The organism is Nocardia sp. BMG51109 (genome assembly GCF_000526215.1).
Classification (GTDB): Bacteria; Actinomycetota; Actinomycetes; order Mycobacteriales; family Mycobacteriaceae; genus Nocardia.
In genome coordinates this window covers 6,028,418-6,141,557 of the sequence record NZ_JAFQ01000004.1, presented here as the reverse complement: position 1 = coordinate 6,141,557, position 113,140 = coordinate 6,028,418, and the positions used below count along the sequence as shown (strand labels likewise).

Annotated in this window: 110 protein-coding genes (2 of these 110 cut by a window edge); 46 read left to right on the top strand and 64 right to left on the bottom strand. The window is 70.1% G+C overall.

Annotated features, from left to right (window positions below):
- The 4 genes from D892_RS0129225 to D892_RS0129210 form a co-directional block, all read right to left on the bottom strand.
- Positions 1-1,204, bottom strand: partial view of an MFS transporter gene (locus tag D892_RS0129225; RefSeq protein ID WP_024804636.1) — the 5' portion only. 122 nt of this gene lie to the left of the window's left edge; only the first 1,204 of its 1,326 coding nucleotides appear in the window; the start codon lies at positions 1,202-1,204; the stop codon falls past the left edge of the window.
- Between the two features lie 204 nt (positions 1,205-1,408).
- A complete protein-coding gene (locus D892_RS0129220) occupies positions 1,409-2,461 on the bottom strand; it encodes a PDR/VanB family oxidoreductase (RefSeq protein ID WP_156959735.1) in 1,053 nt (350 codons plus the stop codon).
- A complete protein-coding gene (locus tag D892_RS0129215; protein ID WP_024804634.1) occupies positions 2,442-3,503 on the bottom strand; it encodes an aromatic ring-hydroxylating dioxygenase subunit alpha in 1,062 nt (353 codons plus the stop codon). Before D892_RS0129215 ends, D892_RS0129220 begins: the two co-directional genes overlap by 20 nt.
- 202 nt (positions 3,504-3,705) lie before the next feature.
- Complete coding sequence (locus tag D892_RS0129210; protein WP_232236198.1) at positions 3,706-4,404, bottom strand: FadR/GntR family transcriptional regulator; 699 nt, start codon at positions 4,402-4,404, stop codon at positions 3,706-3,708.
- Positions 4,405-4,665: 261 nt separating this feature from the next.
- Between D892_RS0129210 and D892_RS0129205 the strand changes: the two genes are divergently transcribed.
- From D892_RS0129205 to D892_RS0129195, 3 genes are read left to right on the top strand one after another with little or no spacing between them, the layout of a single operon-like run.
- Positions 4,666-5,805 (top strand): acetamidase/formamidase family protein, encoded by a 1,140-nt coding sequence (locus D892_RS0129205; RefSeq protein WP_232236197.1) that lies wholly within the window; start codon positions 4,666-4,668, stop codon positions 5,803-5,805.
- A complete protein-coding gene (locus tag D892_RS0129200) occupies positions 5,802-7,001 on the top strand; it encodes an amidase family protein (RefSeq protein ID WP_024804631.1) in 1,200 nt (399 codons plus the stop codon). The genes D892_RS0129205 and D892_RS0129200 overlap by 4 nt, the downstream gene beginning before the upstream one ends.
- Positions 7,002-7,031: 30 nt before the next feature.
- Positions 7,032-8,312 (top strand): amidohydrolase/deacetylase family metallohydrolase, encoded by a 1,281-nt coding sequence (locus D892_RS0129195; protein ID WP_024804630.1) that lies wholly within the window; start codon positions 7,032-7,034, stop codon positions 8,310-8,312.
- A 56-nt stretch (positions 8,313-8,368) separates the two neighbouring features.
- Here the strand turns inward: D892_RS0129195 and D892_RS0129190 are convergent, their stop codons facing one another.
- The 9 genes from D892_RS0129190 to D892_RS0129150 all read right to left on the bottom strand — a co-directional run bounded on the left by D892_RS0129190 (position 8,369) and on the right by D892_RS0129150 (position 18,168).
- Complete coding sequence (locus tag D892_RS0129190; protein WP_156959734.1) at positions 8,369-9,295, bottom strand: hypothetical protein; 927 nt, start codon at positions 9,293-9,295, stop codon at positions 8,369-8,371.
- Positions 9,296-9,648: 353 nt separating this feature from the next.
- Positions 9,649-10,890, bottom strand: coding sequence for an FAD-dependent oxidoreductase (locus D892_RS0129185; RefSeq protein ID WP_024804628.1), 1,242 nt, complete (start codon positions 10,888-10,890; stop codon positions 9,649-9,651).
- On the bottom strand, positions 10,887-12,161 hold the full coding sequence (locus tag D892_RS0129180) for a DegT/DnrJ/EryC1/StrS family aminotransferase (RefSeq protein WP_024804627.1): 1,275 nt from the start codon (positions 12,159-12,161) through the stop codon (positions 10,887-10,889). Before D892_RS0129180 ends, D892_RS0129185 begins: the two co-directional genes overlap by 4 nt.
- Positions 12,162-12,313: 152 nt before the next feature.
- A complete protein-coding gene (locus tag D892_RS0129175) occupies positions 12,314-13,237 on the bottom strand; it encodes a PDR/VanB family oxidoreductase (protein ID WP_036570178.1) in 924 nt (307 codons plus the stop codon).
- 14 nt (positions 13,238-13,251) lie between these two features.
- Complete coding sequence (locus D892_RS0129170) at positions 13,252-14,307, bottom strand: aromatic ring-hydroxylating dioxygenase subunit alpha (protein ID WP_024804625.1); 1,056 nt, start codon at positions 14,305-14,307, stop codon at positions 13,252-13,254.
- Positions 14,308-14,535: 228 nt separating this feature from the next.
- Entirely contained in the window at positions 14,536-15,138 is a 603-nt protein-coding gene (locus tag D892_RS0129165) for a cupin domain-containing protein (protein ID WP_024804624.1), read from the bottom strand.
- Positions 15,122-16,243: a 4Fe-4S binding protein gene (locus D892_RS0129160; protein WP_024804623.1), complete on the bottom strand. Its 1,122-nt coding sequence runs from the start codon at positions 16,241-16,243 to the stop codon at positions 15,122-15,124. The genes D892_RS0129165 and D892_RS0129160 overlap by 17 nt, the downstream gene beginning before the upstream one ends.
- Positions 16,236-17,216 carry a 4Fe-4S binding protein gene (locus D892_RS42400; protein WP_051499197.1) on the bottom strand — a complete coding sequence of 327 codons (981 nt, stop codon included), beginning with the start codon at positions 17,214-17,216 and terminating at the stop codon, positions 16,236-16,238. Before D892_RS42400 ends, D892_RS0129160 begins: the two co-directional genes overlap by 8 nt.
- Before the next feature lie 100 nt (positions 17,217-17,316).
- A complete protein-coding gene (locus tag D892_RS0129150; RefSeq protein WP_024804622.1) occupies positions 17,317-18,168 on the bottom strand; it encodes a crotonase/enoyl-CoA hydratase family protein in 852 nt (283 codons plus the stop codon).
- A gap of 63 nt (positions 18,169-18,231) precedes the next feature.
- On the opposite strand from D892_RS0129150, the gene D892_RS0129145 reads away from it, so the two are divergent.
- A complete protein-coding gene (locus D892_RS0129145; protein ID WP_063629979.1) occupies positions 18,232-19,494 on the top strand; it encodes a glycosyltransferase 87 family protein in 1,263 nt (420 codons plus the stop codon).
- A 127-nt stretch (positions 19,495-19,621) separates the two neighbouring features.
- Here the strand turns inward: D892_RS0129145 and D892_RS47110 are convergent, their stop codons facing one another.
- Both D892_RS47110 and D892_RS0129140 read right to left on the bottom strand, forming a co-directional pair.
- The gene (locus tag D892_RS47110) at positions 19,622-19,822 is read right to left on the bottom strand and encodes a hypothetical protein (RefSeq protein WP_156959733.1); all 201 of its coding nucleotides are present in this window, start codon (positions 19,820-19,822) and stop codon (positions 19,622-19,624) included.
- Between the two features lie 115 nt (positions 19,823-19,937).
- Positions 19,938-21,494, bottom strand: coding sequence for an AMP-binding protein (locus tag D892_RS0129140; protein WP_024804620.1), 1,557 nt, complete (start codon positions 21,492-21,494; stop codon positions 19,938-19,940).
- Positions 21,495-22,085: 591 nt separating this feature from the next.
- Here D892_RS0129140 and D892_RS49785 point away from each other — a divergent pair.
- Together D892_RS49785 and D892_RS0129130 are read left to right on the top strand one after the other, a co-directional pair.
- On the top strand, positions 22,086-22,955 hold the full coding sequence (locus tag D892_RS49785) for a DUF302 domain-containing protein (RefSeq protein ID WP_024804619.1): 870 nt from the start codon (positions 22,086-22,088) through the stop codon (positions 22,953-22,955).
- A 151-nt stretch (positions 22,956-23,106) separates the two neighbouring features.
- The gene (locus tag D892_RS0129130; protein WP_024804618.1) at positions 23,107-26,130 is read left to right on the top strand and encodes a glycoside hydrolase family 38 C-terminal domain-containing protein; all 3,024 of its coding nucleotides are present in this window, start codon (positions 23,107-23,109) and stop codon (positions 26,128-26,130) included.
- Here the strand turns inward: D892_RS0129130 and D892_RS0129125 are convergent.
- From D892_RS0129125 to D892_RS0129095, 8 genes are all read right to left on the bottom strand, one after another.
- Positions 26,099-26,689, bottom strand: a complete 591-nt coding sequence (locus tag D892_RS0129125) for a hypothetical protein (protein WP_024804617.1) — start codon at positions 26,687-26,689, stop codon at positions 26,099-26,101. The two genes, D892_RS0129130 and D892_RS0129125, sit on opposite strands and share 32 nt — an antisense overlap.
- Positions 26,690-26,908: 219 nt before the next feature.
- Entirely contained in the window at positions 26,909-27,394 is a 486-nt protein-coding gene (locus D892_RS49780; RefSeq protein WP_369801781.1) for a nitroreductase family protein, read from the bottom strand.
- Between the two features lie 12 nt (positions 27,395-27,406).
- A complete protein-coding gene (locus D892_RS49775) occupies positions 27,407-27,940 on the bottom strand; it encodes a hypothetical protein (RefSeq protein ID WP_369801780.1) in 534 nt (177 codons plus the stop codon).
- Positions 27,941-28,249: 309 nt separating this feature from the next.
- Positions 28,250-28,867, bottom strand: coding sequence for a MerR family transcriptional regulator (locus D892_RS0129115; RefSeq protein ID WP_024804616.1), 618 nt, complete (start codon positions 28,865-28,867; stop codon positions 28,250-28,252).
- Between the two features lie 93 nt (positions 28,868-28,960).
- Positions 28,961-29,305, bottom strand: coding sequence for a hypothetical protein (locus tag D892_RS42385; protein WP_024804615.1), 345 nt, complete (start codon positions 29,303-29,305; stop codon positions 28,961-28,963).
- Between the two features lie 26 nt (positions 29,306-29,331).
- On the bottom strand, positions 29,332-30,717 hold the full coding sequence (locus D892_RS0129105; RefSeq protein ID WP_024804614.1) for an AarF/ABC1/UbiB kinase family protein: 1,386 nt from the start codon (positions 30,715-30,717) through the stop codon (positions 29,332-29,334).
- A gap of 245 nt (positions 30,718-30,962) precedes the next feature.
- Complete coding sequence (locus tag D892_RS0129100) at positions 30,963-31,778, bottom strand: alpha/beta hydrolase family protein (RefSeq protein WP_024804613.1); 816 nt, start codon at positions 31,776-31,778, stop codon at positions 30,963-30,965.
- A gap of 125 nt (positions 31,779-31,903) precedes the next feature.
- Positions 31,904-33,118, bottom strand: a complete 1,215-nt coding sequence (locus D892_RS0129095; protein ID WP_024804612.1) for a triacylglycerol lipase — start codon at positions 33,116-33,118, stop codon at positions 31,904-31,906.
- Positions 33,119-33,478: 360 nt separating this feature from the next.
- Here D892_RS0129095 and D892_RS0129090 point away from each other — a divergent pair, with 360 nt between their 5' ends.
- On the top strand, positions 33,479-33,658 hold the full coding sequence (locus D892_RS0129090) for a hypothetical protein (RefSeq protein ID WP_024804611.1): 180 nt from the start codon (positions 33,479-33,481) through the stop codon (positions 33,656-33,658).
- Positions 33,659-33,811: 153 nt separating this feature from the next.
- Here D892_RS0129090 and D892_RS0129085 read toward each other — a convergent pair whose 3' ends face one another.
- Together D892_RS0129085 and D892_RS0129080 are read right to left on the bottom strand one after the other, a co-directional pair.
- The gene (locus D892_RS0129085) at positions 33,812-35,068 is read right to left on the bottom strand and encodes a CdaR family transcriptional regulator (protein ID WP_024804610.1); all 1,257 of its coding nucleotides are present in this window, start codon (positions 35,066-35,068) and stop codon (positions 33,812-33,814) included.
- Between the two features lie 480 nt (positions 35,069-35,548).
- On the bottom strand, positions 35,549-36,982 hold the full coding sequence (locus tag D892_RS0129080) for a lipase family protein (protein ID WP_024804609.1): 1,434 nt from the start codon (positions 36,980-36,982) through the stop codon (positions 35,549-35,551).
- Positions 36,983-37,298: 316 nt separating this feature from the next.
- On the opposite strand from D892_RS0129080, the gene D892_RS0129075 reads away from it, so the two are divergent.
- Complete coding sequence (locus D892_RS0129075; protein WP_024804608.1) at positions 37,299-37,952, top strand: SDR family oxidoreductase; 654 nt, start codon at positions 37,299-37,301, stop codon at positions 37,950-37,952.
- 69 nt (positions 37,953-38,021) lie between these two features.
- On the opposite strand, the gene D892_RS0129070 is transcribed toward D892_RS0129075, so the two are convergent.
- Positions 38,022-39,236 carry a lipase family protein gene (locus D892_RS0129070; RefSeq protein WP_024804607.1) on the bottom strand — a complete coding sequence of 405 codons (1,215 nt, stop codon included), beginning with the start codon at positions 39,234-39,236 and terminating at the stop codon, positions 38,022-38,024.
- 205 nt (positions 39,237-39,441) lie between these two features.
- Here D892_RS0129070 and D892_RS0129065 point away from each other — a divergent pair, with 205 nt between their 5' ends.
- From D892_RS0129065 to D892_RS42380, 4 genes are all read left to right on the top strand, one after another.
- Entirely contained in the window at positions 39,442-39,663 is a 222-nt protein-coding gene (locus D892_RS0129065) for a hypothetical protein (protein WP_024804606.1), read from the top strand.
- Between the two features lie 177 nt (positions 39,664-39,840).
- Complete coding sequence (locus D892_RS0129060; protein WP_024804605.1) at positions 39,841-41,106, top strand: CdaR family transcriptional regulator; 1,266 nt, start codon at positions 39,841-39,843, stop codon at positions 41,104-41,106.
- A 681-nt stretch (positions 41,107-41,787) separates the two neighbouring features.
- Entirely contained in the window at positions 41,788-42,864 is a 1,077-nt protein-coding gene (locus D892_RS0129055) for a Vms1/Ankzf1 family peptidyl-tRNA hydrolase (RefSeq protein ID WP_024804604.1), read from the top strand.
- Positions 42,865-42,875: 11 nt separating this feature from the next.
- The gene (locus D892_RS42380; RefSeq protein WP_024804603.1) at positions 42,876-43,754 is read left to right on the top strand and encodes a hypothetical protein; all 879 of its coding nucleotides are present in this window, start codon (positions 42,876-42,878) and stop codon (positions 43,752-43,754) included.
- Positions 43,755-43,815: 61 nt separating this feature from the next.
- Here the strand turns inward: D892_RS42380 and D892_RS0129045 are convergent, their stop codons facing one another.
- The 4 genes from D892_RS0129045 to D892_RS42375 form a co-directional block, all read right to left on the bottom strand.
- The gene (locus D892_RS0129045; RefSeq protein ID WP_024804602.1) at positions 43,816-44,610 is read right to left on the bottom strand and encodes an RNA polymerase sigma factor SigF; all 795 of its coding nucleotides are present in this window, start codon (positions 44,608-44,610) and stop codon (positions 43,816-43,818) included.
- A complete protein-coding gene (locus tag D892_RS0129040) occupies positions 44,600-45,031 on the bottom strand; it encodes an anti-sigma factor (RefSeq protein WP_024804601.1) in 432 nt (143 codons plus the stop codon). Before D892_RS0129040 ends, D892_RS0129045 begins: the two co-directional genes overlap by 11 nt.
- Before the next feature lie 119 nt (positions 45,032-45,150).
- Positions 45,151-45,864: a PAS and ANTAR domain-containing protein gene (locus D892_RS0129035; protein ID WP_024804600.1), complete on the bottom strand. Its 714-nt coding sequence runs from the start codon at positions 45,862-45,864 to the stop codon at positions 45,151-45,153.
- Between the two features lie 85 nt (positions 45,865-45,949).
- Positions 45,950-46,345, bottom strand: a complete 396-nt coding sequence (locus tag D892_RS42375; protein ID WP_024804599.1) for an STAS domain-containing protein — start codon at positions 46,343-46,345, stop codon at positions 45,950-45,952.
- A gap of 508 nt (positions 46,346-46,853) precedes the next feature.
- On the opposite strand from D892_RS42375, the gene D892_RS47105 reads away from it, so the two are divergent.
- Entirely contained in the window at positions 46,854-47,681 is an 828-nt protein-coding gene (locus D892_RS47105) for an aminoglycoside phosphotransferase (protein ID WP_156959732.1), read from the top strand.
- A gap of 296 nt (positions 47,682-47,977) precedes the next feature.
- Here D892_RS47105 and D892_RS0129015 read toward each other — a convergent pair whose 3' ends face one another.
- The 3 genes from D892_RS0129015 to D892_RS0129005 form a co-directional block, all read right to left on the bottom strand.
- Positions 47,978-50,320 carry a phosphoketolase gene (locus D892_RS0129015; protein WP_024804597.1) on the bottom strand — a complete coding sequence of 781 codons (2,343 nt, stop codon included), beginning with the start codon at positions 50,318-50,320 and terminating at the stop codon, positions 47,978-47,980.
- A gap of 186 nt (positions 50,321-50,506) precedes the next feature.
- The gene (locus D892_RS0129010) at positions 50,507-50,758 is read right to left on the bottom strand and encodes a CsbD family protein (protein WP_024804596.1); all 252 of its coding nucleotides are present in this window, start codon (positions 50,756-50,758) and stop codon (positions 50,507-50,509) included.
- A gap of 106 nt (positions 50,759-50,864) precedes the next feature.
- A complete protein-coding gene (locus tag D892_RS0129005; protein WP_024804595.1) occupies positions 50,865-51,401 on the bottom strand; it encodes a DUF6328 family protein in 537 nt (178 codons plus the stop codon).
- A 242-nt stretch (positions 51,402-51,643) separates the two neighbouring features.
- On the opposite strand from D892_RS0129005, the gene D892_RS0128995 reads away from it, so the two are divergent.
- From D892_RS0128995 to D892_RS42370, 3 genes are all read left to right on the top strand, one after another.
- Complete coding sequence (locus D892_RS0128995; RefSeq protein ID WP_024804594.1) at positions 51,644-52,465, top strand: nucleotidyltransferase family protein; 822 nt, start codon at positions 51,644-51,646, stop codon at positions 52,463-52,465.
- Between the two features lie 27 nt (positions 52,466-52,492).
- Positions 52,493-53,263 (top strand): metallophosphoesterase, encoded by a 771-nt coding sequence (locus D892_RS0128990; protein ID WP_024804593.1) that lies wholly within the window; start codon positions 52,493-52,495, stop codon positions 53,261-53,263.
- 64 nt (positions 53,264-53,327) lie between these two features.
- Positions 53,328-53,687, top strand: coding sequence for a hypothetical protein (locus D892_RS42370; protein WP_156959731.1), 360 nt, complete (start codon positions 53,328-53,330; stop codon positions 53,685-53,687).
- Between the two features lie 452 nt (positions 53,688-54,139).
- Here the strand turns inward: D892_RS42370 and D892_RS42365 are convergent, their stop codons facing one another.
- Positions 54,140-54,661, bottom strand: a complete 522-nt coding sequence (locus D892_RS42365) for a DUF4142 domain-containing protein (protein WP_084161275.1) — start codon at positions 54,659-54,661, stop codon at positions 54,140-54,142.
- A 472-nt stretch (positions 54,662-55,133) separates the two neighbouring features.
- Here D892_RS42365 and D892_RS0128975 point away from each other — a divergent pair, with 472 nt between their 5' ends.
- Entirely contained in the window at positions 55,134-55,385 is a 252-nt protein-coding gene (locus tag D892_RS0128975; protein ID WP_024804590.1) for a hypothetical protein, read from the top strand.
- Between the two features lie 28 nt (positions 55,386-55,413).
- Here the strand turns inward: D892_RS0128975 and D892_RS0128970 are convergent, their stop codons facing one another.
- On the bottom strand, positions 55,414-56,301 hold the full coding sequence (locus tag D892_RS0128970) for a helix-turn-helix transcriptional regulator (RefSeq protein ID WP_024804589.1): 888 nt from the start codon (positions 56,299-56,301) through the stop codon (positions 55,414-55,416).
- 91 nt (positions 56,302-56,392) lie between these two features.
- On the bottom strand, positions 56,393-56,626 hold the full coding sequence (locus D892_RS0128965) for a DUF397 domain-containing protein (RefSeq protein ID WP_051499195.1): 234 nt from the start codon (positions 56,624-56,626) through the stop codon (positions 56,393-56,395).
- Between the two features lie 479 nt (positions 56,627-57,105).
- Between D892_RS0128965 and D892_RS0128960 the strand changes: the two genes are divergently transcribed.
- Together D892_RS0128960 and D892_RS0128955 are read left to right on the top strand one after the other, a co-directional pair.
- Positions 57,106-57,303 (top strand): hypothetical protein, encoded by a 198-nt coding sequence (locus tag D892_RS0128960; protein ID WP_024804587.1) that lies wholly within the window; start codon positions 57,106-57,108, stop codon positions 57,301-57,303.
- A gap of 175 nt (positions 57,304-57,478) precedes the next feature.
- Positions 57,479-57,760: a hypothetical protein gene (locus tag D892_RS0128955; protein WP_024804586.1), complete on the top strand. Its 282-nt coding sequence runs from the start codon at positions 57,479-57,481 to the stop codon at positions 57,758-57,760.
- A 152-nt stretch (positions 57,761-57,912) separates the two neighbouring features.
- Here D892_RS0128955 and D892_RS0128950 read toward each other — a convergent pair whose 3' ends face one another.
- Together D892_RS0128950 and D892_RS0128945 are read right to left on the bottom strand one after the other, a co-directional pair.
- A complete protein-coding gene (locus tag D892_RS0128950; RefSeq protein WP_024804585.1) occupies positions 57,913-58,812 on the bottom strand; it encodes a class I SAM-dependent methyltransferase in 900 nt (299 codons plus the stop codon).
- 110 nt (positions 58,813-58,922) lie between these two features.
- Positions 58,923-60,212 carry a DUF418 domain-containing protein gene (locus D892_RS0128945; RefSeq protein ID WP_084161760.1) on the bottom strand — a complete coding sequence of 430 codons (1,290 nt, stop codon included), beginning with the start codon at positions 60,210-60,212 and terminating at the stop codon, positions 58,923-58,925.
- Between the two features lie 116 nt (positions 60,213-60,328).
- On the opposite strand from D892_RS0128945, the gene D892_RS0128940 reads away from it, so the two are divergent.
- The gene (locus tag D892_RS0128940) at positions 60,329-61,081 is read left to right on the top strand and encodes a TetR/AcrR family transcriptional regulator (RefSeq protein WP_198037011.1); all 753 of its coding nucleotides are present in this window, start codon (positions 60,329-60,331) and stop codon (positions 61,079-61,081) included.
- A 137-nt stretch (positions 61,082-61,218) separates the two neighbouring features.
- Here D892_RS0128940 and D892_RS42360 read toward each other — a convergent pair whose 3' ends face one another.
- On the bottom strand, positions 61,219-61,509 hold the full coding sequence (locus D892_RS42360) for a hypothetical protein (RefSeq protein ID WP_036567554.1): 291 nt from the start codon (positions 61,507-61,509) through the stop codon (positions 61,219-61,221).
- A 60-nt stretch (positions 61,510-61,569) separates the two neighbouring features.
- Positions 61,570-61,980, bottom strand: coding sequence for a MarR family winged helix-turn-helix transcriptional regulator (locus tag D892_RS42355; RefSeq protein ID WP_036567553.1), 411 nt, complete (start codon positions 61,978-61,980; stop codon positions 61,570-61,572).
- 90 nt (positions 61,981-62,070) lie between these two features.
- On the opposite strand from D892_RS42355, the gene D892_RS0128925 reads away from it, so the two are divergent.
- Both D892_RS0128925 and D892_RS0128920 read left to right on the top strand, forming a co-directional pair.
- On the top strand, positions 62,071-62,796 hold the full coding sequence (locus D892_RS0128925) for an SDR family oxidoreductase (protein ID WP_024804582.1): 726 nt from the start codon (positions 62,071-62,073) through the stop codon (positions 62,794-62,796).
- Between the two features lie 299 nt (positions 62,797-63,095).
- Positions 63,096-63,461 carry a hypothetical protein gene (locus tag D892_RS0128920; protein WP_232236196.1) on the top strand — a complete coding sequence of 122 codons (366 nt, stop codon included), beginning with the start codon at positions 63,096-63,098 and terminating at the stop codon, positions 63,459-63,461.
- A 64-nt stretch (positions 63,462-63,525) separates the two neighbouring features.
- Here D892_RS0128920 and D892_RS0128915 read toward each other — a convergent pair whose 3' ends face one another.
- On the bottom strand, positions 63,526-64,947 hold the full coding sequence (locus tag D892_RS0128915) for an amino acid permease (RefSeq protein WP_036570144.1): 1,422 nt from the start codon (positions 64,945-64,947) through the stop codon (positions 63,526-63,528).
- Positions 64,948-65,004: 57 nt separating this feature from the next.
- A complete protein-coding gene (locus D892_RS0128910; protein ID WP_024804579.1) occupies positions 65,005-65,478 on the bottom strand; it encodes a Dps family protein in 474 nt (157 codons plus the stop codon).
- Positions 65,479-65,621: 143 nt separating this feature from the next.
- On the opposite strand from D892_RS0128910, the gene D892_RS0128905 reads away from it, so the two are divergent.
- The 4 genes from D892_RS0128905 (at position 65,622) to D892_RS0128890 (ending at position 69,634) form a co-directional block, all read left to right on the top strand.
- Complete coding sequence (locus tag D892_RS0128905; protein WP_198037010.1) at positions 65,622-66,998, top strand: MFS transporter; 1,377 nt, start codon at positions 65,622-65,624, stop codon at positions 66,996-66,998.
- Positions 66,999-67,074: 76 nt separating this feature from the next.
- A complete protein-coding gene (locus D892_RS0128900; protein WP_084161757.1) occupies positions 67,075-67,437 on the top strand; it encodes a MarR family winged helix-turn-helix transcriptional regulator in 363 nt (120 codons plus the stop codon).
- Positions 67,438-67,766: 329 nt separating this feature from the next.
- A complete protein-coding gene (locus D892_RS0128895) occupies positions 67,767-68,252 on the top strand; it encodes a universal stress protein (RefSeq protein WP_024804576.1) in 486 nt (161 codons plus the stop codon).
- Between the two features lie 89 nt (positions 68,253-68,341).
- A complete protein-coding gene (locus tag D892_RS0128890) occupies positions 68,342-69,634 on the top strand; it encodes a DoxX family protein (RefSeq protein WP_024804575.1) in 1,293 nt (430 codons plus the stop codon).
- On the opposite strand, the gene D892_RS0128885 is transcribed toward D892_RS0128890, so the two are convergent.
- Positions 69,621-70,100 (bottom strand): nitroreductase family deazaflavin-dependent oxidoreductase, encoded by a 480-nt coding sequence (locus tag D892_RS0128885; RefSeq protein ID WP_024804574.1) that lies wholly within the window; start codon positions 70,098-70,100, stop codon positions 69,621-69,623. The two genes, D892_RS0128890 and D892_RS0128885, sit on opposite strands and share 14 nt — an antisense overlap.
- A gap of 95 nt (positions 70,101-70,195) precedes the next feature.
- A complete protein-coding gene (locus tag D892_RS0128880) occupies positions 70,196-71,038 on the bottom strand; it encodes an alpha/beta fold hydrolase (protein WP_024804573.1) in 843 nt (280 codons plus the stop codon).
- Between the two features lie 56 nt (positions 71,039-71,094).
- On the opposite strand from D892_RS0128880, the gene D892_RS42350 reads away from it, so the two are divergent.
- A complete protein-coding gene (locus D892_RS42350; protein WP_084161274.1) occupies positions 71,095-71,685 on the top strand; it encodes a TetR/AcrR family transcriptional regulator in 591 nt (196 codons plus the stop codon).
- 9 nt (positions 71,686-71,694) lie between these two features.
- Here the strand turns inward: D892_RS42350 and D892_RS0128870 are convergent, their stop codons facing one another.
- The 3 genes from D892_RS0128870 to D892_RS0128860 form a co-directional block, all read right to left on the bottom strand.
- Positions 71,695-73,761, bottom strand: coding sequence for a neutral/alkaline ceramidase (locus D892_RS0128870; RefSeq protein WP_024804572.1), 2,067 nt, complete (start codon positions 73,759-73,761; stop codon positions 71,695-71,697).
- A gap of 174 nt (positions 73,762-73,935) precedes the next feature.
- Positions 73,936-76,329: a beta-glucosidase gene (locus D892_RS0128865; protein ID WP_024804571.1), complete on the bottom strand. Its 2,394-nt coding sequence runs from the start codon at positions 76,327-76,329 to the stop codon at positions 73,936-73,938.
- A 111-nt stretch (positions 76,330-76,440) separates the two neighbouring features.
- A complete protein-coding gene (locus tag D892_RS0128860; RefSeq protein ID WP_024804570.1) occupies positions 76,441-77,409 on the bottom strand; it encodes a helix-turn-helix domain-containing protein in 969 nt (322 codons plus the stop codon).
- Between the two features lie 323 nt (positions 77,410-77,732).
- Here D892_RS0128860 and D892_RS42345 point away from each other — a divergent pair, with 323 nt between their 5' ends.
- A complete protein-coding gene (locus D892_RS42345; protein ID WP_063629977.1) occupies positions 77,733-78,413 on the top strand; it encodes a TetR family transcriptional regulator in 681 nt (226 codons plus the stop codon).
- A 123-nt stretch (positions 78,414-78,536) separates the two neighbouring features.
- Entirely contained in the window at positions 78,537-79,865 is a 1,329-nt protein-coding gene (locus D892_RS0128850; protein WP_024804568.1) for a lipase family protein, read from the top strand.
- A gap of 172 nt (positions 79,866-80,037) precedes the next feature.
- Here the strand turns inward: D892_RS0128850 and D892_RS0128845 are convergent, their stop codons facing one another.
- The 4 genes from D892_RS0128845 to D892_RS0128830 all read right to left on the bottom strand — a co-directional run bounded on the left by D892_RS0128845 (position 80,038) and on the right by D892_RS0128830 (position 84,086).
- Complete coding sequence (locus D892_RS0128845) at positions 80,038-80,874, bottom strand: mycofactocin-coupled SDR family oxidoreductase (protein ID WP_024804567.1); 837 nt, start codon at positions 80,872-80,874, stop codon at positions 80,038-80,040.
- Between the two features lie 76 nt (positions 80,875-80,950).
- On the bottom strand, positions 80,951-82,228 hold the full coding sequence (locus tag D892_RS42340) for a cytochrome P450 (protein WP_036567552.1): 1,278 nt from the start codon (positions 82,226-82,228) through the stop codon (positions 80,951-80,953).
- Positions 82,229-82,420: 192 nt separating this feature from the next.
- The gene (locus tag D892_RS0128835) at positions 82,421-82,930 is read right to left on the bottom strand and encodes a hypothetical protein (RefSeq protein ID WP_024804566.1); all 510 of its coding nucleotides are present in this window, start codon (positions 82,928-82,930) and stop codon (positions 82,421-82,423) included.
- Between the two features lie 439 nt (positions 82,931-83,369).
- Positions 83,370-84,086 (bottom strand): enoyl-CoA hydratase/isomerase family protein, encoded by a 717-nt coding sequence (locus D892_RS0128830; protein WP_024804565.1) that lies wholly within the window; start codon positions 84,084-84,086, stop codon positions 83,370-83,372.
- Positions 84,087-84,174: 88 nt separating this feature from the next.
- On the opposite strand from D892_RS0128830, the gene D892_RS0128825 reads away from it, so the two are divergent.
- The 4 genes from D892_RS0128825 to D892_RS47100 are packed head-to-tail and all read left to right on the top strand — an operon-like array spanning position 84,175 to position 88,532.
- Entirely contained in the window at positions 84,175-85,731 is a 1,557-nt protein-coding gene (locus D892_RS0128825) for an AMP-binding protein (protein WP_024804564.1), read from the top strand.
- Between the two features lie 29 nt (positions 85,732-85,760).
- A complete protein-coding gene (locus tag D892_RS0128820) occupies positions 85,761-86,954 on the top strand; it encodes an amidohydrolase family protein (protein WP_024804563.1) in 1,194 nt (397 codons plus the stop codon).
- A complete protein-coding gene (locus tag D892_RS0128815; protein ID WP_024804562.1) occupies positions 86,951-88,378 on the top strand; it encodes a FadD3 family acyl-CoA ligase in 1,428 nt (475 codons plus the stop codon). The genes D892_RS0128820 and D892_RS0128815 overlap by 4 nt, the downstream gene beginning before the upstream one ends.
- A 10-nt stretch (positions 88,379-88,388) precedes the next feature.
- Positions 88,389-88,532, top strand: a complete 144-nt coding sequence (locus D892_RS47100; protein WP_156959730.1) for a hypothetical protein — start codon at positions 88,389-88,391, stop codon at positions 88,530-88,532.
- A 5-nt stretch (positions 88,533-88,537) separates the two neighbouring features.
- Here the strand turns inward: D892_RS47100 and D892_RS0128805 are convergent, their stop codons facing one another.
- The 4 genes from D892_RS0128805 to D892_RS0128790 form a co-directional block, all read right to left on the bottom strand.
- Positions 88,538-89,689: a thiolase gene (locus D892_RS0128805; RefSeq protein WP_024804561.1), complete on the bottom strand. Its 1,152-nt coding sequence runs from the start codon at positions 89,687-89,689 to the stop codon at positions 88,538-88,540.
- Positions 89,690-90,025: 336 nt separating this feature from the next.
- Positions 90,026-91,195: an OB-fold domain-containing protein gene (locus D892_RS42335; RefSeq protein WP_036567551.1), complete on the bottom strand. Its 1,170-nt coding sequence runs from the start codon at positions 91,193-91,195 to the stop codon at positions 90,026-90,028.
- Between the two features lie 29 nt (positions 91,196-91,224).
- On the bottom strand, positions 91,225-92,433 hold the full coding sequence (locus D892_RS0128795) for a CaiB/BaiF CoA-transferase family protein (protein WP_024804560.1): 1,209 nt from the start codon (positions 92,431-92,433) through the stop codon (positions 91,225-91,227).
- Positions 92,430-93,899 (bottom strand): aldehyde dehydrogenase family protein, encoded by a 1,470-nt coding sequence (locus D892_RS0128790; protein WP_024804559.1) that lies wholly within the window; start codon positions 93,897-93,899, stop codon positions 92,430-92,432. Before D892_RS0128790 ends, D892_RS0128795 begins: the two co-directional genes overlap by 4 nt.
- A gap of 273 nt (positions 93,900-94,172) precedes the next feature.
- On the opposite strand from D892_RS0128790, the gene D892_RS0128785 reads away from it, so the two are divergent.
- The 8 genes from D892_RS0128785 to D892_RS0128750 all read left to right on the top strand — a co-directional run bounded on the left by D892_RS0128785 (position 94,173) and on the right by D892_RS0128750 (position 100,595).
- Complete coding sequence (locus D892_RS0128785; RefSeq protein WP_024804558.1) at positions 94,173-94,880, top strand: SDR family NAD(P)-dependent oxidoreductase; 708 nt, start codon at positions 94,173-94,175, stop codon at positions 94,878-94,880.
- Positions 94,881-94,948: 68 nt separating this feature from the next.
- Positions 94,949-95,143, top strand: a complete 195-nt coding sequence (locus D892_RS0128780) for a ferredoxin (protein WP_024804557.1) — start codon at positions 94,949-94,951, stop codon at positions 95,141-95,143.
- Between the two features lie 220 nt (positions 95,144-95,363).
- Positions 95,364-96,998, top strand: a complete 1,635-nt coding sequence (locus D892_RS0128775) for an OB-fold domain-containing protein (protein ID WP_024804556.1) — start codon at positions 95,364-95,366, stop codon at positions 96,996-96,998.
- A 37-nt stretch (positions 96,999-97,035) separates the two neighbouring features.
- A complete protein-coding gene (locus D892_RS0128770; protein WP_036567550.1) occupies positions 97,036-98,013 on the top strand; it encodes an alpha/beta hydrolase in 978 nt (325 codons plus the stop codon).
- Positions 98,000-98,515, top strand: a complete 516-nt coding sequence (locus D892_RS0128765) for a DoxX family protein (protein ID WP_024804554.1) — start codon at positions 98,000-98,002, stop codon at positions 98,513-98,515. The genes D892_RS0128770 and D892_RS0128765 overlap by 14 nt, the downstream gene beginning before the upstream one ends.
- Complete coding sequence (locus tag D892_RS0128760; protein ID WP_024804553.1) at positions 98,515-99,333, top strand: NAD(P)-dependent oxidoreductase; 819 nt, start codon at positions 98,515-98,517, stop codon at positions 99,331-99,333. Before D892_RS0128765 ends, D892_RS0128760 begins: the two co-directional genes overlap by 1 nt.
- A 170-nt stretch (positions 99,334-99,503) precedes the next feature.
- On the top strand, positions 99,504-100,313 hold the full coding sequence (locus tag D892_RS0128755; RefSeq protein ID WP_024804552.1) for an NAD(P)-dependent oxidoreductase: 810 nt from the start codon (positions 99,504-99,506) through the stop codon (positions 100,311-100,313).
- Between the two features lie 45 nt (positions 100,314-100,358).
- Complete coding sequence (locus D892_RS0128750) at positions 100,359-100,595, top strand: hypothetical protein (protein ID WP_156959729.1); 237 nt, start codon at positions 100,359-100,361, stop codon at positions 100,593-100,595.
- Between the two features lie 57 nt (positions 100,596-100,652).
- Here the strand turns inward: D892_RS0128750 and D892_RS0128745 are convergent, their stop codons facing one another.
- Positions 100,653-100,841 (bottom strand): ferredoxin, encoded by a 189-nt coding sequence (locus D892_RS0128745; RefSeq protein ID WP_024804550.1) that lies wholly within the window; start codon positions 100,839-100,841, stop codon positions 100,653-100,655.
- Positions 100,838-102,133: a cytochrome P450 gene (locus D892_RS0128740; RefSeq protein ID WP_024804549.1), complete on the bottom strand. Its 1,296-nt coding sequence runs from the start codon at positions 102,131-102,133 to the stop codon at positions 100,838-100,840. Before D892_RS0128740 ends, D892_RS0128745 begins: the two co-directional genes overlap by 4 nt.
- A 163-nt stretch (positions 102,134-102,296) precedes the next feature.
- Here D892_RS0128740 and D892_RS0128735 point away from each other — a divergent pair, with 163 nt between their 5' ends.
- The 5 genes from D892_RS0128735 (at position 102,297) to D892_RS0128715 (ending at position 107,639) form a co-directional block, all read left to right on the top strand.
- Complete coding sequence (locus D892_RS0128735; protein ID WP_024804548.1) at positions 102,297-103,436, top strand: acyl-CoA dehydrogenase family protein; 1,140 nt, start codon at positions 102,297-102,299, stop codon at positions 103,434-103,436.
- A gap of 67 nt (positions 103,437-103,503) precedes the next feature.
- Entirely contained in the window at positions 103,504-104,754 is a 1,251-nt protein-coding gene (locus tag D892_RS0128730) for an acyl-CoA dehydrogenase family protein (RefSeq protein ID WP_024804547.1), read from the top strand.
- Positions 104,751-105,701: an LLM class F420-dependent oxidoreductase gene (locus tag D892_RS0128725; protein WP_232236195.1), complete on the top strand. Its 951-nt coding sequence runs from the start codon at positions 104,751-104,753 to the stop codon at positions 105,699-105,701. Before D892_RS0128730 ends, D892_RS0128725 begins: the two co-directional genes overlap by 4 nt.
- Positions 105,698-106,543, top strand: coding sequence for an SDR family NAD(P)-dependent oxidoreductase (locus D892_RS0128720; protein ID WP_024804545.1), 846 nt, complete (start codon positions 105,698-105,700; stop codon positions 106,541-106,543). The genes D892_RS0128725 and D892_RS0128720 overlap by 4 nt, the downstream gene beginning before the upstream one ends.
- A 25-nt stretch (positions 106,544-106,568) precedes the next feature.
- A complete protein-coding gene (locus tag D892_RS0128715) occupies positions 106,569-107,639 on the top strand; it encodes a phosphotransferase (RefSeq protein ID WP_024804544.1) in 1,071 nt (356 codons plus the stop codon).
- Between the two features lie 75 nt (positions 107,640-107,714).
- On the opposite strand, the gene D892_RS47970 is transcribed toward D892_RS0128715, so the two are convergent.
- The 7 genes from D892_RS47970 to D892_RS0128680 all read right to left on the bottom strand — a co-directional run.
- Positions 107,715-107,924, bottom strand: a complete 210-nt coding sequence (locus tag D892_RS47970) for a hypothetical protein (protein ID WP_198037009.1) — start codon at positions 107,922-107,924, stop codon at positions 107,715-107,717.
- 315 nt (positions 107,925-108,239) lie between these two features.
- On the bottom strand, positions 108,240-108,656 hold the full coding sequence (locus tag D892_RS0128705; RefSeq protein WP_024804542.1) for a pyridoxamine 5'-phosphate oxidase family protein: 417 nt from the start codon (positions 108,654-108,656) through the stop codon (positions 108,240-108,242).
- 419 nt (positions 108,657-109,075) lie between these two features.
- Positions 109,076-109,390 (bottom strand): hypothetical protein, encoded by a 315-nt coding sequence (locus D892_RS0128700; RefSeq protein ID WP_024804541.1) that lies wholly within the window; start codon positions 109,388-109,390, stop codon positions 109,076-109,078.
- Between the two features lie 177 nt (positions 109,391-109,567).
- Entirely contained in the window at positions 109,568-109,969 is a 402-nt protein-coding gene (locus D892_RS0128695) for a pyridoxamine 5'-phosphate oxidase family protein (protein WP_024804540.1), read from the bottom strand.
- A 171-nt stretch (positions 109,970-110,140) separates the two neighbouring features.
- Positions 110,141-111,217, bottom strand: a complete 1,077-nt coding sequence (locus tag D892_RS44035) for an AraC family transcriptional regulator (RefSeq protein WP_084161272.1) — start codon at positions 111,215-111,217, stop codon at positions 110,141-110,143.
- 51 nt (positions 111,218-111,268) lie between these two features.
- On the bottom strand, positions 111,269-112,096 hold the full coding sequence (locus D892_RS0128685) for an enoyl-CoA hydratase/isomerase family protein (RefSeq protein ID WP_024804538.1): 828 nt from the start codon (positions 112,094-112,096) through the stop codon (positions 111,269-111,271).
- Positions 112,096-113,140, bottom strand: partial view of an acetyl-CoA hydrolase/transferase family protein gene (locus D892_RS0128680; RefSeq protein WP_036567549.1) — the 3' portion only. Its footprint extends 215 nt past the window's final position; the window shows 1,045 of its 1,260 coding nt (coding positions 216-1,260); its start codon lies off the right edge, out of view; its stop codon occupies positions 112,096-112,098. The genes D892_RS0128685 and D892_RS0128680 overlap by 1 nt, the downstream gene beginning before the upstream one ends.

The following is a 113,140-nucleotide window of genomic DNA, read 5'->3' as shown; positions in this document are numbered from 1 at the left end:
CCCACTGGTTCCCGCCCGAGCCGGTGAGGATCCACTGCGACAGCAGCGGGGTGCCGCCGCCGACGATCGACGAACAGAGTTGGTAGGCAACGGAAACGCCCGAATACCGGACCTCGGGCGGGAACGCCGAGGACATCCAGTTCGCCAGGATCGCCCAGTACGCACCGTATCCCAGCGTGCTCAGGTAGAGCGTCACGGCGATGGCGGCGACATCGGCGGAGCCGATGGCGGCGAAGAACGGCACCGCCAGCACGATCATCGTGATCAAACCGCCGACCAGCACCCGGTATTCGCCCCAGGCGCCCGCCAGCCGGGCCGTCAGCGGCGTCCACAGGAACTGCAGGATCGACATGCCCAGCAGGACATTGAGGATCACGCTGCGGTTCATATCCAGCTCGCTGGTGGTCCAGGAGAGCAGGAAAGTGTTGTTGAAATAGACCGTCGTCGCCCCCGTGACGGCGACCGCCATGCCCAGCAGCAGGATTTTCGGGGTCTTGGTGAAGACGTCGGCGATCGGCAGCCGGACCGTCGCCTCGGCATTCTTCACCTCGGCGAACTCCCGGGATTCCGTGACGCGGAAACGGATGAACAATCCGACGCCCACGAGCACGGCCGACAGCAGGAACGGAATGCGCCAGCCCCAGGCCAGGAACTGATCGTCGGGCAGCATTCCGACGAGCATGAACGCGAGCGTGGACAGGATCGACCCGGCCGGCGAGCCCTGCTGCACCCAGGCTCCCGCCGAGGTCTTGCGCGCCGGGTCGGCGTTCTCGGTGGCCATGACCACGGCGCCGCCCCATTCGCCGCCGACCGCGAAGCCCTGCAGCGCGCGCAGCAGGATCAGCAGGATCGGGGCCCCGGCACCGATCTGCGCGTAGGTGGGCAGCAGGCCGATGGCCGTGGTCGCGGCGCCCATCAGCATCAGGGTCGCCACCAGAACGTTCTTGCGCCCCAGCCGGTCTCCGAAATGCCCGAAGAACGCGCCGCCGAGCGGCCGGGCGATGAATCCGACCCACATCGTCGCGAACGACGCCATCAGACCCGACCCGGCCGCGAATTCGGGGTAGAAGACCTTGCTGAAGACGAGAGCGGAGGCCGTGCCGAAGAGGAAGAAGTCGTACCATTCCGTCGCGGTGCCGACGAACGCCGCGAGGGTCGACCGTCGTTCCCGGCGCGATTCGCCGGTCGTTGTGTCCTGACTCATTGCTGGTCGTCCAATCCGTAATACTGATATCTCGGCTCGGAGGCCCTGGGCGACTCCGGCCAGGGACGACACTCGAGCCCGTTGCGTCGTCGGACGCCGGGTTCACAGCCGGGCGAGCCGACGGGTCGGATGCGGGGCTCCTTCCCGTTCGGCTCGCGTCGAAATACGCTGGGCCCGAAAGGATGCCGCTACACGGTGTCGGGGTTACAGATCCAGGACCAATGTCTCGCTGCCGCGGGCGCAGCAGATCATGACGGTTCCCAGTTCGTCGTGCTCGGCGGGCGAGCGTACGGAGTCCCGGTGTTCCGGTGCTCCCGCTACGACCCTCGATTCGCAGGCGCCGCAGACCCCTTCCTCGCAGGAGTACTCCACGTCCGCGCCGGCCGCCAGCAGTGCCTCGAGGATGGACTCGCCGGGCGGCACCGAGACCTCGATCGCCTGGCGAGCCAGGCGAACCCGGAACTCGTCCCCGGCCGGTGCGCCGATGCCGCCGCCGGCGGCCGCGAACCGCTCCGCATGCCACCGATGCCCGCGATCGCGCGCACACGATTCGGCGTGCCGCAGCATCCGCTCGGGTCCGCAGCAGTAGACGTCGGCGCCGGTGCCGATGTCGTCGAAGGCGGCGGCCAGCGGATGCGCCGCGCTCCCGTGGTGCACCGAGACGCGCGGGTCGGCGGACAGTTCGTCCAGGAACAGGGCGTGTTCCGCGGAGCGGCAGTAGTAGTGCAGCCGGGCCCGGTGCCCGATCTCCGTCAGCCGCGCCAGCATCGAATAGATCGGCGTGATGCCTATGCCGCCGGCCAGGAGCAGATGCTCGGTGACGTTCTCGTCGATCCGGAAGTTGTTGCGCGGTCCGGTAACTCGCACTGTCGTGCCGACCCGCATGCCGTCATGGATCCACCGCGACCCACCGCGACCGGCCGCCGTCCGCCGCACGGCCACGACATAACCGGTCGGGGTGCACAGCGGCAGCAGTAGCGAGTACTGGCGGACCCTCGACGACGACTCGAGCGGTACGCCGTCGGGAAGCCGGATATCTATGTGCGCGCCCGCTTCCGCCCGCGGCAGCGTCCGCCCGTCGAGCGACTCGAGCCGAACGAACACCGAGTCGGTCCCGGCGTACTCGATCGCGCGGACCAGCATCGGGAAGCCGGCGAGAGCTTCCTCCGAATCCGCTACCGCGTCGGCAGTTCCCGAATCCGCTACCGCGTCGGTGGTACCCGAATCCGCTACCGCGTCAGTGGTTCCCGAAAGCACCGTAGGTTACCCCTTTGGCTCGTAACCAACTCCGGTACTTCTGCCCGAGCAGATCGCTGCGGTGATGCAGCTCATAGCGGAGTTCCACCGGAATACGTTCCGGCCGTTGGGTATCCACGATGGCGCTGTCCTGGGCATAGACAAGGTCCTGACGCTTGCGGACCTCGTCGTCGGTCGGCAGCGGGTCGAAGTTCATCGCACAACAGATCCGGACGATGCTGGTCGTCTGGTCCACCGGCTGGGCGGTGAAGTACGTGACGAACCGGTCGGCGTCGTTGCCCCGGTGCGCCTGCTCCGGATCGTCGATCACCACCCGCTTCTTGAAGTACGCGACGAACGGCCGCATGATCCGGTACGCGTAGTAGGCGATGACCGGTATCTCGCGGGGATCGCCGTAGGGCTGGGTCACCCGGACCTCCGTCGTGCTCAGGCCCTCGGCGTCGTCGACGGTCACCTCGTACGGCGCGATCGGGTCGGGCTCGTCGGCGATGCCGTTCACGCCGGCGTGCACGAACGGGAAATGCGTTGCGTCGACGAAGTTCTCGAGTGCGCGGTACGCCGACCGGAACCGGTACGGCCCGCAGACGACCTTCTTGTACGCCGCGTCCTCCCACTCCGGGAAATCGGCAATCTCGCCGCGGGGCTCGCCGAGGCAGACCCACACCAGCCCGTACCTCTCCCGGACGTGGTGCGTGATCGCCCGGGCCTTCTTCATCGGCGTCTCGCGCGGCGACGCGGGCATGAACACGCACCGCGCGGAGCCGTCGTAGTTCCAGCCGTGGTACGGGCAGACGACGCGGTTGTCCTTCACGAAACCCTCGGACAGCCGGGCGCCCCGGTGGACACACAGGTCCTCCCAGGCGTGCAGGTCCCCCTCCCGGTCGCGCCAGACGACCAGATCCCGTTCCAGCAGTGTCGTCGCGTAGAGGTCGCCGTAGGATATCTCCGCCGACGACGCGACCACATGCCAGTCGTCGAGCAGCACATCGTCGGTGCAGCCGGGTGATTCCAGGCTGGTAATCGGCTTCGGGGGCGCTGTCATGGGAGTGTCTCCTCGATACAGGAATGCGCGTGCGTAGCGCAGACTACGCTATCGAAGATTGGTCGGACCATCAATTGCGGTGCCGTTAAATATGGCCGTATTCATGACACAGCCACGAAGCTTTCCGGAAACGCCGGATTCACGCGCATCCCGCACGGATGCGCGTCCTCCGCTATTCCGGCTCGACGATCCGGTGCGGGATTCAGAGGCGCCGCAGCCCGATTTCCTTCACTTCCCGCAGGTGACGCTCCATGGCCGCGCCGGCGGCGTCGGCATCGCGCGCCACCACCGCCGCGAGGATCGACCGATGCCCCTCGATCGATATCCGGCGGCCCAGGGCGCTCGAATGCGACAGTTCGCGGGTGCGTTCGGTCCAGCTCGCCGTCATCGAGCACAGCGTGACCAGCAGCGGGTTCTGGGCGGCCCGGGCAAGCAGGTTGTGGAACTCGACGTCCAGGGCGATGGATTCGGCCGATTCCAGGTCCTCGGTGGAGGATTCGAGGACCTCGGTCAGCGCGACAATATTGGATTCCACCGCGCGGCGGGCCGCCAACTGGGCGATCCGCGGTTCCACGATATCGCGGAGTTCGACGGCGTTGCCGAGTTCGGCGTCGATCACCGACAGGTTGTCGAGCAGCTCGGCCGCGCTGCGCGAGCGCGGTGCGACGATGCTGCCGCGCCCCTGATGCCGCTCGATCAGCTTCTTCTGCTCGAGCTCGAACATGGCCTCGCGCAACGAGGTTCGCGACACTCCCAGGTCGGCGGCGAGATCCCGCTCCGGCGGCAGCCGGTCCCCCGGGCGGAACGCCTCGGTGACGATCATGCGCTCCAGATGGGCCGCGACTTCCGCGCTGACGCTGCGGTTTCGGCGCGGCAGCGGTGGAATCGGCGTAGACGTCATGCCCAGAGCGTAATGGGGCCGCCGACCCACCGCACGAATCGATACCGGGCAGGTCGCGGCGCCTCGCGGGGCGACACCGCCGCGCCGTCGTTCGCCCCCGAACGCGCATCCTCGGAACTTTCCGATTTCATTTCCGAAAGGTTTCCGGAAGTTACGTTCGGCGATCGGAGTTGCATACCGGTGCGGTCCGAAATAATCTGCGATCAAGTGGTTGGACCATTCAATCCATTCCCCGGCTCCGACTCCCGGAAGGAATCCTCGGTGACACTCTCGGCGCTGATGCCGGACGGCTTTGCCGTCGTACAGCCGGGTCTGGCTTCCGGCGGGCAGGCCACCTACATACCCGCCGGCCCCGATACCGTGCTCTGGGGCCGGCTTCCGATGCGCGGCGAGCGGCCGGTCGCCACCGTCGGCCCGGGCGACACCGTCGTCTTGGATACGGTGAGCCACGAGGGCATCCTCGAGGATCAGGGTTCGGACCCGGTCGCGTACTTCGGCCGGCACGGCGTGCCCCGCGACAGCATCCTGTCCGACGCCGTCGAGATCTGCACCCGCTTGACGAGGAACCCGGCAACCGATGGGCCGCATATCATTACGGGCCCCGTGGCCGTCGCGGGTGCGGTGCCCGGAGATCTCCTCGCCGTCCGCATCGACCGGTTGCAGATGCGCGCGCCCTACGGTGTCATCTCCACCCGCCACGGCCGCGGCGTGCGGACCGGGCGGCCGGACGTGGACGGCGCGTACGGAGGGTTCTGCCGCGTCGTGGACGAGGGCGGGAGCTGGTACGGCTCGATTCCGCTGCACCGCAACGGCTCCGAGCAGGCGAGGTTTCCGCTGTCGCCGTTCCTGGGCACGATCGGCGTGGCCACCGACACCGCGGAACGCGCCAACTCCACCCCGCCCGGACCGCACGGCGGCAACATCGATATCAAGCTCCTGACCCCGGGCGCCACCCTGTTCCTGCCGGTGCAGGCCCCGGGCGCCCTGTTGTACGTCGGAGATCCGCATTTCGCGCAGGGCAACGGCGAGGTGGCGCTCACCGCGTTCGAGGCGCCGCTGCGCGCCTGGCTGACCGTCGACGTCGTCCCCGCCGCGCTCGCCGCCGAATTGTCCGCGGTGCGCGGTCCGTTCGCCACGGCGGGCGGATTCGTGATCCCGACCGGCCTCGACGCCGACCTGAACCGCGGCCTCGAGCTGTGCGTGGCGAACGCCGTGGAACTGCTGCACGCGCTGTTCGAGATGGAGCCCCGCCAGGCCTACCTGTACCTCAGTGCGGCAACGGATTTCACCATCTCGCAGGCGGTCGACCTGGTGTCCGGCGTGCACGGGCAGATCCGGACCGCCGACTTCGCCCGGTCCCGCGACAGCGAACTCGCCCGGCGCATCCTGGGGCCACGATGAGCGCACCGGCCGCCTCCGACATCCCGCACGATCCCGCCGTGTGGCGAATCGTGGGCGCCCCGCTCGTGGCGGCGACCGGACACGGCGCGCTCGACGGCCGGACCGTGGCGGTCAAGGACCTGTTCGCGGTCGCCGGATTCGCCACCGGCGCAGGTGTTTCCGATTTCGGGTCGAGCCGCGATCCCGCCGATGCGCACGCGCCGGTCGTCTCGGCCCTGCTGGACGCGGGTGCGCACATCGGCGGGATCGCGCACACCGACGAGTTCGCGTTCAGCATCAACGGCATCAACAGGACCTACGGCACGGCCGTCAATCCCGCCGCGCCCGACCGGCTGCCCGGCGGTTCGACCTGCGGCCCCGCCGTCGCGGTCGCCCGCGGCGAGGCCGCGATCGGATTGGGTACCGACACAGCCGGATCCATCCGGGTCCCCGCCGCGTATCAGTGCCTGTGGGGCCTGCGCACCACGCACGGTGCGGTCCCGACCACCGGCGTCGTGCCGCTGGCACCGTCGTTCGATGCCGTCGGCTGGGTCACCCGGGACGTGCATACGCTCATCGCCACCACCGACGTCCTCGTCCCCCGCATCCCGCCGCCGGCGCGCGCCCAGGATCTCGTCGTCGATCCCCGGTTGCTCCGCTCCGCCGATCCCGAGATCGCCGACGCGGCTTTCGCTGCGGCCCGGGCTCTTTCCGCACGATCGTTCGAACCGGCGATCGACCCGGACGCGATATACGAGGCGTTCCGGGCCGTCCAGGCGCACGAAGCATGGACCGCGCACGGCCCGTGGGTCACCGCGCACCCGGACTCCCTCTCCGACGATGTGCGGCAACGGTTCCGGTACGGCGCCACCCTCGACGAGGCGGCCGTCGCGGACGCGCGCCGAGTGCTGGCCTCGGCCGCGAGAGCACTCCGGGCGGCGCTCGCCGGACGGGCATTGCTGCTCCCGACCGCGGCCGCCGTCGCACCGCTGCGGACCAGCGGCGCACCGGAACTCGACGCCGCACGCGCCCGCACCGTCCGGTTGACCTGCCTCGCCTCGGCGGCCGGCCTCCCCGCGGTGAACATCCCGATTCGCACGGCCGACGGCCTGCCCGCCGGTCTGTGCCTGGTGGGTGCCCGCAACACCGACCACCATCTGGTGCGCACCGCCCGCACCGCGGCCGCCGCGCTGCCCCGGCACCTGCACCCGACCTGAGCACCACCAACCCGTTGGGAGATCGACACCATGCCTTCCCCGATCGAACCGTACGACCTCATGCTCCGCGGCGGGCGCGTAATCAGCCCCGCGAACGGCATCGACGGCCTCTTCGACGTCGGCATCCGGGACGGCCGGATCACCGCGATCGAGCCGGCTCTCACGCCCGGTGCTGCGCGCGAGGTTACGGATGTCGGTGGGCGGCTGGTACTTCCGGGGCTGATCGATACGCACGCGCATGTCTTCCAGTACGTCTCCGGACGATTCGGCCTGAACCCGGACATGGTCGGCGTGCGGTCCGGCGTGACCACCGTGGTCGACCAGGGCGGACCGTCGTGCATGACGCTTCCCGGTTTCCGGCACTTCATCGCCGAACCCGCCCGCACCCGGGTGCTGGCGTTCCTGTCCGCCTATCTCGTCGGCGGCCTCGAGGGGCATCTCTACGACCAGCTGTACAGCCCGTCGGGGGTCGATGTGAACGCGACGGTCGCCGCCGCCGTCGCCAATCCGGATCTCGTGCGGGGCATCAAGGCGCACGCCGAGATCGGCGGCTTCGCCCGGTGGGGCATCGGGGTCATCGAGCTGGCCGCGGAGATCGCGCACCGGGCGCGGCTGCCGCTGTACGTGCACTTCGGGCAGCTCTGGAAGCTGCCCGACACCGGCGCGAACGGGGAGGACGCCGACACCATCCTGGAGCGGGTCATCCCGCTGCTCGACGAGGGCGACATCCTCGCCCACCCGTTCACGCGGCATCCGGGTGGATTCGTGAACCGGAACGGCGAGGTGCACACGGTGATCCGGGCCGCGCTCGATCGCGGCCTGAAGATCGATGTCGGGCACGGCAGCCATTTCTCGTACCGGCTGGCCGCCAAGGCCATCGAGGCCGGCATCGTTCCGCACACCCTCGGCGCCGACATGCACGGCTACAACACGGAGGTCCCCTCCCCTGCCGGAACTCCCGCCGAACATCCGGACGACGAGAACCACCCGTTCAAGGGCCAGGCGCGGTTCAGCCTCACCCAGGCGATGAGTTCGATGCTGGCGCTGGGGCTTTCGCTGGAGCAGGTGGTTGCGATGGTGACCGCCAACCCCGCCGTGATGCTGGGGCTCGAGCACGAGCTGGGGGCGATCGAAGTCGGCCGGGCCGCGGACATCACGGTGCTGAACGACGAACGCGGCGCATTCGCACTGCGCGACAACGAGGATACGAGAGTGACCGCCGACCGGCTCCTCACACCGCAGTTCTGCCTGCGCGACGGCATCCGGTTCGACTGCGACTCCCCGATCCTGCCCACCGCGATACCCGCATGACGGCAAATCCCCTCGGGGCGTGGTCCTTACCGGCCTGGAGCGCTTCGAAGACCCGCCTACTGCGGAAGAGCAGCGGGCTCGGGTTCGAATACGGTGGGCCGCGCGGGGAAATGGTGGTGTGTGCCGAACCACTCCTGCACTCCCTCGGCGGCCAGCAGGCGGCGGGCGGCGGGCTCCTCGACGAGGTACTCGACGAGGGCCAGCAGCAGGTTGGACTCGCATCTCGCCAGATAGGCCGGAATGCCGAACTCACCGGGCCGGTCGAACAATCGGTTGGTCACCGGTGCTGCCGAGTCGGTCAGGCGCAGGACGATGGTGGGGCCCGCGCGCAGGTAAGCGGCGACGTACTGCGTTCTGCTGTCCACTCCGGCGATATCGTCCCAGGACACGAACCGGTCCTTCGCCCGCAAGTCCCGCAGCGGATTACGCCGGACGATGCCCGACGGGTACAGCTCGACATGAATGCGCCAGCGCGCGGCGAGCAGCACCGGCACCAGGCCGGCGAGCAGCACCACCGAGCCGGCGAAGGCGGCCGTCGCCCAGTCGTGATCGAGCGCGGAGAACGGGAAGGATTCGCCGACGCCGATCCATCGCGCCCACCAGCACGCTTGCCCGAACACGATGAACCCCAACAGAGTCGAGACAAGGGGAACGATCCGAGTGGGGTGACTCACCCGGACACCCGCACCCCGCTCGGAATCCGAGCACCTGCGGACCGGAAGACCGAAAACGATCGACGACCGTGGCACCACCTCGCGGAGCAACCCCAGCGCCATCGCCATGATGCCCATCGAAGCGACGGCGAGGCCCGCACCCCCAACGGTCACCACGAGCGGCTCAGTGCCCCAGCGGGATACCACGACAACCGCCCAGACGAAGGCCGCCACCGCGATTCCGGCGATCAGCCCGGCCAGCGGCACGGTCACGGACACGGGACGACCGGTCGGCCACAGCTCACGAACCGGCAGCTGCGGAAACCTCACCCGCGCAACCGGATTCGTGTCACTTCTCCGGGAGAGCCGCCGGGAGGCAACGTCGGCACTCCAACGCCTGAGGCCCAGGTACCGATGGCGAGCGACGTCGACCACCGTCCCCATGATCTGTCGGTAATTCATCACAATGTGGACGAAACCTACCACTGCCCCGCCCCACCGGCTCGCCCTCCGCGCACATCGGCATGTGCGTCCGCTGCGCAAGATCACCTGTAAGCCAACCGTCGGTCGGTGTCCGAACCGACACCGAATCCGTTCCGGTAACAGACGATATCGAACGGGCCGTCGAGATCAGTTCCTGGGCGGCGTCGTTTCGGATCGAGGACGCTGCGACGGCCCGATGTTCACGGCGTCCTGGGTCGGGCGTGGGACAGCGGAGGCTCGGTCGCCGAAGGGTCTGCCGGCGGGATGTCGTCCGGTCCGGGGAGCGCGAGCCGCGCGACGTCGTAGGTCGTCGTCCCGTCCAGGCACAACTGGGCGCACACCACGCCGAGCAGCGGCACGAACTTGAAACCCCAGCCCCCCGTGCAGATCACCACGTTGTCGCCACCGTCGAAGCGCTCCGCCGCGGTGCCGAGGAAGAACTGCCGGGCGGGGTCGGCGGGCAGCACGGCCAGGCAGGTCTCCCGCGCCAGTGGTCGCGGATCCACCGCGGGCAGATGGCGTTCGATCCAGTCGCAGACCCTGCCGACGTGCCGCGGGTCGGGTACGCCGCGCGCCTGTTCGGGCTGCTCGAGCGGGTCGACTTCGAAGACCGGGCCCACCCGGACCCGATCGGTGTTCTGCCAGATATCGGGCGGGAAGCCGTAGAAGAGGTTGGTGTCCTCCTCGGTCGGTTCCTGGAAGACGTACCAGAACGGGTAGCGGGCGTTGTGCTCGCGCCCGCGCAAGGTCACCAGCGCCATCTCGAACACGTTCAGGTCGAGTCCGGCGCCGAGCGGCTCCAGCAGCCGGTTGGCGTAGGGGCCGTTGGCCAGCACCACCTTCGCGGCGCGCACTCGCCCGCGCGGGGTGCGCAGCCGAACACCGTCGCGATCGGGTTCGAGCCCGAGCACCGGTTCGCCCGCGCGCAGTACGCAACCCGCCGAATCCGCGAGCCGCAGCAACCCTTCGACGGTGGCGCGCACGTCGACCGCGCCGCCGTCGGGCTGGACGAAGCCCTCGAAATGGCGAGGCAGCTGCGCGAATCCGTAGCGCCGTTCGATCTCGGCCGCAGTGAGCCACCGGTAGGGAATCGACAGCGCGTCCATGGTGCGGGCGGTCGCCGAGATCTTGCCCTCGTTGGTGGCCACGTCGATATCGCCGAACCACAGGCTGCCGAACGCGTGCACCAACCGGCGTCCGCACGCCTCCTCCAGGTCCCGCCACAGTGGCAGCGCCTCCCCGGTCAGCCTGCACAGGTCGGGCTCGGTGTACTGCAACCGCCAGTGCCGCTCCGCGCCACTGGTTCCGCACCGCTCGTTGCCGAAGGTGAACTGCTCGAAGACCGCAACCCGCGCGCCGCGGCGGGCCGCTCGCCATGCCGAGGCCAGTCCCACCGGGCCGCCGCCGATTACGGCGATGTCGTAGTGCTCCGCTGCGTTCATTGCGCCGCACCTTCCGTGTCGCCCGACGTGGCGGCCGCGATCGGTCGACTCCGGACCTCCTGGCGCAGCACGGTATCCAGTCGGGACACCACTTGCTCGACCTGAGCGTCGGTGGCACCGGGATGGCAGGGCAGGTTCACCTGCTGCCGGAACCACATGCGCTCGGCGACCGGGCATTCCTCGACGCCGTGTCCCCTGGCCGCCCATTCTGCGAGCAGGTGCATCGGAAAGTACCGCAGCTGCATCTGCACGCCGAGTGCGTCGAGGCGGGAGACCAATCGGTCGCGCTGCATTCCGCTCGCCGGATCGACGAAGAAGGTGTAGAGGTGGTGGGCGTGCCGAATCGGCCCCGACTGCTGCTGGATCCGAACCCCGGGGTATCGCGAGAGCACGTCGGTGTAGGCTCCGGCGATCTGGTGGCGTCTGCGCACCATCCGGTCCAGTTTGGCCATCTGCACGACGCCGACCGCCGCGTTCGGTTCCGCCAGTGTGGCGTTCGTCCCGGCGTAACGCAGCCGCGTACAGCCGTGAGTGTAGGCGTAACCGGGATGCATCATCCACGGGTGCGCGCTCGTGCTCGGTCCGATGGACCGCACCTTCTCGTGGTAGACCGCGTCGGCGTCGTTGGAGCGGATGCGGTCCACTCGCTCCGCGAGGCTCCGGTCGAAGAGGGTTATCATGCCCCCTTCCCCCAGGGTGGTGATGTTCTTGCTGGAATGGAAGCTGAAGCAACCGATATCGGCCAGCGCACCGGGTTTGCGGCCACGGTATTCCGCGCCGAGGGCATGCGCGCAGTCCTCGATCACGGTGATGCCGTGCCGGCGCGCGATGGCCATGATGGTGTCCATCTCACACGGCAGCCCGCCGTAGTGCACGAGCACGATGGCCCTGGTTCGGCCGGTGATCAGCGATTCCATTCGGGCCGGGTCGATATTCAGCGAGTCCGCCTCGACATCGCAGAAACGCACCCGCACAGGATAGTTCAGCAGCGGCTGCACACTGGCCTTGTAAGTCTGCGGCGTTGCGATCACCTCGTCGCCGGCGTTCAGGTCGAGCAGATGTATCGCGATCTCCAGCGCGACCGTCCCGCTCGTCAGCGAGAGGGCGTACGGTACGCCGAGATGTTCACGGAAACGTCGCTCGAACTCTGCGCGCCACCGTCCACCCGACAAGCTTTCCCCGGAATTCACCAATTGGGTCAGCACGCTTATCTCGTGCTCACCGAGAAGGGACCCGATTTGCGGATAAGGGATCGTGTAGGGATAGTCCACCGTCCACCTCCAGGATTCGGCCGTTTGCACACCTGTGGCACCCGAGAAATGCAATCCACGCAACTCCTTGGCGAAGCCGATCGCGGCCGGGAAATGTACCGCGTCAGGGCCGGGCCGACCCCAGCCCGGAGGGGTGGGGACCAGGCGGGCCCTCAGAGATCGATGACGAGGTTGGTGCGACCGCGGGAGCAGCAGATCATCATGCGGTCGTCGGCGGCCCGCTCGGCCGGGGTGAGGACGCTGTCACGGTGCTCTACCGCGCCGTCGAGCACTTTGACCTCGCACGCACCGCAGACGCCCTCCTCGCACGAGTACGCGGCATCGGCGCCCGCTTCGAGACACACCTCGAGGACGGATCTACCGGGCGGAATCGTCAGTATCCGGCCCGATCTCTGCAAGGTGACGGTGAAACCGGCTGCGGTGCCGTCGATCACGGCCGGGACGAACCGTTCCCGGTGGACGCGACGCGGATCGCGGAGGGCTGTCAGCCTGTCGAACTCGTCCACCATCCCCGGTGGCCCGCAGCAGTACAGATGTGCGGCCTCCGGGATTTCGGTGACGATATCGGCCGGCCTCGGCGCGGCACGGGCCGACGTATGGAAAACCGTTGCACCCGGAGCGTCGCTCAGTTCCTCCCCGAACAGAGTCCGGTCACTCGTCCGCGCCCAGTACCACAGACGCACCGGGGTCGCGGCCGCCGTGAGCCACCGGTACATGGATACGATCGGCGTGATACCGATGCCGCCGGCGAACAAATGGTACTCCGGGCCGTCGCGGGTGAGTACGAAGTTGTTGCGCGGGGCGGAAATACGATATTCGGTGCCGACGACAGCGGTCTGGTGCAGGTGCCGGGAGGGACTGTCGTCACGGTCTCCGGCGCGCACCGCGATTTCGTAATACGGGGTGTCGTCGGCCGACCATATGAGCGAGTACTGCGCAACCGTTGCCGCGGCGATCCGCACATCGATGTGCGCGCCTGGTTCGAACGGCGGTAGCGCCGACCCGTCGATCGGTGCGAACCGGTAGCGGTTGATATCCCTGGCCCCGTATTCGACGGCGACGAGCCTGACGGTCATGCCGGTGTCCACGGTCAGATCACCCCGTAGGTGATGCCCTTGCCGCGCAACCAGCTCCGATACCGTTGCCCCATCAGATCGGTGCGGTGGTGCAGTTCGTGCCGGAGTTCCACCGGAATACGCTCCGGCCGTTGGGTTGCCACGATCTCGCGGTCCTGGTTGAAGATGACATCGGCGCGGGCACGCACCGCGTCGGGTTCGGGCCGGGGCAGGGCGTTGAGCGCAGCGCACACGTAGGCAACACAATGCGTGGCGTCCAAGGGCTGCACGGCGAACAGCGTGGTGAAGGTGTTCGACGTTTCGGCGATGGCGTTGCCCTCCGCGTCGGCATCCACGGTGCGCTTGGAGAAGTAGCTGACCAGCGGAGCGAACACCGTGTAGGTGTAGAAAGCCAGTACCGGCTTGCCGCGGGCGTCGCCGATGGGCTGGAAGACCCGTACCTCCGAGGATTTCAAGCTACCGTCGGGCAGTTCCTGCACAGTGTAGGGCTCGAGCTCGTCCGGGGCGTCCCGTACACCGTTGAAGCCGGCGTGCACGAACGGGAAGTGGGAGGCGTCGACGAAGTTCTCGACCGCACGGAAACCGCCGCCGTCGAAATGGTAAGGGCCGCTGTGCACTTTCATGAAGGATTCGTCGTCCCATTGCGGGAACTCGGGAACACCCGCCGCCGGATCACCCAGACACACCCAGACGAACCCGTACCGCTCCTCGACCGGATACGGAAAGGCGCGGGCCTTGCGCATCGGCTTCTCGTCGGGCGCGGCCGGCATCAGCACGCAGGCGCCGTCACGGTCGTAGCGCCAGCCGTGGTAGGGACAGATCACCGTGTCGTTGTCGAGCCAGCCCTTGGACAGCCGCGCACCACGGTGGACACACAGATCCTCCCATGCGTGCGCCGAACCGTCGCTGCTGCGCCATACGATCAGGTCGCGTTCGAGCAGGGTCACCCGATGAATCGCGCCGGGCGGGAAATCGGACACGAACCCGACGGCGTACCACTGATCGAGCAGAACCTGATCCTGGCAACCGTCATTCGCGGTGATGGGCCGGTGATTCGCAGCGATTGTCATAGGAGATCCCGGTGATCGAGGTCGGTGACCGTGGTCGCGAGAAGACAACGCATCAATCTTGATGCGGCAGCGGAGAGCACCTCAACACCGTGCGCGCACAGTTTCAGGCCGGATCGCGCATGGGCCTCTCCCGCTCGGGGCGGCTTACCGTCCGCGCATGGGCATCAGCGAGCGCTGCCCTCCCGGCACTCTCGGCGTACTCGCGGTGACCGCACACCCAGGGGCAGCTCAGGGTGTTCGGAAGATGTGGTCGCGCAATCCCGCCGCCGGCGCGTAACCCCGCCTTCTTGCGATGCGCGCGGCGAGGGGCAGCAGAATTCGGCGCTGCACCGGGATCGGGATCGTGGCGGCGAAGGTCACCGAGCCCGGGGTTGCCAGCATCAGCAACAGGTGCGGCAGTCGAAGTTCCTGCTGCGCGTTGACATTTCCGTCGCGAATCGCCTGGCCGAGGGTTCTGCCGAAGGACAGCAGCCACACCGGTCCCGGAGAGTAGAGGGTGCGGACGACGATGGGCCGATCGGAGGCGTTGTACGGATCGACATGGGGCGTGCCCGGCGGGACGATCACGGCGTCTTCGGCCGACAGTGTGCCGGAGCGCCCGCCGCGCCGGTAGCGGGCCTGCGCGCCGGCGAGCAGGAGCGAATACTGGGTGATGCCGGTGTGGATGTGCGCCGGCGCCCGCCCGGTCCCCGGCGGCAGCACCCTGGTGATCCCCAGGTACTGGCGGCCGCCGGCGAAGAACCACGGATGGATCTCGACCCGCGCGCCGCCCGCGCCCGTGTAGATCTCGAAGATCGGCAGATCGCGGCGGAGTTCATCGCGGCCGGTCATGGTTCTCCGGCGCGGGATCGATCTCGGGTGCCGGTACCGTCACCCGGCGCGGGTGTCGAATCGTCTTGTGCGGAAAGTCTTTCCGGACATGGGCTTCCGGGGCGGACCCGGCCTCGACGTAGACGTATTCGGGCTTGTGCGCCAGTGGCTGCACCACGTCGCGGACGTGACCGTCGGGGTCGTCGAGGTAGCGGCCCAGTACATCCGTGCCCGCCGGGCACACCGCGACGCAGTATCCGGCGCGGAACTGCGGCGTGAACGACAGGCTCTGCCACACCGACAGCGTCTCCCCGGGGGTCACCCGGCGGCGGTAGTCGGCGGCGTCCGCACTGTCCACGACCTCTTCGACCCAGCCCGCGAAGTTCGACAGCTCGTGATGGTTGTTGTGCGTATAGCAGGCGTCGAAGTCGAATCCGCCGTCGGCATGGATGGCTCCGACCGGGCAGGTGGTGACGCACAACCCGCAATCGATGCACGGATTCGCGGCGACCGGGCGGGCGTAGCGGGTGACCGGGCGATCGATCAGGATCGTGCCCAGCACGATGAACGTGCCGAATCGCGGGTGAATGACGTTGCGGTGCAGGCCCATCTGCCCCAGCCCGGCGGCGACCGCCACCAGTTTGTGCGACACCACCCAGCTCCGATTCGGGAACCGGTGTATCTCGGCCGGGAAGCCGGCCGCCGGATACAGCGCGCGCACGCCGTGGCGCTGCAATTCCAGGCAGATCCGCCGGGCCGCCTCGTGCGCCAGTTCCTGCGTGGTGGCGACGTCGCGATTGGCCGCGCTGATCGACCTGCTACGCAGATTGTCGCGACTGGTCCGCAGGCAGAAACCGATCAGCGCGCGGGTGCCCGGCAGCGCCTCGAGGACGAAGTCCCGTTCACCCTCGAGCCCGGGCGTCGCCAGCGCGGCGAATCCCACGTCGTCGACGCCCGCGGCCAGGCATATCCCGTGCAGCCATTCGGCGTCGAGTTCGCCGGGTTCGCCGGGTTCGCCGGTCGGCCGCTCGGCTCGCATCGCCGCGACCGTCGGATGGTTCCGCAATCCGCCGGTGCGGTCGATCGGCACGTGCAGCGGATTCCACAGTCGCTCGGCGTCATTCATCTCGCGGCTCCGGCGCGGCGTCGATGTCGTCCGGTGGCATGATCCCGCTGTCCACGTAGCGCACCGTCTTGTCCCGGAACCGTTTCCGCGCATGGTCTTCCGCGTTGGATCCGGCGCTGACGTACACGATCTCGGGTTTGCGCTGCAACGGCCGCAGCACGTCCTGCAGATGGCCCTGGCGGTCGGCCAGGTACGGCCCGATCACGTCCGATCCGGCCGGGCACACCGCGACGCAGTACCCCGAGCGATACTGCCGCCGCGACTGCAGGGTGGTTTCGCGCGGGCTGATCCGCCGGTCGTAGTCGTCGGAGTCGGCGCTGTCGGCCATGGTCTCGACCCAGTCGGCGAAATTGTTCACGAACTGGTTGTAGGTGTGGGTGTAGCAGCTGTTGAAATCGAAACTGCCGTCGTTGTGAATGGCGCCCACGGGGCACGCGGCCACACACAGGTAGCAGCCCAGGCACGGATTCCAGTCCAGCGGCCGGGAATACGGCGCGATCCGCGCCTCCGTCAGTATGGTGCCGAGCCCGATGAAACTCCCGAACCGCGGATGGATCACGCAGCGATGAATTCCCAGGTGCCCCAGGCCCGCCGCCACCGCCACCGGTTTGTGCGAGACCGTCCACCCGCGGCTCGGCAACCGCTGCGCTTCCACCGGGAATGTCACCGACGGGTACAGCGCGCGAAAACCGCGATCCTGCAACGCGATACTGATCCGGTGCCCGATCGTGTCGAGTACCGGTATCGCGGTGTCGATCTCGGTGTTCACGGCGCTGGCGGCCCGGCTGCGGAAATTGTCCCGAGCCACCCGCACGCACACCGCGATCAGCGAGCGGGTGCTCGGAAGCGCCTCGCGCACATAGTCGACCTCACCCTCCAGCCCCGGCGCATCCAACGCTGCGAAACCGACGTCGTCGGCTCCCGCGTCGAGACATACCTGCCGTAACTCCGCCGCGTCCAAGACTCCGGTCATGCGAGTACCTCCTGAGTCCTAGGACGCCGCCCGAGCCGAAAAGTCATCGCTGGGCCGCGAAGTCGGTCCCCGCGCCCCGCCGACTACCGGTCGGCCCGGCTCAGTCGGCGCGGAACGGCGGGACGGCCAGGTCGTCACCGAAGATGTCCGGCAGATCGCGGGAGACGCTGTCGGGGAAGCGCGCCGGGCGCTTCTCCAGGAACGATGCCACGCCCTCGCGGGCATCGGCGCTCAGGCCGCGCCGGTGGATCCCGCGGGACTCGATGCGGTGCGCGATCATCGGATGGTCGGCGCCCAGGTTGCGCCACAACATCTGCCGCGACAGCGCCACCGACACCGGAGCGGAGTGCTCGGTGATGCGACGGGCGATCCCGTACGCCTCGTCGAGCAGGGATTCGGCCGGATGCAGCGCGGCGAACAGCCCGGCGTCCAGCGCTTCGCGGGCCTCCACGAGACGGCCGGAGTACACCCAGTCCAGGGCCGTCTGCATCGGCACCAGGCGGGGCAGGAACCAGCTGGAACAGGATTCGGGGACGATGCCGCGCCGGTTGAAGACGAAGCCGATGCGCGCGTTCTCGACGGCGAGCCGGAAATCCGCCGCGAGGGTCATCGTGATGCCCACCCCGACGGCCGGTCCGTTGACGGCGGCGATGACGGGCTTGCGGGATTCGAACATCCGCAGCACCACCTCGCCTCCCACGTCCCGGGGCGTCTCCGTCGCGTCCTCCGCCGCCGCAAAGGTTTCCGCACCCTCGGACAGATCGGCGCCGGCGCAGAAGGCGCGCCCCGCGCCGGTGAGCACGATGGCGCGAACCTCGTCGTCGCGATCGCAGGCGTCGAACGCGTCGATCAGCTCGTATCCCATCGCGGTGGTGAACGCGTTGAGCTGAGCCGGGCGGTCGAGGGTGAGGGTGGCTACGGACTCGGAGACATCGAGGCGAATATCGGCCATGCCGGACAGCATGCCACCCGCTTGCACTGTCCCAGAAGGCCGTGCCCTCTAGGCTGCCGCCTTGTGCGTGCATTGTCGGGGTTGTGGGTGGTATGGGTCGTGACGCGGGCGCTGATCGTGGTGTTCACCGGGGTCACGGCGCTGCCGCACAGCATCTGGGACGCGTCGGCCGCGGACCTGACGCTGTATCGCGAATGGGCCGAAATGATCGTGCGGCACGGCATCTTTCCGCTGCACGACGAGCGGTGGCAGTATCCGCCCGGTGCGGCCGCCCTGTTCGTGGTGCCGTGGCTGCTCGGTGGCGGGCACGGGTATAGCTGGTTGTTCTTCGGGCTGGTCGGGGTGGCGGATGCGGGCGTGCTGTGGATGTTGATCCGGGCCGCGCGGCGGGACGGGCGAGAGACGGCCCGGACGGCGCCGTGGGTGTGGGTCATCGGCGTGGCGCTGCTGGGACGGGTCTGTTACGGGCGGTTCGATCTGATCGTGGCGGCAGCGGCGGTCGCGGCGCTGCTGTGGGCGACGCGGCGGCCGATGGCGGCGGGTGCGGCGGCAGCGGCGGGTGTGTTGTTGAAGCTGTGGCCCCTGGTGGTTCTGCTCGGACTGCGCCGCCGAACGCTGTGGCGGGTGAGTGCGGCGACCGCCGGAGTCGCCGCGGTGGCCGCGGCCGGGCTGACGGCGTGGGGCCCGGGCCTGTGGTCGTTTCTGCGGTTCCAGTCCGAGCGTGGCTTGCAGATCGAATCACCCGCTGCCACACCGCTGTTGATCGCCCGGCTGCTGAACGGCGGCTGGTCCATCGCACATCGCTACGGGGCCGAGGAGCTGATCGGTCCGGGGGTGCCCGCCGTGTCCCGTGCCTGCGTCGCGGCCGTTGCCGTCGGCGGCGTGGTGCTGCTGGCGGCGTGGTGGCGCAAGCAGCCCCCGGCGACGGATCTGGTGCTGGCGGCTGCGCTGCTCGCGCTGGTGACCAGCCGCGTACTGAGCCCGCAATACGTGGTGTGGGCGGTCGGCGTGGCCGCCGTCTGTACGCTCGACGCACGGACCACGCAGCGGCCGGTGGTGTGGCTGATCCTGGCGACAGCACTGCTGAGCCAAGTCGAGTTCCCGTTCGTCTACGACCGCGTGGCCACCGGAAGCTGGCCGGGCGTGGTGGTATTGGCGTTACGCAACGGCCTGTTGGTGTGCGCGGTCGTACTGTCCGTCGTCCGGCTGTGGCGATCGCCGCCACCCTGCCGCCGCCAGGATTCCCAGCGCCGCAGCCTTGCGGGTGAGGAGCCTGTGGGGGCTGCTGCCCTCGCCGGTCCCGACCGGATACGCCTCGACCGATGACCTGAACCGGGCCTGCGTGCCGCGCCGATCAGCTGCCGCCGCCGGCGTACCGGCGCGCCACGGACTCGATGTGATCCATCAGAACTCCCAGCGCCGCAGCCGGATTCAGCTCCGCGGAGCGAAAAGATCAGGCCGGATTGCCGAGGGCGGTCAGGCAGAAACGCCAGAGATGGTCCTGGACCGACCGCATATCGCCGTCGGCAGCCGGCGCGAAGGCGTAGGCGGGTAGCGCTTGCCGTCGTAGACCCAGACGTCCATGCCGTCGTCGTTCTTCTCCATGTGCGGCCCGCGGCCGCGGGAACAGCCCGGCCGGCACCCGAACCGTCACGGCACCACGTCCTTTCGCATTACTTCAGGCAGCTGCCACCGTCTACCGAGAGGGTGACGCCGGTGACGAATGCGGCCCTGCCCGCTACTCGCCCGGCCATGGCTGCCTCGGTTCCTCAGTGCGATAAGGGAATTGCGTCGTGCCCTGCGATATCTCGGCGAAGCTTGTACTTCTGCACCTTGCCGCTGGCCGTCCGGGGATAGTCGTCGATCTCGTGCAGTTGTTCGGGCCATTTCTGGCGGGCGATCCCGGCGCGCCGGAAATGCTCCCGCACCTCGTCCGTCGTCGGCATCGCGTGGCCGGGCCGGATCCGCAGGACCGCCGCCGGATGCTCGCCGAGCCGCGGGTCGGGTGCGGCCACCACCGCGGCCTCGGCCACCGCGGGCAGGGCGAGCAGCACCTCCTCGACCTCCAGCGCGCTGATGTTCTCGCCGCCGCGAATGATGATGTCGGACTTGCGATCCGTGATCGTCAGGTAGCCGTCGGCGTCGAGGACGCCGATATCGCCGGTGTGGTACCAGCCGTCGGCGTCGAAGACCCGCTCGGTCAGCGCCGGATCCGTATAGCCCAGGCACAGATCCGGTCCGCGGCTGAGGATTTCGCCGTCGCCGGTCAGCCGGATCTCCACGCCGGGACGCGGCCGGCCGTCGGTGAACAACCGCTTGTCCTCCGGTGCGTCGGGCGCGGAGCCGGTGACGGAGGGATGTTCGGTGCTGCCGTAGGACCGGGTGACCACGATGCCGAGGCCCGACAGCCGCCGCGTCACCGCCGCGGGGACGGCCGAGCCACCGAGCCCGACCTGGCTGACGTAGCGCAGATGAGCGGTGGTGAACTCGGGGCGGTCGAGCAGGCTGGTCACGAAGTACGGCGGGCCGCCTGCCACCGCCACGCCGTCGCTGTCCATCAGCGCCAGCACCCGCTCCGGATTCCAGACGTCGCACATGTCGATGGGCCCGCCGCGCAGCACCGGAATCAGGAAGGCGCCCAGCATGCCGATGAAATGCCCCACCGGAAGCCCCATCAGCTGGCGGCCCGGGTCGCCCGGCGGATAGTTCGCGATCAGCTGGCGGGTCTCGAAGACCAGCGACCGGTGCGAGTGCACCACGCCCTTCGGATCTCGGGTGGTGCCCGACGTGAACGCGATCAAAGCCGGTGCGGCCGGGTCGGTTTCGACGACGCCGCACATCGGCTCGGGCGCCAGCAGCGCGTCGAAGTCACGACCCACGACGCCGACGATCGGCACGCGGGCGCTCAGCGCCGGGTCGTGGCTCGACCGGCCGAACCGCTCGGCGGTGACGAAGACGCGCGGTGCGACGCTGTCGAGGATGAAGGCGAGTTCCTTGGCGCCGTAGAAGTGCACGATCGGCACCACGACGGCGCCGAGAAAAGCCGAGGCCCAGAACGTCGCCGCCGCCTCCATCCAGTTCGGCAGCTGGAAGGCCACCACGTCGCCCGGCCCGACGCCGCGGGCCCGCAGCCCCGCCGCCAGCCGCCGCGCGACCGTCTCGACGTCGCGCAGCGACCCCTCGAACGGGCGCACCTCGGAATGGACGTGAAACCCTTCGCCACGAGCGAGTTCCAGATGCCTGTCGAGCAGGCTGCCGAGGGTGTCGGGCGTCCACCAACCGCTCGCCTCGTACCGGCTCGCCACCTCGTCCGGCACGCGACGCAGAGAGCCTGCGCGCCAAGCGGTTCCCGTATCGGTCACTGAGAGCCCTTTCTCGACGCCGCGAGGTCGGGAACGGCTCCGGAGGGCTGCTCCGCGTCCGTTCCGATGCCCCTGGCAACGCTTCTCCAGCGCTCAGGGTAGAGCGCTGCTCTACTTCAAACAAGAGTCTCGTTTACGAAAATTCAGTATGCCGATATACCCCAATGAGTTTATAACTCTCTAAAACCGGAAGTGGCATTTCGGACAGCATTGCGCGGACCACCAGGGTGACGGCCCGCGGCGCAGGCCGGTTCAGGACGGAGTCGAGACGGCGGCAGTCCGCCGACTGCCGGTCCGGGGCGTGTGCCCCCATCCCGGGAGGGCGGAGCCGCACGCCCGGGCCGGCGGATCCGTCGCATCGAGCCGGGGGCGGATAGCGCTGTACGACAGAGCTTTCACCATGTCGGCCATCCGATCGGCACGGTCGGCGTGCGTCGGATGCAGCTGCCCCGCCCGGAACCCGGGAGGTTTTCCCGGCACCGCATGACCTTCGGCTCTCGGCGGTCGCGGCCGCCCGATGCAGGCTGGACGGAGCACTATCGAAGGAGCCGCTCCATGACCTACGACGTGTCGGTGTGCCGGACGCCCCCGCAGACGGTATTGCGGGTGCCCTGGGGCATCCGGCCGGACCGGTTGGGGGAGGATCTCTCCATCGGGCTGCGCGAGCTGACCCGAATCTCGGGGAAGGCCGGGCTGACCGTCTGCGGCGCCCCGACCATCACCTTCCACGACGACTGGCCGCCGGAGCGGGCGATCGTCGTCGACCTCGGCGCACCGGTGGAGACCGCGCCGAACCTGGGGCCGGATTCCGGCGGCGAGGTCGTCGTCACGGCCGGATCGCTGATCGCGCGGACCAGCCACCGCGGCGGCTACGACCGGCTCGCCACCGCCCATCAGGCCCTGCGGGACTGGATCGAGGCCGGCGGCTACCGGCAGGTCGGGCCGCCGACCGAGGTGTATCTGGTCGGGCCCGAGGAGGTTACCGACCCGCGCCGGCTGCTGACCGAGATCCGCATCCCCGTCGCCCCGAGCCCCGCCCTCGTGGCGCGTCTCGACGCACCCTTCGACGTGGTGGTCGCGCGCACGCGGGAAGCGTTGCGGCGGCAGGGGTTCGGTGTCCTCAGCGAGATCGACGTGCGGGCGGTGCTGCGGGACAAGGCGGGTGAGCCGATCGAGGATTACCTGATCCTCGGCGCCTGTCACCCGCGGCTGGCCTGCGACGCCCTGAACGCCGACCGCCGCGCGGGACTGCTGTTGCCGTGCAACGTGATCGTGCGCGCGGCCGGCGCCGGCACGCTCGTCGAGGCCGTCGATCCCGAGGTGCTGAGCGGCGTGCTGCCGCATCCCGACCTCGAGCGAGTGGCGGCCGAGGCGCGCCGGCTGCTGACGGACGCGCTCGCCGAGTTGAGCGGCGCCCCTCGGTAGTCGCGGTCCGCCGCGGGCTCCGTAATCGCGGTCCGCCGCGGGCTCCGTAGTCCCGGTCCACCGCGGGCGATGTCGCTCACTCCGTGCCGCCGGCTGGTAGAGAATGAGGGCGGTTCGTCGATCACACCGCCGTCCGAGGGGAGCCACCGCCATGCACGATGACCGCCGGCTGATCGAGGATCGCCTCCACCGTGTTCTCCCCGAGCGGATCGTCCCGGCGATCTATCCCGAATCCGTGCCGATGGCCGCATCCCTCTGGGTCGCGCCCGACGAACCGGTGCCGGTCGCCGAGGGCCTGGCCGCGCCCCGGACCCCCGTCGAGCCCGGTGCCGCGTGGGGAGCACCGTGGGGAACCAGCTGGCTCACGGTGGAAGGGACGGTTCCGGCCGCGTGGGCCGGGCGAACCGTCGAGGCGATCGTCGACCTGGGCTTCGACCGCAACATGCCGGGCTTCCAGTGCGAGGGTCTGGTGTATCGGCCGGACGGGTCGCCGGTCAAGGGTCTGCAACCGCGCAACCAGTGGGTGCGGGTGGCCGCCCCCGCGGCGGGCGGCGAACGGGTCGTCCTGCACGTCGAGGCCGCGTCGAACCCGATCATTCCCTTCTTCACGCCGAATCCGCTGGGAGACAAGCCGACCGCCGGCGACCGACCGCAATACCGCCTCGGGCGACTGGATCTCGCGGTCTTCGACGATCGGGTCTGGCACCTGGTGCAGGACCTCGAGGTGCTCGGCGAGCTGATGCACGAACTGCCCGAGGACTCCGGCCGCCGCCACGACATCACCCGGGCGATCGACAGCGCGCTCGACGCCGTCGATCTCCAGGATGTGAACGGCACCGCCGCGGCGGCGCGCGCCTGCCTGGCCGAGGTGCTGGCCCGGCCCGCGGCGCCGTCGGCGCATGCGATCTCCGCGGTCGGGCACGCGCACATCGACACGGCATGGTTGTGGCCGCTGCGCGAGACGGTGCGCAAGGTCGCCCGCACCGCCGCCAATATGACCGCGCTGCTGGACGACGAGCCCGAGTTCGTCTACGCGATGTCCCAAGCGGCACAATACGATTTCCTGAAACAGCATCGTCCCGAGGTGTACGAGCGGGTGCGCAAGGCGGTGTCGGACGGCCGGTTCCTGCCCGCCGGCGGCATGTGGGTGGAGTCGGATACGAATATGCCGGGCTCCGAGGCGATGGCGCGGCAGTTCGTGCACGGCAAGCGGTTCTTCCTGGCGGAGTTCGGCATCGAGAACCGCGAGGCCTGGCTGCCCGACACGTTCGGATTCGCCGCCGGGCTGCCCCAGATCATCAAGGCCGCCGGGTCGGACCGGCTGCTGACACAGAAGATCTCGTGGAGCCGGATCAACCCGTTTCCGCACCACACCTTCCTGTGGGAGGGGATCGACGGCACCCGGATCTTCACCCACTTCCCACCGGTCGACACCTATAACTGCTCGATGCAGGGACACGAGATCGCGCACGCCGCACGGAATTTCAAGGACAAGGGCCGCGCCTCGCGATCGCTGGCGCCGACCGGCTGGGGCGACGGCGGCGGCGGGACGACGCGGGAGATGATCGCCAAGGCCGCCCGGATGGCCGATCTGGAGGGCTCGCCGCGGGTGGTGTGGGAATCGCCCGCAGACTTCTTCACCGCGGCCGAGGCGGAGTACGAGAATCCGCCGGTGTGGGTGGGCGAGCTGTACCTGGAATTGCATCGGGCGACGCTGACCAGCCAGGCGAAGACGAAACAGGGCAACCGGCGCAGCGAGCATCTGCTGCGCGAGGCCGAGCTGTGGGCCGCGACGGCGGCGGTGCGCGACCGCCGCGAGTATCCGTACGCGGCCCTGGACCGCCTCTGGAAAACCGTGCTGCTGCACCAGTTCCACGACATCCTGCCGGGGTCGTCGATCGCCTGGGTGCATCGCGAGGCGGAGCGGAACTACGCCGAGGTGGCCGAGGAGCTGACGGCGATCATCGAGCGGGCCCAGTGGGCGCTCGGCGGTGAGCGGGCCGGGCCGAACGTCTTCAATGCGGCGCCGCATGCGTGGCGGTCCGTTCCGGCGGGTGCGGCCGCGCCGGAACGGGCCGGCGACCCGTGCACCGTCACCGCACGGGCGGGCGGTGGATTCGTGCTCGACAACGGGCTGCTTCGGGCCGAGGTGGACGCGCGGGGCCTGGTCGTCTCGGTGGTCGACCCGGCGGGCGGGCGCGAGACGGTGCCGGCCGGCTCGGCCGCGAATCTGCTCCAGCTGCACCAGGACTACCCGAACTCGTGGGATGCCTGGGATGTCGATCTGTTCTACCGGAACCGGGTCACCGATCTGATCGCCGCCGACTCCGTTGTCGCGGAGCATGATACGGGCTCCGTGCGGATCGGGCGGTCGTTCGGGTCCTCGACGGCCGAACAGACGCTGACGCTGCCGGCGGGTGCGCGGAGCCTGCACATCGAGACCACCGTCGACTGGCACGAGACCGAGAAATTCCTCAAACTCGCCTTCCCCCTGGACATTCACGCCGATCGCTACGCCGCCGAGACCCAGTTCGGGCATCTGTTCCGGCCCACGCACACCAACACCAGCTGGGAGTACGCGAAGTTCGAGGCCTGCAACCATCGGTTCGTCCACTTCGCCGAGCCGGGGTGGGGTGTGGGGCTGGTCAACGACTCCACCTACGGGCACGACGTCACCCGCACCGTCCGGGCCGACGGCGGGACGACCACGACGGTGCGGGCGTCGCTGCTGCGGGCACCGCGGTTTCCCGATCCCGAGACCGATCACGGCGTCCACCGGTTCCGGCATGCCCTGCTGCCGGGCGGCTCGCTCGGGGACGCGGTGCGCGAGGGCTACCGGATCAACCTCGCGCCGTCGCGACCGGCCGTCGCCGAGGCGGTCGAACCCCTGTTCTCGGTCGACAACGATGCGGTGGTCACCAGCGCGGTCAAGCTCGCCGACGACGGCAGCGGCGATGTCGTCCTCCGGGTCTACGAGGCGCACGGCGGGCGAGCCACCGCGTTGATTTCCCCCGGCTTCGACACCACCGGCTTCCGGACCTGCGATCTGCTGGAGCGACCGGTACCGGAGGATATCTCGGCGACCGCGGCGGACGCGGGAGTTCGCCTGCGCCTGCGGCCCTTCCAGCTCGTCACGCTCCGGTTCACCCGTGCTCCGGGCGCCGCGGCCGGGTGACCATCGCCCGCTTCACCCGGCGCCCGCCGCCGCTTTCGTCCGTGCCCGTTTCGTCCGTGCCCGTTTCGTCCGTGCCTATTTCGTCCCTCCTCATTTCGAATCTGCGCGCGACGCCCGGTTCGCCCCAATCACGTCGGATCGCCAGAGCGAGGGACTGCCGGTTCTTCATATCCACGTAGGACAGCAGGGCGTGCAGGGGGTTGCGGTCGGCGGAAGTCAGGGCGGTGATGCGGGCCGCCAGGCGCTCCAGTTCGGCGCGGACGCAGGCCAGGGTCAGCACCGAGCCGTCGCGGCGGTTGGCGGACAGCGCCGCGCGCAGCGCGTTCTCCATCGCCACGCGTCCCTGCGCCCGCCAAGCCGCGCCGCCGGCGGCCGCGTCTTCGGTCGTCTCGTCCAAATATTCGAACAGCCCGTACAGTCCGCGGCGGGACGGGTCGGCGGCCGGGAGCGCGCGGACAGCGTCGGCCAGCGCCGCCACGCCGGACCGGACGGTGCCGACATCCACGTCCCGGCGCAGGGCGTCGAGAAGGGACAGCAGCTGTGGCTCGAGGTTGTTCATCGATCGGCTCTCTTCCCACGGCACGGTGCTCCCACCACGGCAATGCCCGATCTGCCCGTTCTTATTGCCGTCTCGGTGTTTCCCCACTGTGTGCCGCACCCGGCGGCCCCGACAGGGGCCGAGGGCCCGGACGCCGGGTGTCCTTCTGCTCATCCGTGCACCGGACCGGCACCTATCCCTCGCCCGGCGGCAGATATCGGCGGCCGAACGGCGCGGCACTCACAGGGGCCGTAGCACATCCTCGAGGGACCGCCGGGGGGCCGGGACGGGCCTGGAACCGTTCGCGGCCCAGCCCATCCGGACGATCAACTGCGGAAATCCGCTGTCGTCGAGCACATCCGTGCGGATCCGGTCCCGGATGCCCGGCGACTCCAGCGGTTCGGTCAGCGCACAGGTGGCCAGGCCGAGCGTGGTCGCGGTCAGCAGCACCGCGCTCGCGGCCTCGCCGGCCCGCAGCCACGACACCCGGTCGTCGCCGGTCGTGCTCAGCACCAGCATCCGGTCGGTGGCACCGATGTCCCGGACGACCGCTTGCGACAGAACGGGATTCGAGAACGGCCGCACCGTCGCGTCGACGACGACCACCGCGTTGCGGGCGGGCACACCCGCCGGATCGGCATGCCGCGCGCTCCACAACGCCGGTTCCGCCCCGTACCCGGGGTCCTCGGCGTGGTCGTGGAACGCCTCCTCGAACGCTCGCAGCAACCGTTCCCTGGGCTATCCGGACTCGACGTCGCACACCGGCACCCCGTTGGCTTCCCCGGCCGCGACGATCGCCGCCACATGCGCGGCCGGCAGCTCCCCGGAGGCGTAGCGGCGCCGGTCGGTGCGGCGCCGGGTGATCGCCCGCGACATCCGCACCGCCTCGACCGTCGATGCGGCGCCGCGAAACTCGATGGCGGCCAGATGATCCGGATCGGCCGGGTTCGGCGCCCGGTGCATCACGGTGTCCCAGCCGAACACCCGGGCGGCGACCCGGAAATGATGCAGTGCCGCACCGCAACTCAGCACCAGGTCGCGCTGCCCGGGATCGGTGTGCGGCAGTCGCAGGCCGGTATCGGCGTACAGGTGGACGGTGCGGTCGCCCACCCGCCACAGCCACGGCTGCGTGTTGTGCGCCGAGGGCGCCCGCACCGCCAGCGCCAGCGCCCCGTGCACGGTGTCGCGGTCGGGATGCGCGTTCGACATCATCGGTCCCCTCTCGGATGTCGCCGCGGCCCACTCCGGGGCCGCCCCGACCGTTTCCAGCATTCCCCGCCCGGTACCGCCCCGAGACGGCCGATCGTCCTCTTCCGCCGGGGCCAAAGCCCATCCGCCGACTCCGGGCCGCTCGTCACCGCCATCGGCCGCAGGCTCCACGTACCGGTTCTGTCCCGGCGCGGGCATCATTCATGTCACCGGGACCCGAGGCGGCGCCGCGAATGGCCGGACGAGATGTCCGTACGACGGGCGGCCCGGGCGGTTTCGTACCACCCGTGCCGACAGGTGCGGTCTACGGCCTGTTCGGCTCGTACGCACCGGGTCCGGTCGTGGCGGCGGTCGCCGCGACCGGAGTCGCCCTCACGGTCGTGCGGCGCCGGGTGCGGGCGGCGACCACCCCGGCGGCAGCACGCGGCGACGCTCCCGCTCCATCCGCTCCCGCTGCTCGGGGCTCAGCACGGCCAGCGCCTCCTCGCGCCGCTTCGACAGTGCCGCAAGCTCTTTCGCGCTCAGCTGCGCCGCGAACTCTTGGCGGCGCTGCCGCATCCGGTCGAATTCCTCCTGGGTCAGTGGCCGGCTCATCGTCATCGTCTCCTCGATCAGTTGCAGGAACTCCGTCACCGACGGTTCGGCCACCGTGCCGAGCCCGCCGAGCACACCGAGCAGCCGCGACCGCAACCGGACCGCCCGGGCGATTCGTTCGTCGACGATCGCGAGCTGCTGCCGAACCACCTCGCGCGGATCGGCTTCCGGCTCGGCGTCCAGCAGGGCCGCGATCTCGTCGAGCCGGAAGCCGAAGTCCCGCAACGCCACGATGCGATGCAGCCGCCGGACATCGGCCCCCGTATAGCACCGATGACCACCCGACGTCCGCGACGACGGCACCAGCAGGCCGAGCCGGTCGTAGTGGTGCAGCGCACGGGTGGTCACCCCGGTCTCCCGGGCCAGCTCCCCGATCCGCCACATCCGCTCGCCCACGCCTCACTCCTCCCGGTGTGCGCACCCCACGCTAGAACCTGACGCTGCGTCGAATTCAAGTGTGACCCATGCCACACCGCGGGTGCGGTCGCGCTATTCGGCGGTGAGTTCGGCCAGCGCGTCGGCCGCGTCCCGGTTACCGCCCGCGGCGAGCCTACGCAACTCGACCAGGTCCACCTGCTCGATCGCCAGCTGGACCAGTTCGGCGGCCGCGTCGGCATTGCCGTGGTCGGCCCAGCGCCGCAACTCGCCCATGTCGCCGTGCTCGGCGGCCAGCGCGATGAGCTCGTCGGCGGCGTCGTGGCTGCCGGCATCGGCGAGCCGGCGCAGCTCGGCCATATCGCCACGCTCCACGGCCAGCTCGATCAGCTCGTCGATCGCCTCGCTGTCCCCGCCGGCCGCGCGTTCCCGCAGGTCGGCCGAATCGGATTCGCTCATGACACGCCCTTTCGGCTCGCCCGCCGTCAGTCCGCGGGCAGGTCCACGCCCCGCTCGGCCGCCTTCGCCGCCACCTCGTCCGGGAAGATGTTGCGGAACAGGTAGAGATCCTGCCCGAGGCGCCAGCCGGGGGCCAGGGCCACCGCGTACCGCTCGAAGTAGCCGAGCTGCTTGCCCATCAGGATGAGCTGTTCCGGGCCGGCCGCGCCGCGCCGCTTCCCGAATTCGACCAGGCGGGCGGCCACCTTGCCCATGTCCAGCTGCGCGAGCTTGCCCGACAGCACCGGGGCCAGGGCGGTCGCCAGCTGGCGGCCGACGGTGGCGTCGTCGCCGGAATCGCTGCCCACCAGGTCGAGTTCGCGCAGCGCCCGGGCGACCGGGCGGAAGTCGCCGTCGATCGCGCTGGCGTGGAACAGCGCCCCGACGAACGCGCGCCACTGCGGCGTCATCTTCCCGACGATGCCGAAATCGAGCATGGCGGCGCGGCCGTCGTCGAGCAGCCACAGGTTGCCGGCGTGCACGTCGCCGTGGAACAGCCCGTGCACCACAACGCTTTCCACCCACGCCTTGACCAGCCGCCGGATCAGCAGCTCCGGATCGGGGTGCACGGCGCGGATGTCGTCGAAGCGATCCAGCGGCATCCCCCGCATCCGCTCCATGCACAGCACCCGCGGCCCGCAGTAGTCCCAATACACCTCGGGCACAACGATATTCGTATTGTCGCCGAATGCCCGCAGGTGGCCGCGGACCCGGGTCTGGTTGTCGGCCTCGTTGCGGAAGTCCAGCTCGGCGACCGTGGTCTCGTACAGATCGCGCACCACGCCCTCGGCGTTGGCGACCCGCGCGTTCTCCGAGCGCTTCTGCAACTGCCCGGCCAGCCGGTACGCCGCGCGCAGGTCCACGATCATCCGGCGCGCGATATCGGGACGCTGCACCTTCACCACGGCCGGGCGCCCGTCGGCCAGCACGCAGCCGTGCACCTGCGCGACCGACGCCGCCGACAGCGGCTCGTCGTCGAATTCGCGGAACAGCTCGTCGATCGGCCGGCCCAGATCGGCCTCGACGATGGCGCGGGCGGCCACGCCCGGGAACGGCGGCACGTCGTCGAGGCAGCGCAGGCAGGCATCGGCCAGCTCGCGGGGGAACGACGCCGGGGACGACGCGATCAGCTGGCCGAGCTTGACGAACATCGGGCCCAGCGACTCGAAACCGTCGACCATCCCGTCGGCCACCGCCCGCCGGCGCCGCGCCCGGCGCAGGCCGCCGCGCACCACCCGGCGGCTCACCGACGCGCCGAGCACGGTCCCGATCACGGCCGTGCGCCGGAATTCGGAGAAGCCGAACTTCTCCAGCGGCGGCTGCGGCGCGGCCGACTCGGTCACCGGCTCGGCGTCCAGCGCGCCCGCCGTCACCTGCCACCACCGATCGCCGCCAGGTCTCCGGCTCGCATACCGCCTCCGGCTCGCGTACCGGCTCCGACGCCTGCTGCCCAGCTCATCTGCACCGCTCCGACCGCCTTGTCGCTCTCGTTCGAAACGCCGACGTTCGACATTTCCGGCACCGTCTCGAGGCGGCGCCGACTCGGCTGTACGACGAAAAGTGTATTACCCCGCCGTCACGGTCGCGGGCAGGAGCCGGGTCATACGGGCACGCCGGGTCATACGGGCACGCCGAGCCCCGAGGCCAGCACCGGCCACGACCGCTTCAGCGCATCCTGCCAGTACCCCCACGAATGCGAGATGAACATCGCCAGCCCGCGCAGCCCGTCGGCGTGCAGGTAGGGATCGTTGGCCGCCCACATCGGGTCGTCGTCGGGGCCGTACATGTTCACCGTGTCGCCGCCGCCCCAGCTCTCCACCGACATCTTCACGAACTGCCGCCCGAGCGGATCGCTGATCTGCGCGCAGCCGCTGTAGGCGGCCACCGCCCGGTACAGCCCCGGCTCGGCGATCGGCAGCTGCAGCACCGAGGTGCCCGAGGTGGACAGCCCCGCAACTGCATTCGCGCCGGTGGTGGCGAATTCGGCGTCGATCAGCGGCGGCAGTTCCTCGGTGAGGAACGTCTTCCATTTGTACACACCGAGTTTCGGGTCCGGCGCGCGCCAGTCGGTGTAGTAACTCCACTTGCCGCCGACGGGCTGCACCACGTAGACCTGCTTGTCGGACAGGAACCCGAGCACATCGGTGTTGCGCTGCCAGGTGGCCGTATCCTGGCCTCCCCCACCGCCGTTGAGCAGATACAGCACCGGGGCGGGCGCGCCGGTGTCGGCCGGGCGCTGCACGTTCACCATGATGTCGGTGTTCATCGCCGCGGAGTGCACCCGCAACTGCACGGTGCGCCCGTCCACCGGCCACGTGCCGGTCACCGACGAGCCGTCCGGCGCCTCCGCGGCCGCCGGCGCCGCCCCCAGCAGGGCGCCGGCCGCCACCAGCACGGCGGGAATCACGCTGCCGCGCAGCAGTGTGCGAATCATCTCGAATCTCCTGTATCGAATGACGCCGCTGGTCGAATGACGCCGCTGTCGAATGAGACGGCCGGACAGGCCGGCACCCGCCGGGCGGCGCGAATCTCGCCGCCCGGCGGGCCACCGATCGGGCGTCAGAGCTTGCCGCCGCCGCCCACCAGCCAGGGATTGAAGGTGCACTGCACCGGCTGCCCCGGATCCAGCGTGTTCAGGATGATCGACAGCACCCGCGGCGAGTACATCAGCGTCAGGTGATCCGACAGATCCTGCTCGCAGCCGTCCTGCAGCGTGATGTTGCGGACGGTCGCGCCCGGCCCGGGCGTCAGGAAGGTCAGATCGTAGGGCGTCGTCACCTCGTCGTACCGGGTGCCGACCACCGTGTAGTCCACCCCGGGCACGGTGTCGCCGCCGGCGTTGAGCTGGTTGACGAAGTCCGAGCCCACCGTCTGCTGAATGCCCGAGTGGCCCACGAAGATCTCGATCAACCCCAGCACGTCGATGCCGAAATTGTTGATCGCGCGGCCCAGCGCACCGATGCCGTCCAGCGTGGTGCCGTGGTTGGTGGCGCCGAAGGTCATCAGGTGGTGCACCTCGGACGCGCCGCCCTCGAACTTCAGGTACTGCCGCGAGACGGCGCCGCCCTGCGAATGCCCGACGATGTTCACCTTCTGCGCGCCGGTCGCCGCGAGCACCCGGTCCACGAAGGTGGCGATCTGCTTCGCCGAATCCTGAATGAGACCGGTGCCGTTGGCCCCGGGCAGGACCGAGCCGAGCCCGCCGCCCTCGAGCAGGTTGGACCGGCCGTAGTTGAACGTGAATACGCAGTGGCCGGCGTCGTGGATGGGCTGGGAGACGTACGCGAAGTTGTCGTACGCGTTCTCCCAGGTGCCGTGGATCAGCACCACCGGTTCCGGGTGTTCGGCGGTCGGCTTGCAGTTCCAGTCGTTGGAACCCGGCGGCGCCATGTTCGGATTCAACAGGGCCTGGCCGAATGCCGCCAGGAAGGATGTGGAGGGCGGGCCGTAGCCGACGGTGTCCGAGGAGTGCCCTCCGGACGAGCCCGAACTCGATCCCGATCCGCCGTAGCAGTCACCGGATCCGTTGCCCGATCCGGCGCCGCTGCCCGAATTGCACGACGACCCGGACCCCGCGCTACCCGTGTCGGCGATCGGATGTGCGGCCGGATCCTTCAGTCCCTGCCCGATCAGATCGGCCAGTTGCTGCGCGGTCGGCGCCTGCTGCTCGGCCGGATCGGCGCCGGCGCCCACGCTGCCGAAACCCACTGCCAACAGCGAGACTCCCACGAGAACCGCGGCGCTCAACGGCCTGCGGCGGGTATTTCGTCTCATTCCATGCCTTCCTACAGAACGACGGCGTTCTCCGGTTCCGGTGGGGGACGGCGATTTCGACCGGCCGTCCGGAACTGCGCTCACACGCTAGGTCGGCGCACGGATGCCGGATACGAACCACAGCAGGGTCTTCGAAAGGTCACGAGCGGTACCCGGACGCACAGTGACAGTTCACGACGGGTGAAATTCCGCGCGGCGCGGGATCACATCTGCAATCGGCTGTCGCGTTCACAATTGCACCGGCTGTGGGCCGTGAATTTTCCAGCGCCGCAATTTATCACGATCCGATCACGGCAAGGGGGTGCATTATTTTCCCAGTATTCCGCTCCGCCGATTCCGGCGGTTCCCCCGGGAGTTCCGATGGCGCACACCACGATCCCGTCGCCGCGATCCGGTGCCCGTGCCCTGACCTGCACCGCGCTCGCCGCCGCGATATTCCTGAACGCTCCTGCCGCCCTGGGCGATCCGATCATGGACGCCGTGGCCGCGGTGATCGAAGCGGCGGTGTCACCGAGGCCGACGCCATGGCCGGGTGGCTGATCGGTCGCGGCATCGCGCCGGAGCGCGTCCACACCGAGAACGCCGCCGCCGGCGTCCCCCTGATCGGCACGATAACGCCGGAGGGCCTGCCGCCCCTGCTGGTGGCGCCGTTCGGCCCGGCCGTCCGACCGCTCCGGACGGGGCTCGCCGGACCTACCGGCGAGCCCCGTCCGCCGGGCACACCACGGCGAGATCGTAGGCCAGCAGGGCGAGGCTGGCCCGCGAGATGCCGTCCGGATGCGAGACATCGATGCCGGTCAGCCGCTCGATGCGGCGCTGCCGGTGCGAGACGCTGTTGGGGTGGATGCCGAGCCGCTGGGCCGTGCCGCGGCGGTCGAGCCCGGTGTCGAGGAAGGTGCGCAGCGTATCCACCAGTTCCGGATGCGGCGACAGCGGGGCGAGTACCGCGGCGAGGTGCTCGCGGGCCGGGCCGGGCCGGGTCATCTGATATTCCACCGCCACGTCGGCCATCCGGTACAGGCCCGGCGGACGGCCCAGGGCCCGCACCAGTTCGAGCAGCTCCCGGGCCTGCTCGGCGAGTTCGGGGATGTCCTCGGTGGCGCCTGTCACCACGGTGGCCGTCAGCGGCACCGAGGCCGCGGCCGACAGCACGTCCAGGGTCTCAGTGGTCATCGCCAGGCCGCCGGTGAGCGGCACGGGCTCCTCGATCGGCACCAGGATCGTGCCGCCGTCCACCGACAGCAGCGACAGCGCCCGCGAGCCCAGCACCGGCGCCAGCGCGCTCTGCAGCCGCCGCAGCTTGCGCCGGGCGACGCCCTCGGTGTTCAGCCGCGAGTCCCGCTCGCCCGGATGCGGCGGAACCGACAGCACCACCACCTGATACGCGGCGGCGACGCTGATCCCGGTCCGGCGGGCCAGCGCCTCGCGGCCGTGCCCGCTCAGCAGCGCCGTCACGAGAGTCTGTGCGGCCGTTTGATGATGGCGTGCCGCGTGCCGGTGCTCGTCGAGATACGCCGACGAGGTGGCGACGGTGACGGTCTCCAGCAGCCGCAGCGTCTGCTCCGTCCCGTCCATCAGTTCGGCCGGGCCGCACCGCTGTTCGCCGGCGACCTGCTCGAAGCCGCGGCGCACCGCCTCGTAATACGTGCGCAGCACGGTATCCAGGTCGATGCCCTCGCGGGCCCATTCGGCGGCCCGGCCGACCAGCTCCGACAGCCGCGCCGCGTCCTGCGGTTCCGGCGCCGACAGCACGTGCAGGGCCAGGACCAGGCATTCCCGGACGCCGGCCGTCAGGCCCTCGGCGTCGGCGCCCGGCCGGTCGGCGTCGGCGCGGAAGTGTTCGGTCAGTTTCCCCGCCAGGACGCCCGGGGCCGCGCCGCGGGGGGACGCCTCGGCCCGGCCGGCCGAACCGAAGGGAAGTGAACTCAGAACCGGTGCGGTAGATGTCATCGGGTCGCTCCAGACAGTCGTGACCGCGGCGTGTGCCCGCCGGGCGCCAGGGGGTGAGGTCACGCCCGGCAGGTGAATCCACTGCTGCGCACGCGCACCGCGCAACGGAGGGGTTGGATAGTCCACATGCCACGGTGCGACTGTGCGCCGACGGGCGGTCTTGTCGAAATCGGGGTCCCGCCCGACGGTGGGCCGGCCCGGCTACGAACCGGCGCCTCCTTCCTGGTCGGGTACGGTGTGCCGAAGCCAGGCGCGGCGCCGACCGCGCAAACACCGGCGCCGCGCTCATATCACGGTACGGCCACGGAAGCACCGCGGTCCCGGGACGCCAAGAATCCGATGACAATTCATGACGCCCGGGTCGTAATACTGGGGCCTGCACACAAATTCACGCGGGACAATTGACGGATAATTTCCGGTGCGCCCGGGACGGCCGATCCGGCGGGCGGGCTCGCGAAAGCCCGCCCGGCCGACCGGTGTTCAGCATTCGTTCGGTGCCGGAACGCCCTGCAGGCGCTGATCCACCCACAGCACGGCCTCCGGATAGCCGATGCCCGCGGCGGTGATGTGCTCGCCGAGGACGCTCCGGTAGACGGCGGGCACGCCCAGGTCACACTGTTCGCGATAGAGCGCGCGTGCCCCCTCGGCGGGGATCCACCACTCCTGTTCGCCGTTGTAGACATACAGCGGCACGGCCGATTTCATCCCCCGCATCCGGGTGACGTCGTAGATCTCGGTGGCGATCTCGCTGTGCAGCGGGTCGGGGATCTGCGAGGCCAGATCGATCGGCAGCATCAGCGCGCCCGGGATGGCGAAGGTGCCCGCGCAGGTGTCCTTCAGCGGCGAGATCGCCGCCCAGCGGGCGAGATTGTTCATCCGGGCCAGCATCTCCGGACGCTCCCGGGCGACGCCGAACGTGGCGGCCAGGAAGATGCCCGAGGCCAGGTTGGCGTTCATGCTGCGGCCCAGCATCTCGTAGTCGGCCGGCACGCCACCGAGCGCGGCGCCCACGATCGAGGCGGCGAGTTCCGGTGCGTAGGAATCGATCAGCGCGGCCGCGCCCCGGGTGGCGATGGCCCCGCCGGAGTAGCCGTGCATGGCGTAACGGCTCTCCGCGAACTCGCCGGCGGACAGATTGCGCGACGCGCGAATGGAATCCAGCACCGCGTGCCCCGCCACGTACGGCTCGGCGTACGCCATCCGCGGGCCCTCGTGATCGGGAATCAGCACCGCGTAGCCGCGCAGCACGGCCAGCTGAGTGGTCGGCGGGACGTATTCGGTGGTGCCGGAGTCCGGCGAGAATCCGTGCGACAGCGTGTAACTCGGTGTGCACTTGCGGCCGAGCGCATCGATGGGCAGGTTGTTCACCAGCACCGGGCGGCTGCCGGGACCGGTCCACGCGCCCACCGGGACGACCAGCGTCGCGGTCGCGAAGGACGGCGCGTCGTGCGCGTCGGTGGTGCGGAACTTCATCTGCAGCACCTGCCGCACGGGAACCAGCAGCATCGGCCCCGCGACCGCCGTGACATCGCGGACCTCGATCACGTCGCCGGGCGTGAAGGACTCCAGATTCGGCGGCCACACGTCGAACAGCGGATCGCCCGAATCCTTCGGCATCACCGCCTGCTGCAGCCGCTCCGCCTGCGAGCTCTGCGCCGGCGCCGGGGCCGTGCGCAGGCCCTGATCCAGGACGGTTCCGGTCTCCACCGGCGAGGGAGGCGAGCCGATCGGAGGTGGCGGGACGACCGCGTTGAGCCACTGTTGCAGTCCCGGCACCGGGGACGGAACCGACATCGCCGGTGGCGCGGGCGGCCCCGGAAGCGCGGGTATCGGTGGTGGTTGCCCCTGTGCCACGGCCGTAGCCGGTCCGCACACGATCAGCACCCCGGTGACGAGGACGCACCAGACACGCATGACTCACCCCCATGTGAGTTCACACCCGACCTCCGCCGAACGGTCCCGGCCCATTGACTCCCCGGGCCCGCCTGGTCAGGTGACTTAGAGAGTACCCAGACGGAATCGATTGCCCCTGCGGTGTATTCGTTTCGTAGGCATCGCGAGTCCGGTTCGATACCGGCGAGTAGGTCCGGGATACGTCCTGATACCGGCGGCCCGCCACGCGTGTCGTCCGCCTGCGGCACCCCGGACGAAACGGTCCGTAGGATTGCCGTGCGTTTCCCTCGCCGCGGCACCCCGTCGCGGCCTATTCGGACCGACGAAACGGAGGACCATGCGCATCGTCATCGCGGGCGGACACGGCAAGATCGCACTCCTGCTCTCGGAGGCGCTCACCCGGCGCGGCGACGAGGTGGCGAGCCTGATTCGCAACCCGGCGCACGCGTCGGAGGTGGTGGCGGCCGGGGCGCGGCCGGTGCCGATCGACCTCGAGGATGCCGCCGTCACCCAGGTCGCCACCGCGGTCGCCGGCGCCGACGCCGTCGTCTTCGCCGCCGGTGCCGGACCGGGCAGCACCGCGGACCGCAAGTACACCGTCGATCGGGACGGGTCGGTGCTGCTGGCGGAGGGGGCGGAGCAGGCGAAAGTCCGCCGCTTCGTGCAGATCTCGGCCATGGGCACCGACCGGACGCCGGATCCCGCCCGGGGCGAGGTGTGGGCCGCCTACCTCGAGGCGAAGCGCCAGGCCGAGGAGGACCTGCGCGCCCGCGACCTGGACTGGACCGTGCTGCGCCCCGGCCGCCTCACCGACGATCCCGGCACCGGCTCGGTCACGCTGGTCGAGGCGCCCGGCGAGTACGGAGCCGTCCCGCGCGCCGATGTCGCCGCCGTGATCGCCGAAATGCTCGGCGCCGGCACTACTTTCGGCAGGACGCTCGAGCTGGTGTCGGGCCCGACGGATATCGCCCGGGCCGTCGCGGAGGTCTGAGCCCGCCGCGCCGGCTCCGTCAGCGAATGCCCCGTCGGCCGACCACCCGGGGTCGGGTGTTCGCCCGGGTCAGCAGTTGCTCGGGGCCGGCGCCCCGTTCACCCGCCCGTCCAGCCAGCCCAGCACCTGCGGCAGTCCCAGCACCGCGGCGGTCAGATGGTCGGGCACCGGGATCGCCTCGGACTGCACTCGGACGCCGGCGGCGCACCAGCGCCGGTTCGTATTCTCGATGGAGTCGATCGGGACCAGTCCGTCGATCGGTGAATGCCATTCGAACACCGGCATATTCGGCACGCTCTCGTCGTAGAGCTCGAGGCTGTTCTCCTCCACCACCTTCCGGGCCTCCGGATCCTCGATCATCGAGGTGGTCTTGGCGAAGTCCAGCGCACCGCGCCCGGCGCCCGCGGCCAGCAGGTCGTTGGTGCAGCCGTTGGCGACCTGGTGACCCACCCGCAGGCCCTCGTCGTTGAGCTGATCGGAGATCGGGAAGCGGTCGGGATACTCGCGCTCGAGTCCGATCCCGGCCGCGAAGGCCAGCCCGAACACCGGATGCGCCCCGAAACCGAGCCCCTCCAGCATCTTCACCATATTCATCGGCACCCCGCCCGCCGCGGCGCCCGCGATGTGCAGGTCCGGCGCGTACTTCGGCGCGAGCGCGGCCGCCCACGCGGTCGCCATCCCACCACCGGAGTAGCCGGCCATCGTCACCGGGCTGCGCCCCAGCCGCAGCTGCTCCACCCGCTGCACGGCCCGGATCCCGTCCAGGGTGATCTGGCCGCCCAGCCGCGCTGCGCCGTACGCGAATTCGGGGCCGAGATGGTCCGGCAACGCGATCGTCCAGCCGCGCTGCAGCGCCACGTTGTAGCCGGGCGCCTCGCGCACCATCAGATTGGGATCGTCGGTGTAGAGGGTGTGCGAGATCGAGCACTCGGTGCCGAGCCCGTTGATGATGGTCTGATACGACAGCAGCGGCCCGTCCACGGCGCGCTTACGCGGCGCCAGCACCGTGGTGGTGGCCGCGATCGGCTTATCCTCCGAATTCGTGGACCGGAACTTGACCAGCCACACGTCCGTATCCGGAAAGACGGCCAGCGGCGGTAGTGCCCGGATGCCGAGCACGTCACCCGGCTGGTGCTCGGCGATATCGCCGGGCGCAGCATAGAACGGATCCGGATCTACGGCCGGATAGAACGGCTGCCCGGACGCGGCCCCGACCGCACCCGCCAACAGCACCAGGCTTCCGGCGCAGGCACCCACCACACGCCGAATCGCAAAGTTCGCCATGGCCGAAAATCCTAACCGGATCGAGGGCGGACCGCCCTGCGCCACACCGCGTCCTGAGATATCACAAAAGCCCCGGATATGAGGCTGTGTTGCGCGACGAATTCCGCCGGAACACCTGTTGATCGCGGTTACACCTAAGTACCTTCAATTGCGGCGCCGTCGCCGGCTCCACCGGCAGCGGCGCAGCAGGAGAAGGAGCACGGCCATGTACACAGCCGACACCGTCACCGAGGCGCCCACCCGGCGGGTGACCGTCTATTTCGACGGCCCCGAATCAGGCGACGAGCTGGTGCTCGAGTACTCCGCGACCCGCGCCGAGGCGTGGGAGTTCGCAGCCGCCGCGGTGCATTCGGGTCTGGCGGTCACCATCGACACGAAGGTGCGGCCGGGGATGCGCCCGCTGCCGTGCCGCAGCCTGTGGCACTGAGGTCGACGCCGAGACTCGACACCCAGGGGCGGCGCCTGATATTTGTGACTGCTCACAGCCTGCCGAGATCGAGCTTCGGATTCCGTACAGACGATCGGTGAATCGGCCGTGCGGCGGCGGTGCATAGTTAGTGTTAACCGCCGCATCAGATAAATCGGTGCGGAAAGGGAGACAGCGATGTCCATCGACAGCTCGTCCCGTTCGGGCCTCACCATTGCCGGGGCCCCGATCTCGTCACCGCTCAAGGACGTCTGGGCTTTATCGCGCCAGATGGTCGGGCATTTCGTCGAGAACGTCGCCCCCTGCGGCACACTGCCCGGCGACGCCATCTACGGCGACGTCACCACCATCACCCGGACCTGCCTCGAACTCGCCGTCGGCATGCTCGACGGCACCAACATTCCCGAGAAGATCGAGCGCTTGAAGGACGCCGCCGCCCAATGGGCCCGCGAGGGCGTGCCGATCGACACCATCCACCACGCCATCCACGAGGGCTTCAAAATCGGCCTCGAACTGGTGGTTTCGGGTTCGGCCGGACGCCAGCGCGCGGCCGCCGGCGACGGCGAGATGGTCATCACGCTCGCCGACTACGAATCCCTCATCGGCGGAGCCAAACTCGTCGTCGAAATGCTCGACACCATGACCACCGCCGTCTCCACCGCCTACGTCCGCGAACTCAAAGCCGTAGTCTCCGAACACCACACCGCCGTCCACACCCTCACCTCCGCACTCCTCGGCGGCCACCCCACCTCCACCATGGCCCGCGAATGCGGCATCGAGATCGCCGAGCGCTACCACGTCCTCGCCCTCGCCATACCCCCGCACCCCGACGAGTCCAACCCGGTGCTCGACGGCACCGTCGTCGCCCGCCGCAAGCTGCGGCGCCTGCAGGCCGAACTCGCCACCCGCTACAACCACACCCCCCTCTCCCTCCTCTCGGTGGACGGCGGCACCCTGCTCATCCCCACCCAGCACACCGACGACGCCGCGCTCGAAGCGCTCACCACCCACCTGTCGAAGGCCGCGCACGTCCCCATCACCGCCACCCTCGTCAGCACCCCCACCGACACCATCCCCACCGCCGCCGACCAAGCCCACCAACTCCTCGACATGGTCGCCCGCCTGCACAGCGAACCCGGCCTCTACCGCTTCGACGACCTCGCCCTCGAATACCAGCTCACCCGCCCCGGACCCGGCCGCGAATACCTCGGCTCCCTCCTCGAACCCCTCGACCACCACCCCGAACTCCTCGAAACCCTGCACACCCACATCGCCCACAACCTCAACCGCCAACGCACCGCCCGCCTCCTCCACGTCCACACCAACACCGTCGACTACCGGCTCAAACGCATCGGCCAACTCACCGGCTTCGACCCCACCCAGGCCAGCGGCCTGTGGTACCTGCGCTCGGCGCTCGTCGCGCGCACCTATCGCGCCGGCTGAACCGCCGGAGGCGCGTATCCGGCCGTCCGGCGGCGACATCCGTTCGCCCGAACGGTCATTCACGGTTCACGGTGAGAGAATGCCCACCGGACGGTCGATGAGCAGTTATCCGTCCGGTGGGCATACCGCCGTCCGGCAGCCGCGTTGGGGTCCGAGCAGGAGGGAGTCTGGGGTTTCCTGCCCGACGCGTCCGCGCGGCGCGGCGGCAGGCGCTCACCGGGCGGCGTTTTTCGGCGGGTTGGCCGCGTCCGGTGAGCGCACGATCTGAACGACAGTGTTCATGGGCGACAACGACAGTGTTCACGAGCAATGTTCACGGGCAACGTCGGGGGCGTTGCACGCACTCACCGTACGGCCCGGCCGCCGCGCCCGCGAACGCTCCGGCGGGCTCTGGTCGTTCTCATAGCCTCTGCCCGAACACGTTGGGAAGGCGCACAATTCAGTACGGCCCGAGCGATCGGCGGACCGCGCGTCCGGCCTGCCGTCGCGGACGAGCCGCCCGGATCCTCCCGCCTCGGCTCACCCGCAACGGGTCGTGACCGATCGCCGGCCCGTGACGACGGTGTCCGCCGCAGGGCTCCGGTTACCCGCGAATCGAGCGCACAAACACCCGCGTACCAGGCATCGCAAACGTCCGCACCAGCGATGATTGCCTCGGCGATCATCGGGTAACCGCCCCACGTGGCCATCACGAGTCTGTACGAGCTGACCGACTACGAGGGCCCCTTCGCGTCGGTCTATCTCGGCACGAGCAACGACACCGAGGACGCCGCCCAGCAACAGCGGCTGCGCCGCCGCGCGGTCCGCGCCGAACTCACCGAAAGCGGCGCGCCGGCACGGATTCTCGAGGCGGTCGACGAAGCCCTGGCGGCCCCGCCGCCCGGGCGGGCAGGGCAGGCGGTGATCACCGACCATGAGCACGTCCTGGTCGCCGAGCCGCTGCCGGTCCCGCCACCGCGCCCGGTGGTGCGGCTGTCGCCGCTGCCGTACCTGCTTCCGCTGCTGGAGCTGCGGCGGCCGCGCACCCCGTACGTGGTCGCCATCGTCGACCGGCACGGCGCCGACATCCGCGGCGTGGACGCCCGCGGCCACCGCATCGCGCACAGCATGAGCGGTACGGCCCATCCTCTGCACAAGGTCGGCGGCGGTGGACCGTCGCACAAATCCATCCAGCACCGCGTGGAGGACACCGTGCGCCACAACATCGCCGGCGTCGCGCACGAGGTCGGCCGGACGGCCGACCGGGCCGGCGCGACGCTGGTGCTGCTGTGCGGCGAGGTGACCGCGCGCACCGCGCTCGCCGATGCGCTGCCGCCGCACGGCCGCCGGGTGATACAGGTCGAAAGCGGTTCACGCGCAGCCGGATCCGACCGCGACGCGCTCGACCGCGACATCGAGCGGATCCTGCGCGAGGAGACCGAGCTGCGCCGCGGCGCGGTGGTGGAGCTGTTCGGGCAGGAGCAGGGGCGGATGCACGGCCTGGCGGCCCAGGGCCTGGCCGCGACCACGGCCGCGCTTCGCGAGGCCAACGCCGACACGCTGATCGTGGCCCCGGACGCGCTCGGCGACCGGGTGGTGTGCGCCGACCCGGATCCGACCCAGGTGATGCCGGCGGAGATGGCGCCGCCCCGCGCCCCGTCCCGGCGCGCCGACGAGGCGCTGCCCCTGGCGGCGCTGGCCGCCCGCGCCGACATCGTCATCACCGGCCCCGAGCATGCCCCGGCCGAGGGCGTCGGGGCCCTGCTGCGACACGGTTGAGGAGGTACGAGATGCACAGGGAGAGTTCGAAACACGGGCCCCGCCAGGACGATCAGCTGGCCCACGAGCTGGAGGGCACGTTGCGCGGCAACCGGTCCAGCCGCGCCGAGGAGTGGCGTGATCCGGAACCGCCCGCCGACGACGATCCGGAGACCGAGATACGCCCCGAGCTGACCGTCCCCACGCCGACGCCGGATCCCGTTCCGCCGGACCCGTTTTCGCCGCCGGTACCGGAGCCACCGCCGGACCCGGCACCGGAGCCACCCGGGCCGATCCCCGAACCCGTGCCGCCGGGCCCCGTCCCGGATCCGGGCCCGCCCGACCCGATGCCGAGTCCGGGCGCCACCGCGGCGATCCCGGACCACGGCGCCGCGGCCGCGGTTCCCGAACACGAATCGTCGGGCCCGATCGTCGATCTCGGACCGCAGGGACCGATCCCGAGCGCGGGGGTTCCCGATCCGCTCCCGAATCCGGGCCCGCCCGGGCCGGTACCCGGCCCGCAGGGCCCGACACCGAGTTCCGAACCACCGCAGCCGAACCCGCGGCCGCCCACACCGTCGGCGTATCCCGCGCCGAGCGGACCCGTCGGGAATCCCGTTGCACCGATGGCGAACCCGGAACCCAGGCCGCCCGGCCCGCCGGCCGAGCCACCGCTCCCGGGGCCCGGTCGCGATCCCGAACCACCGCGGCCGAACCCCAACCCGGAACCACCGCGGCCGAACCCGAACCCCGAACCGCCGTGGCCGAACCCGAATCCGGAACCACCGCGGCCCGATCCCCATCCCGAACCACCCCGGCCGCATCCGGAGCCCCCGCTACCCGGACCGGCACCGCATCCGGCTCCCCCGGACCCGTACGACCCGAGACCACCCGGACCAACGGCATTCTGACCGGACCCGGTCGGCGGCCTGCCGACCGGCCCGGCCGATGCGCTCGGTCCAGCGGCCTCGGTCAGTCCCGCAGCGCTTCCTCGCGCAACCAGGTGAGGGTCTTGGCGAGGATGCGGGACACGTGCATCTGCGAGATGCCCAGGGCGTCGGCTATCTGGGTCTGCGTCTTGGTCTCGAAGAACCGCATGATCAGCACCTGCTGCTCGCGGTCGGGCAGGTCGGCGATCAACGGCTTGACCGCCATGAACTCCTCCACCCGGTCGTACTTCGGCTCCGCCTCGCCGAGCACCTCGCGCAGCGACAGCGGGGTGTTCTCGCCGTCGTCGCCGGTCGCCGCCTCGAGCGAGGACATCTGATACGCGTTGCCGGCGATCAGCGCCTGGGTGACCTCCACCAGGTCCACATCCAGTTCGTCGGCGATCTCGCGCGCCTTCGGCAGCCGGCCGAGCCGCTGCGCGAGGGCGTCCACGGCGCCGCCGATGGACAGCTGAATCTCCTTGGTACGCCGGGGAACCCGCACCGCCCAGGTGTTGTCGCGGAAATGCCGGCGGACCTCGCCCATGATGGTCGGCACGGCGAACGACAGGAACGACGACCCGCGCTCGACGTCGAAACGGTCCACCGCCTGTACCAGTCCGACCCGCGCCACCTGGAGCAGATCGTCGAAGTTCTCGCCGCGCCCGGAGAACTTCCGGGCGATGTGCTCGGCCAGCGGCAGGCACAGCCCGACGATCCGCTCCCGCTCCGCCTCCCGGTGCGGGTCGTCCGGGTCCAGTGCGGCCAGCTTCGCGAATTCCGGTTCGATATTGTCGTAGCTGTCGCTGCCGCGGTGGCGGCGCCCGCGGTCACCCGCCATCGGCCTCACCCCGCACTCGGCTGAACTCGACCGTGACCGGGTATCCGTTACGCTCGGGATCGAACGAATCCGTCCGCGCCGCAACGGACTCGGTGATCGTTCGCAGCACGTGCCAGCCGAAACCGTGCTCGTCCAGCGCGTCCTCGACGGCCGCGAGGCCGGTGACCCGCACCGTCATCGCCCCGTCGTCGAATCCGAAATCGCATTCCAGCGACGATCCGGGCGCCGCCTCGGCGATCAACGCGGTCGCGATCTCGTCCAGCGCCACCCGGATGTCGGTGACCTCGTCCAGCGCGAAATCGCCGATCAGCGCGACGGTCTCGGCCAGCGCACGCAACATGGTGAGCTGCCCCAACTCCGCCGGCACCCGGACGCCGACGGTGGATGCCTGCAGCGAGGTCCCCGTAACCCACTCACTCATCGACGACACGTACCTCTCCTCCCACGCGGCGATCTCGCCGAGCCCGCGGACCTTGTTCCGATTCCGGTAGCCATATCATTGCGGCGTTACCCGAGAGCGTGCCCGCGAAACGTACCGATTCAGTCCTCGTGGATTCGGTCCTCGTGGACTCGGTCCTCGTCGACGCGCTCGTGCACGGTGAGCAGCACGTGGTCGAAGCGGCTGCGCGCGCCGGCCGTCCAGGAACTCAACGAGCGCATCTCCTCCACCAGCCGGTCGGCCAGGCTGCGCAGTTTCACGTTCGTCTCCTGCGACCGCCAGGTCAGAACCCGGAATGCCTGGTCGGCGCCGATGCCGTAGATCAGCATCAGCGCCCCCTTGGCCTGTTCGATCACCGCGCGTGCTTCGTACAGCTCCGGCAGCGTGCCGTTGAGCGTCTCCTGCCGATGCGCGTCCAGCGTCTCGGTCACGTCGACGTAGTAGCCGCTGGTACCGATCACCTTCTCGTCGTCGTCGACCATCCGATCGCCGACGACGAGCACGTGCCGCACCTGCCCGTGGACGTCGACGATGCGGTGGCGGCTCGAGAACGGCTCCGCCTCCTCGATCGACCGCGCGATCGAGGAGGCCACCTGCTCCCGGTCCTCCGGGTGCTTGTGCTTCAGCAACAGTTCCGTGGTCGGCTGCACCGACCCGGGCCCGTAGCCGTGCATGGCCGCGACCTCGTCGGACCATTCCCAGCGCTGGTCACCGAACCAGAACCGGAACGAGCCGACGTGCTGCGACTTTCCCGTTCCGATCACCTGCTCGAACCGGTGCGCGTTCTCCCGACGAGGTCCGCCACTGCGTGTCACTCCATGAGTATCCGCCCACGGCCGGGATCCGACACGCCCAACGGCGGGAGCGGCCGGAAACCGCTCCCACCGCCGCGTCGAGCGCCTACGCGTCCAGCGCGAGTTGCATACCGGCGTAGTAGCGGAACAGCGGGCGGACGCCGGTGATCTCCAGCACCCGCTCGATTTCGCGACGGCCGGACACGATGCGCAGATCCACGCCCGTGCCGGCGGCGGCCCGTTTCGCGACGGCCAGCCATCGCGCGATTCCGATGCTGAGAAATCGGGTACCGCGCAGATCGAGGACCACCGCCCGAGAACTGGCGGTCACGGCTTGGCCGACGGCCTGCCGGAATCCTTCGGCAACGGCCGCGTCGAGCTCGCCCTCGACTCGGACGATCGCGCAGCGCCGCCGCCAGTCGGGCAGGAGAGCCGGAGGTTGGTCGGCACGGTCGGGAGCCGCAGCATCGGCCGGGCGTTGCAGAACGGCAATCGCAGACATAATCAAGCCTCCCGTAATCGTCGGGGGATTGCCAGCTCCAGCGCGGAGACCTTGCCCGGGCGACCGGACAACGATCATCGGTATTCCTACGGACCGTCGACCGACTCGGCGGGCAGCTCCGTGTTCGAACCGGGGTCGGCTGTAGTCTCAACCTGACGACAGTCTGCCACGCTACGGGCTCGATGTCATTACGCGCACGTCCGCGCACCGCCGACCGGGGTGATCCCGCGGAATCCGGCATCCTTTCGAAAAGCACTGAGTCACTTGACCATCACCCGCGGCGGCCACCGGGCCGGCCGGGCAGCCGCCGCCCGCGCCGCGGGCAGGAAATCCGTTCACCCGGCTGTCACCCGCCGCGCCGCGGCGAACGGTCGGCTCGGCGATCCGAACCCGTTCACGGCAACCTTCCGGCCAGCGCGCAAACACACTTGCACGTACACCGCGAAATCCCTGGGTTCCGTGCCCGAGATCTCTTGCTAGCGTGCCGGTTTCGCGGTAGATGTTCGGGGTGACAGTCGATCGGGCGCAGACCTCCGCACAGCGGCGCAGCTGGGAGGAGCTACCCCAGGCCACCCGAACCGCGGCCGAGGCGCTCACCGGTCCGGTGCTACGCGCCGAATCGATCGTCGCCGGGTTCAGCAGCCACCTGGCGACCGTGCTGGAGACCGCCGAGGGCCGCACCTTCGTGAAGGGGATGCGGGTCGACGACCCGGAGGTGTGGACCCAGCACCGCGAGGCCGTGCTCGGTCCGCACGTCACCCCGATCGGGCCGCGGCTACGCTGGCAGGTCGCCGCCGGCGGCTGGGATCTGCTCGGATTCGACTATGTCCCAGGTCATTTCGCCGACTACCGGGTCGACGCCGACCTGGCGGCGACGGCCGCGGCGATGGCCGCCCTCGGGCGGCTGCCCTGCCCCGCCGAACTCGAGCTGAAGGATGCCGAGGTGCGCTGGGGCGGCTATCTCGCCGACCCGGCCGACGCCGCCCGGTTCGCGGGCGAGACCCTGCTGCACACCGATTGGAACTACAGCAACGTCATCGTCACCGAGACCGGCGCCCGGCTGGTCGACTGGCCGTGGGCCACCCGCGGCGCGTCCTGGATCGACCCGGGCTGCTGGATCGTCTGGCTGATCTTCGCCGGTCACGAACCCGCCGCGGCCGAGCGCTGGGCCGCCCGCGTGCCGGCCTGGCATCGCGCCGACACCACCGACCTGCGGGTGTTCGCCACAGCGCTGGCCGCCGAGTGGACCGCCACCGCCAACCGCAACCCCAACATCTGGACCCACGGCCTGCGCGACGCCGCCCGCCGCTGGGCCGACCACCACCGCCGCCCGTGAGCCTCGCTGTCGCGACCGGACAGGACAGGCCCCGGCGCGCGGTACGCGGCCCTCGGCGGCCCCTGCACGGCCTCGGCCCGCCCCGCCCTCGCTACGCGACCTCAGCGCGCGGCCGCCGCATGGGCCTCAGCGCGCCGCCCCCCGCTCGGACGCCGCGGCGATCGCGCCGTCCGGGTACTCGGCCGTGATCTGCCGGGCCGCTTCGGCCACCGCGGTCGTAAGGGCACTGCCGAATGCGCCGTACCGATCGAACGGCGTCGCGGCACCGACAGCGACGCCCCGCTACGACGACGGTTTCAACGGCGAGTCTCGCCCGCGGCCCATGTCCAGTCGGTGATCTCCGGCAGATCGCTGCCGGTGCGCTCCGCGTGCACGGTGTTGGCGTGCAGCCGATGCAGCAGGTGGGCGCGCAGGTGCCCGACCCGGTCGGCGACCCGGGGAACCTGTTCGAGCACCGACAGTGCCAGCTGGTAGCGATCGATGCCGTTCATCGCGCACATCTGGAACGGCGTCGTGGTGGTGCCGTTGTCGTGGAAGCCGCGCACGTGCAGCTGCTCGTGCCCGGGCCGGCGATAGGTGAGCTGGTGGATCAGCCACGGATAGCCGTGGAACGCGAACACCACCGGCCGGCCCGCAGCGAAGATCTCGGCATATTCGCGGTCGGTGATGCCGTGCGGATGGCGGTCCGGCGGGAACAGCCGGGCCAGATCGACCACGTTGACCACGCGCACGGCCAGATCCGGGACCAGCTCGCGCAGCAGTGCCGCCGCGGCGAGGGTCTCCTGGGTCGGCACGTCGCCGGCACACGCGAGCACCGCATCGGTCTCGCCGTCGCCGTCGGTACCGGCCCAGCTCCACACCCCGAGCCCGCGATCGCAGTGCTCGGCGGCCTGCTCACCCGAAAGATATTGCAGCGCGGGCTGTTTCCCGGCAACCACCACGTTCACCCGGCCGCGGCCGCGCAGGCAGTGGTCGAACACGTGCAGCAGGCAGTTGGCGTCCGGCGGCAGGTACACCCGGCACACCTCCGGGCGCTTGCTCAGCACGTGATCGAGGAATCCCGGATCCTGATGCGAGGCGCCGTTGTGGTCCTCCCGCCACACGTGCGAGGTGACCAGATAGTTGAGGCTGGGAATCGTTGTGCGCCAGTGGTATTCGGAGGCGCTGTGCAACCATTTGGCATGCTGCACCACCATCGAGTCCACGATGTGCGCGAACGCCTCGTAGGTGGAGAACACCCCGTGCCGCCCGGTCAGCAGATATCCCTCCAGCCAGCCCTGGCACAGATGTTCCGACAGCACCTCGAAGACCCGCCCGTCGGGGGAAAGCCGATCGTCGGCGGGCGCGGTCGCCTCCTGCCAGCGCCGCCCGGTGACCTCGAGTACCGCGTCCAGGCGGTTGGAGGTGTGCTCGTCGGGCGAGAAGAACAGCAGCCGACGGGGATTGGCGGTCAGGGCGTCGCGCAGGTAGCCACCGAGCACCCGGGTCGCCTCCGCCTGCCCGGTCGCGGGCGCGCCGACGTCCACGGTGTGCGCGCGGATGTCCGGTAGCCGCAGATCCACGCTGTCGCGGGCGTGCGCGTGCGGATTGTCGCTCATCCGCAGCGTGCCGTGCGGACACACCGAACCCACGGCGCCGGCCGGCTCACCGCCCTCGTCGAACAAATCCTCCGGATGGTAGGACCGCAGCCACTCCTCCAGCAGCGCACGGTGATACGGGTCCTCGCGCACCTCGGACAACGGGATCTGGTGCGCACGCCAGGTCCCCTCCACCGCCACCCCGTTCACCCGCGCCGGGCAGGTCCAGCCCTTCGGCGTCGCCAGCACGATCAGCGGGCGCTCGGCCCGTGCGCCGGAACGGATCTCGTCGATCCGCTCGAACGCGCCCTCCAGCGCGGTGGCGAACTGCTCGTGCACCTTGGCGGGATGATCGCCGGCCACCACCGTCGGCGCCCACCCGTGCGACCGCAGCAGGGCCGTCAGATCGTCGCGGCGCATCCGGGCGGGCACCGTCGGGTTGGCGATCTTGTACCCGTTCAGGTGCAGGATCGGCAGCACCGCACCGTCCTGGGCGGGATGCAGGAAGGCCGGGGCGTGCCAGCTCGCGGCCAGCGGTCCGGTCTCGGCCTCGCCGTCGCCGATCACGCACACGGCCGTCAGGTCCGGATTGTCCAGCGCGGCCCCGGTGGCGTGCGCGAGCGAATAGCCCAGTTCCCCGCCCTCGTGAATCGATCCCGGCAGATGCGGCGAGGCGTGGCTCGGTACGCCGCCGGGAAAGGAGAACTGCCGGAACAACTCCCGCATGCCGTCGACGTCGCGGGCCGCGGCGGGATGACGCTCGCCGTAACTGCCCTCCAGCCAGGCCGCCGCGTTCAGCCCGGCCGCGCCGTGCCCGGGACCGGCGACGAACAGCACCCGCCGGCCGTCGCGCACGATCAGCCGGTTCAGATGCGCGTAGATCAGCGTCAGCCCGGGCACCGTACCCCAGTGGCCCAGCAACCGGCCCTTGATGTGCTCGGGCCGCAGCGGCTCGGTGAGCAGCGGATTGTCCAGCAGATACAGCTGGCCGGCGGACAGATAGTTGGCCGCGCGCCACCACGCGTCGACGGCCTCGAGCCCGTTCGAGTTCGTCTTCGCCACGAATTGCCCTCCTCCCGGTTACCGCACCACTTCCCTACCGCCGGACCCGCCCTACCGCCGTACCCGCGGGTCCCTCGCTCACACCCGGCCGGTCCGGACGGGCGCGATCTCGGCACGGCGTCCCGACGGCAAGCGACTGCCCGGCCTCGATGCCGGGCAGCCCTGTTCCACGCCGGGCGGCCGCCGTCAGCGGTCGTTCCGCTGATAGGCGCGCTGGCGCTGTTCCTCGACGTCCGCCTTGATGCGTTCCTTCTCGGCCTCGGCCTCGTGCTCGGCGGCCTCGCGCTGCGATTCGGCGCGCTCCTGCTGGGAACGGCCCTCCTCGCGCATGTCGTCGTTGTCGAGCAGAGCACCGGCGACCTCCTTGGTCTTACCCTTCGCGCCCTCGACGGCGCCCTCGATGCCTTCGCGGATACCGCTCCTGTCCTGATCGGTCATGACATTCACCTCCGGCCTCTCGGTCCACTCGGGTGGTTTCACCCGACGCCCACGATCTACCCGGAAACATCGCACCGAAACACCCTGTGCGACAACGTGATTCATACTACGATTGCCGATCGTCGTCCGGATCGGAGATGCGGCGCTGCCACCACGGATGGACCACCCAGACCGCGGCGAACACGACCGCGAACGCCGACCCCGCGATCGCTCCCGCCGGCGGACCGGCCACCACCTCGAAGATCAGCACCGCCACCCCCGTCAGCGCGAGACCGAGCAGCGCCAGACCGGCGATCGCGAACCGGTGCGCACCGGCCACCGCCCGCGCCAGCCGGCGCCGGCGGAACAGGATCCGGTGCGCCGACACCGGCGCCACCAGAAATACCGTCGCCCCGATCGAGGCGGCGACGGTGCCCAGATACACCCGGCGCAGCGGCTCGGACAGCTGCTCGAATCGGTTCTGGAACGGCAGGGTCAGCAGGAGTCCGGTCAGCAGCTGCACGCCGGTCTGGACGACGCGTGTCTCCTGGATCAGCGTGGCCCAGTTGCGGTCCTGCCGCTGCGACTCCGTCTCGTGCCGCGCCCGCCGGTTCCAGCCCGGAGTCGCCTCGGCGGGCGCGCCCACGGTATCGGCATCGCTCACCTCGCGCCTCCTTTCGATGCGAACAGGCCCGGTCGCATTGGTTCGCGTACCCGCTACGACGATGCCCAATCGGCCACCGGCGAGCCGACCACCACACCCGATCGGCCACCGGCCAGCCGACCACCACACCCGATCGGCCACCGGCCAGCCGACCACCACACCCGATCGGCCACCGGCCAGCCGGTCGCCGTGGGCATCCGCCGACCACGATTAGCCGGGTTCCGGCCGGGTAGGCCCCCAGCATGGTCAAGACCATCGACCAACTGCTGCTGACCCTGACCCGGGTCGTGAACGCCCTGCTCGACCGGGGGATCCCGTTCGCGGTCGCCGGCGGGTGCGCCGCCTACGCGCGCGGCGGCCCGGCGTCGGATCACGATGTCGACCTCTTCGTGAAACCCGCAGACGTCGACGGGGCCCGGCAGGCGCTCGCCGACGCCGGGCTGCGGCTGGTCGACCCGGCCGAGGACTGGCTCACCAAGGCCTACGACGGAGACACCCTGGTGGACCTGATCTTCCGGCCCAACTACCGCACCGTCACCGACGACCTGCTCGCCCGGGCGCACTGGATGCGGATCGGCCCGACCGCCGCGCCGGTGGTCAGCGGCACCGATCTGATGATCGACAAGATCATGGTGCTCGATCCGCACCGGCTCGATCTCACCGGCCTGCTGAACATCGCGCGCGGGCTGCGCGAACAGGTGGACTGGTCGCGGGTGCGGGCCGAGACCGCGATGTCGCCGTACGCCCGGGCCTTCCTGGGCCTGCTCGACGATCTCCGCGTCAGCGACAAGGGAGGCACGATGACCGACCATCCGGATATGTTGCCGCAGTACCTCGTGGCGAATCTGCGCCGCGCGTTCGCCGAGGATCCGCGCACGGCCGAACTCGGTGTGCACGTGACGATCCGGGGCGACGTGGTGGTGCTCAGCGGCGAGGTGACCAGCGAGCAGCGGCGCCGGCAGCTGCGGGAGGTGGTGCACGAGCAGGCGCCGAAACTGCGCGTGCACAACGATGTTCGCGTCACCAGCTGCGCGGCGCCGACCGACCGCGAACAATTGGACTGATTTCCCGTCCCACAGGAGGTTTCGGTCATGCGCATCGCCGCCGTCGGTGACATCCATCTCGGTCCCGAATCCGCCGGGCTGCTGCGCCCGGCACTGGCCGAACTCCCGCACCTCGCCGACGTCCTGCTGCTCGCCGGCGACCTCACCCGGCACGGCACCCTCGACGAGGCCCACGTGGTCGCCACGGAGTTCGAAAATCTGGGCGTTCCGGTGATCGGGGTGCTCGGCAACCACGACCACCACAGCGACGCCCAGGACGACATCACCGCATTGCTCACCGAGCACGGCATCACGATGCTGGAGGGCTCCGCCACCACCGTCCCGGTCGGCGGTCACACCCTGGGCGTGGCCGGCACCAAGGGCTTCGGCGGTGGTTTCGCCGGCAAATGCGCGAGCGTCTTCGGCGAACGGGAGATGCGCGAATTCGCCTCGCACACGGTCGATCTCGCGCAGTCGCTGCAAGCGGCGATGTGCGGCCTGCACACCGACGCGGTGGTGGCGCTCACGCACTACTCCCCGATCGGCGACACCCTGCACGGCGAGCCCCTGGAGATCTATCCGTTCCTCGGCTCCTATCTGCTCGGCGAGGCGATCGACGAATGCGGGGCCGACCTGGCGGTGCACGGGCACGCCCACGCCGGCTGCGAGAGCGGCACCACACCGGGCGGCGTCCGGGTGCGCAATGTCGCCCAGCCGGTCATCCACGCGGCCTTCGCCGTCTACGAACTGTCCGTCGCACCACATCGGAACGGATCGTCCCGTGCTCTCCGCACGGGAACGGCTCCCCCCGTTCGATGACCACAGAATCGGCTCGCCGTTCGACCACCACGGAAACGGCTACCGCACAGGAGGTACACCGGTGATGACAGAAACACCCGCAGGCGGGCCGTCCGAGCGACCGCCCCGACCCACCCTGTCCGACTCCCCCGGCGCCGGGCCGCGCCGCCGCTACTCCCCGGACACCAAGCGCACCAGCCGCTCTCGCGCCGGCGAATCCGTCGCCGACGCGCGCAACTGGCCGGGGATGACCCTGATCGCCGTCGGCCTGGTCGCCCTCGCGGCCACCCTCACCGCCGCGGGCTACGGCTTCACCGGCTGGACCGTCGTCGGCGCCGTGGTCGCCGCGGTCTGCCTGATCGGCGGCGCGACGCTGGTCGTCGTCGAACACCGCCGGATCAGAGCGCACGAGGGCGACCGGCTCCGCGATCCGGGCGGTCACTGAGCGGAGCGGATCGTCGGCACCGGGCGGAGTGGGTCGCACCACCGGGCGAAGCCGCTCGGCACCACCGGGCGAAACGGACCCGAGCGGTCACCGAGCGGAGCGGATCAATCGTTCGAGCGGAGCGGATCAGTCGTTCGAGCGGAGCGGATCAGTCGTTACCGAGCGGAGCGGCGGTGTAACCCGTTACCGAGCGGATTACCGAGCGGAGCGGCGGTGTAACCGAACTGTGCTGCGGTGTGACCGAGCGCAGCGGCGGAGCGCTGCCCGATGGCGGCCCGCACGGGCGCCGACGTCACCGGCTCCGAGGGGCGACCGATCGCGTGCGGTCGTCCGGACCGCACGCGACCCGGCATTCGCCGCTCAGCAGTTCGGCATTCGCCGTTCAGCGGCTCTGTACCGGCAGCGCCTCAGCACTGGCCGCCTCAGCACTGGCCGCCTCAGCACTGGCCGCCTCAGCACTGGCCGAGGGCCGTCCGGATCTCGGCCAGATGCTCCTCGACGATCGGCGTCGCCTGTTCGGCCACCGATCGCACGTCCGGTGTCGTGCTCGCGGCCAGCGCTTGTCGGCCGTCCCGCAGGGCGGCCAGATGCCCCTGCTCCTGGGACTGCAGCCAGGCGATGTCGAAGTCGCGGCCCAGCTTCGTCGAGGTGGCCGCCAGGGTCTGCTGCTGCTCGCCGTTCGGCAGCAGCGGCAGCATCACGCCGGTTCGGGCGGCCACCGTCGTGACCATCCCGTCGAGCCGGCTGTGGTCGGCGACGAACGTCGACCCCAGCCGCTGCACGGCCGGGCACGACGCCATGGCCGCAGCCCGGCCGCCGGCGGCCATCTCGGTGAGATTGGTCTGATGCGCCGCGGCCAGATAGTCCTGGTCCGACTGCGCCGCCGCCGGGTCCGCATTCGCCACACCGGCCGCGCCGGCCCCCATCACCAGGGCCGATACTCCCGCGATCAGCATTCGTCGTGGTGTCACCATGCTGCCTCCTTGTCGAAACGGGTTCCCCCGCTTCGCGATTGCCCAGGATCACGGCGAATACGCGCAGACCGTGCGACAGGTTTCCTCCTCGATTCCGCCCGGGATGATCATGTCCGGGCGCGCCCGCAAATACCTGGAACAGGGGTACCAAGATCGACCAGAGATCACCCGCGGACGGTGTCGCACGATCATTGCCGCAATCCAGCCGACATCTTTCGGCCGCGTGAGACGCGACACACCGGCTCGGAGAACCGATCCGACCCGCCCGACGCCTTCGAATAGCAATCAACCAGCACTCGAAACATGCACTGCGAGTTCATATTCGATGTTGCAGATGTACTTGCATATGCTCGCTACGCCGCCCTAGACTCGTCGTGCAAGGCACTACAGGGGACTAACCAGTGAGCCGTAGGGTGAACCGGAGGTCAATTTCCGCCATCGGTTTCCTCACGGCCTGGCGTCAGGGGCTCGTATGAACCAGCCAATGGGTCTCGGCCGGCTCGGACTTATGGATAGGGACCGGACCGAGCACCACCACTACTCGCGGGAAACCGCAACACGATTCGTCATCGACGCGGTCGAATCCACCGGCGCGGCCACCCGGGACGATTTCGATATCGAGCGCATCGTCAGCACGGCGCACGCCATGGTGAACGATTGGGATTTCGACACGATGCACCCGGACGCGTTCTGGCGCATCGCGTCCAGCTTCATCCGGCAGTAAGTCGATCGGCGGCCCTCGCGCGCCGTCGTCACAACGCCGCGGCCGCCTCTTTCAGCATGACTCGCGACCGCGCCGGCGCCTCGGCCTGAACGCTGAGCCGATCCATGACCTGCCGGTACAACTCCAGATCCTGCTGCCGGTCCAGGTACAGGGCGCTGGTCAGCTGCTCCATGTACACGATGTCGGGCAGCTCCGGCTCCGCGAAGCGCAGCATCGTGAACGAACTGCCGACCGCCGCATGCCCGCCCGCGGCGTAGGGCAGCACCTGAATCGTGACGTTCGGCCGGTCGGACATGTCGATCAGGTGCTCGATCTGCTCCCGCAGCACCTCGTTGCCACCGATCGGCCGGTGCAGAACGGCCTCGTCCAGGACCGCCCACATGGTCGGCCCGCCGTGCCGCTCGAGAATCTCCTGGCGCCGCTTGCGCAGTTCGACGCGCCGCGCCGACTCCGAACTCTCGTGCCCGAGCGCGACCACCGCGCACATGTAGTCCTCGGTCTGCAACAGGCCCGGAACCAGTTGATTCTCAAAGGTTCTGATCGACTTCGCGGCGTGCTCCAGGCCGAGATAGGTCTCGAACCAGGACGGCAGAAGATCGTTGTAGCGATGCCACCACCCCGGCTGGTTTGCCTTGCGAACCAGATCCAGGAACATTTCCCGCTGGTCGGGATCGCTGACGCCGTACAGCGACAGCAGATCGCGAATATCGCGTTCCTTGAACCCGGTTCGGCCCAGCTCCAGGCGACTGATCTTGGCGTGTGAACCGCGAATGTGCTCACCCGCGGCTTCACGGGAGATACCGGTATCTTCCCGCAGTTTGCGGAGTTGCCCCCCGACCGCGATCCGAAGCGCAGTCGGACCACGGTCGGCGGCAAGCGAATCCGCATGGCCGATCCGGACGGGTTCTCCGATCATGAGTCCTACTCCGATGCTCGAGGATCACCGGCAGTGAAGTCTCAACCCACCTCGTCGCAGACCGCACCGCGCCGAAGGCCAATGTTACCGCTCAGCGCGCTAAATCGTCGAATTCCCCGCTCTTCGCGCCGCGCAGGAAGGCGTCGATCTCCGGGCGCGTGTAGACCAGCACAGCGCCCTCGGGATCCCGCGAATTGCGCACGGCGACCAGGCCGTTGGCCAGATCGGCGACTTCCACGCAGTTTCCGCTCGGGTTGCTGAACGTACTCTTGCGCCAACTCAAATCGGACGGGCGACCAACACCCATCGCCGCTGTATCGCTCATTGCTCTCTCCCTGCTCGGTAATGCTGACCTCACCGCCAGGAACGGCAGGTCGGTGTTTGCAGATGTTCGCGCAAATGTTCTTGCAGTTGAACTGACACTCAGACGATAGCACGCCAGTTGCCCGCAATCGACCCCTGTGACATATCGGAACCATAAGGGCGGCAAGAGTATTGATCTTGGCTGGCTCACCCGGTATCGGTTCGCACATCCGGATCTTTTTGCCCGACCGGTCGGTTCTGTCCCAATACATCCGGATCCGAGCGGCCGCCGGCCCGCAAACCACCGAAACCGCACTTTTGCGAAATACGACACGGCGTTCGCAGACACGCCGATTCGATTGTGCAGATGTACTTGCATCTGCACGGCGCATGAGCATAGGGTGAATTCCAACGCGAATGGCCGGGCAGCGTACGGATCGATTGGGAGCCCCGCGCCGAGCGTCGCCAGCCCTACTCTCCGCGAACGGTCAGAGGCATCCCATGAAGCATCTGCTGCAGTATTCCGGTACTCGCGATTCCACCGTGGGTGCCGATACCTCCGACGACTGTGCCGACGAGCCCTGCAATCTCACCTACCGCCGGGCCCGCACGATCCTGCGCGCACACGACCGGCACGTGGGCTGCCGCCAATGGGTCGCGGCCGCCGCCTATCTCTCCGCCGGCCTGGACGACGAATAGCCATCGGGCGGGGGCCGGCTCGACATCGATCGCGCCGAGCCGTGCGTGGGCGTCAAGCCTTCTGAATTCGAAATCCGCGCGCGGCCAACACATCCGTGCTGCTCCGCATCGTTCTGCACCCTCCGGTACGCCCTACTATGGAGGAGACGGCACAGTCACGCGGAACGAGTTCGGCATGATTCTCCATACCGCACACGAGATCATCCTGGCGCAGGTGATGAACCCGACGCCCGAGACGCCCCCGGCCGCGGACAAGCTGCTGAAGCTAGTCCGCTACTTCACCTGGTTCGTCCTGTTGTCCGGCACCACCGCGATCATCTACGCCGGTGGCAGATTCGCATGGGAGAAGTGGAGCGGCGGCGCGCTGCAATCACCGAAAATGGTGGCCGGCGCCCTCGTCGGTGGCGTGCTGGCGACCAGCGCCGGGACCATCATGAACTCGGTTGTGGGACAGTAACTTCCGGTACAGTGGTCAGGGCCACAGCGCCGCGCGCTCAGGACCACAGCGCGGTGACGCTCAGGACCACAGCGCGGTGACGCTCAGGACCACAGCGCGGTGACGCTCAGGACCACAGCGCGGTGACGCTCAGGACCACAGCGCGGTGACGCTCAGGACCGCACCGCGGTGACGAGGCTGACCAGGTTGGACACCACCCCGCCGGCGGGCTGATCGACCGGGGCCGGGCGGCCGTGGGCGCGCAGATATTCCGGCACGTCGACGCGCTCGGCCGTCCAGCCGCGGGCGGTGAACCAGGCCGCGGCCTCGCTGCGCGGCTCGTTGTAGATCATCTGCAGCCACTCGGTGCGCGCCTGCTCGTTCTCGTCGGACTGCCGGCCGATCGCCTCGGCGGCCGCCTCGGACACCTGATCCATCTGCTCGATCGCCACCCGGCTGCCGGGAGCACTCAGTGAGTGGACGGTCTCGAACAGCTGCTCCACCTTGTCGGCGGGCAGATAGATGAGCAGGCCCTCGGCCAGCCACGCGGTGGGCACGGACGGATCGAAACCGCTGTCGCGCAGCGCCTGCGGCCAGTCGTCGCGCAGGTCCACCTGGATCTCGCGGCGGTCGGCGCGGGGCTCGTCGCCGTTGCCGGCCAGCACCTCGCGCTTGAAATCGAGCACCTGCGGCCGGTCCAGTTCGTAGACGACCGTGCCGTCCGGCCAGGCCAGCCGGTAGGCGCGGGCGTCCAGCCCGGCGGCCAGGATGACCACCTGCCGCACGTCCTCCGCCGTCGCCGCGCGGATGTAGTCGTCGAAATATCTGGTGCGGGCGGCCTGGAACTCCTGGAAGTCCTTGCCGAACTCGGTCTCGGTCAGCGGATGGCCCGGCGCCTCGCCGTCCAGCAGCGCCGCCCATTCGGCTCCCGCCGCGCGCAGGAAATCCTCCGCGAACGGATCCTCCGCCAGGGCTCCCGGCTCGTCACCCGCCAGGGCGCGCGCCGCGGCCACGAACAGCGCCGTCGATCCGACACCGGTCTTGATGTCCCACGTATCTCCCTCGGTACGCATGATCGACAACCTACCTCCCCGGCGCTCCGCGAGCATCCGAACGTTCGCGCGCTTTCGTGCCGCGGGATACGAATCCCGCCACACCACAGCCTGTTTCAATTCCGGACAGGCTATACCTCACCGCGCTCGGTGGCTCGCCCGGGCGTCGCCGAGCCGGGACCGGCGGTGCCCGGAGCGTCCCGCGCCGGCGGGCCGGGCCGTTCCAGCAGCACCGGGCGCCGGGCGATGGTGATCCAGCGCAGCACCCATTCGGCCGGTCCGTAGCGGAACCGGCGCAGCCACAGCGCACTGAGCGCCAGCTGCGCGCACCAGATCCCGATCGCGAGGCCGAGCAGGCCCGCCGGCGACACCGAACCCGCCGCACCCACGCCGATTCCGCTGAACACGATCAAGCCGATCGCCGACTGCGCCAGATAGTTCGTCAGCGCGATCCGCCCGGCCGGTGCGAGGGCGCGGCCCACCCAGGCGGTGCCCGGCCGGTGCATCGCGCGCAGCAGCGTCGCCACGTAGGCCGCCGTCAGCAGCGGCGCACTCGCGATTCCGGCCACCGCGGTCAGCGTGCCGGCGGGCCCGCCGCCCAGCGCGTACACCAGTCCCCCGGCGAGGCCGATCGGAAATCCGATCCACTGCATCCGGCGCAGCACCGGTTCGTCGCCGCGCACCCGCGCCAGCAGTCCGCGACGCCCGGCGACCATGCCGAGCAGGAACATCGCCAGCGCGGTCGGCCCCTGCAGGGTCAGCGACTGCGCCACCAGCAGCGGCAGGCCCGCCAAGTGTTCGCCGACGATGTCGCCCCAGCCGCCCAGCATGGCCCGCGTCTGCTCGGCCGCCGTCGCGCGTGCCTCGCCGGCGGCGGGGAAGAACGCCGAGGTATCGGCGAACAGGCCGACCGCCGCGGTCGCCACCAGCACGACGCCGTAGATCCGGCCCGCGACGCGCACCGCCGTCCGATCCCGAATACCCCGCAGCGCCACCAGGATCAGGCACACCACGGCATAGGTGGCGAGGATGTCGCCGCCGTAGAGGAACACCGTGTGCAACACGCCGAATACGAACAGCCCCGCGATCCGGCGCAGCATGCGCGGCACGAAGACGGCCCCCATCCGGTCGGCGGCCGACTCCTCAGCCCGGGTCGTGGCCGGCTCCTCAGCCCGGGCCGCGGCCGACATCTGCAGGGTGAAGCTGTAGCCGAACAGGAACGAGAACAGCAGGTAGAACTTCATGCTCACGAGCAGTTCGATCGCCCCGCGCGCGGCGTCGTCCAGCGCGCCGGGGTACGCCGGGTCGGCGACCAGGTTGGCCGGATAGGCCGACGCCATGAAGGTGATGTTGACGACGAAGATGCCCAGCAGCGCGAAACCGCGCAGCGCGTCGACGTCTCGAATGCGCTGTCGAGCCATGAAATCCTCCCCCGGCGACCGGGCGTTCAGTTTAATATCCACTAGATACTTTCTTGTGGATACTATCTCGAGGACACCACCGATGCCAGGATGGATTCCATGCGAGGAGGCCGAGGGTGAGCGAGGAGACGATTCCGGTCGAACTGGCGCGGCTGTGGCGGCTCCCGGCCCCGCACCGGCAGGGCCGCCCGCCGGCGCTGGACGTGGACCGCGTGGTCGCGGCCGCGGTGGAACTGGCCGACGATCAGGGGCTGGCCGCCGTCACGCTCGACAAGGTCGCGCGCACACTGGGTTTCACCAAGATGGCGCTGTACCGCCATGTCGGGTCGAAGGACCTGCTGGTGGAGCTGATGGTGGATGCGGCCGTCGGTGCGCCGCCGGATATCCGCCGCCCGCCCCGCCAGTGGCGGGCCGCGCTCACCGACTGCGCGCTCGCCCTGCGCGAGCGCTACACCCGCCGCGGCTGGCTGCTACAGGCCCCGACCGCCGGCCCACCGCGCGGCCCGCATCTCATCGGATGGCTGGACGTGCAGTTGCGCGCCCTGCGCGAAGCGGATCTGGACCGGGGCACCAAGCTCGGCCTGCTGATGCCGCTGGACGGCTACGTGCGCCAGGCCTGCCTCCAGGAACAGCAGATGCGAGCCGCCCGCGGCGAGCGCGACCAGGCCGACGTCGAATACGAATACGGCGCCGCCCTCGCCCGCCTGATCGATCCCCGGCACTTCCCCGACGCGGCGGAACTGTTCGCCGCCGACCCGTTTCCGGAATCCGCCGCACCCGGCCGCGACATCGCGGCGGAGGACTTCCGCTTCGGCCTGGACGTCGTCCTCGACGGCATCGCGGCGGCACTCACCCGCACCCGCCGGTGACCGGCATCATCCGGCGGGCCACATCGCCCGATACCGTTCCCGCACAACCATTCCCGACGGCCGTTCCGCACGACCGCTCCCGGCCGACACCGGATGATCCGCTGCCGGTCCGGCGCGACTCGGCGCGCGGTCGGCCCTCAGGGATTCGGTGGCAGTATCGGCGAGGTGAACACGTCCTCCAGCGGCGTGGGGCCGGTGTAGCGGCGGCAGCGGCAGCCGGTCCACTCCTTCAGGCCGTGACCGGTCTTGCGGAAGATCTCGGCGTGACAGGTGCCGGTCTCCCGATCGTGCAGGGCCAGGTCGTGGCCGCAACCGCAGGGCCCGGGCGACTGCGCGCCCGAGCGGCCCCGCCGGCGCCCGGCGCGGCCCAGCGCCCAGCCGGCACCGAGCAACCCGGCACCGACGACGAGACTGAGGGGATCGAACATGATTGCAGTATACGTATACGCATAGCCTGTGCGACCGGGATCCCGCGAATCGGGACGAACTCAGCCACCCAGTAGAGCGGCCAGCGCGGCGAACCGGTCCGGATCGGCCGCCACGAGGGCAGGAAACCGGTCCGCGATCCGCTCCGTCAACGCCGCCCGCACCCGTGCCCGCAGCGCGACCCCCTCGGGCGTCGGCACGATTCTGATGATCCGCCGGTCGTGCGCGTCGGGCTCCCGGGCCAGCAGCCCCCGCCGCTGCAACCGGTCCACCACGCCGGTCACGTTCGTCTTGTCACAGCCCAGCAGGGTCGCGAGCTCACCGAACGACGGGTGCCGCCGATCGAGCAGGCACAGCAGCTGCGTCTGCTGACTGGTCAGCTCGAACCGGCGCGCGACCTCGGCGTACAGCGCCGCCGCCTCGCGGTGCACCGTCATGACCGCCGTCGTGAGATCCGATGTCCCGTCGCCCATTCCCGCCAGTCTAGGTCACGGACTGTTGACATCATCGACCAATTAGTCGAGCATCTCGACTATCGTTAATGTCTACTTTCAGGAGACCCCATGCCCGTAGCACTGATCACCGGGGCCGCCCGCGGAATAGGCCGCGCCATCGCCCGCCGGCTCGCCGCCGACGGCGTGCGGGTGGTGGTCAACTATCGCGAAAATGCTGGTGCCGCACAGGAACTCGTTGCCGAGGTGATACGGGAGGGTGGCTCGGCGACCGCCGTACCCGGCGATGTCGCCGATCCGGATCAGTTGCTGCGGTTGTTCGACGCCACCGAGGACGCCTTCGGCGGGCTGGACATTCTGGTGGTCAACGCGGGTATCGCGCGTTTCGCGCCGATCGCGGACGCCTCGACGGAGGATTTCGATCAGCAGTTCGCCGTGAACACCCGCGCGACGTTCCTCGCCCTGCGCGAGGCCGCCCGCCGCCTCCGCGACGGCGGCCGCGTCGTCGTGATATCCAGCGGCGCCACGGTGACCGGGCGCCCCGGCGCCGGCGTGTACGCGGCGAGCAAGGCTGCGACCGACCAACTGGTCCGCGCCGCGGCCGGAGAGCTCGGCGCGCGCGGTATCACGGTCAACAGCGTGCGCCCCGGCGCCATCCGCACGGACTCGCTGCTCGGCACCGTCGACACCGCCGCGCTCGACGCGATCGCCGACCGGACACCGCTGCGGCGCATCGGCGAGCCCACCGACATCGCCGGGATCGTCGCATTCCTCGCCTCCGCCGACGCCGGCTGGATCACCGGCCAGCACCTGCACGCCGGCGGCGGGCTGTTCTGACCTCGCGATCGCCGCATCGGTGCCGGCTGGACCCCAGCCGGGAGCGTGCCGGGAGGACGGGACCGGACAACCGGCGCCGGGTCGATCGGGCCGGAGCGACTGCGCCGACGTCGAGAACCGGTGGCACGATCCCGGACGAGCAGGAGCGCCGGGGCCACGGCGACGAGGCCGGAACATCTACGCCGGAAGGACCGGCCGGAACAGCGGCACCGGAACGACGAGGCCGGATCGGGCTGTGCCGGTGCCGCAGCGGGCGGGAGTAGGCCGGCGGCGGCTGGGTATTCGCCGGGCGTGAGGAGGTGGTCCGGTTGGTCGACGACGTCGAGAAGCGGTGGCACGATCCCGGAATGTTTCGCCGGGCCGCCACCTATGTCGCGGGCGTGCTGGTGGCCGCCGCGCTCGTGTTCGTCGTGGTCCTGCAGTGGGCCGGTCGCCGCGAACCGTGCGCCGGGGCGGGGACCACGTTCTGCGATACCGCCTCGCGCGCAACGGTTCTCGCGGGTCCGGGACTCGTCCTGGTGATCGGGACCGTGGGCGCGTTCGTCGCCACCTACCGGGTGTGGAAGCGGCACCGGGCGTGGCCGATCTGGCAGGGCGCGGGATGGTTCCTGATGACCGTCACGCTGGCCTACCTCGCGATCGCCGCCGGAACGGCCGGCGCCTGAGAATCGAAGGCTCGCCGGAGCGTCGTGCCCGAACCGGCATCCGGGCACGACGCTCCCGCGGTCGCTACCGGGCCGGGACCGCGGCGGCGCGGCGGCGGGCGAGGGTGTTCATCAGTGGGTATCCCGCGCAGACGAGTACGCCCCAGACGAGGCCGACGATCAGGGCGGTGCGGCCGCTGTCGGTGAAGAACAGCAGCACCACGACCAGCCCGAGGAACGCCAGCGCGAGGGTGCTGGTGAGCGGGGCGCCGGGCAGCCGGTAGTCGGCGGCGGGCAGGTCACCGCGCCGCACCTTGGCCCGGTACAGGAAGTGGCAGACCAGGATCATCCCCCACACGAAGATGATGCCCATGGTGCTGACGGAGGTGATGTAACTGAACGCCTTGTCCGGCGAGACCACGTTCACGACCACACCGATCACCATCATCGCCGCCGACACCACGATGCCGCCGTAGGGCACCTGCCGGCTACTCAGCCCGGACAGTGCGGCCGGCGCCTCGTCGCGCAGCGACAGGCTGCGCAGCATCCGCCCGGTCGAGTAGATCCCCGAGTTGCACGACGACAGCGCCGCGGTCAGCAGCACGAAGTTGATCAGACCGGCCGCGCCCGGAATCCCGATGCGGGAGAACACCTCCACGAACGGGCTGGTGCCGTCCTCGAACTGGGTCCAGCTCACCACCGACATGATGATGATCAGCGCACCCACATAGAACAGGCCGATCCGCAGCGGCAGCGTGTTGATCGCCTTGCGCAGCGTCTTGCGCGGCTCGGCCGCCTCACCCGCGGTCACCCCCACCAGTTCCACACCGACATAGGCGAACACCACGATCTGCAACGCCAGCAACGCCTGCCCGTACCCGGTCGGGAACACGCCCCCGTCGTCCCACAGGTTGGTCACCGTGGAGTGGTCGGTGTTGCCGAACCCGAAGATCAGCACACCCAGCCCGATCAGGATCATCCCCGCGATAGCGACGATCTTGATCGCGGAGAACCAGAACTCGCCCTCACCGAACAGCTTCACCGAGATCAGGTTCGCCGCGAACAAAATACCGAGCACCACCAGCGCGGTCAGCCACTCCGGCACCGCGAACCAATACTTCACATACTTGCCCGCGACCGTGATCTCGGCCATACAGGTAGCCACCCACACCGCCCAGTACGTCCAGCCGGTCACGAAACCCGCGAAACGGCCCAGGAACTCGTTGGCGTACTCGGCGAAACTCCCCGACACCGGCCGATAGGTCAGCAACTCACCCAGCGCCCGCATGATCACGAAAATAGCCAGCCCGGCCGCCAGATAACACAGGATCAACGCCGGACCGGCCTGCTCGATGGCGCCACCCGCACCATAGAACAAACCGGTGCCGATCGCGCCGCCGATCGCGATCATCTGAATCGTGCGCGGGTTCAACCCGCGCTTGTAACCTTCCTCGCCGGCGGACGCGAGGGGTGGCGCGCCGGGCGCCTCCGTGGGGTTGGTCGTCATGATCGGCACGCTACCGCGCTGGTCGCGGCGGCGCTCGGCCGACCGTTCAGCAAATTCTCAGCTTTGCTGGGCCTCCCACATCCAATGCAGCTGCTCCAGCCGCGCGGTGATGTCCAGGAACAGATCCTGGGTTACCGGGTCGGCCTTGTCGGTGGTGTCGATGCGCGCGCGCATCCGGCCGATGATCGCGGCCAGGTTGCCGGTGATCGCGTCGATCACGTCGTCGTCGCGCTGCCAGCCGGCCGGAAAGCCCTGAGCCGCGGATTCGTCGGCAACGGTGCGGGCCCGGCCGTCCGGGCTCACCCCGATCGCGGTGGCACGCTCGGCGGTGGAATCGGTGAACTGCCGCGCGACCGTGACCAGTTCGTCCAGGGCCTGGTGCAGGGTGCGGAAGCGGGGGCCGATCACGTTCCAGTGGGCCTGCTTCGCGATCAGCGACAGATCGATCAGATCCACGACGGCCGCGCTCAGCGCCTCGCCGGCAATGCGCTGCTGTTCGGGATCGAGAGTGGTCGTAATGGGCTGTGCCACGGCTGACTCCCTTCGCTTGTTCCGACATCCCCGGAGCTACCCGCGTTGTGCGTGATCAACCCCGGTCGCCACGGCGCCTGCCGGTGAGTCATCCCACAGCGGTATCGATTGCTCCGAGTTAATTGTGAATTCACAATAATTTGGTGCCTGCCACTGTCGAGGGGCTGACCGCACGCCGGAAGACGATCGTTCTGGTGACGTGCTGCCTGAGCCTGCTGATCTCGTCCATGGACGCGACGATCGTCAATGTCGCGATACCCACGATCCGCTCGGATATGAACGCGCCGCTGTCGCGCCTGCAGTGGATCATCGACGTCTACACCCTCACCCTGGCCAGCCTGCTGATGCTCTCGGGCGCGGCGGCCGACCGGTTCGGGCGCCGGCGGGTGTTCCGCATCGGCCTGATCACCTTCGCGGCCGGATCGCTGCTGTGCAGCCTCGCGCCGAATATCGACGTGCTGATCGGGGCGCGGTTCGTGCAGGCCCTCGGCGGATCGATGCTCAACCCGGTGGCGATGTCGATCATCACCACCGTCTTCACCGGCCGCGTCGAGCGCGCCCGGGCCGTCGGGGTCTGGGGCGCGGTGGTCGGGATCTCGACCGCGCTCGGGCCGCTGGTGGGCGGCGTGCTGATCGACGCGCTGGGCTGGCAGTCGGTGTTCTGGATCAATCTGCCGATCTGCGCGGTCGCGCTGGTGCTCACCACCGTCTACGTGCCCGAATCCAAGTCGCTGACGCCGCGCGGGATCGATGCGGTCGGCCAGGCGCTGGCCGTCGTGGTGATGTTCACGCTGGTGTTCGGGCTGATCGAGCGGCAGCCGATGATGTTCGCGGTGACCGCGGTGGCGTTGGCGGCGTTCCTGTTCCACGAGTGGCGGCATGTGTCGCCGTTCATCGATCTGCGCTTCTTCCGCAGCGTCCCGTTCACCTCGGCCACGGTGACCGCGGTCTGCGCCTTCGCCGGACTGGGCGCGTTCCTGTTCAGCGCATCGCTGTATCTGCAAGGGACGCGGCACTTCTCCGCCGTGCACACCGGGCTGCTGTATCTGCCGATGGCGCTGGGCGTGCTGATCTGCTCGCCGCTGTCGGGGCGGCTGGTCGGCCGGTACGGCACCCGGCCGTCGCTGCTCGTGGCCGGGGCGTTCATGGCGGTATCGGCCGCGTTGCTCACCACGCTGCGGGCCGACACCCCGATGTGGCACCTTATCGTCATGTTCGCGATGTTCGGCATCGGATTCGGCACGGTGAACGCGCCCATCACCACGTCCGCGGTCAGCGGTATGCCCAACGATCGTGCCGGTGCGGCGGCGGCCCTGGCGTCCACCAGCCGGCAGATCGGGGTGAGCGTCGGGGTGGCGCTGTGCGGCCTGCTGACCGGTGCGAGCCTGTGGTGGGTGGTGGCCGCGCTCGCCGTGGTCATCATCGTCCTCGGCGCGGTCGCCGATACCGGGTGGGCGCGACGATCCCTGGACCGGGTGGCGCCGCTGCTGGAACAGAAGGTCCCGACCGGTGTCCGATAGCGCCGCGCCCGCCGGAACCCGGGCCGAGGATCCGCCGACTCCCGACGAGGTCTGGCGGTTGCTCACGCATGTGGTGATGGACACCCGCGATCAGTGGAAGCGCGCGGTCGTCGAGCGAACGGGTATGGCGTTCAGCCGGATTCGCGTGCTGCGCCGGCTGCGCCAGGGGCCGATGACGATCAAGGATCTCGCCCGCGCCACCACCATGGACGCACCGGCCACCACGGTCACCGTCAACGATCTCGAGCAGCGCGGCCTGGTGGTGCGCCGCACCGACCCGTCCGACCGCCGGTCGAAACTGGTGTCGGCCACCGAATCCGGCCTCGCCCTGCTCGCCGACGCCTACGCCACCCCCGACCCCGCCCCGGACACCCTGGCGGCCTTCTCCCCCGCCGACCTGGCCGTCCTCCGGGATCTACTGCGCAGACTGGAACACTGACACGCAGACTGGAACACTGACACAGCGTGTCCGGTAACTCGGCCCCCTGCTCGGAGGTCCGGGGATCGTGAAACGTCCTCATCGCGAGTTGCCGCCCACGCCGCGAGGTTACGGGCCGGAGCAGGCCGCTCCGCGGGGGCGATCGAGCACACCGACTGTCACCTGCTGCCCGGATCGAACTCCGTACGGCGCCGTCGAGCACGTCCCGGAACATCGGCCGACGCCGCGTGCCACGGCCGACCTGCCGCACCCGAGACGTCCCGGTCACCGTCCATCGCTCGACCGTGCGGCCTGACTGAGCAGAGGGTTTCGTGTTCTAGGCTCGATACGTGGCGGAGGAGAAGACACCCGAGTGGGCGCCCGGCGCGGCGTCCGGGTTCGAACTGGGCACCGACGGGCCGAAGGTCATTCTGGTCGGCATCGACGGATCCGATGCCGCCTGGCGGGCGGCCGCCTATGCCGCCGGGCTCGCCCGCCGCCAGAACGCGCTGCTGGCAATGGTTTACGTGCGGCAGTGGATGTCGATGGCGGGCGCCTACGGGGCCGATGTGCAGGCGGTGACCGCCGAGGTGGCCGACGATCTGGCGCGGGAGATCCAACGGCACGCCGAGCAGGTCAAGGACGTCTACGCGATCCGGTGGAAGTTCCTCACCCGGCGCGGCGATCCCTACTTCGAGCTGGCCGCGGCCGCCGACGAGCTGAAGGCCGACGCGGTCGTCGTGGGCGCGTCGGAGAAGGCCGGGCACCGGCTGGTCGGCTCGGTCGCGGTGCGGCTGGTCAAGGCGGGGCGCTGGCCGGTGACCGTGGTTCCCTGAGCCCTGAACCCGGTACCCCGAACCCGCGCGTTTGGCCGACCGGTACGCGGGAACCCGCCGGGACAGTCGTCGAGGGAAAGGGTCTCACCATGATCATCCGCCGACTTGCCCGGCCGCTGCTGGCCACAGTCTTCGTCGTCGACGGGGTCGACACGCTGCGGCATCCGGAGCCGCGCGCGAAGGCCGCGGCGACCCTGGTGGCGCGCGGCGAACGAAGTCTGTCGCAGGAGCAGGCCGCCAAGCTGCCCGATCCGGGCCGGATCGTGCGCGTCAATGCCGCCGCCCAGGTCGGGGCCGGCGTACTGCTCGCCGTGGGCCGGGTGCCGCGGCTGGCGGCGCTGGTACTGGCCGGCACCGTCGTGCCCGCCACCGTCACCGAACAGGATTTCTGGAACGAATCCGACCCGGATCGCCGCCGGGCCAAGCAGACCGCGTTCCTGAAGGATCTCGGCCTGCTGGGCGGGCTGATGATCGCGTCCGCCGACACCGAGGGCAAACCGTCGATCGGCTGGCGCGGCCGCCGCGCCGCCCGCCGGGCCGCCACCGCCCTGCCGTTCGGCTCCGGCGGCGACACGCTGCGGGACCGGCTGCAACAGCAGGCGGTTCACGGCCGCGACCTCGCGCACACCGCCGCCGAGAAGGGCGTGGTCCTGGCCGCGGCCGCCCAGGACCGGGGCGGCGACCTCGCCGAAACGGCCAGGCACCGCGGCGCCGAACTCGCCGACGTGGTCCAGGACCGCGGCCCGGATCTGGCCGAAGCGGCCCGCCGGCGCGGCGAGAAGTGGGCCGCGCAGGCCCGCCACCGCGGCGCCGAGCTGCTCGACACCGCCGAACATCGCGGCGCCGAGTGGAAGGAGACCGCCGAACGCCGCGGTCCCGAGTGGGCCGAAGCGGCCAGGCACCGCACGGCCGACCTCGCCGAGGCGGCCCGCACACGCGGCGGGCAATGGACCGAGCAGGCCCGCCACCGCGGCGCGGAACTGCTCGACACCGCCGAACACCGGGGCCCGCACTGGGCGGATACCGCCAAGCACCGGAGTGCGGACCTGACCGGCGCGGCCCAGCGGCGCGGCGGGAAACTGGCCCGGCGCGGCAAGGACCGCGGCGCGGAACTCGCCGAGACGACCCAGCGGCGCGGCCGGAAATGGGCCGAACAGGCCCGCCACCGCGGTGCCGAACTCGCCGACACCGCCGAACATCGCGGCGCCGAACTGGCCGAGCGCGCCCGATACCGCGGCGCGCACCTGGCGGAGACGGCCCGCCACCAGGGCGCCGAATACGCCGACCTGGCCAAGGAACGCCGCAACGCCCTGGCACGCACCGCACGTTCGGCGGCGGCCGTGCGGAACCCGCGCGAACGTGGCGTGCTCAGATTCGGGTGAGTTCGTAGATGCGGAAGATGCGGGGGCCGGCGAGGCGCTGCTCCATGGTGTAGCCGGGCCAGTAGGCGACGGCGCGCTGCCAGGCGCGGTCGCGGTCGGGGCCGGTCAGGCGGTGGACCCTCACCTTGAAACGTTCGCCGTCGCTGTGGATTTCGGCGTGGTCGGCGGCGTCCAGGTTGGCGGACCAGGCCGGGTGGGCGGGGCGGCCCCAATTGGAGCCGATCAGCAGGTAGGTGCCGTCGCCGCCCGGGACGTAGAGCAGGGACACCGTGCGGGCCAGGCCGGTCTTGCGCCCCGTGACGGTCAGCTGCATCGACGGCAGCCCGGCCAGATCGAGGACCCCGTGCCGCCCCCGGGTCAGCCGCCGGACGGCACGCTCCAGGACCGCAACGACAGGGGCGGCGCGCATGACCGAGGGACGGCGCGCGATGGCGCGGCCCACGGCGGGCAGTGGGTTCCTGGGCACTCCCTCACCGTATCGGCGTGTCGTTTCGCAGGCGTGGCCCGCCCGTAACCGTGGGCTGTCGACCATCCCCTCCATGGCCGAGGGCCGGGCCACGCCTACCGGTGGTCCGGCGCTCCGAGGAATTCCGCCATCGCCTTCGCCACCGCCGCGGGCTGATCGAGCATCGACAGCACGTAGGCCTCGTCGATCTCGACCAGGCGGCCGTGCGGCAGCAACTCGGCCAGCCGGGCCCCGTGCGCGCGCGGCATCACCTTGCCGGCCGACGACCACAGCACCAGCGCCGGGCCCGGAAACGTCCGCAGCGCTTCGGTATTCGCGATGAGTTCGGCCTTGTCCGGCATCGCGCGGCCGTACTTGCGCACGTCGCGCCCGATCCGCGGATCGCGCAGGGCCGGTGCGGTCCAGGCGTGCGCCAGCTCGTCCGAGATCGGGGCGCGAGCCATCTGCCCGAACAGCAGCGGCGAGTTCCGCAGGGCGCCGATGCGCAACTGCCGCAACCCGATCGGCAGCGCGCCGGGGACCCGCAGGAGCAGGACGGCCATCTTGCCGGGGAACCCGGGCGGGAAGTTGTCGAAGGCCTCGCACGGCAGCACGATCAGCCGCGACACCCGCTCGTCGAGCCCGTAGGCGGTGAGGAACAGCCCGCCGCCCCAGTCGCTGTGCACCAGCGTGACATCCCGCAGGTCCAGCGCCGCAAGGAAATCCGCGATCAGGACATTCTGGCCGCGCAGGGACAGGTCGGCCTCGTCGCGCATCGGCTCCGGATGCGAACCCAGCGGCAGGTCGGGACGGATGTAGCGGAACCCGCTCGGCAGCAGCTCCAGCACCGCGTCCCAGACCGTGTGGTTCATCAGCAATCCGTGCAGCAGCACCACCGGCGGGCCGTCGCCGTGCTCGACGTAGTGCACGGGGCCCGCGGGGACGTCGACAACAGGCATGGAAAAGTCCTTCCACTAGAACAGCCGCTCTAGAGCATGTGCTCTAGTGTGGTGGTATGGCGGAGAAGATGTCAACCAGCACCCGGACCCGCATCCTGACCGCAGCGAGCGAGTTGATGCGCCGCCAGGGCTACGGCGCCACCAGCGTCAAACAGCTCACCGCGGCGGCCGGCGCCCCGATCGGTTCGCTGTATCACCACTTCCCCGAGGGCAAGCAACAGATCGCCGCCGAGGCGCTGCGCACCAGCGGAGCCGCCTACATCCAGCTGCTGCCGTTGCTGATGGATCCGTACGAGGACCTGCGCGAGGCCGTTCCCGCCGCATTCGACGCGGCGGCCGAGCAGATGGAGCAGTCCGGCTGGATGAACATGTGCCCGGTCGGCACGGTCGCCGGCGAGATCGCCGACAGCGAGCCGGGGCTGCGCGAGGTGGCCGCGGAGGTCATCGCCGGTTGGATCGACCGGGGCACGGACTACTTCGTGCGCCGCGGCCTGCGCCCCGAGCCCGCCCGCGAATTCACTCTCGCCATGCTGAGCGCCTTGGAAGGGGCGTTCATCCTGAGTCGCACCCTGCGTTCGGCCGACCCCCTCCGCGCGGCCGGGCGCACCCTGGCCACCCACCTCGGCGCCGCACTCGCCCCACGGTGAACGCCGCCCTCAGCCGACGGTGAACTCGGCCGAGGTGCCGGTGAAGGGTGTTGTCGCTCCCCCGGCGTCCCGGCTGTCGCCGCTGTATTCGATGCGGTAGCGGCCGGATTCGGCGGTGTCGGGGATCGTCCAGCGGATCTCGATGACCGAGGCCGCGGGCTGGCCGTCCGGGCGCGACCAGTGCAGTTCGGTGCACCAGTCGTTGTCGTCGTAGGCCCGCGCCCACCGGTCGCCGTCGGCGCGCTGCACCGCGAAGTAGGTTGCACCGGTACGGAAGTCGTTGTTCGGATGGGCGCCCACGAACTCCACCGAAACCGTCTGCGCCGCATGGTATCCCGGCTGCGGCTGGGTCAGGACGTCACCGAACGCGTGCCCCGCCGCGGGCACGTCCGGCGGCACTGCGGGCAGCAGATTCGGCTGCGCGCCCGAGGACCAGTCCAGCGGCGCGGGACCGCGGCCGAGGTCTGCGCGGACCGCCACGGCGCTGGCCAGCCGGTCGAATTCCTGCAGGTAGGCCGGCAGCGTCCACCGGCCGTAGAGGGTCTCCCCGCCCTCGTACTGCTGGGACACGTATTCCTCGGGCGTGGTGACGTACCCGCTGTAGCCGTTGGCGTAGCCCTGCAGCAGCACGTTCTCCACCGGCACCGCCAGCGCGCGGGCCACCACCCGCCGGATCCGCAGCCCCGACACCACCGTGTATTCGGCGGGCCCGGACGCGAGTACCAGATCGCCGATGCGCACGATCTGGATCGGCACCACACCGGGCACCCACGGCCGCGGCGGCAGCATGCCCAGCGGCGCCGCGATCAGCTTGGGCGCCTGCACATCTCGCATCCACTGCGCCACCGGCGCGTCCACGCCGCCGAGCGCGGCCACCACCGGGTTGGCATCGCCTTCGCGCAGGAACGCCAGCTGGGTCTTCCAGTTGTCCTCGGAACTGGTCGCCGCGGCCGCCGCGCCCATCATCGCCGGCGCGGTGCGCGCCGGCCTGCCGTCCGGGGTGTAGGCGCCGTCGATCGCGGTGTCGGCCATGTCCACATACCGCAGCACCGCGTCGACACCGCCGGCGCCCATCGGCCGCGCCGCCGCGAAAGCCGCACGGCCGGCCCGATATTGGCGTTCGCCGATGAGCGCGCAGTTGGCGCGGTTGTCCTCGGTCGGGCCGGACGGGTGCCACGCGATGAGGTTCAGGTTCGGTGTCATGTCGCCGGCGTTGGTCTGCGCGAACGCCGCGACGAAGCCGGGCGGGCCGTCCAGGTGGCGCACGCCCCTCTCGTCGTGCTCCCAGCGGTAGCTGGCATAGCCCTTGTTGTCGACCGAGATCAACGTGTTGGCGTCGGTCAGCGAGGTGCCGTGGGTGGCGAACCAGGTGATCGCCCCGATATCCGTGCCGCCCTGGCGAAATCGCAGCACGGTCACCTTCGGGTCGATGCCGCCGGGCAGTTCCGCCTTGTCCTCGGGCGGGTTGGCCTCGAAGGCCGCGCGGGAACGATTGACGCTGGCGTCGTGCAGTTCGCCGTGTCCCAGCAGTACCGTGCCGGGCGCCAGCCGCTCGTGTGCGGCGGCGACGGCCGCGACGATGCCGTTCACCTCGGCCTCGTGCGAGTTCTGCTGAAAACCGTAGGCGGCCAGCGAATACGCGTACTCGCGCGCGGTGCCGCCGCAGGAGTTGTGGTTGTGCGTGGCGTTCAGGTTGACGTTGCGCTCGGTGTACAGGTCGCCGAAGCGCGCCGCCAGCCGCCGCAGCACCGCCAGATGCACCGACTGGAACAGGCAGGCGATATCCGCGTTGACGAACACCACCCGGTCGCCGGTCGCCCGGTCCACGACGATGTAGGCCCGCGCCCAGCACCGGGTGAGCAGGCCGGTGGCCACCTGGTCCAGCTCCGAGTAGCCCATCATGCCCTGCCCGGCGACCGCGCCGGTCACATCGGCGATGCCGCACCCGACCAGATAGGGCTGCCCGTCCGCACCCGGAACCGGTTGCGCGCCCGCCGGGTTCGCGGCGAGACCCGAGACTCCGGCCGCCACCGCCGCGGCGCCGCCGGCCAGCATCGACCGCCGGGAAACCGTCACACCGACTCCTTCACATCCGTGCCGCGTGCGTGCCACGTGGCCCACCCGCCGGTAGCGCATCCGTCGCCGCGCCGGGTGTTCCGTATCGGCGAACAGTACTGAACAACCGTCCAGCCAGCTACCGCTGCGTCACTCCGGCGGGTGCCTCAGCAGATCCAACCACGCGGCCGGCGCTCACGCGACGACGATCTCCGCCGCCAGCGGCAGGGCGATCACCGAGGTCCCGACCTGCAGGGCGAAGGCGCCGGGCTCGACCTTCCAGCCGTCCTCGGTCCAGTGTTCGAACACCCGCTGCGGCAGCGCGATCTCGACCCGCCGCGACTCCCCCGGTTCCAGCGTGACGGTCTCGAACGCGGCCAGCCAGCGCACCGGGCGCTCGATCGCGGTCTGTTCGCGGGACAGGTACGCCTGCACGACCTGCTTGCCCGCGCGCTCGCCGATATTGGTGACGGTGACCGTGGCCGTACGGCCTGATACGTCCAGATTGCGCAGTTCCCAGGTGGTGTAGCCGAGTCCGTGCCCGAAGGGGTAGGCCGGCTCCACGCCGGCGCGCAGCCAGGCCCGGTACCCGACGTGCAGGCCCTCCGCGTAGGCCAGCCGACCGTCCTCGTCCGGGGTGGTGTTCAGCACCGGGACATCGGCCATCGTCTTGGGCCAGGTGGTGGGCAGCCGACCGCCCGGCTCGGCCGCGCCGGTCAGCACATCGGCCAGCGCCGCGCCGAACTCCTGGCCCGGGAACCAGGACAGCAGCACGGCCGCCACGTCGTCGCGCCACGGCATCTCCACGGGCGCACCGGAATTCACCACCACGACGGTGCGGGGGTTCGCCGCCGCCACCGCGGCGACGAGGTCGTCCTGGCGGCCGGGCAGGCGCAGATCGGTGCGGTCCACGCCCTCGCTCTCGATCCGCTCGGTGGTGCCGACGACCACGACCGCGGTGTCGGCCGCCCGCGCCGCCTCCACGGCGGCCGCGAACTCCTCCTCCGGCGACCGCCGCGGCCGGGTGGCGCCGAACGTCACGCCCAGGAAGACGCCCAGCCCCGGTATGGCGGTCAGATCGCTCACCGTGACCCGGATGTCGACCTCCCGGCCCTCGGCCAGCGTGCGGGTGACGGCCTGCTGCGGCGGATCCAGCAGCGCCCCGATGGGATCGGAGCCCTCCAGCGAGGCCGCCCCCGCCGCGACGGTCTCGCCGTCGATCTCCAGTCGCACCTGGCCCAGCGCGCCCACGCCGAGCCGCCACTCGCCGGCCACGTCGGCCCGCAGCCGGGCGCGCAGTTCGACCGCCGACGCCCGCTCCACCGTCGTATCACCGAGCAGCACCAGAGTGGCGGCGCCGCGGTGCTGGGTGTCCAGGACGGTCTCCCCGTCCAGGTAGCGCAGGCTCAGCCCGGGCGTGCCGGTCTCGGGATCGGTGATCAGCTCCAGGGGGATCGGGGACAACGCGTCCGACAGCCATACGCCCGGCGTGTGCGTCACCGGCACAACGGTTTCCAGGCCCTGCACGGGCGTCGTGACGTGCGCGGGGATCACCGTGGCGCTGCCGCCGCCCATCAACCGCGGTTCGGCCGCCGACGGGCCCAGCAGCGCGACCGTGCCGCCGGGGCGCAGCGGCAGCACGTCGTCGTTGCGCACCAGCACCATCGCCTCGGCGGCCGCCCGGCGCACCAGCCGCCGCGCTCGCTCGTCGGTGAAATCCGGTGCGGGAGCGGGCGACCCGTCCAGCGCGCCGACCCGTGTCGCGAAACGCAGGATGCGCCGGACCTTCTCGTCGATCGCCGACTCCGGCACCGTCCCCGCGCGGACGGCCTGCGCGAGCGGCTCACCCCACAGCATCGGCGGGCCGGGCATGCACAGGTCGGTGCCCTGCGCCGCGCCCTCGGTGGTCCGCACCGCGGTCCAGTCCGAGACCACCACGCCGTCGAAACCCCAACTGCCCTTGAGCGGCTCGTCCAGCAGCGGGTTCTCGGTCATGGTGCGGCCGTCGACCGAGTTGTACGCCGCCATCACCATCCACGCCCCGGCGCGCACGCTGCGCTCGAACGGGTACAGGTACAGCTCGCGCAGCGCGCGCTCGGAGGCGCGGACGTCGACGGTGAAGCGATCGGTCTCGGAGTCGTTGGCCACGTAATGTTTCGGGCACGCGCTCACCCCGTGCCGCTGCACGGCGCGCACGTAGGCGGCGGCGATCTCGGCGCTCAGCATCGGATCCTCGGAGAAGCATTCGAAATGCCTGCCGCCCAACGGCGTCCGGTGCAGGTTGACCGTCGGGCCCAGGACCGCGTAGACGTTCTTGCGGCGGGCCTCGGCGGCGATCAGGGCGCCGATCTCGTCGAGCAGTTCGCGGTCCCAGGTGGCGGCCAGCGCGGTACCCGACGGCAGGCTGACCGACGGATCGCGCTCGTCCCAGTTCTCGCCGCGCACCCCGGACGGCCCGTCCGACACCGGCATCTCGGCCAGCCCGAGCGCCGGATCACCCGCCATCCGGAACATCCCGGCCCCCGAGACGAGCCGCAATTTCGCCGCCAGATCCAGCTTCGCCGACAACTGCTCGATCCGATCGTCCATCCGCTGCCCCGTCCGTATCGATTGCGTCTCCGGCCCGAAGCTACCCGAGCCGACGCCGCGACACGCTGGGCGACACGGGTCGGCCTCGCGTCGTCCGGCCGGTCGCGACCGTCAGCGCTCGTGCCGCCCGTCGCGGCGCAGCTGCCCCGGGGTGACGCCGTACTCCCGCAGAAACGCCTCCTTGAACGCCGACATCGAGCCGAACCCGGAGTCGAAGGCGATGGTGCTGATGGTGTCGGTGTTGAACCGGTCCCGCAGCCGCTGCCGGGCCCGCCGCAACCGGACGGTCCGCAGCAGCTGCGCCGGGCTGCTCTGCGCGGACCGCAGGGCGAGCTCGAGGCCGCGGCGCGAACAGCCCAGATGCTCGGCGACCGACGCCGCCGTCACCGTGGGGTCGTCGGAGTACTTCTCGATGTAGGTGCGGGCATCGCGCGCGATGGCCGCGAGCCGGTCCGCCGCGGCGGCGCGCTCGTCGTCCAGCGACGCGCCCAGCAGTTCGACGATCCGGGAACTGATCTGCGCGAACTCCCACGCGGACAAGGTCTCTCGGTGCGCGGCCAGTTCCCGGATCATCGCCTGGACGGTCGCCGGCAGGGCCCGCCGCGGGTCCAGAGTCAGCGGCGGGCGGTCTCCGCGCAGTTGGGGCAGGTCGTCCGCGGGGATGGTGAGAATCCACCCCCGCCCGTAGTCGTCGTGTTCCAGCGCCATCGGGCGGGTCCAGGTGATCACGCCCATATCCCCCGGATCGAGCCGGACCGCATCGCCAGCCTGCGACAGCCCCATCGGCCCCTCGATCGGGATCACCAGCCGGGCGGTGCGGATATCGTCCGCGCGGACGTCCCGCGCGGTCCGTTCGTACCGGATGCCCGTGGACGCGAAATCGACCAGCTGGAAGTCGCCGAGCCGGAAATCCTCGAGCCGCTGCACCCGCGTCGCCCCGCGAAACTCCCGGGTGGCTCGGAAAGCGCAGCCCACGGCGCCCTGATTGCCGCAGACGTGCCCCACCCAGAAGTCGGTTCGATCCGACTTCGACACCTCCAGCGTGGAGACCTGCATCGGCTGGTAGTGCGTGCCGGCCACCGGATGCCCCCCTCTCTCGTGCGCGAATCCGGCCCGAAACCTGCGCGGATCCGGCCGCACCGAACATCAACGCAGACCTAGCCTTTCAAGTGACCGTACGCCTACCACACCGGATCCGGGACAGCAAGGACAACCGGAATCGGCGACGGCTGCCCGGCGGAATGCCGGTCGACGTGGTGGTCGGGCCGGACGGGGCCTCGGCGGGAGCGCGGGGGACGATGGAGGGGAGATCGGCTCGGCCTCCGAGCCGGTCCGGGCCCCCGTCTCCGCGCCGGGGTCGACCGGTGTAACTCGATTACTGCCCGGCTCGCTATCGTTAGCGGGTGGGCAGGACAGACGACCGCGATTCGCCGACGAAGATCATCGACACCGTGCTGGAGCTGCTGGAATCGGACGGCTACGAGGCGGTCCAGTTACGCGAGGTCGCCCGCCGCGCGCGGGTGTCGCTGACGACGGTCTACAAGCTGTACCCGACCCGGGACGATCTGATCCTCGCCGCCGTCGAGCGGTGGATGGCCGCCAACGCCTACGCCCCGCTGCCCGAGCCGACCGCGGACGAATGCCTGCGCGACGGGCTGCTGCGGCTGCTGCGCTCGGTGTTCGAGCCGTGGGAACGCCATCCCCGGATGCTCAAGGCCTTCTATCTGGCGCGCTCCTCCGTGCGCGGCGCCCGGCGGCTGGACAAGCAGGGATTCGATGCCATCCTCCCGGCGGCCGGGGTGCTGCTCGCCGACCTCGACTCCGACTACGTCGCCGATGTCGGCCTCGTGCTGACCAATATGACCTACGCGCTGATCGGCCGCTTCGCCGACGACAGCCTGGAGATCACCGAGGTCCTGCCCGCGCTGGAGCGGATCGTCTACCGGTTGACCGCGAACAACGAGCACCTGGCCGCGCCGCCGCACCGGCGCCCGGGCAGCCCGCAGACGCTGGTGCTGCGGCCGTCGTTCGTCTCGCCCTACGACCCGGATTCGGGCACAGCGGGCGGCGCCGCAACGCTGTGACATCTCACGGGGTCTCGCCGGGCCCGGCGGGCACCCCCCGGTAACCGTGTTACCGTCCCTTCTGGCCTGCTCGGCGTCCGCACGGAGCACCGGCGGCCACCGAAATTGCAGAGAAGGAAGACAATGCCGTCATACCGTCGCTTCCGGCCGCGCATCGGCCCGGGCAGCCGGACACCCTTCGCGCTGGCACTGGCCGCGTGTACCGCCACCGCCGCGGGCTGCCTCACCGCAAGCCCGGCCGCCGCGGCCCCGCCGGACGAGTTCTACACTCCCCCTGCTCAATTCGCCCCCGAGCCCGGCTCGGTCATCAAGACCGAACCGATACCGGTCTACCTCGCACCGCCGGGCTCGAAGGGGTGGCCGCTGCCCGCGCAGCGTGTCCTGTACACCTCGCGCACCCAGGACGACAGCCCCGTCGCCGTCTCCGGTGTCTTCATCGACGCCACCGGCCCGTGGCACGGTTCGGGGCCGCGCCCCACCGTCGTCATCGCCCCGGGCACCGTCGGGCAGGGTGACCAGTGCGCGGTGTCCAAGGCGATCTCCACCGGCCTCTACGCCGACCCGGGGCGGCTCAGCATGTCGGCGAACCAGGAGGCGTTGTCGGCGCTGGCCTGGAACTCCCTCGGCGCCCGCGTCTTCCTCACCGACTACATCGGCATGGGCACCCCCGGCATCCACACCTACGTCAACCGCGTCGAACAGGGGCACGCCGTCCTCGACGCCGCCCGCGCCGCGGACAACCTCGCCGGCACCGGCCCCGAGACGCCGCTGGCGCTGTGGGGTTACTCGCAGGGCGGCGGGGCCACCGCCTCGGCCGCCGAGATGCAGCCCGGCTACGCGCCCGAACTGAACCTGAAGGGCACCTGGGCCGGTGCCCCGACGGCCGACCTTGCCGCCGTCATCGGGCGCATCGACGGCAACCTGATCTCCGCGGCCATCGGGTTCGCCATCAACGGCCTGGTCGACCGGAATCCGCAGATGCGCGACGAGCTCGACACCCGGGTGTCCCCCGGCGGCCGGGCGCTGCTCGGCCAGCTCCAGGACGAGTGCATCGCCGACGTCATCTTCAAGCACCCGTTCGCGCGCACCACGGAGTTCACCGCCGATCGCCGGCCGCTCCTCGACCACCTGCGCGAGCTCCCGGAGGCCGACCGGATCGTCCGCGAGCAGCGCATCGGGAATCTCACCCCCACCAGCCCGGTGCTGGTCACCAGCGGCATCAACGACGACACCGTCCCCTATCAGCAGGCCCGGCAGCTGGCCGACGACTGGTGCGCGACCGGCGCCACGGTCACCTTCCGCAGCAACCCGCTGCCCCCGATCGCGCCCGGCACCGTGCTCCCCGGCCACTTCGGGCCCGAGATCATCGACGGATACGGCACCAACAACGCGATCGGCTACCTGGTCGACCGGCTCGGCGACAAACCCGTGCCCGGCTGCACCGTCGACTGACGCGGCGGGCACTCCCCGAATGCCGGAACGCCCGGTCGGAAGATCCGACCGGGCGTCTCCGTCGTTGCTCGAAACCCGTAACTCGAAACCGCTGCTCGAAACCTGATGCGGAGCAACCGTTTTCGAGCAGCGGGAGCCCGGAACACCACCCGGGCTCCCGAGGACCCCTCGACTACTTGAGGGTGCTCCCCGCGTCCACGGGCAGCGGTACGCCGGTGATGTAGCGCGACTCGTCCGACGCCAGGAACAGCACGGCGTTGCTGATGTCCACCGGCTCGACCCAGCCGACCGGCAGCACGTGCATGAACTTCGCGACCGGCTCGAAGTCGGCGGGGCCCGGGTTCTCCAGGTCCGGCCGGAACAGCTTCATCGTCCCCTCGTTCATGAACATCGGCGTGTTCACGTTCGTGGGGTGTACCGAGTTGACCCGGATGGAGTGCTCGCCCAGTTCCACCGCGAAGGCCCGCATCAGGCCCACCACACCGTGTTTGGCCGCGACGTAGTGGCCGGTGTTCGGGTACGCCTTCAGGCCACCCACCGAACTGGTCAGCACGATCGAGCCCGAACCGGCCGAAATCAGGTGCGGCACAGCGGCCTTCACCGACTTCCAGACGCCGGCCAGGTTGATCCCGATCATGGTCTCCCAGTCCTGCTCACCGAGCTTGTCCAGGGTCTCGCCGCCGTTGCCGATGCCGGCGTTGGCCACGATGACATCCAGCCGGCCCAGCTGCTCCACGCCGCTGTCCACGGCGGCCTTCAGCGGCTCGAAGTCGCGCACGTCGACCTCGGCCGTCACGATGCGGCGGCCGGTGCTCTTCACCAGGTCGGCGGTCTCGGCCAGATCGTCCGGCGTGGACGCCGGGATCAGGTCGGTACCGCTGACCGGCTTGCAGACGTCGACCGCGATGATGTCGGCGCCCTCCTGCGCCAGCCGCACCGCGTGGCTGCGGCCCTGGCCGCGCGCGGCACCCGTGATGAAGGCGACCTTGCCCTCGACCCGTCCGGTCATGATTTCCTCGATTCGTTGTTGCGCCGCAACGGCTCCGCTCTCGTACGCCCTCGGCGCGACGGGATGGGCCGCGCACTCAGGGGTTGGGTGTGAAGGTGATGTGCAAGTCGGTCAGGCCGCGCAGGATGTAGGTGGGCTCGTAGTTGTAGCGGCGGTCCGCGGCCGGGCCGTGATGTTCCTCGTCGATGCGGATGTCGAGCATCCGGTCCAGGATCCGCTCGATCGAGATGCGGCCCTCCGCGCGGGCCAGCGGGCTGCCGGGGCAGGTGTGCACGCCCCGTCCGAACGCCATGTGCTCGCGGAAGTTCTTGCGGTCCAGGCGGAATTCGTGCGGGTTCTCGAACCGGCGCGGATCCCGGTTGGCGGCACCGGGACAGAACATCATCATCGAACCCACCGGAACCTCGACGTCGCCGACCGACGTCGCCCGGGTCGCCAGCCGGAAACCACTCTTGACCGGGGCGTCCATCCGCAGCGTCTCCTCGACGAACACCGGAATCTTGCTGCGGTCGGCCCGCAGCTGCTCCTGCAGGTCGGGGCGGTCGCCCAGTACCCGCAGCGCCGCGCTCAGCAGCTTGGCCGTGGTCTCCTGCCCGGCGGCGAAAAGGAATGTGGCCGAACGCACCACGTCGATCACCTCGGGGGTGGACCCGTCCGGATACTTGGCCAGCGCCAGCGAGGTCAGCACGTCGTCGCGCGGATTCTCGCGCCGGTCGCTGATGTAGGAGACGAACTTGTCGTCCAGCCACGCCAGCGGATTCGACGCCAGCACGTCGTCGTCCAGCGCACCGACCCGCGCGCCCTCCCGCGCGGCGCCCAGCACGACCCGGAACTGCTGGTGATCCTCCTCCGGGACGCCGAGCATGTCCGCCACCACCAGCAGCGAGAACGGCTTGGCGTAGTCGGCGAGGAACTCGGACTTGCCCTGGTCCAGGAATTCGTCGAGCTGGCTGTCGGCCAGCCGCCACATGAAATCCTCGTTCTCCTTCAGCCGGGCCGGCGTCAGCAGTCGGCTCAGCACCGACCGGGCGTAGGTGTGCTGCGGCGGGTCCATCGTCACCATGTGCTCGAACATCGGCACCTCGGTGCGGTGCTCATCGATCAAGCCCCGGATGTCGTCGCCCTCGATCGCGAACGGCAGCGGCGGGAACGGGCCGCCCACCGCGATCAGCGAGGAGAACAGGTCGGCATCCTTCAACACCTCCGCCGCCTCCTCGTACCCGGTGACCGCGTACACCCCGTGGTGCGACTCCTGCGCCACCGGGCATTTCGCCCGCATGTGGTCGAAGTACGGATGCGGATCGGGAACTAGCGAGGGATCGGTGAAGTAGTCGACCGAATCGAAATCAGCCATGCGGAAAACTCCTGAACAGGTCTGGGCAACCACCATGCACGGTAACAAGGTTACTCGCCAATGCGAATGCCATTCTCATACTGGCCTAACGAAGTATTCGATGCAAGCGTGGACCGGGTCCGGCACCGGACCGGCTACCCACCGGCGAACACCCCGGCCGGTAGCACCGGCCGGGGTGGACCACTCGGTGAACTACTGCACCGACGCGAGAGCGGCGTCGAAGCGGCGGTTCCGCGGAAGTTCGGCGGCGCGGAACGCCTCCGTCGCGCCGACCGCCTCCGCGGGGTAGCCCGCCGCGTCCAGCGCGCACGCCTTGAAGGCCCGGGCCGCCGCACTCACCCGGCGCTGCACCGGCTGGACGCGCCGGGCCAGTTCGATCGGCACCTCGTCGCCCCACAGGGCGATCTCGGTCAGCCCGCGGTCCAGGCATTCGAGCACGCCGGAGCGCACTCGCTCGTCGGCCAGATAGGTCGACGAGGCCACCGCGATGGCGTGCGGCCAGGTGTCGTGCACGGGAGCGGACAGGGACTCCTCGAGATCGAGCACCGTCGCGCCGAGAATTCCGAGGGGACGCACGTTCGCGCAGTCGGAAACCAGCACCGTCACCTCCCAGCCGGCCGTCGTCCGGTCGAACAGCCAGCCACCCGCGTGCCGGATGACATCGTCGGCGTTCGGGGCGACGACCGCCAATCGGTAGCGCAGCGGGTGCCGGCGGGCGTGGGCTCGCCAGCGGGCAACCGAATGAAGATTGCGAACGTTTCGGTTGATGGGATCGACGGATTGTGCAGCCATGGTTTCCATCCCGCTTCTCGAAATCTGAAGATCGCGGTAGGTCGACTGCCGGACGTCAACGCGAGCACTCGGCAACCCGCCGACCGGTCGGATCGGCAAGGCACCGGCCGAAACGACGGCCCTGCGCTGCGCCGGCGATCGATCCGGAGGACGAACGGCGAGTCAGGGCTGGTGACCAATACCGTGCCGCCCTTCCGGGAAATCTACCGACCACACAGTAACTCGGTTATCACTCCTGTGATGCCCACCTCACTCGAGAGGTTTATGTGATCTACATCACTAAAATAACCCTTGCGTTAACACGCCGGTTGTCACTCAGCAAACGGGCAACCGCCCGGCTTCCGCCAAATCACTTGCCCCTGTTCATCACCCGGTCGGCGGCGACCCAGTGCTCGTCGGCGACCCACAGTCGCGCGAACGCCGAGACGGCCTCCTCGGCGGTCACGCCGCCGATCACCCGCTTGACCTCACCCGCGGGCGCCGTGGCCAGCGACCGCGCCGCGGCACGCCAGCCCGCGTCGAACTCGGCCCGCGGCAGCACCCGGTCCAGCAGGCCGACCCGCTCGGCCGCGGCGGCGTCGAGGACCTCCCCGGAACCGGCCAGCATCAGCGCGCGGCCGGGGCCGACGAGGCGGGCCAGCCGCTCGGCGCCGCCCCACGCGGGCATGATCGCCAGCGACACCTGATTGAACCCGATCTTGATGTCGTCCGCCGCGATCCGGATGTCGGCGGCCACCGCCACCTCCGCCCCGCCGCCGAGCGCATGCCCGTTCAGCGCCGCGATCACCGGGCCCGGGAAGGCCGCCAGCCGATCGCAGATTCCGCGCATCCGGCGGGCCATCGTCGCCGCCTGCTCCTCGGTCCGCAGGGCCGCGAGCTCCTTGAGGTCACCGCCCGAGACGAAGGCCCGGTCGCCGGCCCCGGTGAGCGCGAGCGCCCGGGCGCCGGCGGCCTTGTCGATCGCCTTCTCCAACTCGTCCATCGTGTCCAGCCCGATGGCGTTGCGGGCCTGCGGGCGGTTGATCGTGATCACGGCCAATCCGTCGGCCGACTCGAGCTCTATCATGTCTTGTTCTCTCGTCGGGAAATATGATTCTCTTATCGGGAGAATATCGTAACTGGCGTGATGCCCCACGGCCGACGGGAGTTCGACGATGCGCACGGTTCCCCCCGATCTGGTCCGTCGTTACCAGGCGGAGGGGTGGTGGACCGACGAGACGATCGGCGACCTGCTGGCGGGCGGCCTGACCGCGGCGCCCGATACCGAGTTCCGCATCCACTCCGCGCAGCGGCCGTGGGCGGGCACGTTCGGCGAGGTCGAGCAGGTCGCCCGGCGGCTGGCCGCCGGGCTGCGCCGGCGCGGCGTCGGACCGGGTGACACGATCGCCTTCCAGCTGCCCAACTGGATGGAGGCCGCGGCCGTGTTCTGGGCCTCGGCGTTCCTGGGCTCGGTCGTGGTCCCGATCGTGCACTTCTACGGCCACCGGGAACTCACCTACATCCTCGGGGCGGCCCGGCCGAAGGTCTTCGTGACCACCGAGCGCACGGACGTCACCGAGCTGCGCGACCGCATCCCCGTCGTCGCGGTGGTCGGCCGCGACTTCGAGGAGCTGCTCGACCCCGAGCCGATGCCGGGCACACTGCGCACGGACCCCGCCGGCCCGGCGCTGACCGCCTACACCTCCGGCACCACCCGCGCGCCGAAGGGCGTGATCCACAGCCACCGCACGCTCGCGTACGAGACCCGGCAACTGGCCGGCATGTACCCGGCCGACCGCGGCAACCAGCTCACCGCGGCACCCGTCGGGCACTTCATCGGCATGATCAACGCGCTGCTGATCCCGGTGCTGGACCGGGTGCCGATCAACCTGATGGACGTCTGGGATCCGGGCGCGATCCTCGGCCTGATGACCTCCGACCAGCTGACCGTCGGCGGCGGGGTGCCCTACTACGTCACCAGCCTGCTCGACCACCCCGACTACACCCCCGAGCACCTCCCCTATCTGCGCTACGCCGGACTCGGCGGCGCACCGGTGCCCGCGGCGGTGACGACTCGCCTGTCGCGGCTCGGCATCGTCGTCTACCGCTCCTACGGCAGTACCGAGCATCCGTCGATCACGGGCTCGCTGCACACGGCCCCGGAGCCGAAACGGCTGTTCACCGACGGCCGCGCGCTACCGGGCGTCGAGGTGCGACTGGCCGAGGACGGCGAGATCCTCAGTCGCGGACCGGATCTCTGCCTCGGCTACACCGACCCGGAACTCACCGCGCACGCCTTCGACGAGGAGGGCTGGTACCACACGGGCGATATCGGCACCCTGGACGCGGACGGCTATCTGACGATCACGGATCGCAAGTCCGACATGATCATTCGCGGCGGCGAGAACATCAGCGCCCTGGAGGTCGAGGAGGTGCTGCTGACCCTGCCCGGCGTGGCCGAGGCGGTGGCGGTGGCCGTGCCCGATCCCCGCTTCGGCGAACGCACCGCCGCCGTGCTGCGGCTCCAACCGGGCGGTGCCGCACCGGATCTGGACGAGTTGCGCACGCACTTCGGCGCCGCCGGGCTGGCCAAACAGAAATGGCCCGAGGAGGTGCACGTCGTCGCCGACTTCCCCCGCACTCCCAGCGGAAAGATCCAGAAGTTCGTGGTCCGCAGGGAGCTCGCGGCCGCGCGCGACGAAGGCGTTGCGATGCATCCCGGAAGAGAATAACATTCTCATTATTAGATAAGGAGGGTTCCATGACCAAGCTCGAGCTGCCCTACCAGCTCTTCGATGCCGACAATCACCTCTACGAGACCAAAGACGCCCTCACCCGGTACCTGCCCAAGCAGTACGAGGGCGCCATCAAGTACGTAGAGGTCAACGGCCGCACGAAGATCGCGGTGCTCGGCCAGATCAGCGAGTACATCCCCAACCCCACCTTCGATGTCGTGGCCCGGCCCGGTGCCATGGAGGATTACTTCAAGAACGGCAATCCCGAGGGCAAGAGCAAGCGGGAGATCTTCGGCAAGCCGATGTCGGCGATTCCGGCCTTCCGCGATCCGGTGGAACGCCTGAAGGTCATGGACGAGCTGCAGCTGGAACGCGCGCTGATGTTCCCCACCCTGGCCAGCCTGGTCGAGGAGCGCATGCGGCATCACCCGGATCTGATCCACGCGGTGATCCACTCGCTGAACCGGTGGATGCTCGACGACTGGGGCCAGGACGGCAATTTCGTGCACTCCGGCCGGATCTTCACCATCCCCGTGGTCACCCTGCCGTTCGTCGACAAGGCGATCGAGGAACTGGACTGGGTCGTCGAGCACGGCGCCAAGGCCATCCTGGTGCGCCCGGCTCCCGTGCCCGGCCTGCGGGGTATGCGGTCGTATGCACTGCCGGAGTTCGACCCCTTCTGGAAGCGGGTCGTCGAGCACGACGTCCTGGTCACCATGCACTCCTCCGACAGCGGCTACTCGCGATTCGATGCCGAGTGGGACGGCGCCAACGCGGAGATGCTGCCGTTCAAGACCAACGCCTTCCAGATGGTCAACCAGTGGCGGCCGGTCGCCGACGCGGTCGCGTCCTGGGTGTGCCACGGTGCGCTGTACCGCTTCCCGGAACTGAAGATCGCCGTCATCGAGAACGGCAGCGCCTGGCTCGAGCCGCTGCTGCAGCAGTTGAAGGACGTCTACAAGAAGGCGCCGGAGGGCTTCGGCTTCCAGGACCCGATCGAGGCGCTCAAGCAGAGCCTCTACGTCAGCCCGTTCTGGGAGGAGGACCTGGACCGGCTGTCGAGCATCATCGGCGCCGATCACGTCCTGTTCGGCTCCGACTGGCCACACCCGGAGGGCCTGGCCGAGCCGGCTCGCTACATCCACGAGATCAAGGACATGCCGCAGGACGATCAGGCCAAGATCATGGGCGGCAACCTGGCCCGGTTGCTGAAAGTATGACCTGGCAGACCATCCCGGAGATGGTCCTGTCCACGGCCGACCGCTTCGGCGATGCCGAGGCCGTCGTCGACGGCGAACTCCGGTTGACCTACATCGAGCTGGTCGACCGGATACGCCGTGCGGCCGGAGCCTTCGCCGACGCCGGGGTCGGCGCGGGTGACCGGGTCGCGATCTGGGCGCCCAACTCGGCGGAGTGGATCGTCGCGGCCTTCGGCCTGCTCACCGCGGGCGGGGTGCTGGTGCCGGTGAACACCCGCCTGAAACCCGGCGAGGCCGGGGACATCATCCGCCGCAGCGGCGCCAAGAAGGTCCTGGTCCAGCAGGGCTTCCTCGGCAACGACTACGCCGCGGCCGCCGGCGTGCCGACGATCGACCTGAAGGGCGAGTTCCTCGGCAGCGGAAGGCCGTTCGAGCGGAATGTGGCCGGCACCGATATCGCGGACGTGGTGTACACCTCCGGGACCACCGGGCGCCCCAAGGGCGTCATGATGAACCACCTGCAGACACTGCGGCTGTATGCCGAGTGGTGCGATCTCGCGGATCTGCGGGAGGGCGATCGCTACCTGATCGTCAATCCGTTCTTCCACACCTTCGGCTACAAGGCCGGGCTGGTCTCGTCGTTCATTCGCGGCGCGACGATCCTCCCGGTACCCGTATTCGATGTGGACCGGGTACTGGAACTTGTTTCCCGCGAACGCATCACGATGCTGCCCGGCCCGCCCACGCTCTACCATTCGCTGCTGGCGGCGGCGGGCGACCACGACCTGTCGTCGCTGCGGGCCGCGGTCACGGGAGCGGCCGACATCCCGGTCGAACTCATTCGCCGTGTGCACGAGGAGCTTCCGTTCCAGTCGATCATGACCGGCTACGGGCTCACCGAGGCCGGCACCGCCACCGCGTCCCGCCGCGGCGACACCTTCGAGCAGATCGCCACCACCGCCGGGCAGGCGTGCGACGGCGTCGAGGTGAGCATCGCCGACGACGGCGAGGTGCTGGTGCGCGGCTACAGCGTCATGCAGGGCTACCTCGACGATCCGAAGGCCACCGCCGAGGCGATCGACGCCGAAGGGTGGCTGCACACAGGGGATTTGGGCACCCTCGACCCCGACGGCCGGTTGCGCATCACCGGCCGCAAGAAGGACATGTTCATCGTCGGGGGCTTCAACGCCTATCCCGCCGAGATCGAAGGGTTCCTGCTGGAGCATCCGAAGGTGTTGCAGGCGGCCGTGATAGGCGTCCCCGACGAACGGCTCGGCCAGGTCGGCCGCGCCTACGTCGTGCCCCGGGAACCGCTCACCGAGGACGAGCTGATCGCCTGGAGCCGGGAACGCATGGCCGGCTTCAAGGTTCCCCGCTCGGTCCGCTTCCTCGACGAGCTCCCCCTCAACGCCACCGGCAAGGTGATGAAGGACCAGCTGCGATAGTTCGAGGCGGATGCCGGTCGGCAACCCACGGCCCCCGGTATCCGCCGACAACACCTTCGTCCTCGGCTACGACCACCTGTTCGAGCGGGCCCGGCCGGTGCTGCCCGCGGCCGCCGGCGCGCCCCGTGACAGGGTCGCACCCCCGGCACCGTGACAGGGTCACACCCCCAGGATCGTCACCGCCGACACCGCCGTCGGGCCACCGAGGTTGTGCGCCAGGCCGATTCGGGCGCCGTCCACCTGATTGACCGCGCTGCCGCGCAGTTGCTCGAACAGTTCCACGCACTGGGCCACGCCGGTCGCGCCCGGAGGATGCCCCTTCGACTTCAGGCCGCCGCTCGGGTTCACCGGCAGGGCGCCGCCGAGGGTGGTGACGCCCGCTTCCACCAGCTTGTGCGCCTCGAAGCGGTCCGCGAAGCCGAGGTCCTCGTAGCTCATCAGCTCGATGCCGGTGAAGAAGTCGTGTACCTCGGCGACGTCGATATCGGCGGGGCTCAGGCCCGCCATCGCGTAGGCCGCGCGGGCCGCCCGGGCCGTCGCCGGGAACGAGGTCATGTCGCGCTGGTACTGGTGGGTCACCGAGTCCAGGCCCAGGCCGACGCCGCGCACCCATACCGGGCGATCGGTGTAGCGGTCCACGACGTCCTCGGCGGCCAGCACGAGGGCGGCGGCGCCGTCGCTCTGCGGGACGCAGTCGTAGACGCCGAGCGGGTCGGTCACGATCGGGGCCTGCAGCGCCTGTTCCAGGCTGATCTCGAAACGCAGGCGCGCCTTCGGATTTCGCGCACCGTGCCGGTGGTTCTTCACCGCCACCATGGCCAGGTGCTCGCGGGTCGCCGGCGACTCGTACAGGTAGCGGCTGACGTGCAGGGCGAAGGCGGCCGGGCCGAACAGGCCGAGCTGATAGTCCCATGCCTGGTCGCGCGTCAGCGAACCCCACTCGCCGAGCAGGTCCTTCTGCGCCGTCTCGCGCAGTTTGTCCGCGCCGATCACCAGCGCCACGTCGACGGCGCCGGACGCGATGGCGAACAGCGCGTTGCGAACCGCGTCATTGCCTGTGGCACAGGAGTTCTCGATATGCGTCGTGGGGAGATCGGGCAGGTTCAGCGCATCGCCGAGCACGCCCGACGGCGGGCCGTCGGTGGTGCCCATGGCACCGAACCAGGCGGCCTGCAGATCCGCCGTGCGCAGCCCCTTGTCGACCGAGGCCGCGCACTCGGCGAACGCCATCGGCAGCAGATCCTTGATCCCCAGGGCGAAATGTTCGGCGAACGGTGTCATTCCCGCGCCGACGACAGCAACCTTACGCATGTCGGCTCCTTTGTCCCGCAACGATTCCCATGCCGCTCACGCTGTATCCACCGACGGCACGAGCGGGGCCCTCCGTGGTCACGCTCCGCTGCCGCCTCCGGGCCTGACCGCTCATGCTGTATCCACCGACGGCACGAGCGGGGCCCTCCGTGGTCACGCTCCGCTGCCGCCTCCGGGCCTGACCGCTCATGCTGTATCCACCGACGGCACGAGCGGGGCCCTCCGTGGTCACGCTCCGCTGCCGCCTCCGGGCCTGACCGCTCATGCTGTATCCACCGACGGCACGAGCGGGGCCCTCCGTGGTTACGCTCCGCTGCCGCCTCCGGGCCTGACCGCTCATGCCGCCTCCGGCTCGAAGGCGTACCCGTAGTCCGGCACCCCCGAACGCACCGCGACCCGGCGCAGCACCATGCGGCCGCGGTCGCCGATGTCGACGGTGCCGGGGTCCGCGCCGGTCACCTTCGCCAGGGCGCGCACGCCGACGTCGTCGAGGTCGACGATCACCAGCGAGTACGGGCTGCGCGAGCCGGGCACGGGGATTCGCACCGTCGTCTCGGAGTAGACGGTTCCGGTGCGGGGCAACGGGACCAGCGTGTAGTCGGTGTCCAGGGCGCCGTCGGGGCCCACGCGGTAGCGCGGCGGGAAGTCCAGTTCCGCGCTGCCCTCGTGGCGGCCGGCCTCCCAGCGCACCTTGGCCTCGAACGCCCGCTCGTAGGCGGCCAGCGAGATCGGCAGGTCGCCGCCGGGCAGGTACTCCCCCTCGGGCAGCGACCGGGCGGGCGGTTCGGTGCGCCGCACCGCGGTCGGGCCGGGCACCACCGTCACCCCGGACAGATTCGCCTGCTCGACCCCGACCAGCAGCCCGGCGGCGTCGTGCTCGGCCATCCACGCCAGCCCGAACAACCCGGAACTCGCACCGGCGGTGGACAATCGGGGCGGATCCAGGCACAGCGCCGACGCCTGCTTGTGCTCGACACCGGCCACCGCCACGGGCGTATCCAGCCACGCCGCCGACAGCGACGCCACCAGGCCCCGCTCGTGCAGCAGCCGCGGATCGCCGTAGTCGTGCACGGTGCCGACCGCGTTGCGCGTCCGCGCCGGGAGGCTGCGCGCCACCCGGGAGGCGATGCGCACCTGCAACCCGTCGCGTTCGGACACACACGCCGCGGCCGCGCCGGCCGGCTCGGTGTCGACGCCGATGACCAGGGTGCGGGGCCGGGCCGAACTCAGCGCGTCGAGCGCCGCCGGCGCACCGCCGAGCCGCTCGATCACCTCCAGCTCCGGATCCAGCCCCAGACCGGCCAGCAGCACCGCGGCATTACTGCCGTCCACCAGCGGCAGATCGCGGCTGACCAGCACCACCCGTTCCACCGGCGAGCCGCCGGCCAGGGCGGCCCGCCCCGCCTCCACGGCGAGCGTCACGGCGTCCTCGTCGTCGCCGAGGACTCGGCTGTGCGGGCCGCCCCAGCAGGGCAGATACGTCCCCATCGACGCGACGTACGGCATGGTCAGCCCCTTTCTGCGTGCTCCGGGCTCTAGGAGACCGCGCCGGCGGTCTTGAGCGCAATGATGCGGTCCCAGTCCAGCCCGAGCTCGAGCAGGACCTCCTCGGTCTGCGCGGCGAACTCCGGTCCGGGCCGCAGTTCCGGCGCGCCGACGTCGAACTGCACCGGACTGGAGACCAGCTCCAGTTCGCCCGCGCGCAACAGGTATTCGTTCGCCCGGATCTGGGCGTCGGCGAGCAACTGCTGCGAGTCCTGCACCGGCGCCCACGGCCCGGCGAGGGTCGCGAAGCGTTCGGTCCATTCGGCCAGTGTGCGCTTCTTGATCACCTCGCGCAGGACGGCCACCGCCTCGGCGGTGTTCTCGGCGATCTTCGCGGCGTCGGCGAAGCGCGGATCGTCGGCCAGCTCCGGCCGATCGATGTGGCGGCACACGTCGGCCCAGAACTTGGCCGGCTGCAACATCACGAACGACAGGTAGCGATCGTCGGCGGTGGCGTACAGCCCCGACAGCGGATTGGTCGGCGCCCCATGGGCTCCCGGCACCGGCGCCGTCATCGGCATGCCCTGCTGGGCCGACAGCGCGACCGAGTGCCCGATCGACCACACGCCGCTGCCCAGCAGCGAGACGTCCACGATCGACGGCTCCCCGGTCCGCTCCCGCTTCACCAGCGCGGCCGCGATGCCGCCGGCCAGGTTGGTGCCGGAGATGGTGTCGCCGAAGGCCGGTCCGGGCGGCGAGATCATGCCCTCGGTGCCGGGCGGGGTGACGGTGCCCGCGACGCCGCCGCGGCACCAGAACGCGGTCATGTCGTAGCCGCCCCGGTCCGCCTCGACGCCGCGCGGGCCCAGCGCACTGCCGCGCGCATACACGATGGCCGGGTTCACCGCGCGGATGTCGTCCACGTCGATGCCGAACTTGGTGCGCGCCTGCGGCAGGAAGCTGGTGAGGAACACGTCCGCGCGGCGGGCCAGGTCGTAGATCACCTCGCGGCCCTCGGCGACCGACATGTCGACGCCGATGCTGCGCTTGCCCCGATTGGCATGCTCCACATTGGGATTCGGGTCGCCCTCGACCGAGAACGCGCCCACCCGGCGCAGCCCGCGCTGCGGGTCGCCGGTCACGGCGTGCTCGACCTTCACGACATCCGCGCCCCAGTCCGACAGCACCGCGCCCGCCGACGGGACGAACCCGTACATCGCGACCTCGAGCACCCGGATGCCCTCCAGTGGCTTGCTCACGACAGCACCTCCGCCAAGGTCTTGTTCTCCAGGAACTCCTCCAGGCCCTGCCGGCCCATCTCGCGGCCGATCCCCGACTGCTTGTAGCCGCCGAAGGGCGCGTCGGGGTGGAAGTAGTTGCCGCCGTTGATGCTCATCGTGCCGGTGCGGATGCGCCGCGCGACCGCCTTCGCGCGGTCGGCGTCGGCGCTGTTCACCGCGCCGGACAGCCCGTAGATGGAGTTGTTCGCGATGCGGACCGCCTCCTCGTCGCCGCCCGAGTACGGGATCAGCGCCAGCACCGGGCCGAACACCTCCTCCTGCGCGATCTCGCTGTCCGGATCGACGTTCGACAGCAGGGTGGGCTTGTAGAAGTAGCCGGGGTCGACCTTCTCGCCGCCGGTCACGAGGGTCGCGCCGGCGGCGATCGCGCGCTGCACCATGCCGTCGACCTTGTCGCGCTGGCGCTCGCTGATCAGCGGGCCCATATAGGTTTTCGGGTCGTTCGGGTCGCCGTAGCTGATGTTGCCCATCATGCCGGCGATCAGCTCGGCCACCTTGTCGTGGTCCTGGCGCGGGACCAGCACGCGGGTGGTCAGCGCGCAGCCCTGGCCGGCGTGGCTGGCGATGCTGAACGCCGCGAACACCGCGGCCATGTTGTAGTCGGCGTCGTCGAGCAGGATCTGCGCCGACTTGCCGCCCAGCTCCAGGAAGACCTTCTTGAGCGTCGAGCTGGCGGCGGCCATGATCTGGCGGCCCACCGGCGTCGACCCGGTGAAGGTGACCACGTCGACGTCGGGGTGGGTGGTCATCCGCTTGCCGACCTCGACGTCCGAGGAGGCGAGCACGTTCACCACGCCCGCGGGGATGTCGGTGTGGTTGGCGATGATCTCGCCCAGGGCCAGGGTGGCCAGCGGCGTGTCCGGCGCGCCCTTGAGCACGACCGTGCACCCGGCGGCCAGCGACGGCGCCAGCTTGGCCATCGCCAGCTGATGCGGATAGTTGTAGGCGGCGATGGCCGAGACCACGCCCGCCGACTCCTTCTCCGTCCAGCGGCGGTGCTGCTGGCCGCGGATCTCGACATTGCCCAGATCCTCGGACCACGGGTAGTTCTCGATCAGCCCGGCGTAGTAGCGCACGATCTCGAACGGCGTCTCGAGCTGGTTGCCGGCGGTCGACATGCGCGTCGCGCCGACCTCCGCGATGGTCAGCTCGCGCAGTTCCTCGACGTTATCGCGCAGGGCCTGGTACAGCTGGTTCAGGCAGCGCGCCCGGAACTCGTGGTTGGTCGGCCAGTCGGTGGTGTCGAACGCGCGCCGGGCCGCGGCGACGGCGGCGTCCACCTCGGCCACCCCCGCCTCCGGCGCGTGCGCGTACACCTCACCGGTGGAGGGGTCGAGCGAGGCGAGCGTGCGCCCGGTCTCGACCAGCTGCCCGTCGATCAGCAGCCGCCGGGCCACCGCGACCGCCTGTTCCTGCGTTGACATTCCGTCTCCTCGCGGATCGTGGAAACTTCATTCTCGATATCAGAGAATGTAACATTCGTAGACGTAGACCGGAGCAACTCTTTTCACAATCGCTGCGACAACCCGGCTTTCCGGCCCGCCGGCCGTCCGTCCACCACCGTTCGGGTGGACCGGGAACCCTTGCGGACGCGATCATGACGAGAGTACGGTTCTCATACTTGAAAGGGATATTCTTGTGCTGGGTATAACACGGACACCGGCGAGCATCGAGAGCACCGGAGAGGGGCGCACAGCGTGAAGACGGCAGTGGTCACCGGCGGCGCCTCCGGCATCGGTCTCGGCATCGCCCAGCGGTTGCGCAGCGACGGCCTGAGTGTCGCGACACTGGATCTCAACCCGCCCGACGACGACGAATTCGCCTACCAGGCCGACGTTACCGACCCCGAGGCGCTCGCCGCGGCGCTCACCGCCGTGCGCGAACGGCTGGGCCCGGTGACCGTCCTGGTGAACTCGGCGGGCCTGGACGGATTCAAGCGCTTCCAGAACATCTCGTTCGCCGAATGGCAGAAGGTCATCGAGGTCAACCTGCACGGCGTCTTCCACTGCGTACAGGCGGTGCTGCCCGACATGCTGGCCGCCGGCTGGGGGCGCATCGTCAACATCTCCTCGTCGAGCACGCATTCGGGCCAGCCGTTCATGACGCACTACGTGTCGGCGAAATCGGCGGTCAACGGGCTCACCAAGGCGCTGGCGCTGGAGCTCGGCCCGTCCGGCATCACGGTCAACGCGGTGCCGCCCGGCTTCATCGACACCCCGATGCTGCGCCGGTCCGAGGAGGCGCGCCTGCTCGGTGGATCCGTCGAGGACCACATTCAGCGCACCCCGGTCCGCCGGGTGGGCAGGCCCGAGGACATCGCCGCGGCCTGTTCGTTCCTCATCTCCGAGGAGGCCGGCTACATCACCGGGCAGATCCTCGGCGTCAACGGCGGCCGCAACACCTGAGCCCGCCCTTGCGGCGACGGAACAGCCCCCGCCGTCGTACGGTTTTCAGATCCGAGAGGAAGTACACCGTGAAGGTCCACGTCGATCAGGAACGCTGCCAAGGACACACGCTGTGCGCGATGATCGCCCCGAAGTCGTTCGAGCTCAGCGAGATCGACGGCCACTCGTCGCCGGTCGAGGAGACGGTGCCCGTCGACCAGGAGGAGCAGGTGCGCGAGGCGGTGCACTCCTGCCCCGAGCGCGCCATCTCGATCACCGAGTAGGGCGAGCCGCCGCGGCAGCGAAACCCGTTGCCGCCGACCATCGACGGCCGCCGGATCCGGGCGGCCGTCCGTGACAGCACGAGGAGGCGCCGTGGCAGAGCGGACACCGGCAGCACAGGGCGCGGAGCGGACACCGGCAGCGCAGGGCGCGGAGCGGACACCGGCAGCGCAGGGCGCGGAGCGGACACCGGCAGCGCAGGGCGGAGCATCGGGACGGCCGCTGCCGCTGCTGACCCCCGACGTCGCGTTCTTCTGGACCTCGGGCGCCGACGGCACGCTGCGCATCACCGAATGCCGGTCGTGCGCCGCGCTGATCCACCCGCCGCAGCCCGTCTGCCGGTACTGCCGCGGCCACGACCTCGGGGTGCGCGCGGTCTCCGGCGTGGCGGTGCTGTCGAGCTTCACGGTGAACCACCGGTTCGCGGTGCCCGGGCTGTCGCCGCCCTACGTGATCGCCCAGGTGGCGCTGGTCGAGGATCCGCGGGTCCGGTTGACCACCAACATCATCGACGCCGACCCGGACGAGCTGACCCTGGGTATGCGGCTGGAGGTGGTGTTCCGGCAGGACGGCGACGTCTGGCTGCCGCTGTTCCGGCCCGCGGCCGACCAGTCCGGGCCCGCGCCGCTGCCCGTGGACGAGATCGAGCCGGAACGCTTCGGCGACCATGTGCGCCCGATGATCCGGCAGGAGAAGTTCGAGGACAAGGTGGCGCTCACCGGAATCGGCATGTCCCGCTTGGGCCGCCGACTCATGGCGCCGCCGCTGGAGCTGACGATCGAGGCGTGCGAGCGGGCCGTCGCCGACGCCGGGCTCACCTTCGACGAGATCGACGGGCTCGCAACCTATCCCGGCGGCGGCAACCTCGGCGGCTTCGGCGAGGGCGGGATCACCGCGCTGGAGTCGGCGCTCGGCCTGCGGCCCACCTGGCACAACGGCGGCATCGAAACCTTCGGTCCGGGCGGCTCGGTGATCGCCGCGATGACGGCGGTGGCGGCCGGGCTGGCCCGGCACGTGCTGTGCTTCCGGACGGTCTGGGAGGCGACCTTCAACGAGCTGATGAAGGCCGGCACGATCACGCCGTCGGGCGGGCGCACCACCAGCTGGATGATGCCGTTCGGCGCCACCTCGGCCGCGCATACGCTGGCGCAGAACGCGCAGCGGCACTTCCAGCGCTACGGCACCACGCGCGAGACGCTCGGCTGGATCGCGCTCAACCAGCGCGCCAACGCCGAGCTGAATCCGACCGCGGTGTACCGCGATCCGATGACGATGGACGACTATCTCGGCGCCCGCCCGATCACCACCCCGTTCGGGCTCTACGACTGCGACGTGCCGTGCGACGGCTCGATCGCGGTGATCGTCTCGGCCGTGGACGCGGCCCGCGACATGCCGAACAAGCCGGTGCTGGTGGACGCCGTCGGCACCCAGATCGTCGAACGCATCGAATGGGATCAGAGCACGCTGACCCACGAACCGCAGGTGCTCGGGCCCGCCGCGCACCTGTGGACGCGCACCGGCCTGCGGCCCGAGGACGTCGATGTGGCCGAGCTCTACGACGGATTCACCTTCAACTGCCTGTCCTGGATCGAGGCGCTCGGCTTCTGCGGGATCGGCGAGGCCGGGGACTTCCTGGACGGCGGCAAGGCGATCGCCCGCGACGGCACCATTCCGCTCAACACGCACGGCGGGCAGCTCTCGCACGGCCGCACGCACGGAATGGGGCTGGTGCACGAGGCGGTGACGCAGCTGCGCGGGGCGGCCGGGGCACGGCAGGTCACCGACGCGCGAGTCGCGGTAGTGTCGAGCGGCGGGTTGACTCCCAGCGGCGTGATGCTGCTGCGTAGCGACTCGTGACGACGAACGCGGCGGGCCGGCTCGGATTGGGCGGAACATGACACTCACGGAAACCGACTTCTCCCCGGTGGACGATGCCGGACCGGTGGCCGTGGTGGCCGATGTCGACGGCATTCCGGTGTCGGGGTTGCTGGCCGAGGCGCCGTCGCCGCGGGCCGTGGTCGTCGCGTTGCACGGGGGCGCCACCACCTCCGCCTATTTCGACTGTCCCGGGCATCCGGAACTCTCGCTGTTGCGGCTCGCCCAGCGGCTCGGGTTCACCGCGCTGGCGCTGGATCGTCCCGGTTACGGGAGTTCGGGGCCGTACGCCGACCGGCTGACGCAGCCGCAGAACCGGGTGGATCTGATGTACGGGGCGGTGGCGGCCCATCTCGCCGACCGGCCGCGGGGCGCGGGCGTGTTCCTGATGGCCCATTCGGCCGGTTGCGAGCTCGCGCTGCGGATGGCCGGCGATACGCGCGGGCGCGATCTGCTCGGCCTCGAACTCGCGGGCACCGGGCGCACGCATCATCCGGTGGCACAGGAGATCCTGTCGAGGCCGCGGCCCGAGGGGCGGCGGCCCGTCGGGCTGGGTGCGCTGCTGTGGCGGCCCCACCGGTTGTATCCGCCCGAGCTCGTGGGCGGGGCATCCATCGCCGTGCCCGGCCCGCAGCTGGAGGTCACGGCCATCACCAACTGGGCCGACCGCGACCTGCCGCGCATGGCCGCCCGGGTGCGGATCCCGGTGCGCTACACCGCCGGTGACCACGAGACGGTGTGGCGCAACGAGCCGGAGGCCCTGGTCGACGTCGCCGACATGTTCACCGCGGCACCGCGAGTCGTGGTCAACGTCCAACCTGACACGGGCCACAACATCAGCCTCGGCAATACCGCGGCGGCCTACCACCTGAAGGTGCTCGCCTTCGCGGAGGAATGCATCGTGGCCGCCGCGACCGGTGAATTCTCCGGTCCCGCAAGACAATTCGACGGCGGCGCGCAGGCGCCACCAGGAGGTGAGGGCAATGGAGGTCGCTGATCTCGCGCTACTGCTGCTGCGGCTGGTGGTGGGCGGAACCATGATCGCGCACGGCGTCAACCACTGGATCGGCGGCGGCAAGATCAAGGGCACGGCCGGCTGGTTCAGCTCGCTCGGGCTGCGCAACGGCGTGCTGCAAGCGTGGCTGAGCGTGCTCACCGAGGTCGGCGCCGGGGCGCTGCTGGTGCTCGGGCTGCTCACACCGTTCGCCGCGGCGGCCGTCGTCTCGGTGATGCTGGTGGCCGCGCTGCTGGCGCACCGGCGCAACGGGTTCTTCGTCATGAAGGACGGCTGGGAGTACGTGCTCGTGCTGGCGACCGTATCGGTCGTGATGGGCCTGCTCGGGCCGGGATGGCTGTCGGTGGATCACGCCGCGGGTATCGAGATCACCGGGTGGGCCGGTGGCGGTATCGCGCTGATTCTGGGCATCGCCGCCACGGCCGGGCTGCTGGCGGTGTTCTATCGCCCGGCGCCCGCTACGCAGAAGAGTGAGGTGGCGTGATGCGCGTCGGATTCATCGGGCTCGGCAGCCAAGGCGGGCCCATGGCGCGCCGGATCGCCGAGGGCGGGTACGAGACCACGCTGTGGGCGCGGCGGGCCGCCTCGCTGGAGCCCTTCGCCGACACCCCGGCGAAGACCGCGGACTCCCCCTCGGCGCTGGCGGCGCAGTGTGACCTGGTGTGTCTGTGCGTGGTCGGCGACGCCGACGTGCGCGAGGTGCTGACCGGCGACAACGGCGTGCTGGCCGGGCTCGCACCCGGGTCGATCGTCGCCGTACATTCGACCGTGCACCCCGACACCTGCCGGGAGTTGGCGGAAGTGGCTGCCAAGCAACAGGTTTCGCTGATCGACGCGCCCGTGAGCGGGGGCGGGATGGCCGCCGAGGCGGGCCGGCTGCTGGTCATGGTCGGCGGCGACGCCGAGGCCGTCGAACGCAGCCGCCCGGTGTTCGCGACCTACGCCGACCCCATCGTGCATCTCGGCGACATCGGTTCCGGGCAGACCACGAAGCTGCTGAACAACCTGTTGTTCACCGCGAATCTGGCCACCGCCCAGAGCACCCTCGCCCTGGGCGAGGCGCTCGGCGTCAGCCCCGACCGCCTCGGCGAGGTGATCTCGAACGGCACCGCGAACAGCTTCGCCCTCGGCCGGATCACCTCCGCGGGAGGCACTCTGGACCGCCTCGCCCTGCACGCCGGTGATCTGCTCCGCAAGGACGTGGGGCTGATCGCCGACCTGGCCACCGCGGCGGACGTGCGGCCGGGCATCGTGCTCGGCGCCGCCGATGCGACTCTCGATCTGATGGGCAAGCAGCGCTGACGGGAGCGTCGGCGCCGAGAAGGCCACCGTGCCGACGGGTTTCGCGGCAGGCGACATGCCGCACGCCGTCACGGCCCTCGACCTGATGGGCAGCGTCGAGGTTCGCCGTCGCGACCCCGTCCGATCGGCGAGCCGCGCTGAAGGAGGAATCGGTGCCGAAGGAGACCGCCGTGCGGATCGGGTTCGTGGGTGCCGGGCGCATGGGCCGCCCGATGATCGAACGTCTGGTGCGGGCCGGGCACACCGTCCGGGCGGTGGGGCGGTCGGCCGAAACCCGTAGTGCCCTGGGCGAAATCGGTGCCGAACCGGTCGAGTCCGTGGGTGCGGCCGCCACGGGCGCAATGGCCTTCGTGGTCTGCGTCTTCACCGACGACCAAGTGCGCGAGATCTGTCTGGACGGCCCGCTGCTGACCGGCCTGCCGCGCGGTGCGGTACTCGTCGTGCACACCACCGGCAGCCCGGATACGACAACCGAAATCGCCGCCGCGGCACGCTCGTACGGCGTCGAGGTGGTCGACGCGCCGGTCAGCGGCGGGCCGCACAATATCGCCGCGGGCGAGCTGACCGTATTCGCCGGCGGCACCGAGGAAGCCGTCGGTCGAGCGCGAAAGGCGCTGTCCGCCTACGCCGATCCGATCCTGCACGTCGGCCCGCCGGGTTCCGGCCAGCGCGTCAAGCTCGTCAACAACGCCCTGTTCGCCGCCCAGATCGGCTTGGTCGCCGACGCGGTGCGATTCGGCACCCAACTGGGCCTGGACGAATCGGCCCTGCTCACCGCCCTCCCCCACGCCAGCAGCAGCGGCCGCGCCCTCACCAGCATCGCGAGCAAGGGCGCGGTCGATGCCTTCCGAGCCTCCGTGGGCGAATTCCTGACCAAGGACGTGACAGTGGCCCGCCGCCTGGCCACCGAACTGGATGCCGACCTCGGAATCCTGAACACCGCCATCGACGCGGGGCTACCGGAATCCGGTGGCCGGTAAGGCTTTTTTTACTTCGCTCCAACTGTTGTCCGCGATTCTCGGGGCATGATCGAACCAGCCGACAGGCCAACCACCACACGGCGCATGGTCGCCACGGTGTGCGCGGGCATCGTGGTGCTGTCCGCGCACATCGTCGCGATCCTCACCGCGCCGCAGCAGCACCATGAGCAGGAACGATGGCTGCGGTATGAGGAGTGCCTCGCCGAGCAGCAGGCGCGCACGGCGCACGAGGATGGCCTCCTCGTTCCAGAACACACCTGCCGCCTCGCCCCCGGCCGATAGCGACCGGCGTCCGGCGTCACCGGCGGGGAACTCCGGGACGTCCGGCCGGAATCTCGCTCACTCGAGGACGATGGCGCGCTCCGGGCAGTTCTGTTCCGCCTCCCGGGCCGCGGCCTCGTACTCCGGCGGGACGTCCTCCACGAGCACCTCGGCGTAGCCGTCGTCGGTCAGGTTGAAGACCTCGGGGCACAGGCCCAGGCAGACGCCGTGGCCGCGGCAGCGGTCGTCGTCGACCGTGGCTTTCATCGAGTGGCCTCCTCGACATCGAAGGTCAGGTGCAGAGAGGTCAGGCCGCGCAGGATGAACGTCGGCAGGTAGTGGAACTTGCGGGCGTCGGCGGGGCCGTGCACGCTCTCGTCGATGCGGATGTCGCTGGTGCGCGCCAGCAGCCGCTCGATGGCCACCCGGGCCTCGGCGCGGGCCAGCGGGGCACCCGGGCAGGTGTGCACGCCGCGGCCGAAGGCCAAGTGCGAGCGGGCATTCGAGCGCCCGGCCTCGAACGTGGTGGGATCCTCGAAGCGGCGCGGGTCGCGGTTCGCGGCGCCGTTGACCACCATCAGGACCGTGCCCACCGGCACCTCGGTCTCGCCGACGGTGGTCGGCACCTTCGCCAGCCGGAAATCGCCCTTCACCGGGCTCTCCATCCGCAGCGACTCCTCGATGAAGTTCTGGATCCGGCTGGGGTCCTCGCGCAGGTACCGCTGGATGTCGGGGCGCTCGGCCAGCAGCTTCAGCGCGGAGCTGAGCAGCCGGACGGTGGTCTCCTGGCCGGCGGAGAACAGGTTCGCCGCCACCCGCACCACATCGATCACCTCGGGCTGACTGCCGTCCGGGAAGGTCGCGGTGGCCATGCTCGTGAGTACGTCGTTGCCCGGGTTGGCGCGCCGGTCCTCGACGAAGGCCGAGAACTTGGCGTACAGGAACTCGATCGGGTTGTGCGACATGCCCTCCCCGTCGGTGCTGCCGACGCTGGAGCCCTCGCGGTGCGGATCACGTTGCAGCGCCTGCAGGAACTCCTCCTGGTCGGCCTCCGGCACGCCCAGCAGGTCGGCGATCACATACAGCGTGAAGGGCCCGGCGAAGTCCCGGATACAGTCGCCGCCACCGGAACCCAGGAAGTCGTCCAGCAGCCGGTCGGCGATGGACCACATCGCCTCCTCGTTCTCCTTCAGGCGCTTCGGGGTGATCAGCCGCATCAGCAGGGCGCGGTGCGCGGTGTGCACCGGCGGATCCAAGGTGGGCAGCTGGTCGCTCATCGGCAGGCTGTCGCGGTGTTCGGCGATCAGCGCATCGACGTCGGACTCCTCCGTCAGCGGCACCGGGAAACCCGGGAACGGCCCGGTCACCGAGATGCACGAGGAGAACCGCTCGACGTCGTTGTAGACCTCGAGGGCCTCGTCGTATCCGGTCACCATCATCACGTCGTGGTGTTTCTCCCGGGCCACCGGGCACTGCGCACGCAGCGAATCGAAATACGGGTAGGGATCGTCGACCAATTCCCGCCCGAGGAAGAAGTCCAGATCTTCGAAGTTTTTCACGACTCGCCGGTTCCCTTCGACACTCGGAACAGCACGGATGCCGCGGTCGGCACACCGCGCGGCCCACTCTGCCAGTTCACTTCCGAGATTGAGAATATGCCTCTCATCTGTGAGTATGAGATTTCCACATCTGTAGCTCCGCGTCAACCAGAGGACCGGCACCATGCCCCAAGACCCCACCGCGGACCAGCGGTTGTTCCAGGCGACCACCCGAGATTTCCTCACCGGCACCGTCCCGGTGCAGACCGTCCGCGCCCTCGGCGACGCGGGCACCGGATTCGACCGGCAGTGGTGGCGGCGCGCCGCAGAGCTGGGCTGGACGGCCATGCTCGTCCCCGAAAGCCTCGGCGGCGGAACGATCTCCGGCCGGCCGATGACAGAGCTCGCGCTGGTCGCCACGGAGCTGGGCCGGGCCTGCGCGCCCGGGCCGTTCGTCACCACCAATGCCGTGCTGGCGGGGCTGGTCTCCGATCCGGATCGCCGGGCCGACGTCATCACGGCGGTGCTCACCGGCGAGCGGGTCGCGACCTGGGCGGTATACGAACCCGGCCGCGGGTTCGAGGTACTGAGCGATGCCACCCCCGGCACCCGCGCCGAACCCGACGGCGACGGCTACCGGCTGACGGGCGTGAAGGATCGGGTCGAGGCCGGCGATCAGGCGGACCTGTTCCTGGTCACCGCCGCCGGCCCGGACGGCCCGGTCCAGCTGCTGGTGCCCGCCGACGCCCCGGGCGTGAGGGTGACTCCGGCATGGACCCTGGACCTGGTCCGGCGCACCGCGCAGGTGTCGTTCGACAATGTCGCCGTGCCCGCCGACGCGGTGGCACACACCGGCCCGGCGGCGGTGCAAGCCGTGCACGCACAGGCGCGCACGGCGGCCACGCTCACCGCCGCGGAGGTGGTCGGCGCGACCGATCGGGCCCTGGACGCCACATTGTCCTGGCTGTCCGACCGCTACACCTTCGGCCGCCCGCTCGCCTCCTACCAGGCGCTCAAGCACCGCATGGCGGACAACAAGACCTGGCTGGAGGCCTGCCGGGCCACCGCGACCGCGGCCGCGGCGTCCTGCGACGAGGACGCGCCGAACGCCGACGAGGACGTGAGCATCGCGAAATCCTATGTGGGCGCGAAGGCCCCGGTGATCGCCCAGGACTGCGTGCAGCTGCACGGCGGCATCGGCGTCACCTGGGAGCACGATCTGCATCTGTCCCTGCGCCGGATCACCTTGGGCCGGGCCCTGTACGGCACGCCCGAGGAACACCGCCGTCACATCACCGACCTGCTCGATGCCGCGGCCGCCTGAGCCGCACCGCACCCCCGGGGCCCGAAACCGCCGGGTCACACCGCAACACGAGGAAGGCGCCGTCGCCATGACCACCGAAGCGGAGCCCGCCACCGACCTGGAGCCCGTCGCCGAATTCCGCGAGCGCGCCCGGATCTGGCTGCGGGACAACCTGCCGCCCGCTCCCCCTCCGGAGGGCGACTCCTACAGCGAGGAGGCATGGAACCGGGCCCGCCGGCTGCAACGCATCCTGTACGACGGCGGCTTCGCCGGAATCTGCTTCCCCGTCGAATACGGCGGGCGCGGACTGACTCCCGCGCACCAGCGGGCCTTCACCGAGGAATCCGCCCCCTACGAGATGCCGGTGCTGCTGAACGTGCCGACGCTGGCCATCTGCGCGGCCAGCCTGCTCGACCTGGGCACCGAGGAGCAGAAGCGCGCGCACCTGCCGGCCGTCCTGCGCGGCGACGAGATCCTGGTGCAGTTCCTGTCCGAACCGCAGGGCGGATCGGACCTGGCCGGGCTCACCACCCGCGCCGAACGCGACGGCGACCGCTGGATTCTCAACGGCTCCAAGATCTGGAGTTCCGGCGCGTACGCCGCCGACTACGGGCTGTGCCTGGCCCGCACCAACTGGGAGGTGCCCAAGCACCGCGGGCTCACCATGTTCCTGGTGCCGGTGCACGCCGAGGGCGTGACGGTGCAGCGGATCAAGCAGGTGACCGGATCGACCGAGTTCTGCCAGGAGTTCTTCGACGACGTCGCACTGCCCGACGACGCGCTGCTCGGCGAGGTCGACGCGGGCTGGGACGCCGCCTCGCGGCTGCTCAACCACGAGCGGGCCACACTCGGCGGCATCTCGCCCTACACCAGCGGCGCGCGACCGCATCTGGGCGGCGAGGCGGACCAGCTGCTGAAGCTCGCCCGCGCCACGGGGCAGCTCGGCGATCCGCGCACCCGCGAGGACATCGGTGAGGCACATGCCATGAATGTCGTGCGCGACCAGCTCATCGACCACGTCACGGCGGCCATCGCCAGCGGCGCGCTACCCCCGTCGGCGGGCTCCATCACCCGGCTGTTCAGCGCCGAGAACGCCTGGCTGCAAACGGATATGGCGATGCGCATCGCCGGACCCTCCGGAGCCACGTACACCCCGGGTGATCCGGCCGATACCGAGAAGGTCGGCCTCGACTACCTGTTCCGGGCGGCCTGGAGCCTGGCGGGCGGCAGCACCGAGATGGCCCGCAACGTCATCAGCGAGCGCGTGCTCGGCATGCCGCGCGAGTACGCCGCCGATCGGGACGTGCCGTTCAACCAGGTCGAGAAGGGTCGCCGGTGACCGCGGCAGAACACGAGAGAGGCTCGCGGGCCGTGCGTTTCATCTTTCACTACCCCGAGCTGTCGGGCTACGAGGGCGACCTGCTCGACGCGGGCCCGCTGCCCGAGATCGCCGCGGCGGCCGAGCGGCACGGCTTCGACGCGATCTCGCTGAGCGAGCATCCCGCCCCCGGCGCCCGGTGGCTCGGCGCCGGCGGGCACCAGACCCTGGATCCGTTCGTCGCCCTCGCCTTCGCGGCGGCCGCGACCGAGCGGCTGCGGCTGCTCACCTATCTGTCGGTCGCGCCGTACCGCAACCCGATGCTGCTGGCCAAGGCGGTCGCCACCCTGGACAAGCTGTCCGGCGGGCGGGCGATCCTGGGCCTCGGCGCCGGGTACCAGAAGAGCGAATTCCATGCCCTGGGAGTCGATTTCGACGAACGCAACGCGCTGTTCGACGAGGCACTGGAGGTGCTGCCGCAGCATTGGCGCGGCGAGCCGTTCAGCTACACGGGCCGCCATTTCAGCGCCCGCGACGTGGTGGCGCGGCCGCGACCGGTGCAGCAGCCGATCCCGATCTGGATCGGCGGCAATTCCGCCCTGAGCCGCCGGCGCGTCAGCACTCGCGCGCAGGGCTGGATCCCGATGACCGGGGGTGCGGAGCTGAACGCCACGGCCCGCACGCCGGCCCTGGGCACCGTGGCCGATGTGGGCCGAGCCATCGCGAAGGTTCGCGCCGAGGCCCGGGCGGCCGGGCGCGCCGACCACATCGACCTCGTGTACTCCTATCAGGGCGAAGGCATCACCACCCCGGCCGCCGACGCCGACCGGCATCGCGCCGCGTTGACGGAGCTGACCGAGGCGGGCGTGGACTGGGTCGTGGTCTCCAACCGCGGCAGCGACCATCGGGCCACCCTGGACTTCCTCGCGGCCTTCGGCGATACCTATCTCGACCGGGCGGCGCGATGAGCTGGTTCGAACGGCGGGCCGGGCTGGACGGCACGGTCGCCGTGGTCGTCGGCGGCGCGGGCGGCCTGGGATCGGCGATCGTCGCCGATCTGGCGGCCAACGGCGTGCGAATCGCGGTGCTGGACAGGGATTCCGAGGCGGCCGGCGCGCTGCGGCAGCAGCTGGGCGAGGACGGGCTGGTGCAGGTCGGCGACGCTCGCGAGCCGGAGACTCTCGGGGCGTTCCTCGACGCGGTGGATGCGCGTTGGGGCCGGCTGGACACCCTGGTCAACGTGGTCGGCGGCACCTTCCGCGCCCCGTTCACCGAGACGAACGCGAAGGGCTGGGACGCGCTGATCCGCGCCAACCTGAGCACCGTGCTGCACGCCTGCTCCCTGGCCGTCCCCCGGATGCGAGCGGGCGGACGCGGCGGCAGCATCGTCAATATCACCACGATCGAGGCACACCGCGCCGCACCGGGATTCGCGGTGTACTCGGGCGCCAAGGCGGCGGTCGAACAGTTCGCCCGCACCCTGGCGGTGGAGGTGGCCCCGGACGCCATCCGGGTGAACAACGTTGCGCCGGACTATGTCCCGACCCCCGGCCTGGCCGGCATCCCGCACACCGACAACCCGCTGCACGATCCGGTGGGCGTGCGGGTCGCCATTCCGATGGGCCGCGTCGGCGACCCCACCGACGTCTCGAACTGCGTGGTATTCCTGGCCTCCCGGCTCTCCTCGTACCTCACCGGCACGACCCTGCACCCCGACGGCGGCACGCACGCCTCGTCGGGCTGGTTCCACTGGCCGGAGGAAGGGTGGGCGAACCACGCCCCGCTGCGCCTGCTCCACAACGGCGGATAAGTCTCCGAGGGAAGGGAATTCGCTGATGAAGCGTGCGGACCTGACGGTGCCGGCGGACTGGGACGACATCACGCCGGAGTGGATGACGGCCGCGATCGGTCACCGCCACCCCGGCGCCGAGGTCTCCGATGTCACGGTGCGCATGCGCGACGACGGAACGAACCGGCGCGCCCGCCTCGGCCTGAGCTATGCGAAAGGTTCCGGCCCCGCAACGATTTTCGCGAAGGCCACCGATCCGTCGCACAACGCGATCCACAAGCTCACCAGCGGCCTGTTCCACGAACCGCGCCTGTTCGACAGCGGCGTCGCTCTGCCGATCGAATGCCCCGCCGTCTACGCCGCGCTCATCGACACGGCGAACGAGACCTTCTGCCTGGTGATGGAGGACCTGGCCGCGCGGGGAGCCGATATGCGCGACGCCACCCGGCCGCTGTCGGTCGAGCAGGCCGCCGACGGCGTCCGCGCGCTGGCCGCCCTGCACGGCCGGTTCTGGGAAGATCGGGTGCTGCAGGACCGAAAGCTGCACTGGCTGGAGCCCTTCCGCCCCTGGCGCGGCATGCGCGCGGCGCCGGTGGAGCGGGCGTTCGCGCGGCTCGGCGACAAGGCGCCCGCGGCGGTCACGGCGCTGACCATGGACGCGCTGATCGACGACCTCTGGAAGCCCTACATCCGGACCCTCACCACCACACCGCAAACCCTCCTGCACGGCGACCCGCACATCGGCAACACCTACGTGCTCCCCGGCGACCGGGTCGGCTTCCTCGACTGGCAGGTCGTCCGCCACGGCAACTGGTCCCTCGACCTCGGCTACTTCCTGCAGGGCGCGCTGAGCATCGCCGACCGCCGCGACCACGAACTGGCGCTCCTCGCCGAATACCACGACGCCCTCGACGTCCCCATCGACGAGAAACCCGTCCTCGACGAGATCCTGCTCCGCTACCGCGCCTCGGTGGCCCACGGCCTCACCCTGTGGCTGTGCACCGCGAGCGCGGGCGAATGGCAACGCCCCGACATCGCCGTGGCCCTGGCCCACCGCTACGCAACCGCCTACGACGACCTGGACACCCCGGCCGCGCTCGCCCGCATCGCGGCATGAATCCACCGCGGCAGCCGATCCCCGGCCGGCGTCGATTCCGGCGGAGCCGCCGCGCACTGCGCTGCTCGGCCGTGCTCAGCTCGGTGACCGGCGGGAGCCGCGCCGGCCACCCTCGTCGCGGCGTACCCGGGTGAGCGTCAGCATGGCCATACCGGAATCGCGGATGAGGGTGTCGAGATCATCGAGCACGACGTCGAATTCGTCGGTGACCTCGGGCGGCATGCCGTCGACGCGGCCGCGGAACATATGCAGGCGCAGGCCGGCATCGAAGAGATGGCGGACCAACCGGTCACAGGAGTCCACGAACTGGTCGACCTCGCTCGCCGACCATCCCCCGAGCGGCCGTCTCCTCGCACCCCGGCCGGGACGGCCGGATTCACCGTAGCCTGATGTCTGCTTGTATTCGGGCATCACCGACCGCCATGCGTCGGAACATCTCTCGGCCCCGTCACCCTATTCGATCAATACTCCCGCTCAGCGACAGAAGCAGCGGAGCCACCATCGGGGTGGCACACTACCTCCTCGGCGAGCATCGAGACGAGCGTCCTCCGAAGGTCCGTCGGAGACAGACGGGCCCGGGCGGTCGCGGTGCTCGGGCGGTCATCCCGTCATTATCGTTGCCGGACCGCGATATTCGGCACCCGTGACGATCTCGGGATGGATCCGCAGAAGCCGGCCGGCGACGGCGGCAGGGTGCCAGACCTCTTGATACCACCGGAGCCGATCCGGCTCGCCGACCTCTTCGACGACTCCCTCGACGGTGACGTGCCAGCCCACGCGGGTGTCGTTATCGATGGAATCCGCTTCGTAGGCAACGACTTGGCGGTGACCGGTGAGAGTGAGCGTCGCCGGGTCGGTGTGCACGACGATCACACCGTCGTCGACGAGGTGGTCCACCGGATGCACCGCCAACAGGGCACGCCGGGAGTAGACGAGGCGCCCGAACCGGACGGTCGCCAGCCGCCGCAGGGCTTCGTCGGGCGGCAACAGATGAGATACGGACAGGCGGGATGTCATGGCAACGGCCCCCTTCTGGACCTTACGTTCCTGGATGCCACCACCATCGACCGCCGATCCGCACACACCGTAGTGCGGCGGGTACCACAGGCGACCCGACCGGGATAGCTATTCACTATCCCGGCCGCCACCACTCACCACACTGCCGGATCGTGTCACGGTGCCGACGAGGTGTGTCACATGTCCGAGTGGCACAGCGCGCGATACTCGCCGGGCGTCATTCCTGCCTGGGTCTCGGCGCCGGGTGCCGGCTCTCGGCCTGCCTCACCGGCTCCACACTGCATCCCGACGGCGGCACCCACGCGTCGTCGGGGTGGTTCCGCCAGCCCCCGGGGAGGCTGGGCGAACCACGCACTTTTGCGCCTGCTACGGGACGAGCAATGATCCTGTGGCCTCGACGGTGCCGGCGATCGGGGCGGTCACCGGCCGCCGCCATCGTCCCGGCGCACCCTCGTCAGCGCGAGCATGGCCATACCGGAATCACGGATGAGGGTGTCCAGATCGTCCAGCACGTTGTCCAGCTCGCCGGCGACATCGGGCGACGTATCCGTGGTGCGGGTGCGGAAAATGTGCAGGCGCAGACCGGCATCGAACAGATGCCGAACCAACCGGTCGCAGGAATCGACGAAATCGTCGACCTCGTGCACCGACCACCCGCCGACGGGTCGCCTCGGTACACCCGGGTTGGGGCGGCCGGATTTGCTCTCGCCGATTCGACGGTAATCTTCGGGCATCACCGATCCGCCTTGCGCTGGAGTACGCTCCGGCCTTGGTGCCACCCTCGATCCCGCCGGGTGAGGTAGCGAAGCCGTTTCGGCTGGCACCCTACCCGTTAGGGCCACGGTCGGATACCCATCGGAAGACGACTTTCGGCCCTGGTGCGATCGGGTCCGGGCAGACCACTCCGGCGGTCAGGCCGTTGCCGCACCGCGGTATTCGGCGCCGGTGACGACCTCGGGATGGATCTGGAGGAACCGACCGTCCTCCTCCGCGGCGCGGCCCCAGACCTCGCGGTAGTGACCGACGTCGGTGACCTCCTCGGCGACGCCTTCGACGGTGACGTGCCAGCCGGCCCGGGTGTCGTGATCGATGGTGTCGGCCTCGTAGGCGACGGCTTGACGCTCACCGCTGATGACGAGAACCGCCGGGTCGGCGTGCACGATGATCACGCCGTCGTGCACGACATGATCAACCGGGTGCACCGTGAACAGCGCGTAACGGGAGTAGACGATCCGACCGAATCGGACGGTGCCCAGCCGCCGCAGGGCTTCGTCGGGCGGCAGCAGATGAGACACGGACAAGCTGGAGGTCATGCCATACCCTTTCAGGCCCTTCGCATTCCGTAGAATCGCCACCACCGATCTACGATCGTGCCCACCAGCGGCACATCCGCCACCGGTGGGCTAACTCGGGGTGCCTCTCACTGTCACAGCCGACACGATCCACCACACTGCCGAATCGTGCCGCTACACCGACGAAATGGGTTACGCATCCGGTAACGGTGCCGTGTGCTGCAGCACCCGGTACTCGCCGGGCGTCATACCCGTCTGCTGCTTGAAGACCCGATAGAAGTGCCGATCCGAAGCGAAACCGCACCCCGCGGCGACCGACTCGAGCGACCGAACACGGTCCGCGCGAAGCCAAGCCTGCGCAGTACCGATACGGCGCCGCCGCACAATCGCACCGACACCACCCTCGACATCCTCGAACAACCGATACAGAGTGCGCCGCGACACCGCGCACGCCTGCGCGATCCGGTCCATCGTGAGATCCGGTTCGGTGTAATGATTCCGGACGAACGCCAGCACCTGCTGCCGGGCCAGCGCCTCCGCCGGCAGCCCCGTGAGCCGGGTACCGGACGTCAGCAGGACCGCCGAGGCGATCAGGTCGGTAGCGTGCGCGCCCAGCACCGCCGCGGCCGCCGGGTCGGTCTGCTGCACCGCCAGCAGCCCCCGGAAGAACCGCTCGATCACACCGACCGCGCCGTTGACGGTGGGCAGCCGAGCATTGATGGGTAGCCGACCGATCGGCAACCCGGTCCGCTCCACAATGCTGGACATCGGCGCCAGCGCCAGGGTCACTCCCCACGCACTCTCATAGCATGCGTCTATTGTGTCAGTGCTATCGTAGATGTACATCCCGCTCGACTCGATCGCGCCGACTCGACCGGATATGTCCATCCGGGACCGGCCGACTGTCTGAAAGCACACCGTCAGAACCGGATCGTCCGGCTGGCCGGTGTGTCGCCGCGCCCGGTATTCCCGGTGTGGTGTGGCTTCGATCGATACGATGCCTACGGTGTCGTAGGTAGCAAGCCTGATCCGGCCGTGGAACCGATCCAACTGCGGATTACCGACCGCCATCGGAATAACGGATCCGGAGACCACATCCTCCCACTGCTCGAGCGCCTGCTTGGGCCCAAGCTCGGGCGTCGACCGTATGTCGACGACAGTGTTCACGGGGGTGCCACCCACGCGATAATTCTTGCACCGGGCTCGCCGGACCAGGGCCGAAATCCAGCCTCCTATCACAACTTCGGCAACACCACACCGACAAATCATGCCCCGGCACCGACGGATCGGGCCGGATCCAGCGGACCGGGCACATCCGCGTCACCGGCCCTTCCACCGCGGTCTACGCTTCTCCGCAAAGGCTTTCGGTCCTTCCTGCGCATCCTCGCTGGTGTAGCACTCGACCGACGCGTGCCGCGCCGCCTGCAAGGCCGCGGAACGCCCCATCTCCGTCGCGAGCATGACCGTATCGCGGGCCGCGCGCACCGATAGTGGGGCGCCTGCCAGCACCTCGGCGGCCAACTCCACTGCGGTATCCAGCAATTCGCCCGGTTCCGCCAGCCGGTTCACCAAGCCGATCTCGTAGGCGCGGCGGGCGTTGATCGGCTTGCCGGTCAGCAGCAGTTCCATCATGATGCGCTGCGGGATCATGTGGATCAGCGGTGCGGCCCACGGGGAGCTGCGGCCCACCTTCACCTCCGTGATCGCGAAGGTGGCGGTGGTGCTGGCGACGCACAGGTCGCAGGCCTGGGCGATCATCCAGCCGCCGGCGAAGGCGGCGCCGTTGACGGCCGCGATGGTGGGCTTGGACAGTTCGAGGGTGTCGTAGGGCAGCGGGAACATCTCGCGCGGTGGCACTCCCATTCCGGTCGCCACCATCTCCTCGAGGTCGCCGCCCGCGCAGAATGCCTTCGGGCCCGCCCCGGTCAGGATCGCCACGCGCAGTGCGGGATCGCGCTCGAACCGGTCCCACGCCTCGAACAGCCCGGCGCGCACGTCCGCCGCCAGGCAGTTGCGCCGCTCCGGGCGGTTCAGGGTGATCACCGCGATGCCGTCCGGGCGCGCCTCGAAAAGTACTGCCTCGGAGGGGGCCTGGGCGGAAACATCGCGGGATGCGGAATTGCCGGGCGATGCTGGGGCGTCGGACATCAGAAACCTCTCTGCTGGATCACGTACGCTTCTCGCTCGAGCTCTTCGCGAAAGTCGGGGTGCGCCACGGCGATCAGCCTGCGGGTGCGCTCGGCGAGGGATTGTCCGGCGAGTTCCGCCGCGCCGAATTCGGTGACGATCACGTCGACGTCGCTGCGGGCCGTTGTCACCGGCCCGGACAGTGCCGGGGTGATGCGGCTGATCGTGCCGCCCTTGGCGGTCGCGGGGAGCGCGATGATCGCGTGCCCGCCCGGCGAACGCGCCCCGGCCCGAACGAAATCCACCTGACCACCGGTGCCGCCGACATAGGCCGCGCCGCTCTGCTCGGCGTTCACCTGACCGGTCAGATCGACCTCCATCGCGGAGTTCACCGTGACCAGCCGCTCCACCTGCGCCAGCACACCGGCGTCGTGCGTGTAGCCGGTCGTGCACATCCGCAGGGCCGGATTGCGGTCGGCGAACCGGTACAGCCGCTCGGTGCCGATGAGGGCACCGGTGATCGAGACACCGCGGTCGATCTTCTTGCGCGCGTTGGTGACAGCGCCCGCCTCCACCAGGTCGACCAGGCCGTCGCCGATCATCCCGGAGTGCACCCCGAGATCGGTGCGGTCGCGCAGCAGCCGCAGTATGGCGTCGGGCACCGCGCCCACACCGGTCTGTAGCACCGCGCCGTCGTCGATATAGGCGGCGGCATGTGCGGCGATGGCCTCGTCCACCGGACCGATCCGCGCGGGCGGCACCCGCACCGGTGTCCGGGAAACCGTGACGGCGTAGTCGATCTCGGACGCGGACAGCCGCTCCCCGAACGTGTGCGGAACCTGATCGTTGACCTCCGCGACCACCACGCGAGCCGCCGCGACGGCCGCCCGCACGTAGTCGCTGATCAGTCCGAGGCTGTGCTCCCCGCGCTCGTCGGCGGGGCTCACCTGAACGAAAGCCACGTCGCAGCCGAGGATTCCGGCCTCGATCAACGGACCCACCCGGCCGACATGGCACGGCACGACGGCCAGCCGGTGCTCCTTCGCCACCGCCCGCAGCGCCCCG

What these genes read in the sequence shown, in the direction of transcription:
- D892_RS42350 (WP_084161274.1), top strand. Translation starts at nt 71,095, where the DNA reads ATGGCGGAGAAGATGTCAACCAGCACCCGGACCCGCATCCTGACCGCA.
- D892_RS0128760 (WP_024804553.1), top strand. Translation starts at nt 98,515, where the DNA reads ATGCGCGTCGGATTCATCGGGCTCGGCAGCCAAGGCGGGCCCATGGCG.
- D892_RS0128900 (WP_084161757.1), top strand. Translation starts at nt 67,075, where the DNA reads ATGGACACCCGCGATCAGTGGAAGCGCGCGGTCGTCGAGCGAACGGGT.
- D892_RS44035 (WP_084161272.1), bottom strand. Translation starts at nt 111,217, where the DNA reads ATGATTTGTCGGTGTGGTGTTGCCGAAGTTGTGATAGGAGGCTGGATT.
- D892_RS0128925 (WP_024804582.1), top strand. Translation starts at nt 62,071, where the DNA reads ATGCCCGTAGCACTGATCACCGGGGCCGCCCGCGGAATAGGCCGCGCC.
- D892_RS0129165 (WP_024804624.1), bottom strand. Translation starts at nt 15,138, where the DNA reads ATGACCGGCCGCGATGAACTCCGCCGCGATCTGCCGATCTTCGAGATC.
- D892_RS0128955 (WP_024804586.1), top strand. Translation starts at nt 57,479, where the DNA reads ATGATTCTCCATACCGCACACGAGATCATCCTGGCGCAGGTGATGAAC.
- D892_RS0128830 (WP_024804565.1), bottom strand. Translation starts at nt 84,086, where the DNA reads ATGATAGAGCTCGAGTCGGCCGACGGATTGGCCGTGATCACGATCAAC.
- D892_RS42360 (WP_036567554.1), bottom strand. Translation starts at nt 61,509, where the DNA reads ATGTTCGATCCCCTCAGTCTCGTCGTCGGTGCCGGGTTGCTCGGTGCC.
- D892_RS0129185 (WP_024804628.1), bottom strand. Translation starts at nt 10,890, where the DNA reads ATGAACGCAGCGGAGCACTACGACATCGCCGTAATCGGCGGCGGCCCG.
- D892_RS0129130 (WP_024804618.1), top strand. Translation starts at nt 23,107, where the DNA reads ATGCACGATGACCGCCGGCTGATCGAGGATCGCCTCCACCGTGTTCTC.
- D892_RS0128965 (WP_051499195.1), bottom strand. Translation starts at nt 56,626, where the DNA reads ATGAGCGATACAGCGGCGATGGGTGTTGGTCGCCCGTCCGATTTGAGT.
- D892_RS0128705 (WP_024804542.1), bottom strand. Translation starts at nt 108,656, where the DNA reads ATGACATCCCGCCTGTCCGTATCTCATCTGTTGCCGCCCGACGAAGCC.
- D892_RS0128825 (WP_024804564.1), top strand. Translation starts at nt 84,175, where the DNA reads ATGCGCACGGTTCCCCCCGATCTGGTCCGTCGTTACCAGGCGGAGGGG.
- D892_RS0129060 (WP_024804605.1), top strand. Translation starts at nt 39,841, where the DNA reads ATGTCCATCGACAGCTCGTCCCGTTCGGGCCTCACCATTGCCGGGGCC.
- D892_RS0129070 (WP_024804607.1), bottom strand. Translation starts at nt 39,236, where the DNA reads ATGGCGAACTTTGCGATTCGGCGTGTGGTGGGTGCCTGCGCCGGAAGC.
- D892_RS0129085 (WP_024804610.1), bottom strand. Translation starts at nt 35,068, where the DNA reads ATGACATCTACCGCACCGGTTCTGAGTTCACTTCCCTTCGGTTCGGCC.
- D892_RS0128990 (WP_024804593.1), top strand. Translation starts at nt 52,493, where the DNA reads ATGCGCATCGCCGCCGTCGGTGACATCCATCTCGGTCCCGAATCCGCC.
- D892_RS0128745 (WP_024804550.1), bottom strand. Translation starts at nt 100,841, where the DNA reads ATGAAAGCCACGGTCGACGACGACCGCTGCCGCGGCCACGGCGTCTGC.
- D892_RS0128915 (WP_036570144.1), bottom strand. Translation starts at nt 64,947, where the DNA reads ATGACGACCAACCCCACGGAGGCGCCCGGCGCGCCACCCCTCGCGTCC.
- D892_RS0128850 (WP_024804568.1), top strand. Translation starts at nt 78,537, where the DNA reads ATGCCGTCATACCGTCGCTTCCGGCCGCGCATCGGCCCGGGCAGCCGG.
- D892_RS0129175 (WP_036570178.1), bottom strand. Translation starts at nt 13,237, where the DNA reads ATGACCGTCAGGCTCGTCGCCGTCGAATACGGGGCCAGGGATATCAAC.
- D892_RS0129125 (WP_024804617.1), bottom strand. Translation starts at nt 26,689, where the DNA reads ATGAACAACCTCGAGCCACAGCTGCTGTCCCTTCTCGACGCCCTGCGC.
- D892_RS42380 (WP_024804603.1), top strand. Translation starts at nt 42,876, where the DNA reads ATGCACAGGGAGAGTTCGAAACACGGGCCCCGCCAGGACGATCAGCTG.
- D892_RS0128890 (WP_024804575.1), top strand. Translation starts at nt 68,342, where the DNA reads ATGATCATCCGCCGACTTGCCCGGCCGCTGCTGGCCACAGTCTTCGTC.
- D892_RS0128720 (WP_024804545.1), top strand. Translation starts at nt 105,698, where the DNA reads ATGAGCTGGTTCGAACGGCGGGCCGGGCTGGACGGCACGGTCGCCGTG.
- D892_RS0129100 (WP_024804613.1), bottom strand. Translation starts at nt 31,778, where the DNA reads ATGATTCGCACACTGCTGCGCGGCAGCGTGATTCCCGCCGTGCTGGTG.
- D892_RS42340 (WP_036567552.1), bottom strand. Translation starts at nt 82,228, where the DNA reads ATGGCTGATTTCGATTCGGTCGACTACTTCACCGATCCCTCGCTAGTT.
- D892_RS0129150 (WP_024804622.1), bottom strand. Translation starts at nt 18,168, where the DNA reads ATGGCCGATATTCGCCTCGATGTCTCCGAGTCCGTAGCCACCCTCACC.
- D892_RS42370 (WP_156959731.1), top strand. Translation starts at nt 53,328, where the DNA reads ATGACAGAAACACCCGCAGGCGGGCCGTCCGAGCGACCGCCCCGACCC.
- D892_RS0128805 (WP_024804561.1), bottom strand. Translation starts at nt 89,689, where the DNA reads ATGCGTAAGGTTGCTGTCGTCGGCGCGGGAATGACACCGTTCGCCGAA.
- D892_RS0129080 (WP_024804609.1), bottom strand. Translation starts at nt 36,982, where the DNA reads ATGCGTGTCTGGTGCGTCCTCGTCACCGGGGTGCTGATCGTGTGCGGA.
- D892_RS0129040 (WP_024804601.1), bottom strand. Translation starts at nt 45,031, where the DNA reads ATGAGTGAGTGGGTTACGGGGACCTCGCTGCAGGCATCCACCGTCGGC.
- D892_RS0128685 (WP_024804538.1), bottom strand. Translation starts at nt 112,096, where the DNA reads ATGTCCGACGCCCCAGCATCGCCCGGCAATTCCGCATCCCGCGATGTT.
- D892_RS49785 (WP_024804619.1), top strand. Translation starts at nt 22,086, where the DNA reads ATGACCTACGACGTGTCGGTGTGCCGGACGCCCCCGCAGACGGTATTG.
- D892_RS0129075 (WP_024804608.1), top strand. Translation starts at nt 37,299, where the DNA reads ATGCGCATCGTCATCGCGGGCGGACACGGCAAGATCGCACTCCTGCTC.
- D892_RS42385 (WP_024804615.1), bottom strand. Translation starts at nt 29,305, where the DNA reads ATGAGCGAATCCGATTCGGCCGACCTGCGGGAACGCGCGGCCGGCGGG.
- D892_RS42355 (WP_036567553.1), bottom strand. Translation starts at nt 61,980, where the DNA reads ATGGGCGACGGGACATCGGATCTCACGACGGCGGTCATGACGGTGCAC.
- D892_RS0128735 (WP_024804548.1), top strand. Translation starts at nt 102,297, where the DNA reads ATGCCCCAAGACCCCACCGCGGACCAGCGGTTGTTCCAGGCGACCACC.
- D892_RS0128750 (WP_156959729.1), top strand. Translation starts at nt 100,359, where the DNA reads ATGATCGAACCAGCCGACAGGCCAACCACCACACGGCGCATGGTCGCC.
- D892_RS0129010 (WP_024804596.1), bottom strand. Translation starts at nt 50,758, where the DNA reads ATGACCGATCAGGACAGGAGCGGTATCCGCGAAGGCATCGAGGGCGCC.
- D892_RS42365 (WP_084161275.1), bottom strand. Translation starts at nt 54,661, where the DNA reads ATGGTGACACCACGACGAATGCTGATCGCGGGAGTATCGGCCCTGGTG.
- D892_RS0129215 (WP_024804634.1), bottom strand. Translation starts at nt 3,503, where the DNA reads ATGACAGCGCCCCCGAAGCCGATTACCAGCCTGGAATCACCCGGCTGC.
- D892_RS0129170 (WP_024804625.1), bottom strand. Translation starts at nt 14,307, where the DNA reads ATGACAATCGCTGCGAATCACCGGCCCATCACCGCGAATGACGGTTGC.
- D892_RS0129065 (WP_024804606.1), top strand. Translation starts at nt 39,442, where the DNA reads ATGTACACAGCCGACACCGTCACCGAGGCGCCCACCCGGCGGGTGACC.
- D892_RS0129095 (WP_024804612.1), bottom strand. Translation starts at nt 33,118, where the DNA reads ATGAGACGAAATACCCGCCGCAGGCCGTTGAGCGCCGCGGTTCTCGTG.
- D892_RS0128880 (WP_024804573.1), bottom strand. Translation starts at nt 71,038, where the DNA reads ATGCCTGTTGTCGACGTCCCCGCGGGCCCCGTGCACTACGTCGAGCAC.
- D892_RS0129200 (WP_024804631.1), top strand. Translation starts at nt 5,802, where the DNA reads ATGAGCGCACCGGCCGCCTCCGACATCCCGCACGATCCCGCCGTGTGG.
- D892_RS0128960 (WP_024804587.1), top strand. Translation starts at nt 57,106, where the DNA reads ATGAAGCATCTGCTGCAGTATTCCGGTACTCGCGATTCCACCGTGGGT.
- D892_RS42375 (WP_024804599.1), bottom strand. Translation starts at nt 46,345, where the DNA reads ATGTCTGCGATTGCCGTTCTGCAACGCCCGGCCGATGCTGCGGCTCCC.
- D892_RS0128995 (WP_024804594.1), top strand. Translation starts at nt 51,644, where the DNA reads ATGGTCAAGACCATCGACCAACTGCTGCTGACCCTGACCCGGGTCGTG.
- D892_RS0128790 (WP_024804559.1), bottom strand. Translation starts at nt 93,899, where the DNA reads ATGTCAACGCAGGAACAGGCGGTCGCGGTGGCCCGGCGGCTGCTGATC.
- D892_RS0128815 (WP_024804562.1), top strand. Translation starts at nt 86,951, where the DNA reads ATGACCTGGCAGACCATCCCGGAGATGGTCCTGTCCACGGCCGACCGC.
- D892_RS0129195 (WP_024804630.1), top strand. Translation starts at nt 7,032, where the DNA reads ATGCCTTCCCCGATCGAACCGTACGACCTCATGCTCCGCGGCGGGCGC.
- D892_RS49775 (WP_369801780.1), bottom strand. Translation starts at nt 27,940, where the DNA reads ATGCTGGAAACGGTCGGGGCGGCCCCGGAGTGGGCCGCGGCGACATCC.
- D892_RS0128945 (WP_084161760.1), bottom strand. Translation starts at nt 60,212, where the DNA reads ATGGCTCGACAGCGCATTCGAGACGTCGACGCGCTGCGCGGTTTCGCG.
- D892_RS0128715 (WP_024804544.1), top strand. Translation starts at nt 106,569, where the DNA reads ATGAAGCGTGCGGACCTGACGGTGCCGGCGGACTGGGACGACATCACG.
- D892_RS0129090 (WP_024804611.1), top strand. Translation starts at nt 33,479, where the DNA reads ATGGCGCACACCACGATCCCGTCGCCGCGATCCGGTGCCCGTGCCCTG.
- D892_RS0128700 (WP_024804541.1), bottom strand. Translation starts at nt 109,390, where the DNA reads ATGCCCGAAGATTACCGTCGAATCGGCGAGAGCAAATCCGGCCGCCCC.
- D892_RS0128950 (WP_024804585.1), bottom strand. Translation starts at nt 58,812, where the DNA reads ATGCGTACCGAGGGAGATACGTGGGACATCAAGACCGGTGTCGGATCG.
- D892_RS0128845 (WP_024804567.1), bottom strand. Translation starts at nt 80,874, where the DNA reads ATGACCGGACGGGTCGAGGGCAAGGTCGCCTTCATCACGGGTGCCGCG.
- D892_RS0129045 (WP_024804602.1), bottom strand. Translation starts at nt 44,610, where the DNA reads ATGGCGGGTGACCGCGGGCGCCGCCACCGCGGCAGCGACAGCTACGAC.
- D892_RS0128865 (WP_024804571.1), bottom strand. Translation starts at nt 76,329, where the DNA reads ATGGACGATCGGATCGAGCAGTTGTCGGCGAAGCTGGATCTGGCGGCG.
- D892_RS42335 (WP_036567551.1), bottom strand. Translation starts at nt 91,195, where the DNA reads ATGCCGTACGTCGCGTCGATGGGGACGTATCTGCCCTGCTGGGGCGGC.
- D892_RS0128770 (WP_036567550.1), top strand. Translation starts at nt 97,036, where the DNA reads ATGACACTCACGGAAACCGACTTCTCCCCGGTGGACGATGCCGGACCG.
- D892_RS0128975 (WP_024804590.1), top strand. Translation starts at nt 55,134, where the DNA reads ATGAACCAGCCAATGGGTCTCGGCCGGCTCGGACTTATGGATAGGGAC.
- D892_RS0128970 (WP_024804589.1), bottom strand. Translation starts at nt 56,301, where the DNA reads ATGATCGGAGAACCCGTCCGGATCGGCCATGCGGATTCGCTTGCCGCC.
- D892_RS42400 (WP_051499197.1), bottom strand. Translation starts at nt 17,216, where the DNA reads ATGACCGGAGTCTTGGACGCGGCGGAGTTACGGCAGGTATGTCTCGAC.
- D892_RS0128730 (WP_024804547.1), top strand. Translation starts at nt 103,504, where the DNA reads ATGACCACCGAAGCGGAGCCCGCCACCGACCTGGAGCCCGTCGCCGAA.
- D892_RS47100 (WP_156959730.1), top strand. Translation starts at nt 88,389, where the DNA reads ATGCCGGTCGGCAACCCACGGCCCCCGGTATCCGCCGACAACACCTTC.
- D892_RS0128765 (WP_024804554.1), top strand. Translation starts at nt 98,000, where the DNA reads ATGGAGGTCGCTGATCTCGCGCTACTGCTGCTGCGGCTGGTGGTGGGC.
- D892_RS0129210 (WP_232236198.1), bottom strand. Translation starts at nt 4,404, where the DNA reads ATGACGTCTACGCCGATTCCACCGCTGCCGCGCCGAAACCGCAGCGTC.
- D892_RS0129160 (WP_024804623.1), bottom strand. Translation starts at nt 16,243, where the DNA reads ATGAATGACGCCGAGCGACTGTGGAATCCGCTGCACGTGCCGATCGAC.
- D892_RS0128695 (WP_024804540.1), bottom strand. Translation starts at nt 109,969, where the DNA reads ATGACCTCCAGCTTGTCCGTGTCTCATCTGCTGCCGCCCGACGAAGCC.
- D892_RS0128820 (WP_024804563.1), top strand. Translation starts at nt 85,761, where the DNA reads ATGACCAAGCTCGAGCTGCCCTACCAGCTCTTCGATGCCGACAATCAC.